Here is a 115,343-nt window from a genome sequence, read left to right as displayed (position 1 = left end):
TGAGCGCCGAGGATCACGACCAGTCGGTCGCGCTGATCTCCCACCTACCGCAGGTCCTTTCCTCGCTGGTGGCCAGCAGGCTGCAGGATTCACCACCCCACGCGCTGGCCCTGGCCGGCAATGGGTTGCGCGATGTGACCCGGATCGCCGCCAGCGACCCACGGCTCTGGGTGCAGATCCTCTCCGCGAACGCGGACCGTCTGGTCGAGATCCTGTATGGGGTGCGCGAGGACCTGAACCGTTTGATCGGCACCCTCGAGAATCCCACGGGGGCAGGCTCGCGCCTCGACATGGCCCAGCTGATTTCCGAGGGCAACGTGGGCCAGGCCCGCATCCCCGGCAAGCATGGCACCCCGCCCGAAGCGTTCGCCCGCATGACGGTGCTTGTCGATGACGTGCCGGGGCAGATTGCGCGGCTCCTCACCGAGATTGGCGACGCCGGCATTAACCTTGAGGACCTGAGGCTGGAACACTCGCCCGGGCGTCAGGTGGGTATGGCCGAAATTTCGGTGGTGCCCGGCAAACGGCACGATCTCCTTGAATTCCTTACCGCCAACGGTTGGAAAGTGGTCCAGTGAACACCCCTCATTCCTTATTCCGCATCGGCAAGTCCCTTGTCGTCGCCATCGACGGGCCCTCCGGGTCCGGTAAGTCCAGCGTGAGCCGTGAGGCTGCACGTCAACTCCATGCCGCCTACCTGGACACCGGAGCCATGTACCGGGCAGTCACCTGGCATTGCCTCGCGGAAGGGGTGGACCTGGGTGACGGCGCCGCCGTCGAACACGCCGCCCGCACGATCGAGCTGGATATCAGCACCCGTCCCGACTCCGAGTCAGTGACGGTCGGCGGTCAGGATGTCACCGCCGCGATCCGCGAACCGCGCGTCTCCGAGGCCGTTTCGGCGGTGGCCACCACCCTGGGTGCCCGCAGCGAACTGATCCGCCGTCAGCGGCAGATCATCGCCGACTCGGGGCACCGCATCGTGGCCGAGGGCCGGGACATCACCACCGTGGTCGCCCCCGACGCTGAGGTGCGGATCCTGCTGACCGCCAGCGAGGCCGCCCGCCTGCGCCGCCGTGGCGACCAGCTCGGTGGCACCCAGACCGACGCGCAGCTGCAGGAGCAGGTCATCGGCAGGGACACCAAAGACTCGAAAGTCGTCAATTTTCACCAGGCCGCAGATGGCGTGGTTACCGTAGATTCATCGGAACTCGATTTCGAGCAGACCATCACGGCTGTGCTCGACGTCGTTCGAACCGTTGCACACTGATAACGAAGGAATGCACTCATGACTGACAACCAGGCCCGCCCTGACATTGAAGGGGCAGAAGAGTTTGAGCCGACCGGCGAGGACTCGATTGCGGAGCGCCTGGCCGGAATCGACGACGACGAAGCCGAGATCCGCGCGCGGTCCCTCCGGGCCGGACTCGACGACTATGACCTCGACGAGGAAGACGCTGCCCTGCTGGCGTTGGAGCCCGAGGACTATGACCCCGACGCGCCCCTGCAGCTCGACCCGGTACTTGCGATCGTCGGACGTCCCAACGTCGGCAAGTCCACCCTGGTCAACCGCATCCTCGGCCGCCGCGAAGCGGTAGTCGAAGACACCCCCGGCGTCACCCGTGACCGGGTCATGTACTCAGCAACCTGGAACGGTCGCGGGTTCACCCTCGTGGACACCGGCGGCTGGGAGCACGACGCCCGTGGCATCCACGCCCGGGTCGCCGACCAGGCCGAGATCGCCGTCGACATGGCCGACGCTGTCCTGCTGGTCGTCGACGCCACCGTTGGCGCCACCGCCACCGACGAAGCCATTGTGCAGATGCTCCGCAAGAAGAAGAAGCCGGTCATTCTCGTCGCCAACAAGGTCGACGACATCCAGAATGAAGCCGACGCGGCCACCCTGTGGGGTCTCGGCTTCGGCCAGCCCTGGCCCGTTTCGGCCCTGCACGGCCGCGGGACCGGCGACATGCTGGACCAGGCGCTCGAGGTGCTGCCGAAGTTCTCGGCGCACGGCGGACTGGAACGTTCCGGCGGTCCTCGTCGGGTTGCCTTGATCGGCCGCCCCAACGTCGGCAAGTCCTCGCTGCTGAACAAGCTCGCAGGCAGCGACCGGGTAGTGGTGGATCCGCTGGCCGGAACCACCCGCGACCCGGTCGACGAAATGATTGAGCTCGACGGCCGTGTCTGGCGGTTCGTGGACACCGCAGGCATCCGCCGCCGTGTGCACATGGCACAGGGCGCCGACTTCTACGCGTCGCTGCGGACCCAGTCGGCCCTGGAAAAGGCCGAGGTGGCAGTGGTGCTGCTGGCCGTGGACGAGGTGCTCAGCGAACAGGACATCCGGATCCTCAACCTCGCCATGGAGTCCGGCCGTGCCCTGGTGCTGGCGTTCAACAAGTGGGACCTGATGGACGACGAGCGCCGCAAGTACCTGGAGCGCGAGATCGAGCAGGACCTGGCCCATGTCGACTGGGCGCCCCGCGTGAACATCTCGGCGCTGACCGGCTGGCACAAGGACCGGCTCACCCCGGCCCTGGACCAGGCCCTCGAATCGTGGGACACCCGGATCCCGACCGGACGCCTCAACGCGTTCCTCGGCGAGCTGGTTGCTGCCCACCCGCACCCGGTCCGCGGTGGAAAGCAGCCCCGGATCCTCTTCGGCACGCAGGCCTCCTCGCGTCCGCCGAAGTTCGTCCTCTTCACCACCGGGTTCCTGGATCCGGGCTACCGCCGGTTCATCCAGCGTCGCCTGCGGGAGACCTTCGGCTTCGAGGGAACGCCCATCGAGGTCGCCATGCGGGTCCGCGAGAAGCGCGGCAAGAAGAAGTAGCAAGGAACGGCCCTCAGGGTCAGGATTGCCGCTCTCTAGCGGCAATCCTTGGCCCGGTGGCCGTTTTTACCTGAGAAACCTGTTTCCGGCTCGTCTGGTTCGTCCGGAGGCCTGGCATGCGATAGGATTCTTCAGGTGGTTCGGCCTTCATTGGTCGGCCAATCGGGATGTGGCGCAGCTTGGTAGCGCACTTGACTGGGGGTCAAGGGGTCGCAGGTTCAAATCCTGTCATCCCGACAGCGAAAAACCCGCCGATCTAGGCTTTGCAGCCCGGATCGGCGGGTTTTTCTTTGCCCGTGGGTTATCTGCGCCGGGACTATTTTCGTTCCAGAACCCGCCGACGCACCTTACTGGCATCCACCCAGACGTACCGGGCGAGGCTCTTCTCAACCCATTGGATGCGGACGGCTGCGTCGGTCCACCCGAGGGCGAAGGCCTTGACCGTGGCTGTGCCGCCGTCAGCGTAGGTAAGGTCGGTCCACAGCGGGATCGTTGCCTTGGTGGTATGCACGTCCGCCGGGTCAGGTGCATTCACCTGCAGGGGCCGCCGCCAGTTGCGTGCCCCGGGAGCCATGCCCCAGCTGTCACCGTGAAACTTATGCCCCATGGGCACGAGGATAGCCCCGGCCAATGACAGACGGGTCTCCCGGGTCTGCATCCCGGCACCCATGACCAGAAGGCCGTCATCAGTAGCTATCTCATTACCCGGTTGGAGGACATGTAGACCCTGCCGCGAACGGACGGCAGGGTCTACATGGGTTTGCGAGGAGTTAGAGGCTGGGTGCGGCTGGGATGTCCAGGTCGGTGTCGACGAGGTGGTTGAAGTAGTTGGTGAACAGGTTCAGGGCCACGTGGGTGAATAGTTCCGTGAGTTCGGTGTCTGACCATCCGGCGTCGAGGGCGGTTTGCCAGTCTGCGTCCTTGACCGACCCTTTGTTCGCGGTGGCCTGCCGGGTTAGTTCCAGCAGGGTTGAGAGTTTGTCGTCGAAGTCGATATTGCCGTTGCGGATGGCGATGGTCTGATCCTCGCTGAGTCCAGCGGCTTTGGCGCCCACGGTGTGCGCGGACTGGCAGTAGGTGCACTCGTCGACGTTGCCGACTACCAGAGCAATGGCTTCTCTGGTGCGCGCGTCGAAGGTACCGTAGTCACCGATGACCTGCTGGAGGGCGACGTAGGACTGCAGGACAACGGGGGAGTGGGCCATGGCGCCGTGAATGTTCAGGACTTTCCTGAACTGTTTCCCCAAAGCAGCGAGTTCGTTGCTGCTTTCCTTGGGAGCGGTTTCGGGAGTGTGGACGGTAACGCGGGTCATGGTGCTCCTTCTTTGGGTATCGACTACAGGAAAGTTTTCGGTGGAGGGGCTTTCGCGGGCACCACAGAAGGTCTGACGTTGGGGCTGATATGCCGGCGCCCGAGGGTTAGGAAGTGGTGCGGGAAATTCGGCGCAGTCCTTCGGCGTCTTCGATGATGATCCGGCCGCGGCCTTGCCGGAGCAGTTTTTTGGCGGCGAAGTCGGACATGGTTTTGCTGGTGGCTTCGCGGGTTGCTCCGAGCAGTCCAGCAAGTTGTTCATGGGTGAGTTTCACGGCTACCGAGTGCGTGAACCTGCTGCGTGGGGCCGCGTCGGCGAGTTTGAGTAAGGTCGCTGCGGTTCGGGCTGAAAGGGGCCGCAGTGCCATGTCGGTGAGACGTTCTTCCAACCTGGCGACTTGTTCGCCGAGTAGGCGGGAGATTTTCACCGCCAGTTTGGGGTTTGAAAGGAAGTGGTTTTCGACATCTGCTGCGCTGAGCTGGCACACCGTTGATTCTTCGAGCGCTTCGGCATAGTTGTCGTACATTTGCATGCCTATCAGCACCATCTCGCCGAACACCGCGCCGGGTTCAAGGATTGCAATGGTGAGAGTTTTCCCATCCTCGGCTACCCGGAAAATCCGGATCCGCCCTGCTTTGAGGATGAACAGGGCCTTGATGGGCTGACTCTGGCTGAAGAGGATTTCACCACTGTGAAAGAGCCGGGGCGGAGACACCCTGTCGAGAGCATCCATGTCCTCGGCTGTGAGGTCAGCGAAAAGCTCCACGGCGTTGAGGCAGCTGAAGGGCTCCCCGGATTCGGTCAAGGGTTCTCTCTCCCGTTCATGTGGCGCCCAAACCGTCGCTGTTTTGCCAGCTGCGGAGACAATGGTGGTTAAGCAGGCGGCCACCAGGTTCGGCGTGGTCACCGGCCACGTCGGATAATGAGGGCCGCTACCAGTCCCAGAATAAGGCCATAAACCGCGTGTCCCATCAATGAGACACCAGACCCCGCGTCGAGGGCGAAAATGGGCATGCCCATTATGGTCGGCATGATCAGCAGCGGGCCAAGAACCCACCACAGCATGCCATAGACGCCGCCCACGACGGCGCTGATAATCAAGCCCTTTCTCAGCAATCCAGCACCGGGTACCGTCAGGGTGAGTCCGATCAACACCGAAATCGTCAAATGGACCAGGAAACCGACGATCGCCGAGTTTGAGCCAACCAGTGAGGCAATCATGCTCAGCATTCCCATGGTGGACATCAGAATCCCGAATACGATCCCGCCGGCAAGACCGCCCAAGGCCCCGGCCATAACACGGGTTCCGGTGGAGGTGCCGGGGTCAGTTGCGGATCTTTTCGCCCGCGTCTCGCTATGTGCTGAACTCATGTCCTTGCCTTCCTATCAGTGGTACTTACAGACGATAGACAGGCCAGAACTCAGAGTTCTGCAATCTAGGACACAGTGGGCATCAGGCGACTAATTCGTGGGCCTGGCTGTCGCTGGGTGCCGGGCCCACCCGGGACCTCCAGCGCACCCCCGCCAGCCCAGCAGCGCCAGCGCCGGGGGGTGCACCGGGATCGTTCCCGAACTAGGGCGCGGCCGACCTTGGTGGAACAGCGGTGGCGGGCACTTCGGAGGGTGTTTGCCGCAGACCGCGCCCTATTCGCCCCCTGCGGTGATTGGCTTATTCGGCTAGGGCGTTGATGACGGCGAGGGCGACGTCGTGGCTGGATTGGGGGTTCTGGCCGCTAATCAGGTTGCCGTCGCGCACCACGAAGGATGACCAGTCAGCGCCCAGCTCCACTACGGCGCCCTGCTCCTGCAATGCGGTCTCCACGAACCACGGGGTGTTCTCCCCGGTTCCCCCGGATAGCTCCTCTTTGTTGGTGAACACGGTCATCCGCCGGCCCTCGAAGGCGAACCTTCCGTTTCCGTCCACTGCACTGAGCAATCCGGCAGGACCGTGGCAGAACGGAGCGATGATTCGCCCGCTGTCGTTGGCGGCGATCAGGGTGCGGCCAAGGTCCTCGTTCTGAAACAGGTCAGCCATCGGGCCGTGCCCGCCTGGCAGGACCACAGCGTCGTAAATCGCGGCGTCCACTTCGGCGAGGACCAGCGTTGCGGATAGTTCATCGTCGATGGAGGTGATGTACTCCCGGAACTCATCGACTTTCTCCTGCCCTCCGGCCATTTCCGGGGCGAGGCTGACCTGGTCGAACGTCGGCTTCACCCCGCCAGGGGAGGCGATGTGGACCGTGTGTCCGGCGCCGAGGAGGGTCCGGTGGGAAACCACCAGTTCCTCGGCCCACACCCCGGTAGGGTGCTGACTACCGTCCTTCATCGTCAGGGAATCAGCGGCCGAAACGACCATCAGAATCTTTGCCATGGCGTTTTTCTCCTTTGTGATAGCAGGTAGACCCATGCACGGACCCCTGTGAAGGAACCTGTGCTTGGACCCCTTCAGTGGGGGCATAGGGTTTGCCTGAGACGGTCCGCAGGATCACGAAGCTGGCGTGGTCAGGCGGCTCCACGCGGCCAGATCGAATTCAGGCACGGGCTGCGTGGGAAGAAGTCTCATTACCCCGCTCAACCAGCCCCGCAACGTGGGTATTCCCCGTTATCCGCCGTCACTGCGGTGTGGCCGGCCTGCAAACCGCTCGCCGACGACGTCGCAGCCCTCCTTGGTTCGTGGATGGCGAGCGCGCGACCCGCGGAGGCGGGTTGTTCCGGCAAGACGCCACGTCTGATCGCGGGGCCCCTCCCGAAGGCAATAGGGCCAATCACCACGGACATGCGCCGAGCCCTCGACGAGCGCTGCGTCCTGACCGAAGCGCGAGCAGGTGCCGTGCACTCACAACCGTTGTCGATGCCGTTCAAACCTGCCTCTATCAGCGGTCTCTCTGGCACCTGCCAACCCCGGTGACAACACCCCCTGGATCATGAGCGACTGGGGGCGGCAATCATGCCGGCAGGCCAGCAGGCCAGCACACCCACATCCTGCACCAGAAACAGGCTACGAAAAAGGTAACGGGGGAAGTAGCGCGGCGCTACCGCTGAGGTGAGCAGACCACGGACTAAAGACCCTAATCCAATCGTGCCCAGCGGAGTTAGATAGCAGATGAGCAGGAAAGTCCCTCAACTTGCGACTCGAGAGGTAAGGGCAAAATCATGAGCGGGAGCATCATCGCGAGATGGCGTGCGGGCGCGGCGGCTGCGAAGCGGAGCGTCATCGTGGGTGGCCTCGTGTCAGGGCTCGTACTGACCGGTGTGGTTCCCACGGGGACCGCGGTCGGAGCGCCGGCCTACACCGCTCCAGGGATGACCGTCGAGGAGTCACCTGCCGCACTGCCAGCGCAGACTCTGCCGTCCAACCCCTCCATCGGCTTTTCGTCGCCCTACCGGATTGGGCATGGATGGACAGCCTCACGAACGATCTCGGTCGGCGACTGGGATGGCAACGGTTTCAGCGATCTGATGCTGATCGCGTCCGACGGCCGACTCCTCTATTACGCGGCCAACGCTCGGGAGCGTTTCGCGTCCCCCCGCCAGATCGGGAACGGCTGGCTGGTCGCCGAGAGCGTCCAGGGTGGCGTGGACTGGAATCGTGACGGTGCCCTCGACCTGATCGCACGCTTCAAGGACGGGCGATTGATGCTGTACCCCGGCAACGGTTCGGGTGGATTCCTCGCTGCGCGCCAGATCGGCCATGGTTGGCTGACCATGCGGACGTGGACGCCGGTGCAGCAGTCCGTCAACGGGTATCCCGCTGTCGTGGCCACCGACAAGGCCGGCTTCATGCACGTCTACCCGACCAACGGCACCGGTAGCTTCCTTCCCCGTATCAGACTGGGTGGAGGCTGGCTCCCCATGCGCCAGGTCGTGGGAGCGGGCGACTGGGACAAGAACGGCCGCTCTGATCTGCTCGTTGTGGACAGCGAGGCCAGATTGCGCCTCTATGCCGCCTCGTCCAGCGGCACATCGTTCCCCATGACACAGATCGGAACGGGGTGGTCCGCCTTCCCGAAGATCTTCGCCACTCAGCTCGACCCTCGCGCCCAGACGATCTGGGCGGTGCGGACGGACGGCGCCCTGTATGCCTATCCCGCGAAGTACAGGGGCCCCAACGCCGCATTCGTACCATGGCCATCCGTCCCCACCAGGTGGGATGACACCGACTGGGAGTCCTTCCCCACGACGCGCCCCGTCGTGGCCCTTACCTTTGACGGCGGTGCCTCCAATGCGGGGGTGACCTCCATCCTCAACACTCTCGACCGGTATGACGCGACGGCGTCCTTCTTCGTGACCGGCCAGTTCGCGCGTGCATATCCTGCCAGCGTGCGCGCCATGGCAGCTGACGGATACCCCGTCGGCAACCACTCCAACACCCACCCGTATTTCTCGCAGCTCACCAACGAGGCCATCCGGCTCGAACTGGCGCGAGCGGAGGCCGCCATCTGGCCGCTCACCGGCAAGACGACCATGCCCTACTTCCGGTTCCCCTACGGCGATCGGACTCAGCTCGACATCGACGTCGTCAACGGTTTTGGTTACGTTCCGTTCCGTTGGACGGTGGACACGTTGGGCTGGCGAGGGACATCTGGCGGCATCACCGCCTCGATTGTGTGCCAGCGGGTCCTGAACACGGCCCGTCCCGGCCAGATCGTTCTGATGCACGTGGGTTCCAACCCGAACGACGGCACCGCCCTCGACGCCGCCGCCCTGCCCTGCATCATCGAAGGGTTGCGCGCCAGGGGCTACGGCTTCGTCACGGTGGAGGCTCTGCTGGACTGATGGAGTGCCGCATCACCGGTCCGCGTCACCCGGCCGGCTTGTAGCCTCCCTCGGCGGTGTGCATACGACGAACTGTGACGCCGCCAGGTTCAGTCCGGGGTATGCGGTCGTATCTTGGAAGAGTGAACCCTTTCGTGGCCGCCGCTATCGTCGTCGTGCTGGTCCTCGGTGCCCTCGGCATCGGACTGGCCATGCGTCACCGGTCTGGCGGCAAGCGCTCCGTGCAGGTGGGGGAGATCGCCCCGGCGGACGTGGACCTCGCGGTCCTGGGCGAACGCGCGACAGTGGTCCAGTTCAGCACCGCTTACTGCTCCCGCTGCCCTGGCGTACGACGGGCCCTCACCAACACGGTCAGGGATTACGACGGCGTCGTGTACACCGACGTCGACCTCACCCACCGGCCACATCTCGCCTCGCGGCTGAAGGTGATGCAAACCCCTACCGTGCTCGTCGTCAATCCGAACGGCGATGTCGCTGCACGCTACGCGGGCGCGGTATCAGTGGCGTCCATCCGTGCCGAAATTGACACCCTGGAAGGACCCGGCGATGACCGCCTTGCCTCATAACCCCTCGACCACACCTCTCCCCGGTATTGACCCTCGTGGCCCACGGTTTGCGGCCGCGTTGACGGCCTGCCTGCTGCTGGTCGGCACCTTCTTAGCTCTCCTGACGGCGGACGCGACTCCGCGCCTGAGTCTCGCGGAAAGGGTGTCCGACCCCGGGTTCATGATGCTTGCGATCACCGCCATCCTGTTCGCCTGGGGCTTCACGTCCCCACGGACCGCTCTCTGGGGCGTGCTGTTCCGCAAGGTTCTCAGCCCCCGGCTCACACCGCCGGTCGATCGTGAAGACCCTCGACTGCCACGTTTTGCTCAGGTGGTCGGCTTCATTGTGGTGACGATGGGACTGCTGCTGCACCTCGCGGCCGTCCCGTGGGCGCTTCCAATCGCCGGAGGTGCCGCGTTCGTCGCCGCGTTCCTGAACGCAGCGTTCGGACTGTGCCTCGGCTGCCAGTTGTACCTGGTCCTGGCGCAGGCCGGGCTCATCCGGCCACGAGGCGGACTCGCCGGCGCCTGAGCGAGGCAGCTCAAACGAATCACTGTCTCACGACCGGTCCTGACACCTTCAGCGGACAAGGCCGGTGCCCGGGAGTATGTTGGAGCCATGGCATCTGAGGCAACAGTCCTGTCCGTTGACGGACCCCACGGCACCCGCGACGTGCGGATCTCCAGTCCCAGCCGGGTGCTCTGGCCCGATCTCGGTATCACCAAGCTCGACCTCGCCAAATACCTCGTCGAGGTGGGGGAGGCCTTCGTCGCTGCCAACGGCGACCGCCCCCTCGCCCTGCAGCGGTTCAAGGACGGAATCGACGGCGAACAGTTCTTCTCCAAGAACCCGCCCACGGGTGCACCCGACTACATCCGATCGGTGCCCGTTATCTACCCGAGCGCCCGATCCCACCCGCAACTCGTCATCGATGAACCTGCCGCCGCCGTCTGGGCAGCCCAAATGAACACCATCGTTTTCCACCCCTGGCCGTCACGGGCCGAGAACTCCGACAACCCTGACCAGTTGCGCATCGACCTGGATCCCCAGCCGGGAACCGATTTCGACGACGCCGTCCCCGCCGCAATCGAACTGCGCAAGGTGCTCGAGGAGGCCGGACTCAACGCCTTCATCAAAACCTCCGGCAACCGGGGGCTCCACGTCTTTGCCCCGATCGAGCCGGTCCGGGAGTTTCTCGACGTCCGCCATGCGGTGATCGCGGCAGCCCGCGAACTGGAACGCCGCATGCCCGACGCCGTCACCACCGCGTGGTGGAAAGAGGAACGTGGGGAGAAGGTGTTTGTCGACTTCAATCAAGCCAACCGGGATCGCACCATCGCCGGTGCCTACAGTCCACGGGCCCTGGCCCACGCACCGGTCTCCTGCCCGATTGGGTGGGATGAGCTGGAGAGCGCCGACCCGAAGAACTTCACCGTCCTCACGGTGCCCGAACGGCTGAAAACCGTCGGCGATCCGTGGGCCAGCTTCCACGAAAAGCCCGGCACCATCGACAAACTGCTCGACTGGTGGCAGCGCGACCTTGACTCCGGTCTCGGCGAGCTACCCTTCCCGCCGGACTACCCGAAGATGCCGGGGGAGCCCTCCCGCGTCCAGCCCAGCAGAGCGAAGAAGGACAAGTAGGTTCTCGGGTTTTATTCTCTAGGCGAGGACCTCATTCAGGTCATACGCCACCGGGACCTCCAACTGGTCGAAGGTGCAGGACTCGGGGTCGCGGTCCGGCCGCCACCGGGAAAACTGGGCGGTATGACGGAAGCGTGAGCCCTCCATCTGGTCATAGCGCACCTCCATCACCCGCCGCGGGTGCAGCCGCACAAAGGACACATCCTTGCCGGAAGCGAACCGGCTTCGATCGGTTTCCCCACGGACAGGCTCACCTGAAGCATCGCGCACGACGTCGGACGCCAGCTCATCGACCAGCTCCAGCCGGCGTTTGTTGGTGAACGCCGACGCGCCGCCCACATTGCGCAGCTCGCCGTCGTCGTACAGCCCCAGCAGCAGGGACCCGACACCGGCGCCGCTGGTGTGCACCCGGTAACCGAGGACGACGACGTCGGCGGAGCGGTGATGCTTGATCTTGAGCATGCGGCGCTTGCCAGGCTCATATCCGGCGTCCAGCGGCTTGGCGACGACGCCGTCGAGCCCAGCTCCCTCAAACTCGACCAGCCAACGGCGGGCGAGCTCTACGTCGTCGGTCGTTTGAGACACATGGACAGGGGCAGCGAACGCACCAGCAATGCCTTCCAGGGCGGCCCGACGCTCAGCGAAGGGTGAGCTCATCAGATCCTTCGACCCAGCAGCCAGCAGATCGAAAGCGACGAACGAGGCGGGTGTTTCCTCGGCCAGTAACCTGACCCGGCTGTCGGCGGGGTGGATGCGCTGCGACAGCGCCTCCCAGTCCAGCCGCTCATTGCCGGGGGAGCCGGTGCGGACCACAATCTCGCCGTCGACCACGCAGCGCTCCGGAAGGGACACCTTCAGCGCCTCAACCAGTTCCGGAAAATACCGGGTGAGCAGCTTCGACCCGCGGCTGCCGATCTCCAGGGTGTCGCCATCGCGGTGGATGATGGCTCGGAATCCGTCCCATTTCGGTTCGTACAGCAGGCCGCCAGCCACACTGTCCGGCTCGGGCACATCGCTGACGGCTTTGGCGAGCATGGGCTGAACGGGGAAGGGGAGATCGGTCATGAACTGATCTTTCCTCACTCGGCGAGCTGAGGGTAGTCCACCCCTGCCCATCGTCCAATCACTATGCCTATACTCGATCAGTGGCATCCAGCGGACGTCGCGCCCAGTCACACCGGAGTACGACGAAAGGCTGCCCATGAGCAACGTTCCAGATAACCTTCACTACACGGCTGAGCACGAATGGGTGACCCCGCCAAGTACCGACGGTGTGGTCCGCGTCGGCATCACGGACTTCGCGCAGGACGCTCTCGGCGACGTCGTCTACGTCCAGATGCCGGAGGCCGGCTCGCCGGTGACCGCGGCCGACGTCGTCGGTGAGGTGGAATCCACCAAGAGCGTCAGCGACATCTACGCGCCTGTGACCGGTGAGGTGGTGGCCCGAAATGAGGCCCTTGAGGACAATCCCGCGCTCATCAACTCTGATCCCTACGGTGAGGGGTGGCTCCTTGAAATCAAGGTCGCCGATCCATCCGTCGTGGATGAGCTTCTGAGTTCATCGGATTACTCACAGCAGGTAGGCTAGGGGTACCGGCTCGTCCGGCACAACTAGGCAAGATCACCGTTGCAAGGACACGGTGGCCAACCGGTCGTTCGACTGGTTGGCCACATATTTTGGGGAGGAACACCATGGTTGGCAACGAGAACGCGGCCACGTATGGCGGAAGAGAAAATCAGGCGCCGTCGCCGGAGACCACCACAATTGGGATCCCGGCGCTAGCCCCCACCGCAGTGGACCCAAAGCTGTCCCCGGAAGAGCAGGCGGCGGTCGCCGCGCTGCCTAGCACCTCTGCCTTGCTCGTGGCTCATACCGGCCCCAATTCCGGCGCCCGCTTCCTCCTGGACCAGGACGTGACAACGGTCGGACGCCACCCCAACGCTGATATCTTCCTCGACGACGTTACGGTGTCCCGTAAGCACGCCCAGTTTGAGCGGACCGACACCGGATTCACCGTGCTGGATACCCGTAGCCTCAACGGCACCTACGTCAGCAACGACCGGGTGGACAAGGTTGCGTTGCGCAACGGCAACGAAATCCAGATTGGCAAGTTCCGCCTGACCTTCTACAGCGCCCGGACAGCAGCGCCACAGCAGTCACCAGTTCAGCCTCTCGGACAGGAATAGGTCCCGCTGCATGCCCTCACCCCAGCCAGCTCGGCGCACCGTAGGACTCGCACCAGAACGAGTCCACGGCAATGTGCTCAACATCGGCGAGGTCCTCACCGAACTGTCCGGGGACTTCCCGCAGATCACTGCCTCCAAAATCCGGTTCCTGGAGGAAAAAGGGCTGATCTCCCCTCAGCGCACCCGGGCCGGATACCGGAAGTACGCGCCGCATGATGTGGAGCGCCTCCGCTTTGTGCTGGCACTGCAGCGGGACCAGTACCTGCCGCTGAAGGTCATCAAGGACTACGTGGACGCGATCGACCGCGGTGAGAAGCCGGAATCGCTGCCCGGCGGTATGACCCTGTCCCCGCGGATGGTCTCGGACCAGATGTCCCGCGACCTGCACTCCCACACCCGCTCCCTGACCCTCGAAACTCTGACGGCCGAGGCCGGCGCCAGGCATGCCCTGGTGCTCGATCTGGTGGGCTTTGGCCTGATCGCCCCGGTTGACGGCCGCTTCGACGAACATGCCCTCCGCGTCACCCGGGCATGCGTATTGCTGGAGGGCCACGGGATCGAACCCCGGCACCTCCGCCCTTTCCGCGCCGCAGCTGACCGCGAACTGGGCCTCGTTGAGCGGGTTGTGACACCCGTCGCTTCCCGTCGGGACGTGGCCTCCAAGGCACGCGCCGCCGAAATGGCCCGCGAAATCAGCGAGCTGTGCCTGAACCTGCACACAGCGTTGGTACAGGGCCACATTTCCCGCATGGATAGCTAGGGGGCCGCAATGCTTGAAGTAGAAGTCGTCGGAGTCCGAATCGAACTGCCCTCCAACCAGCCCCTGGTGCTGCTGAAGGAAACCAAGGGGGAACGCCACATCCCGATCTGGATTGGCGCCCCGGAAGCCAGCGCAATCGCCTTCGTTCAGCAAGGCATTGTCCCGCCCCGGCCCATGACCCACGACCTCCTCGTCAGCGTGGTCAGCGCCCTCGGCCGCGAGATCAGCCAGGTCCGGCTGATCTCCGTCGAAGATACCGTTTTTCACGCAGAGCTGGTGTTCGACGACGGCACGGCGGTGAGCTCTCGCGCATCCGACGCCATCGCGGTCGCCCTCCGCGTCCCCTGCCCCATCTACTGCGCCGTCTCCGTCCTGGACGAGGCGGGCGTGGAGATCACCGAGGCAGCTGACGACGACGACGATACGCCCGCTGCGCCCCCAGTCAACACCGAACGGGAGTTGCGCCAGTTCCGCGAGTTCCTCGCCGACGTGGAACCCGAGGATTTCGAACGTTAAGGTTCCGACACGCCAAACTCTTTATGCCCTGCATCTTTGACCTGGAGTGCCCGGCGATCTAACGTCGAAGCATACGGTTTCATTGCACTACCCATTAACTCAGGGCAGACTTGAGAGCAAACCCTGAGAATCCGGTGCGTGCCTAGTGCCTACCGTCCAAGTATTCCCACGGTTATCAGAACGAGGAGGCAGCACGTGAGTCCCAAAGGCGACGCCGGTACGGGTTCCAACGCGGTTGCGTCCGGATCCGGGATCCCGGCCAGTGCGCAGGGCCTGCTGTTCACCGAAGATCTCCCCGTCCTTGATGAAGACGCTGGCTACCGCGGTCCCACTGCGTGCAAAGCGGCCGGCATCACGTACCGCCAGCTAGACTACTGGGCCCGGACTGGCCTCGTGGAACCAGCAGTCCGAGGCGCCTCCGGTTCGGGCACCCAGCGACTGTACGGTTTCCGGGACATCCTGGTACTGAAGGTCGTCAAACGACTGCTCGACACAGGCGTCTCCCTCCAGCAGATCCGCGCCGCAATTGAGCACCTCCGCGAACGCGGCGTCGAGGATCTAGCCCAGATCACCCTGATGAGCGACGGCGCCAGCGTCTACGAGTGCACCTCGGCCGAGGAAGTCATCGACCTGGTCCAGGGTGGCCAGGGCGTATTTGGCATTGCTGTCGGCAAGGTCTGGCGTGAGGTGGAAGGCAGCCTCGCGGCCCTCCCCAGCGAACACGCAGCCGATCAGGACTTCCCCGACGATGAACTCAGCAAGCGCCGGGCCACCCGCAAGATCAGCTAGGGCCTAGCAAACCCACCTATGGATTAGGCGAGGCCCCCTTCGAGCAGGCGAGAGCCCCCCTGAGCTAGGCGAGGCCCCTTCGAATGAGGCGAGAGCCCCCTGAGCTAAGCGAGCCACCTCGTTCCCTCAGGCGCGTCGGGCCACCCGGCTTCTCAGCCGGCCGGAATCCACCAGGTTTTTCAGCAACTCATCAAAGTAGCCGGCGGCATTGCGCGCCGATTCGCCCGGCCAATGGTGCACCGAGTGGGCGGCACCCTGGATCTGCTGCCAGTTCGCCTGCTCAGTAATGGTGGGACTCAATAGGAGATCACCAAACATCTGGCGCATTTCCGCGAGGCGGAACGCGTGCTCGTTCGAACCGGGACGTACCCGGTTGGCGACAATCCCTGCGGTGGACAGATTCGGCGCAAATTCTCGTTTGAACAGCTCGATAGCCCGCATGGTTCGCTCTGTGCCTGCCACCGAGAACAGGCCCGGCTCGGCGACCAGCAGCACCCGGTTGCTGGCGGTCCACGCCATCCGGGTCAGCCCGTTGAGGGATGGCGGGCAATCGATGAGGACCAGCCCATAACCCTCCAGACGCGACAGCAGGGTGGTGAGCCGTCGCAGATCCCGCCGTCCCAGATCTGGTCGGTCGTAAATACCCGAGTAGGCGGAGCCCACTGCGACGTCGAGAACAGGTGCCTTCCCCGACAACGGCGGGTTCTGTTGGATGGCCGAAGCCACCCAACCGCTGGGCACCACGTTGGCTCCGAGGTCGCCGCGACGCGCAATCTTCAGCAGACGGCCGATATCGAGTTGATCAGCGGATCTCACACCCAGACCGGTCGTGGCGTCAGCATGCGGGTCCAAATCAACGACCAGGGTCGGGATTCCAGCGGCAAGCGCTGCCGAGGCCAATCCGAGAGTCACGGACGTCTTGCCGACACCGCCCTTGAGGCTGCTGATGCTCACTACTTGCACTTGTTAAACCAATACCTAACATCTCGTGTGCGCGGCTGCCGGACGTCGCGCCAGCGGGAATCCTGGGCCGCAGTTTGAGCCGGCGGCCCCTATTTCGTCTGGGTTTGGTCAGTTCCGCATCAATGGCGGTCGACCTACCGTTCCATCATAGGTGAGCGGTAGGGGTTCCGAAGTCAGCGGTGCCAGGGACGCCGGTCAGATGTTGAGAAAGGTTAAGAGGTCGACGTCACAGCGCGGTAGGGTGAGGATTGCCGTGATGCAGGACACGGACGCACGTATCCATTGGTGAGATGCACGGACGCAGGAGAGCAATGTTTTCGAAGATTCTGGTAGCTAACCGTGGCGAGATTGCCATCCGTGCCTTCAGGGCTGGCTTTGAGGTGGGGGCTAAGACGGTTGCTGTGTTCCCGTACGAGGACCGCAACTCGATCCACCGGCAGAAGGCTGACGAGGCTTACCTCATTGGTGAAGAGGGTCACCCGGTCCGCGCCTACCTGGACGTAGACGAAATTGTGCGCGTCGCCAAGGAATCCGGGTGTGACGCCATCTACCCGGGCTACGGTTTCCTGTCGGAAAACCCGGGACTCGCCCGGGCCGCCGAAAAGGCCGGCATCACCTTCGTCGGACCGCCAGCCGATGTGCTGGAACTGGCGGGCAACAAGGTCCACGCGCTGGAGGCCGCCCGCAAGGCAGGCATCCCGGTCCTGAAGTCATCCCAGCCGAGCGCCGACCTGGACGAGCTGATCGCCGCGGCTGACGAGATCGGGTTTCCGATTTTCGCGAAGGCGGTTGCCGGCGGTGGCGGTCGCGGAATGCGCCGCGTCGACAAGCGGGAGGCGCTGCCCGAGGCCCTCGAGGCTGCCATGCGGGAAGCCGACTCCGCGTTCGGTGATCCGACCATGTTCCTGGAACAGGCGGTGCTCCGCCCCCGCCACATTGAGGTGCAGATCCTCGCGGACGCGCAGGGCAATGTGATGCACCTGTTCGAGCGGGACTGCTCCATTCAGCGCCGGCACCAGAAAGTCATCGAGATTGCTCCAGCTCCGAACCTTGATGAGGGCATCCGGCAGGCCCTGCACCGGGACGCGGTCGCTTTCGCCACCGCCCTGGGTTATGTCAACGCGGGCACCGTCGAGTTCCTCGTCGACACGGTGGGGGAGCGGGCGGGCCAGCATGTCTTCATCGAGATGAACCCCCGCATCCAGGTGGAGCACACCGTTACCGAGGAGATCACCGACGTCGACCTGGTGCAGGCGCAGCTGCGCATCGCCGCGGGTGAGTCCCTCGCGGACCTTGGCCTGAGCCAGGACAGCGTCCAGGTGCGGGGTGCTGCCCTGCAGAGCCGCATCACCACCGAGGACCCCGCCAACGGTTTCCGGCCCGACGTCGGACAGATCACCGCCTACCGGTCCGCTGGCGGCGCCGGGGTGCGGCTCGACGGCGGCACCGTCTACGCGGGCGCTGAAATCAGTCCGCACTTCGATTCGATGCTGGTGAAACTGACCTGCCGTGGTCGCGATCACAAGTCGGCCGTGACCAGGGCCCGACGCGCCCTGGCCGAATTCCGGGTCCGAGGGGTGTCGACCAACATCTCCTTCCTGCAGGCCGTCCTTGACGATCCCGACTTCATCGCCGGCGACGTCGCGACCAACTTCATCGACGAACGCCCCGAACTGCTCACCGCCCGGGTCTCTGCAGACCGCGGGACCAAGCTGCTGACCTGGCTGGCAGATGTGACAGTCAACAAGCCCCACGGTGAGCGGCTCGTGGAAATCGACCCCGCCGACAAGCTGCCCGTTGCTGGTGAGGGCGAGGCGCCCCCAGGGCCGGGGTCGCGTCAGCGGCTGCAGGAACTCGGTCCCGAGAAGTTCGCTGCCGAGCTCCGTGCCCAGAAAGCCGTCGCCGTCACCGACACCACTTTCCGCGACGCGCACCAGTCGCTGCTCGCCACCCGGGTCCGCACCCGTGACCTGGTGGCCGCCGGCGACGCCGTCTCCCGCCGGACACCCCAGTTGCTGTCCGTTGAGGCGTGGGGCGGTGCCACGTACGACGTCGCACTCCGGTTCCTCGGTGAGGAACCGTGGGAGCGTCTCGCAGCCCTGCGCAAGGAACTGCCAAACATCTGCCTGCAGATGCTGCTGCGAGGCCGGAACACGGTCGGTTACACCCCGTACCCCGAGGAGGTCACCGAGGCCTTCGTGAAGGAGGCAGCCGAGACCGGCATCGACATCTTCAGGATCTTCGACGCACTCAATGACGTCTCCCAGATGGAACCAGCCATCCGCGCGGTCCGTGCCACCGGTACCGCGGTTGCCGAGGTTGGCCTTTGCTACACCTCCAACATGCTCGACCCCGAGGAGAAGCTTTACACCCTGGAGTACTACCTCGAGTTGGCGCAGCGGATCGTCGACGCGGGCGCCCACATCCTGGCGATCAAGGACATGGCCGGCCTGCTGCGGCCAGCGGCAGCCGCCCAGCTCGTCACTGCCCTGCGTGAGCGTTTTGACCTGCCCGTTCACCTCCACACCCACGACACCGCCGGTGGCCAGCTGGCCACGCTGCTCGCCGCCGTGGACGCGGGAGTGGACGCCGTCGACGTCGCCAGCGCCTCCCTCGCGGGGACCACGAGCCAGCCCTCGGCGTCGGCCCTGGTCGCGGCCCTGGCCAATACTGAACGGGATACCGGGATTTCGCTGGCGGATATCTGCTCGCTGGAACCCTACTGGGAGGCAGTCCGGCGCGTGTATGCCCCGTTCGAGTCGGGGCTGCCAGGACCTACAGGTCGGGTGTACCGGCATGAGATTCCGGGTGGCCAGCTGTCCAACCTTCGCCAGCAGGCCATCGCCCTGGGCCTCGGGGAACGGTTTGAAGCTATCGAGGACATGTACACGGCGGCGGACCGGATACTTGGGCGGCTCGTGAAGGTCACCCCGTCGTCGAAGGTGGTGGGGGATCTCGCGTTGCAGTTGGTGGGGACCAACGTGGATCCCGCCGACTTCGAGGAGAATCCGCAAAACTACGACATCCCCGATTCGGTGATCGGTTTCCTCAGCGGGGAACTCGGGGATCCTCCCGGCGGGTGGCCAGAGCCCTTCCGCACCAAGGCCCTGCAGGGCCGCGAAATCAAGGTCCGCGACGCGGAGATCAGTGCCGAAGACCTGGCCGCGCTGACCGGGGATTCGAAAGTCCGACGCGCGACCCTCAACCGGTTGCTGTTCGCCGGCCCCACCAAGGATTTCCTGGCCACCCGGGAAACCTACGGCGACGTGTCGGTCCTGGACACCCGCGACTACTTGTATGGCTTGCAGCAGGGCAGCGAGCACGTTATCCCGCTCGAAAAGGGTGTCCGGCTGATCGCCACCCTCAGCGCGGTGTCGGAGCCTGATGAGAAGGGGATGCGCACGGTGATGTGCACGCTGAACGGGCAGATGCGACCCGTCGTCGTGCGTGACCGCAGCATCCACAGTGATGTCAAGGCGGCGGAGAAGGCGGACAAGTCGGCGCCGGGCCAGATCGCTGCGCCTTTCGCCGGTGCTGTCACCGTCACGGTTGCCGAGGGGGACACCATTGAGCAGGGCGCGACGATCGCCACGATCGAAGCGATGAAGATGGAAGCCGGAATCACCTCACCGGTGGCAGGCACGGTCAAGCGGATCGCCGTCGACGCCGTCTCCCAGGTGCAGGGCGGGGATCTGCTGATGGTGATCGAGACCGCCTAGCCGGTACGGCCGTGCGGGTTCTGGTGCGCTAGTGTTTGGCTGGAGACCACGGCGCATTTGGCGCGCCATCTTCGAACCTGTGAGGAACTATGGCCCCGCAAGATCCGTCCGGTACCGGCCCGGACATTGACCCATCCGACGACACTCAGTCCGACCTACCGGAGACTGATTCTCCTCACGCCGGGGACAACGCGGATGCTTCCGTCTCCGTGGGTCGCGATCCCGAGGGTCGAGGATCGGTTGACCACGAGTTGGCGACCGATCATGGAGCGTTGACCGGCCTTCCGGTCGACTACACCTCGGCGCTGCCCCTCGGGAACGCCGACGCCCCGGCACTGCCATCCGCGGTGCCGTCGGTGCTGGCCGCGCCTGCGGCTAAGGCGCCGGAAACTCCTGCGACGCCTTCAGTTTCCGCGACGCCTACAGTTTCTGCGGCGGCTGAGCCGGCGGCGGATCTTGCGGGCTGGTTCCCCTCGGCTACTGCCACGCCCCCGGTCGAGCGGCCAGCCGCTGAGACCACTGAAGCGCGCAGCGCCCGCCGGCAGAAGGAAACCGGTCCTGAAACCGCCGCCTCACTGACGTCTGAGCGGCTCCTTGAGGTAACGAAGCGTCCCCCTGTTGACGGCTGGCGCAAGCTCCTCCATACGCTGAGCTTTGGCTATCTGAACCTCGGCGATTCTGACGCCGTCCGGATCCGCCGCGCACTGGAGCACCGGATTTCGGTGCGGTTGGGGGAGCGCACCCGCTATGTTCCTGTGCTGTCGCGGAAAGGCGGGGTGGGAAAGACCACTGTCACCACGCTGCTTGGCATGACGCTGGCCCAGGTCCGCGAGGACCGCATCATTGCGATGGACGCCAACCCGGACCGGGGGACGCTCTCCGATCGTTCGCCCGGCAAGGCCGACTTCACAGCCCGCCAGTTGGTGCAGAACCGGTTCATGGTGGATTCCTTCGCCCAGCTCTCCAGCTATGTGGCTCGCGAAGGGTCCCGGCTGCATGTGCTGGCCTCCGATACGGACCCGGCAATCGCCCAGGCATTCGACGACGCCGACTACCGCGCGGTCACCGATATCCTGAGTCGCTACTACTCGATTGTGCTGACCGATTCGGGCACCGGCATGGTGCACTCGGTGATGAAGGGAACCCTCGAGAAGGCCGACGCCGTCGTGCTGGTTTCCGGCGGAAGTGTGGACGAGGCCCGGCTGGCTTCCGAAACCCTGTCTTGGCTCGAGGCACACGGACGCCACGACCTGGTGGCTAGTGCCATCGTCGTGATCAACCTGTCCTCCGGGAACGGAACCCAGGTGAACGTGACCGAAATCGAAGAGCACTTCCGGTCCCGAGTCAGCACCGTTGTCCGCATTCCCTACGACCGTCATCTGGCAGAAGGTTCACAGGTGGACCTGGCCCGGCTGAAACCGGCAACGCGGGATGCTGTCGTCGAACTTGCGGCGCTGGTCGTCGACGAACTGCAGTGACTCACTACGACCTGGCGATAGTCGGTTCCGGTTCCGGCAACAGCCTGATCACCCCCGACTGGGATGACCGAAAAGTGGCGTTGATCGACGGCGGCGTGTTCGGCGGGACCTGCCTGAACGTCGGCTGTATACCGACCAAAATGTTCGTCTTTCCTGCCGAACTGGCCACCGGGGCACAAGAGGCGCAGTCACTCGGTGTCGACCTTGAGCTCCGCGACGTCAGGTGGAGGGCCATCAGGGACCGCATCTTCTCTCGGATCGACGCGATTTCCCGGGACGGCAGACGATACCGGGCAGACGAGCTGGACAACGTCACCCTGTACCAGGAATACGTGCGGTTCACGGGGGAGAAGTCCTTCGTCACCGCGACGGGCGAGGAGATCCACGCGGACCAGATCGTCATCGCAGCGGGATCACGGGCGGTGCTACCGGACATTCCGGGAATCACCCTTCCGCAGGTGCATACCTCGGACACCATCATGCGGTTGGATGAGTTGCCGGCGCGGATCCTCATCATCGGCGGCGGCTACATTGCCGCCGAATTCGCTCACATCTTCGGCGCATTTGGCTCAGCTGTCACCATGGTTAACCGCTCCGGCAGCCTGTTACGTACCCTCGACGACTCCGTCTCGGAAGCGTTCACCGCGGAGGCGCTTCGCCGGTGGGACGTCGTCCTCAATCACACCGTCGCCTCACTGACCGCCAACGACGACGGATCCGTGCACGCGGTAATCGACGGACCCGAAGGTCAGGAACTGGACGTCGACGTCGTGCTGGTGGCCATCGGCAGGGTGCCGAACACCGACCGGTTGGGAGCCGCCGACGTCGGGCTCGATCTCGATACTGAGGGTCGCCTGGTCGTGGACGGACACCAGCGGGTCCTCCGCGACGGTTCGCCTATCGACGGGCTATGGGCCCTGGGTGACGTCAGCAACCGGTTCCAGCTCAAACACGTCGCCAACCATGAGGCGCGGGTCGTCTCGCACAACCTGATCCATCCTGGCAGTCTGCGCACCAGTGACCACCGGTTTGTTCCGGCGGCGGTGTTCACGCACCCTCAGGTAGCGGTTGTCGGCCTGACCGAAGCTGAAGCACTGGCGAAGGCCGAGGCTGAAGGCTTTGAGATCACTGTTGCCGTCCAGCAATACGGGTCGACGGCGTTCGGCTGGGCGATGGAGGACACCACCGGTTTTGTGAAGCTGATCGCCAACCAACGCACCGGCATGATTCTCGGCGCCCACATCATGGGCCACGAGGCGTCAATGATCATCCAGCCGGTCATCCAGGCGATGTCCTTCGGACTCGATGCCCAAACCATGGCCAGCGGACAGTACTGGATTCACCCGGCCCTCACGGAAGTAGTCGAGAACGCTCTACTGTCCCTGAAGACCGGGTAAATCAGCTACCGATCTCCGGCTGCGCTAGGCGCGAGGGGCCGAGTAGATGCCCTCGACCACCGAGGAGTAATCCTTCAGGACCTGGGCCCGCTTGATCTTCAGGGATGGGGTCAGGTGCCCGCTGGTCTCGGTGAAGTCGGTGGCCACAATTCTGAACGCCTTGATTGACTCGGCTTGCGAGACGTTCGCGTTGGCCTGATCCACCAGTTGCTGCACTTCGGCGGTAACCAGTGGGTGTTCGGCGGCCTGAGCCACGGTGGTGTTCTTGGGTAGCTGGTGGCGCTCAAGCCAGCCCGGCAGAGCCTCTTCGTCAAGGGTGATCAGGGCCGAGATGAAGGCCCGGTGATCGCCGACGACAACGCACTGCGATACCAGGGCGTTGGATCTGATGGTGTCTTCCAGCTGTGCGGGGATGACGTTCTTGCCACTTGCGGTGACGATGATTTCCTTCTTGCGACCGGTGATTTTCAGGAATCCGTCGCCATCCAGCTCGCCGATATCGCCGGTGCGGAACCAGCCGTCGGCGAAGGTTTCTTCGGTGAGGTCATCGCGATTGTAGTAGCCGCGCATCACGCAGACGCCCTTGGCGAGGATTTCGCCGTCGTCGGCAATCTTCACTGCGTTGCCGGGAAGCGGCGCCCCGACCATGCCGATCTTGATCTTCTTCGGTGTGCTCACGGTGATTGGTGCCGTGGTCTCGGTGAGGCCGTACCCCTCGAGGACCATCAGGCCAATGCCGTGGAAGAAGTGACCCAGCCGGTCGCCCAGTGGTGCGCCGCCGGAGACGGCATGCTCCACGCGGCCGCCCATGGCTTCGCGGATCTTGCTGAAGAGGATCCGGTCAAAGACCGCGTGTTTTACCTTGAGCGCCAGCGGTACCTTGCCGGCCTGGTCGGCTTTGGACCATTCGATGGCCACCTTGGCGCCGGCGTGGAAGATCTTGCCCTTGCCGCCGTCCTCGGCTTTGAGCATCGAGTTGTTGTAGACCTTCTCGAACACGCGGGGGACGGCGAGGATGAAGGACGGCTTGTAGCTCTGCAGATCCGGGAGCAGGTTCTTGACATCGGGGGTGTGGGCCACGGTAGCGCCGACAGACACACACAACACGGAGATGAACCGGGCGAATACGTGGGCCAGGGGGAGGAACATGATGGTCTGGGCACCCTCGTGGGCTACCTCGGGGAGGGCTGCCCCGGCGTTCACCGACAGCTCGACGAAGTTCCCGTGCGTCAGCTCGCACCCCTTGGGCTTGCCTGTGGTGCCCGACGTGTAAATGATGGTGGCGACGTCGTCGAGCCCCGCGGTCCGACGGCGGTCTTCCAGCGCTTGATCATCGATGTCGGTACCGGCGCCGCGCAGGGGATCCAGGCCGTTGTTGTCCAGCTGCCACACGTGCTGAACACCGGGGATGTTCGCTGCGGCTGCCGCCTGGCGCACCACGTTCTCATGGCGGGCCGATTCGACGAAGGCAGCGACCGCGCCCGAATCCTCAAGGATCCAGCCCACCTGTGAGGGTGATGAAGTTTCGTAGACGGGTACTGAGATGGCTCCGGCAAACCAGATCGCGAAGTCCACCAGCGACCACTCGTACCGGGTGCGAGCCATGATCGCCACGCGGTCGCCGGCCTGGACGCCGCTGGCCATCAGGCCTTTTGCGAGGAGCTGGACGTCAGCGAGGAATTCAGTCGCCTGGATGTTCTGCCACTCTCCGGCGTTGTCCTTTTTGGAGAACAACGCTGGGTTGGACGGCTTTGCAGCCTGTTTGACAACCAGCTCCGTGATATTACTGTCACGGGGCGTGTCCACCATTACGGGGACGCTGTATTCGCGCACGACTATCTCCTTTGATATCTCCAAAACTTGCTGGATTTCATTAGCCTATAGGTTCAACCGACGTTAATACTCTCCAGTAATGTACGAATCGGTAACGGTAGGGCAACGCCGATGGCAATCCAGCGGAGGACAACCAATGATCAGGCAGACGGACGCCCCGGCAGTGCCCCGGCTGCGGGGTCAGCTCCGCGCCCCCGGTGGCGGGGGTCTGGGTGCCCGACGGCGGCCTGTTGGCTTCACCGCTGGCTACCCAGATTCGCCCACGTTCCTGCGCCGTGGGCTTGCGATCGGGATCGATATTGGTGGGACCAAGGTGGCAGCCGGCGTCGTCGACATCCACGGCAACATCCTCGCCGAATCCCGCAGGGATACGCCCGGGCACGATCCGAGGCACGTCGAAGCGATCATCGCTGAACTGGTAGCCGAGCTGTCGGTGGGCCACCGGATCCGGTCGGTGGGGATCGGCGCCGCTGGCTGGATGGACCTGACCAACGGGACCGTGCTTTTCAGCCCCCATCTGGCGTGGCGCAATGAGCCCCTGCGCCACAATCTTGAGCGGATCCTTCGGCGGAGGGTGACCGTGGTCAACGACGCCGACGCCGCCGCGTGGGCCGAATGGCGGTTCGGTGCAGGCCAGGGGGAGAGCCGGTTGGTCTGCATCACCCTGGGCACCGGCATCGGCGGAGCCATGATCATGGACGGCGCCCTGGAGCGGGGACGTTTCGGGGTGGCTGGGGAGTTTGGCCACCAGATCATCGTGCCGCAGGGTCACCGCTGTGAATGCGGAAACCGGGGATGCTGGGAGCAGTACGCCTCAGGCAACGCGTTGGGACGGGAGGCGCGGGAGCTTGCGACCGCCAATTCCCCGGTAGCCCAGGCATTGTTGAGGGAAGTCGACGGCGACCCACAGCTCATCACCGGGGCCGTCGTCACCAAGCTGGCGCTGGAAGGAGACCCGGCGAGCCGGGAACTGGTCGACGACGTCGGGCAGTGGCTCGGGCTTGGGCTCGCCAACCTGGCTGCTGCGCTGGACCCGGGAACCTTTGTGGTGGGCGGCGGACTGGGTGCTGCCGGAGATGTGCTGCTGGAACCGGCCCGGCGAGCCTTTGGCCGCAACCTGACGGGTCGAGGGTTCCGCCCGGCTGCGCGGGTGGAAGCTGCAGCGTTGGGGCCTTCTGCCGGGTTGGTGGGGGCGGCGGATCTCTCCAGGTTGAGTCCGCGGTTGAGTCGCGGGCGTGCTGGCCGGAACTAGAACGGGGCTTCTTAGGCGTTCCTGTCCTCCTGAGCGATAAGCGGCAGGCTATTGGTTGCGTTGCGCAACTATGAACGGCTGAAACTGCAAGACGCATCGACTCTCTTGAGTGGAACCGCAATGAGCACCGGACGATGGGCGCTCTTTGTACTTGCCGGAATACTCCTGATCAGCTCTATCATCCGGACGCTGCAGGGGTCTGAGTACCTTTGGGCTACCGGTCTAGCCATGGTGATCACGATGGGAAGTGTGCTTTGGGAACGGCACAAGGACCTAACGAAGAAGGCCCTGGCCGCCAGCCAAGTCGCGGTGTCCCCAAATTCGGCTTTATCGGGCCCTGCTTCGCTGAGTACACTGCTGCAACCGGTGGACTCCAGCGGACTCGTGCACCTTGATGCGCTGCATCTCTCGGTGCAGCGGGTGCCCAGGGGGCGGTCCGGTGATGGTTCTGTGGGCCCGAAAAATAGTTGAAAAAGTTTTTCGGGTGACCCTGAATCGGCCCCTATTTTGTCAGTGGGCGATGATGGAATAAAGATATGAAAGGCAGCGACGCTTCTGCTCCCGGATCGGGATTTTCCCCCGAATCCGGCCCCGGTTCTGGCCCGGATTCTGGCCCCGGTTCCGTCTTCGAGAGCGGGTCCGCGAACACTGCTTCGGGGAATGCGGGTGGGTACGGTCCGGGCGGTCCGCTGGGCGGGGAAGCGACCTGGACCGCTCCGACCGGGCCGGGGGCTCCGGTGCCGTTGTCTGGCCAGGTGTCGGTCGCGGCGATGGTGACGTTGAACGCGGGGCAGACCGTGAACCTGCTCAAGACGCTCTCAGCGTTGCGGTCCTGGGTCGATGCGCAGGAAGCCAAAGCGGCCACCCACCTTCATGACCTGATGGCCGAGGAACACCCGTGGGCCGAAGACCAGGACCACACTCACGCCCTGGCTGCGTCGGAGATCGGTGCGGCGCTGCGCATCCCGGAGCGCACTGCTGGTTCTCTGCTTGACCATAGTGAGCTGCTGGTCCGCGATTACCGGGCCACCCTGACCGCGTTGGAGAATGGCAGGTTATCGCGCCGTCACGCGTGGGCGGTGGTCGGGGAAGCGATCGGTATCCCGGATACCGTTCCCGCCGTGATGGCCGCATTCGAGGCCCAGCTCATCGGTCTGGCCTGCAAGACCACGGTGGCGAAGTTTTACCGCCAGGCCCAACGGTTACGTGACATCTTCCACCCAGAATCGATCACCCTGCGGCACCGGAAGGCGCTCCAGGACCGGCGCGTGTATCTGGACCCGGCGCAGGACGGGATGGCCTGGCTCCAAGCCTTCCTGCCCACCGAACAAGCCGCCGGGATCTTCCACCGCGTCGACACCGCAGCCCGTAACCTGCAAGGCCCCGACGAATCCAGGACCCTCACCCAGTTACGCGCCGACGTCCTCGTTGACGTCCTCACCAGCGCCGGACCCACCGGACACATGAGTGAAGCACCCGACCCAGCTGGCCCAGCTGGCCCTGGTGCTGCCGCTGGGACCGAACCTGATACTGCCGCTGGGGCCGGCCCGGGTGCTGACCGGAGCTGGCCGGGAACAGCTAGTCAGTCGGGGGAGGCCAGCACGTATTGGGGTGTGCAGGCGAAGGTGTTCGTCACAGTCCCGGTGATGACTCTCCTCGGTGGGGATGCTCCCGGTGAATTGGAAGGCTACGGGCCGATTGATCCGGAGACCGCACGTCAGCTCGCCGGCCACGCACCATCGTTCACCAGAATCCTCACCCACCCCTTCACCGGGGCCAGGCTCGGCGCCGATGCGACCACGTACCGGGTCCCGCAGGACCTAAAGGATGCGGTCCGGGTCCGGGACGGAACCTGTCGGCATCCGGGATGTAACCGGTTGGCGGTGTTCTGCGAACTCGACCACACCACCCCCTGGTCCCAAGGCGGCAAAACCAGCTACGGGAACCTGGCGGCCCTGTGTAAACGCCACCACATGTTCAAAACCGAAGGCTACTGGCACTACCAACAACCCGAACCCGGGACCATCATCGCGATCTCACCGCTCGGCGAAACCTACCTCACCCGACCAGACCCACCACCAGCACCACCACCCGACATACCCCCGCCCTTCTGAGAGTGCGCCCCCGATTATCGTTGACTGCTTAGAGTGCTTCCGGCGACGTAGGCAGCGTCGGACCACAGGCGGCGCCCATCCAGACAGCAGTCGCGCTCGACAACGCATACTGCACTGATAATGCATACTGCACTCAAAGTGCAGTATGCTGCACTTATGGTAAGTAACCCCACTGCGCTTGCGGCAGCAATTGGCAGCCGCATCAAACAAGAGCGCCACTCCCGATCCCTGACTCTTGATCAGCTTGCAGACGCTGCTGGCGTGAGTCGTCGCATGCTGATCAATGTGGAGCAGGGTGCCACCAACCCGAGTGTAGGAACACTGTTGAGGTTGAGCGACGCTCTCGGCATCGGGCTGCCTTCGCTGGTTGAGTCTCCATCGGCGAAGCCCGTGACAGTTACACGCAGCGGTGAAGGTGCCGCCCTCTGGACTTCCGAAGCCGGTGGCAGGGGGACGCTGGTGGCAGGCTCCGAGTCACCCGACGTCGTCGAACTTTGGGACTGGACATTCGTGCCGGGGGACCGCCACGAGAGCGAGCCACACTCCAAGGGAACCAAAGAGTTTCTCCAGGTGCGGCAAGGTTCGATCACAGTGCAGGTGGGGGAGCAGACAATAGTGCTCGAAACCGGGGACGCCGTGTCGTTTCCCGGGGACGTTGCCCACTCGTACGCGAATGTAACCATGGAACCGGCCACGTTCACCATGGCAGTTTTCGAGCCCGGTGTAGGGCTGAGCCACCGAGAAGCAACAACCAATGAATGATCGGAGCAGCTTGCGCCAGGTTGTGGAATCCAGCCGCGTTGACCCGGAAGTGTTCTTGCTTCGTCCGGACTATCGTGCTGTGCTGATCGCCGCCGATGGTCTGGTGCCAGGGCCCAGCGACCAGACAAGCGAGGACCTCCTCAGTCACACTGAAGGTTTCGCCCGTGAGCTCCTCAAAACTACTCCGGTTGAGCAACTTGCACACGTCGCTGCGTGGCGGGACACCTATCGCGGTTTCGGGGCCGAGCCGCAACGAACGCGCAACAGTCTGGAGGCCCTCCTGCGGAGGTCAGCCACCGGGCTCCCACGCGTCAACCGACTCACCGACATCTACAACGCCATCTCAGTCCTCCACCAGGTCCCCTTGGGTGGCGAGGATCTCACCGGTTACGCTGGCCCACCCCGCCTGACCCTCGCCAGGGGAACCGAACCGTTCGACACCGCGACCGGGGGCGAGGAAACGGTCGAGTTTCCGGAACCTGGCGAAGTGGTCTGGAGGGATGACACAGGAGTGACGTGCCGGCGCTGGAACTGGCGGCAAGGGCGGCGGACACAGCTCAAAAACAATACCGAAACCGCGCTTTTCATCCTGGATGCTCTTGAGCCGATGACTGACCACGCTCTGCAACTCGCAGCGGATGCGCTTGCCTCCCACCTCAGCCAACTCGGCCCCGACGTGCAGACCGCCAGCCGGCTGATCCGTCCCGAACCGATCAAATCATGACCAGAACGTCACCCGTCCCGCCCTGGGGGCTTGCGATAACGGCGATGTTCTCAGTCCAGCTAGGTTCTGCTCTGTCGGTGGACCTGATTGGCGCTGTCGGCCCGGGCGGAACCGCATGGCTGCGCTTGAGCATGGGAGCAATCATCCTGATCGCTCTGGTCCGTCCACCACTTCGCTCGATCCGCCGCCAGGACGTGCCCACCATTATCGGTCTGGGTCTGGCTACGGGTCTGATGACCATCGGGTTCCTCGCGGCACTGGAGCACATCCACCTCGGCACCGCCGTCGCAATCGAGTTTCTCGGACCATTGACCGTGGCAGCTCTGCGAAGCCACCGCAAGAGGGCGCTGCTCTGGCCGGGTCTCGCCCTGATCGGTGTGATTCTCATGACCGAACCCTGGCAGGGGACTTTCAATGTGACGGGAGTCGGCTTCGCGGCGATGGCGGCCGTGGGGTGGGCCGTCTACATCCTTCTCACTCAACGCATCGGCGACCGTTTCAACGGAATCGCCTCGCTCTCCCTGACGGTGCCAATCGCGGCGGTTGCCGCGGCCGTCGTCGGGGTCCCTCAAGCCATTGGCCACATCACGCCAGGCATCCTCGCCGCCGCGCTGGGCCTGGCCGTGCTGCTCCCGGTGCTGCCCTTCGCACTGGAGATGCTCGCACTACGCCGGATGACCCCTACAGCCTTCGGAACGCTGATGGCACTGGAACCTGCGTTCGGAGTGCTGCTGGGACTGATAATTCTTCAACAACACGTGGGAGTCCCGCAGCTGGCGGGCATTGCACTGGTAGTACTGGCCGGTGCGGCCGCCCAACGAGGCGGGAGCCGCCTTCAACCAGCCAGGATCGACTCGGCCACCCCGGTACACATCACCGGCTGACCACTCCGGCTCGGTCATACGGAACGCGGCAGCTACCTATACTTCGGCGCCGTTGTCTCCGTGATCGCGGGTCTTGGGGAGCCTCAGGATCAGGAACGCCACCGACACCAGGAAGATGGCCAGCACCCCCAGCATCATCGTGAGCGGGGCGGCGCGCCAGAACATGGCGAGTAAAAGCAAAGCGATCGGTCCACCCACTGCGCCGAACCAGGCGAGGACCAGCAGCGGCTCCCCGGTACCCAGCGCCGGCGGCTCCGGCGGATGATAACCCTCGTCTTCGTCGTCGTCGGGCTCCTCGGGGGTATAGTCCCGCGGACCACTGGGGGAGCGGCGGGGCTGATTCTCAAACAGAGCCCGCATCCGGTCCTGATCGGACAAACCCGCATCAACGTTCTGTTCCGGTGCCGAACTGGCTGCAGCCTCCGGCGCGGTGGGCGTCTGCTCCAACCGGGCCACCAGATCCTGCCACACGGCATCGTCAGTGGACTCGTTGGGTTCCTGACCTCGGGATGTCATGCGGTGCTACCTGCCGTCACGTGCTGGATAAATTGCGCTGACCGTTCAAAAATCAACTGCGCGTCATGGTCCATGGTCGCAACATGGTAGCTGTTCTCCAAACGCACAATCTCAAGAGCTTTGCTACCAATCCGCTGTTGCAGCACCTCCAGGCTGCTTTCCGGCACGATCGGGTCCACCGATGAGCGAAAAACCAGCGTGGGCGCGGTCACTGACGGGAGCAGGTTGACCGTCTCCCTGAATAGTCGGCCGAGCTGTGCGACAGCAGCAACGGGGGTCCGCGCGTACGCGCCCTCGTCGAGCCCTTCCTTCTTGATGTTGTTGGCGATGGCTGGCACCGATCGCATCACAAACTTCAGCACCCCGGCGTAACGTGCGCGCGGATCGGCGATGGTGAGACCAGGATTGACGACGACGACGCCGGCCACCGGCTGCAGGGCCGCCAACCGCAGTGCAAGGGTCCCGCCCATTGACAGGCCGGCGACGACGATCTTCTCGGTTGACTGTGCCAACTCCCGGTAACTCGTCTCATAGCTGGCGTACCAGCGCTGCCAAGGGGTGCGGGCAAGTTCCTGCCAGGTGGTGCCATGGCCGTCGAGCAGAGGGAGCCGCACTGCGTACCCCTGATCGGCTAGATACTGGGCCCAATCGAGCAGGCTAACCGGAGAACCGGTGAAACCGTGACTCAGGAGGATGCCGATGCGCGACGCCTCCCCGAAACCGTCGGAAGAGAAGGCGACGGGACCCGCGCTGGATGTCATAGCCCCATCGTGCCACCTGCCACCAATGCCTTACCAGCGAATCCGTTCCTTAGAGTAGTCTCTCAAGGAAAAGCGCGATCGACTGTGGGGTAATCCGCCGTGATCCCGCTCGGGTCGAGGAAGGCTGTCAGCGTGTTTTATTGGTTCATGAAGCGGATCATCGTAGGTCCGATTCTGGGTCTCCTCTTCCGGCCCTGGGTGAAGGGAATGGACAACGTCCCACTGGATGGTCCGGCGGTGCTGGTCAGTAACCACCTCTCCTTCTCAGACTCGATTTTCCTTCCGATCGCAGTGCCCCGGCCGGTGATCTTCCTGGCCAAGTCCGAGTACTTCACGGGTAAGGGCATCAAGGGAAAGCTCACCGCGATGTTCTTCAGACTCTCGAACCAGCTGCCGATGGACCGCTCAGGCGGTGCTGCTTCGTCGAGTTCGCTGAGCGCGGGTGAAGCGGTGCTGAACAATGGCGGGATCCTGGGTATCTATCCCGAAGGAACGCGCAGTCCCGACGGCCGGCTGTATCGAGGAAAGACCGGCGTGGCCAAACTGGTGCTCGCCACCGGGGTGCCGGTGATACCGGTAGCGATGATCGGCACGGACAAGGTACAACCTATTGGCCGGCGAATCCCCAACATTCGCAGGATCGGCATCATCGTCGGCGAACCTCTCGATTTTTCCCGGTACGAAGGTCTCGCCGAGGATCGTTTTGTTCAGCGGTCCGTGACCGACGAGATCATGTACGAACTGATGCGACTCTCCGGCCAGGAGTATGTGGACGTGTACGCGAGCAGTGTGAAAGAAAAGCTTGCGGCCGCGAAGAGCTCCGAGAAGAAGGCGCACGGCAAATCCGCCTCCGCCGCCCCGACAGCCGCGGAGCAGGACACCAACCAGAAGTCTTTGCGCAGCAGGCTCACCAGTATCAAATTGCCGGTCTGGCTGAGCCGGAAACGGTAGTCCGGCTGCTGGGTCAGGAAGCGTGGCGCCCGGCACAATGTGACGTGCTGCTCCGCTGCGTGACGGTCCCGGCAGCGGCGGGGATGTAGACCCATTAGGCTTAACCGGTGACTGATATCTTCGCACCCACCGAAACCACCGTTCCTCCAGCAGGGCAGAGCAGCCCGCAGGCAAGCGCGATGCTTGACAACTGGCGCCAGCTGCCCATTTCGCAGCAGCCCACCTGGCAGGACCCCAGCGTGTATTCGGCCTCCGTCAAAGAACTTTCCACCCTTCCTCCACTGGTCTTCGCCGGCGAGGTCGACGTGCTGCGTGACCGCCTGGCCGCCGCTGCCCAGGGCAAGGCATTCTTGCTGCAGGGCGGTGACTGCGCCGAAACCTTCGAGGGCGCAACCGCAGATCGGATCAGCGCCCGTGTGCGCACCATTCTGCAGATGGCAGTGGTCCTGACTTACGGTGCATCACTGCCGGTGATCAAGATGGGCCGGATGGCTGGGCAGTTCGCCAAGCCACGTTCATCCAACGATGAGACCCGCGAAGGCGTGACGCTTCCGGCGTACCGCGGCGACATGGTCAACGGCTACGAGTTCACCCCTGAGTCGCGTGGGCATGATGCTTCCCGCATGGTCAAGGCGTACCACACGTCCGCTTCCACACTTAACCTGATCCGTGCCTTCACCCAGGGCGGTTTTGCGGATCTACGCCTGGTCCACCACTGGAACAAGGGTTTCACCGCCAACCCAGCCCATTCTCGCTACGAGTCGTTGGCCGGTGAAATCGACCGCGCGGTCCGGTTCATGGATGCCTGCGGCACCGACTTCGAGGCACTGAAGAGGGTCGAGTTCTTCGCCAGCCATGAAGCGCTCCTGCTCGACTACGAGCGGGCGCTGACGCGGACCGACTCACGCACCGGGCTCCCGTATGACACCTCGGCCCACTTCCTGTGGATCGGGGAGCGTACCCGTGACATCGACAGCGCCCACATCGACTTCCTGTCGCGGGTTCGGAACCCGATCGGCGTAAAGCTCGGTCCGAACACCTCACCCGACGATGCCCTGGCACTGATCGATAAACTGGATCCCAATCGCGAGCCAGGTCGCCTGACCTTCATTACGCGCATGGGTGCCGGCAACATTCGTGAGAAGCTGCCCCGGCTGGTCGAGAAAGTCACCGACTCCGGCGCGCAGGTCCTCTGGGTATCCGACCCGATGCATGGCAACACGGTGACGTCGCCGAACGGCTACAAGACCCGCAACTTCGACGACGTCATGGACGAGGTTCGCGGTTTCTTCGAGGTGCACAATTCGCTGGGCACCTTCCCGGGCGGCCTCCACGTCGAGATGACTGGCGACGACGTCGCCGAGTGCCTGGGCGGCGCCGACCCCGTAGACCAGGAAGCATTCCTGGAACGCTACGAGTCGGTCTGCGACCCACGCCTGAACCACATGCAGTCCCTGGAGATGGCTTTCCTGGTCGCAGGAGCACTCTCCAAGCGCTAGGCAAGCCGGGCCCACAGGTTCAAACACCGCAGGTTCAAACACCGAAGGTTCGAACACCGAAGGTTCGAAGTACAACAGAGGCGAAGCGGAAACGCTTCGCCTCTGTTGTGTCTAAACCCTGGTGGATCCTTGCTACGTGACGGTGATCGTGACGGTGGAGCCTTCCGGCTGCTCGCCGGTCAGATCCTGCCCTGCGACCAGACCGAGAACCGAACCGCCGAACGTATAGTCCACTACAACAACGAATCCGGCCGCTTCAAGTTCGGCCACGGCTGCCTCTTCCCGCTGGGAGAACACGTTGGGCACCTCAACCAGGCGGGGCCCCAGGGACAGGGTCAGGGTCACCGTCTCCCCACGGGTCAGCTGCCCCCCGGAAGGGCTCTGCCCGACGACGGCGCCCTCGGGTATGTCTCGATTGTTCTCGCCGTCGGGGGCCACCGCTGCCACCAGGCCGGCGGCCTCGATGGCGGCAACGGCGTCGGCGCGCGGCTGCCCGGTCACCACCGGAACCTCAATAGGTTCAGGGCCCTGGGACACGACAAGGTTCACGGCGGTGCCACGCGGAGTCTGATCACCGGCGGCGGGCTCCTGGCTAATGACCAGTCCGTCCTCGACGTCGGCGTTGAACTCCCGGGTAATCTCACCGACTGCCAGCTCGCTGCCGGCCAGTTGTTCTGCGGCGGCAGCCTCACCCCGGTCAACAACATTCGGCACCTCGAACAGTTCGGGGCCTTTCGACACGAACAGCTCGACTGACTGGTAACGGCGGATCTCGGTTTGCGCCGCCGGTTCGCTGCGGATCACCAACCCCGATGCCACTTCGTCGTGAAACTCTTCTTCCGAACGTGGGGCGTCGAAGCCGTTTTGTGCCAGCAACAACTCGGCCTGGTCCACCGAACGGTTGACGACATCGGGCACTGTTGCCAGTGCACCGGGCCCCACCCCGAAAAACCAGCCCAGGCCCGCGGCGAGCCCAGCGAGGAGCAGAAGCAGTACCACCCAGATAGCGTTGCGGCGTCCACGGTTGCCGGGGCGCAGCGCTTTCTCGGGCCGCAGGGCGGCCTTGGCCTGCTGCTTTTGGTAGACCTTGAACTCCCGTCGGGCCTGTTTGTCGGTTCTCTGATCCGACTCGGGAAGTGATTCAGCTTGGGTCTCCGGGATCCGGATGGCTCTGGTGTGCTGAACGTCGTGGGGGATGACCGAGGTCAGGGACTGGTCGGCGCGGATCACCTCGGTGGCGCGGGGTCCGCGGGGAGAGTGAATGATTTCCGTGGCCGAAGCGCCCGCCACTGTCCCGATGACTTCAGTGCCACCCGGCACCGGCGGGGTGGCACCGGTCTGGTCTGCTGCTGCGGCGTGATCAGAGCCCACCGGCAATTCGAAATCCAGTTCCTCGTCAGTGAGGGTGGTCCGGATATGTCGTAGTTCACCCAGCAGGGCGTTCCCGTCGATCGGTCGGTCCTCAGGGTCCACAGCCGTGCACCACTGCACCAGCTCGTCAATGTCCGACGCGAGACCCGGGACTAAGCTCGACGGCGCCGGGACGGTCGAGTTGGCATGTTGGAGCGCTACCCGGATCGGGACATCCCCGGTATATGGTTGCTTCCCCGTCAGCAGCTCAAAGAGGACAATACCCGCAGAATAAATGTCGCTCCGGGCGTCGGCGCCCCCGCCGGTGACCAATTCAGGGGACAGATAGGCCACCGTCCCGATCAGGGTGCCGGTGTTGGTGGTGGTGGAAACGGCCCGCGCCAGGCCAAAGTCAGCGATTTTGATCCGGCCGTTGCTCGCGAGAAGAACGTTTTCCGGTTTGACGTCCCGGTGGACCAACCCGACGTCGTGTGCGGCGCCAAGCCCTTCCACCACAGGGTCCATCATGGCCAGAGCCAGCCGTGGGGTGAGCCTGCCTTTTTCCCGTAGCAGGTCCCTGAGGGTTTTCCCCGGCACATATTCCATCACCAGGTAGGCCAGCGAGCGGTCAGGGGAGTCTTCGACGCCCTGGTCCAGGACACCGACCACGTGCGGGTGGGACAGGCGTGCGGCGGACTTTGCCTCGCGTTCAAAGCGATCGAGGAAGCTCGAGTCTTCAGCGAGATGGGGATAGAGGATTTTGAGGGCCACATCGCGATCGAGCCGCTGGTCGGTGGCCCGGTAGACGGTCGACATGCCGCCTCTGGCAAGGCGCGACAAAACGAGATATCGCCCGTCTACTACTGAGCCAACCAGTGGGTCATTCTGCCGTCCCTGCACCCTTCGATCCTAAGTGCACACATGGAACGGGGTGGAACCGACACCCGATTCCACCCCGATTCACGGCCGTCCGATGGCGTTGCTACCGGAAGTTCGCCTGGTGGGCATTGATGGCGGCAACATAGTTCTTCGTGTCGCTGAACATCCCGTGGGTAGTCACCGAGTACTGGCCCTGGTAGTAGGAAGCGATGGCTTCCTCAAGGCTGGCGCTGGTGCGAATCAGCGACTTCAGGATCGCTACGCCGGCGGTCGCGTTGTCGTAGGGGTCCAGCAGGTTCAGTTTGCGTCCCACAAGGTCGGAGGCCCATTCACCGGACATCGGGATGACCTGCATGGCACCAATGGCGTTGGCAGGCGAAACCGCACGCTGGTTGAAGCCCGACTCCTGGAAGGACACGGCCAGGGCGAGGCTCGGGTCGACGCCCATGGAACGTGCAGTGTCAGCAACGATGGTCTTCATGGCTTCGTTGCCGGGGACCGGCAGGGAGTTGAGCAGGTGCTTGTTGCGGTTTGCTTCGGATACCACGTGCTGCGGGTAGGTGTAGTGCAGGAAGGTGGACGGGACCAGATCTGCTGGCGTATCGGTCTCGGCAGCCGGTGCTGCTTCCGCCGTCGGCGCCGATTTGCCTGGGATGGTCAGCTTGGCGCCGGGGTGGATTATGGTGGTGGCGCTGAGGGCATTGGCTGAGAGCAGATCGCGAAGACTGACGTTGTGCTTGGCAGCGATGGCGCCCAGGGTGTCACCACCCTTGATCGTGTACTTGCCGCCGTTGGCGGCAGGCTTGGCGGGCTGCGGCGCTGCTGGCGCGATTTCGGTTGATGCAACCGAAACCTCAGCGGAACCGCCCAGCTTGATCTTCTGGCCCGGGTGAATGATTGATGACATCGACAGGGAATTGGCTTCCAGCACGGTGCCCAGGCTGACACCGTGGTTGGCAGCGATGGCACTCAGCGTGTCACCGGCCTTCACTGTGTAGGAAGAGCCGGAGGACGGCTTCGTGTCGTTTGCCGGCTTGGCAGCGGGCGTGCTGGAGGATGCGCCAGTGAGCTTGATCTTCTGACCCGGGTAGATGATCGAGCTTGCACCCAGACCATTGGCTTTGAGGACGGCACCGGTTTCCAGGCCGAGCTTCAGTGCGATCCCGCTGATGGTATCGCCGGCCTGCACGGTGTAGGTCTTCGGGGCGCTCTGGGCCGGAGCCAGGAAGGTCGGGATGCGGGTCGCAATAGTGCTCGCCGGGATGGTGAGGCCCGCAGGAGCGGTCACGGCAGGGGCGAGGCGGGGAACCTGCTGTGAGCTCACAGTCACGGGTGCGGCAGCGGCTGGCTGCGCGAGTGCGACGGCGGAGAGCAGTACAGCGGGGATGGCGGCAGTGGATACCGCCACATTGAAACGGTTGGGAATGCGGGTACCTGGGGCCTGGGCCCGGGTTTTAAACAGCGGCGATGATGAGCGCTGGGCAGTCATGGTCAAAATCCTCATCTATGGTCAACGGTACGGGCCGCGCCGATGGCCGAATGGAGACCCGACGGGCATGCCCGTCGGGGACCTCTTTCAAAAACATCTGATGGTGCGCGAGAGTCTGATGTTGTTAGTGTTACTGGTGTGACTCATGAGAATCTACACTAAATGTCACCTAGCACAATAGTTCCGTTCAAACCCGTTACTTGATCATCGGCGTGTCGGATCAAGAAGTGGAGGGATGCCCTCACATCTGGCACCCTTAGGGGGTGAATGAACTCGAAGAACTCGTGCCCGCCTGGCTGAACCTTCCGGAGGTGGCACTTGAGTTGGATGTGCCCATCACCAAGGTCCACGGCCTGCTCGATGAGAAATCGCTAATCGCGCTCCGCAGCACCGAACGAAACGTCAGGAGCGTCCCCGCGGAGTTCATCTTCGAGGGTGCAGTAGTTGACAGTCTCAAGGGGACGATCATCGTCCTCGCTGATTCCGGGTTCAGCGACGAGGATATTGTCAGGTGGTTGTTCACCCCCGACGAGTCACTGCCCGGACGACCTATCGACGCGCTGCGCGAAGGCCGCAAAACCGAAATTCGCCGACGGGCCCAGGCCGCCGCTTGGTAAGCCAGGACGCGTCATCGCCCGGGTTTACCGCCTAAGCTGACCGGCTCACCGCAGCGGTTGCCAACCCGGCAAGGGCCGACCGGCACACCGCATCCAGTTCCAGGCGTTCTAGCGCCTGGGCTGCCGATTCTGAATGTTCGGCAATCAGCGACTCGACCGCGACCAGCGCTCCCGAAGAGGCAATGACGTCGCGCAGTCGTGACACCCCATCGTCGTCGAGATCCGCCTGGCCCAGGGTGCTGTTGATCAGTTCCTGGTCCCGCGGACTCCCGTTCTGAAGCGCCTTGGCGATGAGTAGGGTCCGTTTCCCCTCCCTCAGATCGTCCCCAGCGGGTTTCCCCGTGACAGCTGGGTCGCCGAACACTCCAAGGACGTCGTCCCGAAGCTGGAAGGCTTCACCCAGCGGAAGTGAGAAGGCCGAGTAGCCAGCCAACTGTGCTGCGCCGGCACCACCCAGGGCGCCGCCAAGGCCAAGCGGGTGCTCGATCGAATACTTGGCAGATTTATACCTGACAATCCGCAGTGCCCGCGCGGCGGCATCGTCCGGCGTCCGGTCCGGCCCCACCGCTTCTTCCAGTAGGTCCAGGTACTGGCCAGCCATCACCTCGGTGCGCATCCGGTTGAAGATTGACCGGGCCGCAGTGCCCGACGCCGCACCAGGGCCGATATCCGAGAACTGTTCCTCGCTGAAGGAGAGGCACATATCGCCGGTCAGCACAGCTGCAGATACTCCAAACCGGTCCGAACTTAAATGCCAGCGGTTTCGCTCGTGGAGCGTTCCGAACTGCCGGTGCACGCTGGGGGAGCCGCGTCGGGTATCGGAGCGGTCAATCACATCGTCGTGAATCAGCGCGGCCGCCTGGAAGAGTTCAAGCGCGACGCCGGCCAAAACCGGTTCGCGTGCATCCGAGGATCCTCCGGCCCCTCGAAATCCCCAATAGCAGAGTGAAGCGCGTAGCCTCTTGCCACCCGAAGTCAGTCGGCCAATAGCAGCAGTCAGCTCCAGCGCATCATCGGCAATATCCCCGAGGATTGCCTGTTGGCGCGTGAGGAAGAGGCCAAGGCCTCTAGTCACCTCGGCGCGGTACGTGGACTGCTCATCAGCGATTAGCTGAGCGACTGAGGCGTCCTCGACGAAGGGGGTCCGGTCGGTCATTGGCTCTCCTCAGTGTGCGGATAGGTTTCCGCGTGGGGGTGCGCCGGGCATTCCGCCGGCCGGTTAGTCTGTGGGTTATTCCATCCTACTGACTGGCTACGATTGGACTGTGACAGCCGGGCCCAGGACTAACCTCCCAGATGCAGAGTGCACCATCCTTCATGTGGACATGGACGCCTTCTATGTGGCTGTCGAATTACTGGACCGTCCGGACCTCGTGGGCACACCGGTGATTGTCGGTTCGCCCAGCGGCCGGTCGGTGGTCCTGTCAGCATCTTATGAGGCGCGGCGGTTCGGAGTCCGCTCGGCTATGCCGATGTCGGCCGCCATGCGGTTATGTCCGCAGGGGGTGGTGCTTGAACCCCATCATGAGAAGTATTCGGCAGTCTCACATGGTGTGATGTCGATCTTTGGAACCATCACTCCCTTGGTGGAACAGCTCAGCGTCGACGAAGCCTTCCTGGACATTGCGGGGTCGATGCGTCGGCTCGGTGGGCCGCGCGAAATTGGTGAGCTGATTCGAACAACGATTCGCCGGGAGCTTGGAATTACGGCGAGTGTGGGGGCTGCGACCACCAAATTTGTTGCCAAGATTGCTTCGACCCGTTCGAAGCCCAACGGTCTGCTGGTCATCCCGGGGGAGGAGACTGTGGCGTACCTGCACACCCTTCCCGTGTCAGCGCTCTGGGGTGTTGGCGCCAAAACGCAGGAAGTACTGGCGCGGCTGGGGATCCGCTCCGTGGAGGACCTCGCGCACACCCCACTATCTTCCCTGCGCAAGCTGTTAGGTGTTTCCGGGCAGCACGTCCATGATCTCGCCTGGGGTCGGGATCCGCGCACCGTGACGGTGACCCGCCAGGAGAAGACCATCGGTGCCGAAGAGACATTTGCTGCCGACGTCAGCGACGATCCCACCTTGCATACCGAAATGCTTCGGTTGTCTCATCGGACGGCGGCGAGGCTTCGATCAGCCCATCTTCAGTGCGGCGGAGTCGCAATCAAACTGCGCTACGCGGATTTCTCGACGCTGACGCGGACCAAAAGGCTAAGCGAACCTACTGACAGCGCGAATGCCATCTATGCGGCAGCGATATCGCTGCTGGCAGCTCTGGGGGAGCGTCCCATGAGCGTCCGGCTGGTGGGAGTGCGGGCGGACCAGCTGGAGCCATCGTCGGGACTGGGGCATCAGCTCACCATCGACCGACGGGACGAGAACTGGCGGCTCGCCGAGTCGGCTCTCGATGAGGTCAATCGGAAGTTCGGTAAGTCGGCTATTCAGCCAGCCCAGCTGTTTCGAAAACCGACCGATACGGCTCCCTGAACGCCTCCCTGAAGGACGCTGGCAGCCCCGATTTTCACCCGACAGGGCTGCGACTTTCCCTTGTGGGCATTGCGCTCTATCCTTAGAGCACAGGCCAACATCAACAAGCTACGCCGGTCAATTTGGAACACTCTCAGCGACGATGCCGTCGTAGGGAACCGGATTGATCAGGTACTCGTTAGTTGAGGTGAGGGACCAGGATTAATTATCAGTATGGAGGCAGTGATGGCACTCTCGGAACACGAACAGAGGCTGCTTGATCAGCTGGAGCAGCAGCTTCACGCCGACGACCCAAAGTTTGCCAGCTCGATGGCGTCGAGCCCCCAGCGGACGATTTCAACGCGCAGGATCGTCATCGGCGCGTTGATGACGGTCGCAGGCATTTTGATTCTGCTGCTGGGCGTAGCGAACCAGATTATTCTGGTGGGCGTCGCAGGATTCCTGGTCATGGGAGCTGGAGTGTATTACGCCACCAGCCGGGGCAAGGGCTCCGAATCAGCGCCAATGCCCCAGGGAATTAAAACGGCGCCCGTCAATCGTAGTGGAGGCTTTCTGAGCACCCTCGAAGAGAAGTGGGACGAGCGCAAGCGCGAACAGCCCTAACGTTGCCAATCGGTCGGCCGCCAGCGCCCTCCACTTTCATCCACTTGGCGTAAATCCCAATCATTTGCTTGGCCGATAGACCCGCATAGTCGGGTCTATCGGCGTTTAACGGGCGTTTTTCTCGCCCTGAGGCCGGATCGTCAGGACCGGGTGTGCTGTGGCGGCTCAAATCCCTCCACTTCCCACCACCGCGCTCCAGTCCCGCCGATACAGGGAACTGCCAGGAAATTCATCGCGTCGGAACCCCTAAATGGATTGACGGGGGAGGGATGTGGAGTAAAGTGGTGGTTATAAGAGCGTAGTGGTGCCGCGAGGTGCTTTCCGGATTGGATGGGCGGTGGCAGATGTTCCTCGGAACCCATCTGCCACGTCTCGATGAAAAGGGCAGGTTGATCCTTCCAGCGAAGTTCCGGGAGGAACTATCCAACGGATTGGTGCTGACCCGGGGGCAAGAACGGTGCATCTACGTTTTTAGTCAGCGCGAGTTTGAACAGCTTCACGAACAGATGCGGACAGCACCGCTGTCGTCACGGCAATCCCGTGATTACAGCAGGGTGTTTTTGTCAGGGGCCTCAGATGAGGTCCCCGACAAACAGGGACGAATCACCATTCCTCAGGCGCTTCGGACCTATGCGGGACTGGACCGGGAACTTGCAGTGATTGGCGCGGGCAGCCGTGCTGAGATCTGGGACGCCACGGCCTGGAACAACTATCTGGCGGAGCAGGAGAACACGTTCTCCGAAACCGACGAGGACGCTCTCCCGGGTCTCTTCTAGTACCGCACATCACCACGCAGTACCGCACGAAATGCAGGACGGCTTCTTGGACGAGATCTCCAGCCGCCCGGCGTACGTTCCACCTGGCTCACCTTCCCCGGAGCCAGGCGGGCACCGCGCCTGGTCGGATGGGGATCTGGCTCAAGAAACGTGTTGTACAGACAACCAAGCAGGCAACACTGAGGAAGGAGCGAATGGATGAGCGACGATCGCCCTACCGGTGAACGGCACGTACCGGTACTGCGTGAACGCTGCATCTCGCTCCTCGAACCAGCCCTCCTCGCCGCGGTAGCTGCCGGCCGTACGCCGGTGGTCGTCGATGCCACGCTGGGCATGGGCGGGCACTCCGAATCCCTGCTGGCACGGTTTCCGCAGGTACACCTGGTCGGGATTGACCGCGATCTGCAGGCACTTGCCCTGGCCGGTGAACGGCTCGCAGCCTTCTCGGGGCGAACCGATCTGGTCCACGCGGTGTATGACGAGCTTCCCGAGGTCCTTGAGGATCTGGGCATCGACGCTGTTGACGGAGTGCTCTTCGACCTGGGAGTGTCCTCCCTCCAACTGGACGAACGTGACCGGGGATTCGCCTACTCCTATGACGCGCCACTGGACATGCGGATGGATACCAGCGTTGGGCAGACCGCAGCAGACGTCGTCAACGGGTACTCCGAGACGGACCTGCTCCGCATTATTCGTGCCTGGGGTGAGGAGAAGTTCGCTGGCCGGATCTCATCGGCCATTGTCGCCGCCCGCCGTGACACCCCCTTCACCTCGACAGGCCAACTGGTCGACGTCATCCGCGCCGTGGTCCCCGCAGGGGCGGCACGGACCGGGGGACACCCGGCCAAACGGACCTTCCAGGCGCTCCGGATCGAAGTCAACGAGGAGCTGACCGTGCTCGAACGGGCAATTCCCGCCGCCGTCGACTCACTGATTCTCGGCGGGCGGGCGGTGGCCATGTCCTACCACTCGCTCGAGGACAAGATCGTCAAGGCTGCCTTCACCGCCGGTACCCGCTCCTCAGCCCCAGTCGGATTTCCGGTGGAACTCGAGGAGCACAAGCCCTACCTCAAGTCGCTGACCAAGGGCACCGAAGCCCCGACCGAGCAGGAAATTGAAGAAAACCCGCGGGCGGCATCGGCAAAGCTGCGCGCAGTAGAACGAATCAAGAACACTCGAAGCACCAAAGACAGGAATGCATCATGAGCCAGCAACTCGCTGAATCCTACGCGCCGCTGGCTACCCCCGAAACGGGAAGCGGATCCTCCCAGCAGGTCCGGACGCCGCTCTCGCTGGTGCCAGCCGGACCGGCCCGGCGTCGGATCCCCTTCGCGGTGTTCAGCATGATCGCCCTGGTCGGCGCTCTGGTGACGGTTCTGATGCTCAATATCTCGGTCTCCAGTAGCCAGTATGAACTTGTGGAACTGCGTAACCAGCAGATCGCCCTGAATCAGGAGAACCAGGCGCTCACCCAGCAAATGGAAGACCTCAATGCGCCACAGAACCTCGCTGCGGAAGCCCGGGAACTCGGCATGGTCGCCTCCCCTGGATTCGGCTCCATTGATGTAGATTCGATGAAAATTGCAGGTAGTCCCGAGGCTGCGAAGGAGGGCGGCGAGCCATTGGCGCTCATCGCCGCCCCCGAGGTGTCCACGGCTGGCGTCGCGGTTGCTGTCGAGGCCCCTCCAAGGGAGGAAGCTGCAGCGTCTGCAGCCGACGCACCAGCCGCTGCAACACCGGCGGCCGAGGCAGAGCCCGCACCCCCCGCCGAGCAGCCGCAGGCAATCGAGCTTAACGGCGGATCAATTCCAGCACCACAGCAAGGCACCGGCGGGTAACGCACACGATCGACGATCACCCGAAAGACACCGAAGGATATTGAAGTGGCTACAGCAACTGAGCACGACAAATTCCGGGTGGCTCTCGGCGCGAAAAGGCTACGCGTAGGTCTGGCCTTCGTCCTGATCCTCCTGCTGGTGCTGGGGGTCCGGTTATTTCAGGTGCAGGCGCTCGACCTCGGCGGCATGGCGCAGGCCGGACTCAATAAGCGGCTCGAATCGTTCCCGGTGCAGCCAATGCGCGGCGATATTCTCGACAGCAAGGGAAATTACCTGGCCCGCAGCGTGGAGCGCTTCGACATCGTGGTGGATCAGACCCTCGCCGAAGGCGACACCTTCGCCCGGATCAACGATGAGGGGGACCGCGAGGAGCTCACCATGGATGAGGGTTTTGCCGAGCTCTCGACGATCCTCGGCCAGGATGCGGACACCCTCGAGGCGGCAATCATCGGGGACAAAAAGTTCGGGTATGTCGCCCAGGAAGTCACCCCTGAGGTCAAGAACGCCGCATTGGCCGTGCGGATGCCTGGTGTCTACGCCGACCCGGTCAGCCTTCGCACCTACCCCTCCGGGCCGGTCGCCGGATCAATCGTCGGGTTCGTTGGCGAGCAGAATGAGGGCCTCGAGCTCACCCAGGACGACCGGCTCACTGGCGAAGCAGGTAGCCGCACCTTTGAGATCGGCGGTGACGGCATCCGGATTCCCTACGCCACCAACGAGGATGTGCCGGCCAAGGACGGACAGTCAGTCAAGCTGACCATCGACCAGGATCTCCAGTGGTTTGCCCAGCAGACCATCGCCTCCCAGGTGGAGGAGTACGACGCCCAGTGGGGCAACATCGTGGTCGTCGAAGCGGATACCGGCGGCATTGTCGCGATGGCCGAGTCCACCACCATGGACCCGAATAACCCGGGAGCCACTGAACCCGAATTTCGTAAACCCCTCTCGGTCACCTCATCCTTCGAGCCCGGCTCCACCACCAAGCTGATCACCATGGCAGCAGGGCTGGAGGAGGGAATCATTGAACCGACCAGCGAATTCCTGTTGCCAAACACCTACACCGTGGACAACCAGACGTTCAAGGATGCTTTCGAGCATGGCGAGGAGCAGCGCACCGCCGCCGGAATCTTCGCCAAGTCCATGAACACCGGAACGGTGATGATTGGTGAGCAGCTCAGCAAGCAACAGCGCTACGACTGGCTCACCAAGTTTGGGATCGGGCAGCCCCTCGATGTCGGTTTGAACGGTGAGACCAGCGGTATCCTCGCCCAGCCGGAAGAGTGGGACGACCGCCAGCAGTACACGGTGCTGTTCGGGCAGGGCCTCGCGCAGACTGCGCTGCACACCGCGATGGTCTACCAGACAATCGCCAACGACGGCGTCCGGCTGAAACCACGGTTGATCGATGCCTACATTGACCCCGACGGAACCGAGCACAAGGTGCCCCAGGACGAGGGCGTCGAAGTGGTCTCCACTGAAACCTCAGGCCAGCTACAGAAGATGCTCGAAACCGTGACCGTTGATGGCTCAGGTGCTTCGGGTGCGCTGGACGAATACCGCGTGGGATCCAAGACGGGCACGGCCGAAGCGCCAAGCGCTACCGGCGGCTACGACGGGTACACCCTCACCTACGCTGGCATGGCGCCAATGGATGACCCGGAGTACGTCGTGGTGGTGACGCTGCAGCGGCCGCAGGGCGATCTGTATTATCTGATACCGGGGGAGTCATTCCAAAAGGTAATGGAACAGGTGCTCAACGCCAGGAACGTCGCACCATCCACCGGCAAGCCCGAGACCTACCCCATCGAGTACTGACCCGGAGCAACACACGTGCCAACAATTGAAGATTCCGCCGCGCAACCCGATGCCGGGATGCGTCCAGCAGTAGTGGCTCCGGTCCCGCTGGCACAGGCATTCAGCGACCTTCCAGCCGGGTTGCCGACTGTCGAACCGGTTCCCGGGTACGACGACGCCGCCGCCCACGTCCGTGTGACCGGGGTGGCGATTGATTCCAGAATGATCAGGGCCGGGGATCTGTACATAGCCCTACCCGGTTCAGGCAGACACGGTGCATCGTTCGCCGCCGCCGCTCTGCGCTCTGGCGCCGTCGCCGTCCTGACCGACGAGGCAGGGGTGGAAGCCGCCGCAGCCGCAGCCGAACTGGTCGGCACCGTTCCCCTGTTCAGAGCTGCCCGCCTCAGGGAACTCGTTGGTCCACTGTCGGCGACCATCTTCAACAGTCAGCCGGCCGAAACGAGCCGGCCCGCCCTGTTCGGCGTCACCGGCACCAACGGCAAAACCACCACCACCTACTTCATCAATGCGTTGCTGGCGGGGCTGGGTCGGACCACCGGGTTGATGGGAACCATTGAGATCCATGCCGGCGGCCAACCAATCGCCAGCGCTCTCACCACCCCCGAATCGCCGCAGGTACATGGCATCCTCGGGTTGATGCGTGAACGGGGGATCGAAACCGCCGCCATGGAGGTGTCTTCCCACGCGATTGAGTACCGTCGGGTGGACAGCGTCCACTTCGACGTGGCCGGGTTCACCAACCTGACCCAGGACCACCTCGACCTGCACGGCACCATGGAGGAGTACTTTGCGGTCAAGGCTGAGCTCTTCGGGCGGGAACGGACGAGCCGCGCGGTCATCATTATCGACGACCCGTGGGGCCTGAAAATGGCCGAGGTGGCCGGGGCCGACGTCGTCACCCTCAGCACGAGCGTCACCCAGGACGACGACGCCCAGACGAACGACGGCCACACGAACGGCGGCCACACGAACGACGGCCACACGAACGACGGCAACACGAACGGCGGCGGGACACCACCCGGCACCGCCGACTGGCAGGTTCGTAATGTGGTCAAACACGGGCTCGGCCACCGATTCTCGCTGCACGGACCAGCGGGGGAAGAACTCACGCTGCACTCGGGCCTGCCGGGTACCTTCAATATCTCGAACGCCGCACTGGCGACGGTAATGGTGCTCGCCTCAGGGGTGGCCGCAGACGACGTGCAGCGCGCCGCGGACAGCGCCGATCCGTTCTCGGCAGCAGTACCAGGACGCATGCAGCTCATCGGCGACCACCCGGCAGCAATAGTCGATTTCGCCCACAACCCTGATGCTCTGGCCCGCACCCTGGAATCGGTCAGGCCTCCCGCCCCGGAGGCGAAGCTGATTGTGGTGTTCGGCGCCACCGGACAGCGGGACCAGACCAAACGTCCACTCATGGGGGCCACCGCCGCGCAGCTGGCCGACGTGGTGATTGTCACCGACGACGACCCCCACGATGAAGACGAGGCCGTGATCAGGCAGGGTGTCCTGGAGGGGGCGCTGAGGGCCCGTGACGCTGCCGAACGCCCGTGCGAGGTACTCGAAATTTATCCCCGTGCCGAGGCGATCGACCGCGCAGTGGCAATGGCCACCGCTGCTGATACGGTCCTGATTGCTGGGCGGGGCCACGAGGTCTGGCAGGAAGTCAAGGGAGTCAACCTGCCGCTCGACGACCGGGTGGAACTGGCCCGGGCGTTGACACGCTACGGATTCTCTGTCCACCCCAGCCACAGGATAGAATCCTAGACCGTCATGATTGAACTAAGCGCAGCCGAAATCGCGGCAATCACCAAGGGTCAGTTGACCCCCACTGCCGCAGCACGGCAGACCCAGACCGTTAGCTCCGTCACCGTGGATTCCCGCGAGGTACAGGCCGGTGGCCTGTTCGTCGCCAAGCCCGGTGCAAACGCTGACGGTCACCAGTTCGTGCCGCAGGCCTTCCGTAATGGGGCTGTGCTGGCACTGCTGGAACACCCGGTAGCGAATGAGGACGCCGCTGGTGCTGGCGAGTACCCCGCCGTCGTCGTCGACGATGTGGTGCTGGCCATGGGCCGGCTCGCTGCCGCCGTGGTGGAAAGATTGCGCGCCCATTCGCCGCTGACGGTGATCGGCATCACCGGCTCGGCCGGTAAGACCACCACCAAGGACCTGCTGGCAGGCATCCTCAGGGAGCATGCCCCCACTGTTGCCCCGATCGGGTCCTACAACGGCGAGGTGGGCGTTCCGCTGACCGTCTTCAGCGCCGATTACGACACCAGGTATCTGATCATCGAAATGGGTGCCACTAAGATCGGGCAGATTACCTACCTTGCGGACATGGTCGCGCCCGATATCGGTGTGGTCCTGGGAGTTGGCAGCGCCCACGCCGGAGAGTTCGGTGGAGTGGACAACATCGCCAAGGCCAAGTCGGAGCTGCTTCGTTCGCTGCCGGGAAGCGGAACGGCAATCATCAACGCCGACGACGCCCGGGTTTTGGCGATGGAGACCGTGACCGCCGCGTCCAAGCTCTACTTCACTTCCGACAACTCGCATCTCCCCGGCGGCGGACCAGTTGTTCGGGCCACCGGTGTCACAACCACCCCCGGTGGGCACCCATCATTCACGCTGGGCCTGCCCGGTCCCGACGGGTCCACCGAGCATCAGGTCACCTCACGGCTGATCGGGACGCACCAAATCACCAACCTCCTCGCCGCCGCATCAATTGCCGGGACGCTCGGCATCCCGGGCGCAGCCATCGCCGACGCCCTGTCGCGGTCGGAAGCACAGAGTCGCTGGCGGATGGAACGCACCGAACGCGCCGACGGCGTGACGGTCATCAACGACGCGTACAACGCCAATCCTGACTCAATGCGAGCCGCGCTTCGTACCCTGGCCGAACTAGGGCGGGGTCGCCGCACCTGGGCCGTGCTCGGCGAAATGCTCGAACTCGGCGACGAATCGATCACCGAGCACGACGCCGTCGGTCGGGTCGTGGTTCGGCTCAACATCACCAAGCTGCTCGTGATCGGGATGGGGGCCCGTGCTCTCTATAACGGTGCAGTCCTCGAGGGGTCCTGGGGGGATGAGGTCCTGTTCGCCGATGACGTCGCGGCGGCCGAGGAAATTCTCGCCTCGGCTCTGGAACCTGGAGACCTGGTGCTGTTCAAATCCTCCAACGGGGCGGGGCTTCGATTTTTAGGTGATCGGATAGCATTGTCCTCGACTGTTGCACCATCCACTGCCACGCCTGAACCATCAGAGCCCGGCCCAACTGACCTCCAAGGGGGGCCGCAGCTGTGATTGCGCTACTGATCGGCTCAGCCATGGGGCTGGTGCTGGCTCTCGTGGGTACCCCGCTGTTTATCCGCCTGCTCGTGAACCGTGGCTACGGTCAATTCATTCGCGATGACGGCCCCACAGCCCACCACACCAAGCGCGGGACGCCCACCATGGGCGGCGCCGTCATCGTCGGTTCCGTCCTGATCGCCTACTTCGTCACCCACCTGCTGATGATCTGGGCCGGAGTCTCCACCGGGCCGTCCGTCTCGGGTCTGTTGCTGCTACTCCTGATGGTCGGCATGGGAATCGTCGGATTCTTCGACGACTACATCAAGATCTCCAAACAGCGGAGTCTGGGCCTCAGCGCCCCGGCGAAAATCGCGGGACAGACCCTCGTCGGCATCATCTTCGCCGTCCTTGCGCTTGGCTTCCCGAACGAAAACGGCAGGACGCCGGCCTCAACGGCCATTTCATTCATCCGCGACACGTCGATCGACCTGGCCTTCGCCGGCACCATCGTTGGCGCCGTCCTCTTCGTCATCTGGTCCAACCTCATCATCACCGCAGCCAGCAACGGCGTGAACCTCGCCGACGGTCTCGACGGCCTTGCGGCCGGGGCATCCGTCCTGGTGTTCGGCGCCTACATGCTGATGGGCATTTGGCAGTCCAACCAGAGTTGCGCACTCGACGAGGTCGCCAGGAGCGTCTGTTACACCGTCCGGGACCCCCTCGATCTGGCCCTCATCGCCGGCACCATGTGCGGTGCGCTGGTCGGGTTCCTCTGGTGGAACACCTCGCCTGCAAAGATCTTCATGGGTGACACCGGCTCGCTCGCCATCGGCGGCGCCATCGCCGGGTTCGCGATCCTGTCCCGCACCCAGCTGCTGCTCGTCATCCTCGCCGGGCTGTTCGTCATGATCACGCTGTCGGTGATCATCCAGGTCGGCTACTTCAAACTCTCCGGCGGCAAACGGGTGTTCAAAATGGCTCCGCTCCAACACCACTTCGAACTCAAAGGCTGGCAGGAAGTCACAGTTGTCGTCCGGTTCTGGATTCTTGCCGGGCTATTCGTGGCCACCGCACTCGGAATCTTCTACGCCGAATGGGTGGTGCTGATATGACCGGAACCATCCCCGCGGGTGCCCGTGACCTCGATTCCCTGACCACCTGGGATGCCGACTGGAAAGGGCTGCGGGTAGCAGTCACCGGCATCGGCCTGTCCGGGTTCTCCGTCGCCGATACGCTCATTGAACTGGGTGCCCGCGTGGTGGTAGTCGACGGATCCGATTCGGCCGAGAACCGCGCCAAGGCGGACACGCTGTCGATCGTCGGTGCCGTGGACGTCCTCCTCGGCGCCGAACACGCAACGAGAATTCCGCTCATCGATGGCAGCCAGCCCGATCTGGTGGTCACCTCACCGGGCTGGACCCCGCAGCAGCCGCTCCTCAGGGCCGCAAAAGACGCAGGAATCCCGGTCTGGGGCGACGTCGAACTGGCCTGGCGAGTCAGGATCCGCGAAGGCCGCCCCACCGCCGAGTGGCTGACCATCACCGGCACCAACGGCAAAACCACCACCGTCTCTCTAGTGGAGTCGATGCTGCTGGCCGCAGGCCTCCGCGCCGTCGCCGCGGGCAACATCGGTACCCCCATTCTCGACGCGATCCGTGACCCGCAAGGCTACGATTTCATCGCCGTCGAACTGTCCAGTTTCCAGCTGCACTGGACCGGGTCCATCTCGCCGCTGGCGAGTGTGTGCCTGAACGTTGCGGAGGACCACGTCGATTGGCACGGTGGGTTCGATCAGTACACCGCCGACAAAGCAAAGATTTACGCCAATACCAAAGTGGCTTGCGTCTACAACGCCGAACAGCCCGCCACCGAACGGATGGTCGAGGAAGCCGACGTCATCGAGGGCTGCCGAGCCATCGGTTTCACCACCTCAACACCGGCAGTCAGCATGCTGGGAGTGGTCGATGACCTCCTGGTGGACCGCGCCTTCATCGAACAGCGCAAGGATTCCGCTGTTGAGCTGGCTGCGATCAAGGACCTGGGGGAGCTGGTTCCCCGCCACCTGGTGGCGAACGCCCTCGCGGCCGCCGCAATGGTTCGGGCAGCGGGCGTCGAGCCGGCAGCGATCCGCGCCGGGATCCGGAACTACCAGCCCACCGAGCACCGGATCCAGCTCGTCTCCTCGCGGGACGGAATCCTGTGGATCAACGACTCCAAAGCGACCAATCCGCATGCGGCAGCAGCGTCCCTTTCGGCCTTCCACTCGGTGATCTGGATCGCCGGGGGGCTCTCCAAAGGCGTCAACTACGACCAGCTGGTGCAGACGCACGCGCAGCGACTCAAGGCGGTGGTGCTGATCGGCACCGACAGCTCGGACCTGATCGGTTCATTGCGCCGACACGCTCCGGATGTTCCACTGATCGAAGTGCCCCCGGGAGAGACTGAAGATGTGACGTTGGCCGACGATTCCACCCTCGCGCCCCTGGGCGAGCGGGTGATGGAATCGGCGGTAAGGGAATCTGCACGGTTAGCTGGCGACGGCGACACCGTGTTGATGGCCCCGGCGGCAGCATCCATGGATCAGTTTTCCTCCTATGCTCACCGGGGCAAGGCCTTTATCGAGGCCGTCCAAGTGATCGTGGAAGGGCAGGCGAAGACCGCAAAGGAGTTCTAATGGTCACCACGCCCACCCGGCCAGTCCGTCGGAAGCCGGTGATGCGTCAGCATTCCCGAACTCCCTCTGTACCCGCCTCACCCAACACCCCCACACCTTCCACCCCCTCCGCTGAGGGCAACGCCCCGGCGAAGAAGGGTCTCCGCGCCCGCTTCGGACAGTTCTGGACGTACCTCGAAGGCAGCGACAAGCAGGCCAGTGGCGCAAGCTACTACATGATCCTCGGGTCGGCCCTCGCACTGACGGCGATCGGTCTGATGATGGTGCTTTCAGCATCTTCGGTGGAAGCGATCGCCGAGGGCAGCAGCGAGTTCGACCTGTTCCTCAGGCAGGCCACGTGGGCCGCCGGTGGGCTGGTCCTGATGCTGCTCCTGTCACGGTTCGGTGCGCGCGCCTACCGCATGATGGCGTGGCCGGTGCTCGGCATCGCGGTAGTTCTTCTGGTCCTCGTACTTGCCATTGGTGTGAACATCAACGGCAACCAGAACTGGATTCAAATCGGAGGCTTCACCATGCAGCCCTCCGAACCGGCGAAACTTGCCCTCGCCATTTGGCTGGCCAGTGTTCTGGCCCGCAAGGGGCGGCTGATCCGCAACTGGAAACACGCGATGATCCCAGCCCTGCCCCTGGGCGGGCTCCCGATCGGGCTGGTCCTACTCGGTGGTGACCTGGGCACCGTGATCATCATGATGATGATTCTCGCGGCGGCGCTCTTCTTCGCCGGGGCGCCAATGAAAATGTTCACCATCGCAGGGATCGCTGGGATCGCCGGCGCAATCGTCATGGTGCTGGTGAGTGGCAACCGCAGCGACAGGATCACAGCCTGGCTGCGGCTCAGCTGCGATGACGGTCAGGACCTGTGTCTGCAGGCTGACAACGGGCTCTTCGCACTGGCGTCCGGCGGCTGGTGGGGAGTCGGTATTGGGCAGAGCCGGCAAAAGTGGAACTGGATTCCCGAAGCCCACAACGACTTCATCTTCGCGATCATTGGTGAAGAGTTTGGGCTGGTGGGCACCCTGGTGGTGGTCATCCTGTTCGGGATCCTCGCCGTCGCAACCATCAGGGTTGCCCGACGCTACACCGACCCCTTCGTGCGAATCCTGCTCGGCTCCATTCTGGTGTGGCTGATCGGCCAGGCGTTCGTGAACATTGGAATGGTCACCGGCGTCCTGCCCGTCATCGGTGTTCCGCTACCCTTCATCTCCTACGGTGGGTCGGCGCTGACCTTCACCCTTGGGGCGGTCGGAGTCCTGCTGGCCTTCGCCCGCAAAATGCCCCCAGCACCAGATTCCGGTGCAGTAGCCGGGACCACTACAGATCCCCGTTCCACAGAAAGCGAACCAGCAGCCCGATGAGCACAAACCCCCTCTCGGTGGTCCTGGCCGGCGGCGGTACCGCCGGTCACATCAGTCCACTGCTGGCCATTGCCCATGCCCTGGCTGAACACGATCCTGACACCCGGCAGGTAGTTGTGGGGACTGCCGCGGGAATGGAGACACGACTGGTTCCTGCTGCGGGGTACCAGCTCGAGACGATTGACCGGGTCCCGATGCCTCGCCGCCCGTCGATCGACCTGGTGAAGCTCCCCACCCGGCTGATCCGCGCCGTCCGGCAGGCGCTGGGCGTACTCGACCGCGCGGAGGCCGACGTCGTCGTCGGCGTCGGCGGTTACGTCTCCACACCCCTGTACCTGGCTGCGTGGCGCCGGAAAATCCCGGTAGTGATCCATGAGGCGAACGCCCAGCCAGGGCTGGCCAACCGGCTCGGAGCGCGGATTGCCACCACTGTGGCGGTCGCCTTCAAGGGCACCGGCCTCCCCAAAGCTCAGGTGGTCGGCATGCCGATGCGACGCAGTATTTCCACCCTCGACCGTGCCACCTCCCGGGCTGCCGCCCGCGCTGCCCTTGGGCTGAACACCACCCAGCCCGCACTGATCGTGACCGGTGGGTCGTCAGGGGCTGTCAGTATCAACCGGGCCGTCGCCGCCGTGGTGCCCCTGCTCGCGGCCGAGGGAATCCAGTTGCTGCACATTACCGGAGGCGGCAAAGGTGTAACGGGCGCGGATGGGCGACCGCTCCAGGCGGACGGCTACCGCCAGATTGAGTACGTCGACGATATGGAAACTGTCTACGCGGCCGCGGACCTGCTGCTCGCTCGTGCGGGGGCCGCCACCGTGTGCGAGGTGAGCGCCGTCGGGCTGCCCGCAGTGTTCGTCCCGCTGCCGCACGGCAACGGAGAGCAGCGCCGGAACGCGGCGGACCTGATCACCGCGGGGGGCGCGCTGCTGGTCGACGACGCTGCGCTGACGGCAGACTGGTTGACCGGACACGTGTTTCCGCTGCTGAAAAACCAGGCCGCCCTCGACGCAATGGCCGCAGCCAGCGCCCGGCTCGGAGTGCGTGATGCCGATACTCAGATGGCCCGACTCGTCGTCGCCGCCGGACGCGGGGCACAGTCATGACCGGAACCACCCTGACCCCCGCCGATCTCGGACGGGTCCATTTCATTGGCCTTGGTGGCGCCGGCATGTCGGCAGTGGCCCGAGTGTTGCTGGGCCAGGGCGTTCAGGTGTCCGGATCCGACGCCGCGGACTCGCGGGGCCTGCAGGCCCTCGCTGCCCTCGGGGCGCGTACCGCCGTCGGCCAGCGGGCCGAGAATGTTGCAGGCGTGGACACGGTCGTGATCTCCACCGCCATCAGGGCGACCAACCCCGAACTGGTGGCCGCCCAACAACAGGGCCTGCGGATCCTGCACCGGTCCCAGGCCCTGGCCGCCGCGATGTCCGGCAGGGAAGTGGTGGCGGTCGCTGGTACCCATGGCAAAACCACCACCACCGCCATGATCACGGTGATGCTGCAGTCCGCCGGGTTCGACCCATCTTTCGCCATCGGCGGTGAGGTCGCAGCGCTTGGGGTCAACGCGGCCTGGGGTGATGGCGGCGTCTTTGTTGCAGAAGCCGATGAATCGGATGGCTCATTCCTCAACTACTCGCCGCGGATCGCTGTGGTGACCAATGTGGAGGCAGACCACCTGGACCACTACGGGACGGCCGCAGCGGTGTACGAGGTATTCGACCAGTTCGCCGCCCTGCTGCCCGCCGACGACGGCGTGTTGGTGACCTGCGTCGACGACGCCGGTGCGGCAGCCCTCGCCGGACGGGTCGGCGACACCCGCAGGATCAGGACCTACGGATACTCGCCGTCGGCTGACGTGCGGATTGGTGCGACCCAGGCCGTGGGTAGTGCCTCCACGAGCATGCTGTCGTTCTCAGTGGACGGACTGGACAGCGAGCAGGAACTCCAGCTGAACGTGCCCGGTGAACACAACGTGCGGAACGCGGCGGCAGCATTCTCCGTCGCCCTCGAACTGGGCGTCGACCCCGCCGCAGCGGCAGCCGGCCTCGCCACCTTCTCGGGCGCCGCCCGCCGGTTCGAAGCGAAGGGTGCTGGCAGGGGAGTGAGGGTTTTCGACGACTACGCTCATCACCCCACCGAAGTGACGGCTGCCCTGACGGCGGCACGCGCCGTCGCTGCCGGCCACCACGTGCACGTCCTCTTCCAGCCGCACCTGTTCTCCCGCACCCGGGAATTCGCGGTGGAGTTCGCCCAGGCGCTCAACCTGGCGGACTCGGCCACCGTACTGGATATATATGCGGCCCGGGAGGACCCGATGCCCGGCGTGACCAGCCGACTCATCACCGACCAACTCACCGTGCCCGGCGGGTACGCCCCGGATCCTGCAGCAGCCGTCAGGGCAGTCGTTGACCGTGCGGCCCCTGGGGACATCATCCTGACCGTGGGGGCGGGTGACGTCACCCAGTACGGTGCCGGACTCGTCGGCCTGCTCACCCTGCCCGACAACAGCGCCCGCGACTCATGAGCCGTCGCAAGCCGAAACCCCCCGGTGCAGGGGCCGAGGCCGGCGCGGGTTCTGAGCTGGCTGCGGGGTCAGGGACGGGGTCCGGCGCGCCGGCGCCTGTCCGGGTGCCACGGGTCACCAGCAGTAAGGTCTCGATGCTCAAGATTCCCGGGGACCCGTGGCTACCGGAGGAACTTGACGATGACGACACCGCCAATTCGGTGGTTGCCTTCCCTGAGCCGCCCAGGAAGCGTCGACGTCGGAATCTCATCCTGGGCCTCACCGGTGTGGTGCTACTGATGGCGGGGTTGCTTGCCTATCTCATTTTTTCGCCCGCCCTGGCGCTACGGTCCGTCGAGGTGAGCGGCAATACGCTCGTGACCACCGAGGAGGCCACGGCCGCCCTCGACCCGTTGCTGGGAACACCCCTGCCACAGATCGCCGACGAGGATGTCGAGCAGCTCCTCGAAGGGTTCGCACCGATTGAAAGCGTCACGGTGGCCGCCGTACCGCCGTCGGGCCTGGCGATCACCATTGAGGAACGGATACCGGTGGCGATCCTGCAGAGCAGCGAGCGTTTTATCCTCATCGATGCGGAGGGGCGCCAACTTGCCTCGGTTGCCGACCGCGATGCCGTTCAGCTGCCCCTCATCGATGGCGGCACCGATGCGGTAAACAGCGAGGTGTTTTCCTCGATCGCCGAGGTGCTCGACGCCTTGCCGGAGAGTATCCTGAATCAGCTCAATCACGCATCGGCGGACTCCGTGGATTCGGTCGAACTGTCCCTCGCCAATGACCAGACCATCTTCTGGGGTAGCTCGGACGAGAACCAGGCCAAGGCGTTGGTGCTGGAGGCGCTGCTGTCAGGCCCGCAGACCGATCCGCCGGCCGAGGTCTTTGACGTAAGCACGCCGTTGAGTCCGGTCACTCGCTAAAGAATTATCCGACACGCGGGCTCGGTCATTGCAGATGAGTGCACCTGCCCATAGCGTCTTGAATAGAAGTTACTTGACATAACATTGACTTTCAAGTTGAGAGTTAATGTTGTCAAGGTGAAGGCTGGGAACAGATCCAGCCGGATCAGGCCCCACACAGCGCATTCGAACAAGGGACACAGGACCGTGGCAGCACCGCAGAATTACTTGGCCGTCATCAAGGTAGTAGGCATCGGCGGCGGTGGCGTAAACGCCGTCAACCGAATGATCGAGGTGGGATTGCGTGGCGTTGAATTCATCGCCATCAACACCGACGCACAGGCCCTGCTGATGAGCGACGCCGACGTGAAGCTCGACGTCGGACGGGAACTGACCCGCGGCCTCGGCGCCGGCGCCGACCCAGAGGTGGGACGCCGCGCGGCCGAAGATCATGCAGAAGAAATCGAGGAAGTCCTGCGCGGCGCCGACATGGTGTTTGTTACCGCAGGCGAAGGCGGCGGTACGGGAACCGGTGGTGCACCGGTCGTGGCTCGTATCGCGAGGTCCCTGGGCGCTCTGACCATTGGCGTGGTCACCCGTCCCTTCACCTTTGAAGGTCGGCGCCGGTCGAATCAGGCCGAAACCGGGATCGATACGCTCCGCGACGAGGTTGACACCCTGATCGTCATCCCCAATGATCGTCTGCTCTCCATCAGCGACCGGAACGTGTCGATGCTCGATGCCTTCCGCTCAGCCGACCAGGTGCTGCTCTCAGGTGTTCAGGGCATCACCGACCTGATTACCACGCCTGGCCTGATCAACCTCGACTTCGCCGACGTGAAGTCAGTGATGCAGGGCGCCGGTTCGGCGCTGATGGGCATCGGCTCGGCACGCGGCGAAGATCGGGCCGTCAAGGCGGCCGAACTGGCCATTGCCTCGCCGCTGCTTGAAGCATCGATCGACGGAGCTCACGGTGTTCTGCTCTCCATCCAGGGTGGCTCCGATCTGGGGCTCTTCGAAATCAACGAGGCGGCCCGCCTGGTCCAGGAAGTAGCGCACCCCGAAGCGAACATCATCTTCGGTGCCGTGATCGACGACGCCCTCGGCGACGAGGCTCGGGTCACCGTGATTGCAGCTGGCTTCGACCAGGTCGACGCGACGTCACAGCCCAGCGCACAGCTGTCCAAGCCGGTCTCAGCGCCGTCCGTCGGAGCGAGCGCCCCGGCGGCGGCCGCAGCGGTTCCCGCGTCGGCAGGCCTCGGCGCCTGGTCGCAGCGGTCGCAGCAGTCAGGCAACAACGTCCCAGCCGACTCAGGGTTCGACGTCGACCTGCCCGCCGTGGTGGAGCCTGACTTCTCCTCGAGCCGGTCAGACGAACTCGATGTGCCTGACTTCCTGAAGTAACCACCGACGCCGTGTTCTTCTGGCGCCAGGAAATCGGCCCCGGCCGTTGGGTAGCCTTCACGAATAGTGAGGCGGGCAATCTCGCACTTCATGTGGGGGATAAGCCCGCCTCGGTCCTTCGGCGTCGGCGGGAGCTCGAAGCCGCCATGGGTATCGACGAGGGTTCCCTCCGGTTCATGCACCAGACTCACTCGGCCACCGCCGAGATAGTCGAGGACGCAGCGGTGGGTGAGCTGATCAGCGCTGATGCGTTGGTCAGCGCCAGCGGGGCAACCCCGCTGGCGGTAATGGTCGCCGATTGTGTTCCGGTGGTTCTCTCCGCCGGGGACGGTGCAGAGGGAGCCACGGCTGTTGTGCACGCCGGCCGCCAGGGTACCCTCGACGGCGTCATCGCCAACACGGTCGAGCTGCTGCGCAGCCGGAATGCCCGGAACCTGGTGGCCTGGATTGGCCCCGCTATTTGCGGCGACTGCTATGAGGTCCCCGAGGAGATGCGCCGCGAGGTAGCTGCCGTGGTTCCCGCCGCGTCAGCCACCACCCGGTGGGCGACCCCCGGCCTTGATCTGCCTCAAGCCGTACGGGCGCAGCTTGAGGCACTCGGTGTGGCTGTGCAACAGGTCAGCGAGGATTCCTCGACACTCTGCACGCTTGAGAATGGGGCACTGTATTCGCACCGTCGCAGTCCCGCAGCTGGCCGGATCGCCGGGCTGGTGTGGACCCAGTGACCGACCCCCAGCGCGCCGACGAGCTCAGCGAACGGCTCTCGGCGGTGCACCAACGAATCGATCAAGCGGTGCTGGGATCGGGGCGAACCGATAAACCGCGGCTCATCGTTGTCACCAAATATTTCCCGGCGAGCGACCTGCGGATCCTGGCCGCCCTGGGCGTCACCGAGATGGGAGAAAGCCGGGACCAGGAGGCCGCAGCCAAGGCCCAGGAGCTCGCGGACCTGGGGGTGCGCTGGCATTTCATCGGCCAGCTGCAAAGTAACAAGGCGCGGTCGGTGGTGCGCTACGCACACGCAGTCCATTCGGTGGACCGGGCACCGCTCGTCGTCGCGCTCGGCAAAGCGTTGGCTAACCGGCGAACCGAACTGGGCCAGGACACTGACAGCACCAGCGCCGCCAAGACCCTCGCCTGCTTTATCCAGGTCGATCTGTCGACCGGGGACAGCCGCGCTGCGACGATCAGTGGGCATCAACGAGGGGGCGCCGCCCCGACCGACGTCGTCGCCCTGGGGCGGCTCGTCCAAGCGACCGACGGTCTCTCGCTGGCTGGTGTGATGGCTGTTGCGCCGCTGGGCAGGGACCCCGTTGCGGCGTTCGGAGAGCTGGCCGAGATCTCAGCCACGCTCCGTGGCGAATTCCCCGCAGCCACCGGCATCTCGGCTGGTATGAGCGGGGATCTCGAAGCCGCGGTCGCAGCCGGCGCGACACACCTCAGAATAGGTTCGCAGGTCCTCGGTGAACGCCCACCCTTGAGGTAGCGTCTGGACTATACCCAATGACACGACAGGAGCTACCATGGCTGGCGCACTGCGCAAGACAATGATCTATCTTGGGCTCGCCGACGGTGATGAGCACTACGAGTCCGAGCAGAAGAACTTACAAAGCAGGAACGAGGATCACCTAGTGGACTACGACCGTGACGACCGGCATGCTGACGCCCCGCAGGCGGCCAGGCTCGCTCCGGTGGACGAGTACCGTGCCCCGGTGACCCCGATCAAGCGCGCACAGTCCTCACGCGAGGATTCGGCAGCTCTCCGTCAGATCACCACCGTGCACCCACGGTCCTACAACGATGCGAAACTGATCGGTGAAAGCTTCCGCGACGGCATCCCAGTGATCATGAATGTCACAGACATGGGTGAATCGGATGCAAAACGCCTGGTGGACTTTTCGGCTGGTCTGGTCTTTGGTCTGCACGGCAGCATCGAACGGGTTACCAACAAGGTCTTCCTCCTGTCGCCCTCCTACATCGAGGTACTCGGAGAAGACCAGAAGGCCAGCGAGGCGCAGGCTAGTTTCTTCAATCAAAGCTAGCGTGGTTAACTGGTTCACGAGTTCCTCTCAAAGTATCGCTTTTAGGACTGTGACTGCCGCGTGAGTTTGGTTTTTGTTCTGATCTATCTGGTACTGATGGTCGTACAGATAGCCCTGATTATTCGGATCGTCTACGATGCCGTGCAGATGTTTGCGCGTGGCTGGCGCCCCAAGAGGCTGGCCCTGGTGTTGGCTTCGGGCGTCTACACTGTGACCGATCCGCCGATCAAGGCGCTTCGCCGACTGATCCCGCCGTTGCGGCTGGGTGGAGTGTCACTGGATCTGGCATTCTTGGTGGTGTTCCTGGGAGTAACCATTCTCATGTTCGTCGCCGCCGGCTTGGCCACGTCGGTCTAGCCGGTTAGTTTTCGAGTCTCAAAAGATATACGCTGAATCACATAATTGGTGTGAATTCTCGAGTTTTATGTCCGCAATTCGGTACCGTAGTCAGGTCTGCTTCATAGGCAGGCATGTCTTATAACCACTATGAGGTGACCAGATGGCCCTGACGCCAGAAGATGTTGTCAACAAAAGGTTTCAGCCCACTAAGTTTCGTGAAGGCTACGACCAGGACGAGGTAGACGATTTCCTCGATGAGATCGTTGTCGAACTCCGTCGCCTGAACCAGGAGAATGACGAACTGCGGCGCAAGCTCGCGGACGCCTCCTCCTCGACGTCCCAGAACGCTGTGGTTCCCGCCCCCGTGTCGGCGAGCTCGCATACCGAAGAGGTCAAGGACGAGCCCAAGGCGAAGGACGAGCCCAAGGCGAAGGAACAGCCAAAGGTTGAAGAGCCCAAGGGCGAAGAGAAGAAGTCCGAAGAGCGTCCGGCTGCTGCTGCAGCACCCGCCGCGGCAGCACCAGCCGCTTCGGGCACCAGTTCAGCTGAATCGGCTGCCGGTGTGCTTGCGATGGCTCAGAAGCTTCACGACGAATACGTCAACGCCGGTGTCGAACAGCGCGACAAGATCATCGCCGAGGCGCAGATCGAAGCCAGCAGCATGGTCAACGAGGCCGAAGAGAAGACCCGTAAGACCCTGGGCGCCCTCGAGCAGCAGAAGTCTGTGCTCGAAGGCAAGGTTGAGCAGCTCCGCAGCTTCGAACGCGACTACCGTTCACGTCTGAAGGCCTACATTGAAGGCCAGCTGCGCGATCTGGATTCCCGCGGATCGGTAGCTTCCGAAGCCACCGGCTCCTAGGTGCTTCACCTGTATTACCGCTGCACCAGATGACAGGTGCAGTCCAGCTAAAGGCAACTCAAGAGGCCGGCCCCCGGGAATTCCCGGCGGTCGGCCTCTGCCGTAGGCTGGATGTCAACCTTTGTGCGGCAGTCCACCCCACCCCGGCGCAGTCAGCGGCAGCGCCAAACCTGAAAGCGCTATGACAGACCAGACACCAGAGCACGGCAACCCAACCGGGTCCGAAGAAACCTCCCCCGCCGCCCGTGAGACCCCCACGGCGGCCAGCCATCGCGGGCGTACGGGTGCGCGCTACGCGCTGCTCTTCGTCGCGTGCTTCGCCGTCATCTACGTAGCTGACCAGTTGACCAAAATCTGGGTCGTCTCCACCATGACCGAGGGACAGATCACCCCGGTCCTTCCGCCTCTGCTGAACTGGCACTTCATCCGCAATCCCGGTGCCGCTTTTTCGATTGGCACCGACTACACCTGGGTTTTCACCATCATCATGGCCGTCGTATCAATTGCGATCATCTCCCAGATCCGAAAGGTGGCGTCCTGGTGGTGGGCAACAGCCCTGGGGCTGGTCCTCGGAGGCGCTCTCGGCAACCTGACCGACCGTCTGCTGCGCGAACCATCGTTTGGGCAGGGCCATGTGGTCGACTTCATCGCCCTGCCCAACTTCGCCATCTTCAACATCGCCGATTCAGCCGTGGTCACTGGCGTCAGCCTGATCTGTCTGCTCACCTTGCGGGGGATCGGCATGGACGGCAAGCGCAGCAACGACGAACCTGTGGTTGACGGCTCGGCGGACGCCAAGTGAACGCCGTCGAACGGGACGAACGCGTTCCCACCGAGCTAGGGGGCGCCCGCGCGGACGCCGTGCTCGCCGCCGTCGCCGGGGTGTCCCGCTCCGCTGCCGCCGCATGGTGTGTGGCAGGGTTCGTGACGAGCGACGGCAAACCCGTTGGTAAATCCGACCGGCCCGCTGCCGGTGCCGTCCTAAGAATCAGGGTTCCGGCAAGCGTCGACCCGCTGGCCGTGGTCGTCGAAACTGTTGACGGGATGGGGATTCTCTACGACGATGACGATCTGGTGGTCATCGACAAGCCGGTCGGGGTCGCCGCGCATCCGTCGCCGGGGTGGGTGGGCCCGACGGTCGTCGGCGCCCTCGCCGCCGCCGGGTACCGGATCTCGACGTCGGGTGCCACCGAACGCGCCGGCATTGTCCACCGCCTGGATGTGGGAACCTCCGGAGCGATGGTGGTCGCCAAAACCGAGCACGCCTACACGGTCCTGAAGCGGGCGTTCAAGGAACGCACCGTGGAGAAGGTCTATCATGCGCTGGTCCAGGGTCTCCCGGACCCCCTGGTTGGTACCATTGACGCCCCGATTGGTAGACACCCGGCCCACGACTGGCGGTTCGCTGTGCTGGAAGACGGAAGGCCCTCCAGGACTCATTACAAGGTGCTCGAAGCGTTTGGGAAGGCTAGCCTTCTCGAGGTCAACCTCGAGACCGGCCGGACCCACCAGATCAGGGTCCATTTTTCGGCGCTTCGGCACCCCTGCGTGGGGGATCTCACATACGGCGCTGACCCTCGGCTTGCCGCCAACCTGGGGCTCACCCGCCAGTGGCTCCACGCCCAGAAACTTACCTTCGAACATCCGGTCTCAGGCGACACCGTCAGCGCGACCAGCCCCTACCCCAATGATCTGCAGTATGCCCTCGACGCCCTGGCGGCCGGGAACGTCTAGGCCGTGACGCCTCGTTCGCGGACCGGCATGTCAGCCGGGGGCGCCGGCCGACTGACCTAGAATGGGATGGTGGTTTCAACAGCATCTCCCCAAGCTTCCCCGGCCAAGCCAACCCGCGAAGACTCCTTCGTTCATCTGCATAATCACACCGAGTATTCAATGCTCGACGGCGCCGCCCGGCTGACTGACCTGTTCAGCCACACCGAGGAACTGGGCATGAATGCGCTGGCCACCACCGACCACGGGTTTGTGTTTGGGGCGTTCGACTTTTGGGACAAGGCGCGGGCCGCCGGGGTGAAACCCATTATCGGCGTCGAGGCATATCTGACGCCGGGCACCGCCCGGGCTGACAAGACCCGCGTGAAGTGGGGTGGTGGTGGCCGCGATGACGTCTCGGGTGCCGGCGCCTACACGCACATGACCATGTGGGCTGAAACCACCGAGGGGATGCACAACCTGTTCCGGATGTCTTCCCTGGCATCGCTGGAAGGCTACCTCTACAAGCCCCGGATGGACCGCGACCTGCTCCAGACCTATGGCAAGGGCCTCATCGCCACCACCGGTTGTCCCTCCGGGGAGGTGCAGACAAAACTCCGCCTCGGTCTCTACCGCGAGGCAGTCCAGGCGGCCTCAGATTTCCGCGACATTTTCGGCGTCGACAACTTCTTCTGCGAGTTGATGGACCATGGGCTCGATATTGAACGCGCCGTCCAGTCGGACCTGATCAAACTTGCCAAGGAGTTGGGGTTGCCGTTGGTGGCCACCAACGACCTGCATTACACCCATGCCGAGGACGCGAAAGCCCACGCGGCGCTCCTGTGCGTGCAGTCCGGTTCCACCATGGCCGACCCGAAACGGTTCAAGTTCGACGCCGACGAGTTTTACCTGAAGTCGCCCGCCGAAATGCGCTCCATTTTCCGGGATCACCCGGATGCTTGCGACAACACCCTGCTCATCGCCGAGCGGTGCGACGTCGAGTTTAATACCAAAGCAAACTACATGCCTGGCTTCCCCGTTCCCGAGGGTGAAAGCGAGCAGTCCTGGTTCGTGAAGGAGGTCGAGACGGGGTTGCAGTACCGGTACCCCACGGGCATCCCCGACGCGGTCCGCAAGCAGGCCGAGTATGAGACCGGCGTCATCACCCAGATGGGGTTCCCCAGTTACTTCCTGGTGGTCGCCGACTTCATCAACTGGGCCAAGGACAACGGCATCCGGGTGGGCCCAGGCCGAGGCTCCGGTGCCGGGTCAATGGTCGCCTACGCTATGCGCATCACAGACCTCGATCCGCTGCAGCACGGTCTGATCTTCGAACGGTTCCTCAACCCGGAGCGCGTCTCCATGCCCGACTTCGACGTCGACTTCGATGATCGGCGCCGTTCCGAGGTGATCCGGTACGTCACCGAGAAGTACGGCGACGAGCGAGTCGCCATGATCGTCACTTACGGCACCATCAAGGCCAAGCAGGCCATGAAGGATTCCTCCCGGGTGATGGGGTACCCGTTCTCGATGGGGGAGCGGCTCACCAAGGCAATGCCGCCAGACGTCATGGGCAAGGGCCTGGCCCTGACCGATGTGCATGACAAGAACTCCAAGCGGTATTCCGAGGCCGAAGAACTGCGTGAACTGCTGAAGTCCGACGCCGACTCCGCGAAAGTTTTCGAGACAGCGCTCGGCCTCGAAGGCCTGAAGCGCCAGTGGGGCGTCCATGCGGCGGGCGTCATCATGTCCTCGGACCCGTTGATCGACATCATCCCGTTGATGCGTCGTGACCAGGATGGTCAGATCATCACCCAGTTCGATTACCCGACCTGCGAAAACCTCGGGCTGATCAAAATGGACTTCCTCGGGCTGAGGAACCTGACGATCATCACCGACGCGGTGGAGAACATCAAGCTCAACAAGGACATCGACCTGGTGCTCGAGGAGCTGGACCTCGAGGACCAGGGCTCCTACGAGCTGCTGGCCCGCGGTGACACCCTGGGTGTGTTCCAGCTCGACGGTGGCCCGATGCGTGCCCTCCTGAAATTGATGCGCCCCGACAACTTCGAAGATATCTCGGCTGTCATCGCGCTGTACCGACCAGGACCGATGGGTGCGAACTCGCACACCAATTACGCCCTGCGCAAGACCGGCGCCCAGGAAGTCACCCCCATCCACGCCGAACTGGAAGAACCACTCGCCGAAATCCTGGGAACCACCTACGGCCTGATCGTGTATCAGGAGCAGGTGATGGCGATTGCCCAGAAGGTCGCTGGCTATTCGCTGGGCCGCGCGGACATCCTGCGCCGGGCGATGGGCAAGAAGAAAAAATCCGAACTGGATAAGCAGTACGAGGGCTTCGCCAACGGCATGAAGGACAACGGATACTCCGAAGCGGCGATCAAAACGCTGTGGGACATCCTGCTGCCCTTCTCCGACTACGCGTTCAACAAAGCGCACTCTGCGGCCTATGGGCTGGTGTCTTACTGGACGGCCTACCTCAAGGCCCACCACCCGGCCGAGTATATGGCCGCCCTGCTCACGAGCGTCGGCGATGACAAGGACAAGCTCGCGATCTACCTCAACGAGTGCCGCCGCATGGGTATCACGGTGCTCCCGCCGGACGTCAACGAATCCAGCGTCAACTTCACCCCGGTCGGCACTGACATCCGCTTCGGGATGGGGGCCATCCGCAACGTCGGCGCCAACGTGGTGGGCGCGATGGTGGGAGCCCGCACCGAGAAGGGCGCTTTCACCTCCTTCAGCGACTTCCTGCAGAAGGTGCCGGCGGTGGTCTGCAACAAGCGGACTATCGAATCGCTGATCAAGGCCGGGTCGTTCGATTCGCTCAAGCATCCGCGGCGCGCCCTGGCCATGATCCACGAGGAAGCCGTCGATTCGGTGATCGTCCTCAAACGCAACGAGGCCGCCAACCAGTTTGACCTTTTCAGTGCCTTCGACGAACCCGGATCGGTGGGTGGGCTCTCCGTTGAGGTGCCGGATCTGCCGGAGTGGGAGAAGAAGGACAAGCTTTCCTTCGAACGGGACATGCTGGGACTTTACGTTTCCGATCACCCGCTGCAGGGACTCGACGGGATCCTGAGCCAGCACGCCGACTCCTCGATCACCTCGATCATCAGCGACGAAGGCCCGGCCGACGGCGCGATGGTCACCATCGCCGGCATGATCACCTCGTTGCAGCGGCGGATCGCCAAGAACAGCGGCAACGCCTACGCCCGCGCCGAAATCGAAGACCTCGCCGGGTCGATGGAAGTGATGTTCTTCGGCCAGGTTTACGGCCCAATCGCGGGGGTCCTCGCCGAGGACCTCATCGTCGTCGTCCGCGGACGTTTGCAGCGGCGCGACGACGGTGCGGTCACCTTGAACGCGCAGGAGCTCAGCGTTCCGGACCTTAGTGAAGGCCATTCCGGGCCGGTGGTGATCTCCATGGCGCACCACAAGGCGACCGAGACGGCAGTCGTGGCGCTGCGGGACGTCCTCAGGACCCACCCTGGTACCAGCGAGGTCCAGATCCGGTTGAACAGCAACCGGAAGGTCGAAGTAATGAGGCTCGGCGTTGAACTGAGAGTCAACCCGACGTCATCGCTCTTCGGCGACCTGAAAGTGTTACTGGGGCCGGCCTGCCTGGACGTGTAGGGGCCTGACGCGCTAGATCTCGTAATCCAGCGCTGTGGGTTGCCCGTAAACGCCGCCGTGATAGAGCAGGGGAACGCCCGGCGGGCCGACCTCGCCGGCCTCCACCTCGGCGACCACGACCGCGTTGTTTTCGAAGGACAGCCTCATGCTGATGCGGCCGATCAGGTGTGCTGCCACACCCTCCAACAGCGGCACACCGTGCGGTCCGGGCTTCCAGTGATCTCCGCTGAAACGGTCGCGGCTCCGGGCGAACCGGTCGGCCAGCTCGCGGTTACCCAGCCCGAGCATGTGGACGCCGATGTAGTTGGTGTTCGCGACGGCGGGCCAGGACGAGGAGGTGCGGGCCATGTTGAAGCTAAACCTGGGCGGGTCCGCGGAAAGCGACGAAACGGATGTTGCGGTGAATCCGAACGGCTGGCCCTCATAGACAGCAGTGATGATCGCTACCCCGGCCGGATGGCGGCGGAACGCGTCCCGGAAAGCTGCTGTTGAGTCATGGACTGTTGGGTCGGCTGGGCGTAGATCATTCACGCACCCCACCCTAAGGGAGGCCTTGGTGCCGCATAACTTTGTTAATGTATAAGTCATGCGATCCTCCAGTCCCGACGCCGAGCAGGCCGGAAGCTATCCGCCGCCGGTGTACTCGGTTGCCACCGAAGACACCGCCGTCCCACCCACCTCGCTTCTTTGGTGGGCATCCACGATGGTCGGTCTGGGGTTGCTAATGGGTATGGCGTGGTGGTTCGCCGCGCCGGGTGGGGGTCTGTACGGCGACCCAGCCCCCGAGGAAGCGGCCCTGGTGACCGATCTGACGCTCGGTGGTCTTCAGCTGGTGGTTGGCATCGTGGTGGGCTGGCTTCTCGTTCAACGGATGGATCTTCCCGGGGCATGGCAGCGGATTGGGGCGGCGGTGGGCGGATCGATCCTCGGATCGGTGCTAGCGGTGCTCATCGGACAGTGGCTGGGCATGATGTTCGGCGCAGATCCAGACTTTGTCTTGCTATCCCCGGGCGTAGCGGCGATTTGGCCCGGGGCCGCGGCTCTGGTGGTCTTCGTCTCGACGCTGATCGAACTAGCGTGGGGTAAACGCCGCGTCTAAAGCGCGCCGTGTGAGTCGTTCCTCCAGATACTTGGTGAAAAAGCAGGGTCGATCTGAGTCGTTTAGACAATAATCAGACAGGTGAGCCCTTTTGAACGGAGTGCTCGATACCTTCGGGAGCACTCCACAAACCTGGTGTGTGCGCTGGTCCTGGCGTCGCTGGCGCTGACTCCCTCGTTGGTGCCCAGGCCCACGGTGTTCCAGGGGTTTCTCGCAGGCCTCTGGTTCATGCTGGGTTTCCAGTTGGGCTTCGCGGTACGCCGCCTCTGGCGGGTTGGCGGAGGACGATCCGGCAAGACGACTCGCAGCCGACGCTCCGCAGACAGAAACGAGGGTACTCGATCCGTCTCCCTGCTTGGCGCGGCAATCGGAGCCGGGGCGTTGCTCTATCTGATCGGCTACGGGGCGTTCGTCGTGTCCTGGCAGAACCAGGTCCGTGAACTGGTGGAGATGGAGCCTGTTGATGGGGCGGGCCACACCCTGTTTCTGCTGAGCATGCTCGGAACGATGCTGGTGCTGGCCGGGATTGGGGCAGGCATCTCGGCGGCACAGAGTCTCGCCGGGAAGCGTATTGCCGCCCGCGGAGGCTCCCTTCGGACAGCGCGCTGGGCGTCGCTGGCGACAGGACTGGTCCTTGGGACGGCGTTGGTGACCGGCGTGACCGGCGTCGGGCTCGGAGCTGTCGGAATATTTTACCAGGACCGCGATACCGAAACGCTGAGTGGCAGCGTGCAACCGGCGGGGGACACCCGATCAGGGTCAATCCAATCCAGTGTGTCGTGGGAGGGGCTGGGGCGGCAAGGCCGCGCTTTTGCAGGCGGTGGACCGAGTGCGGACAGGATTTCCGAGGTAACCGGGACTCCTGCTCTGGAACCCGTTCGGGTCTACGCTGGCTTGTCCCACGGCGGGGATGCGAGGGGGCGTGCTGCGTTAGTAGTTGAGGAACTTGAGCGCACCGGCGGGTTTGAGCGCGAGGTGTTGCTGGTCGCAACGCCCACCGGATCGGGATGGCTCGAGCCGCAGGCCATCGCCTCACTCGAGTACCTGTACGGCGGGAATACTGCTACCGCATCAATGCAGTATTCGTTTCAACCCAGCTGGGTTCCTTTCCTATTCGACCCGGATCTTGCCGCGAGCTCCAGCGAAGCGCTCTTTGACGCCATCCATGCCCGTTGGCAAGAAATTTCTGAGGGTGAAAGACCACATCTTGCCGTGTATGGGCTTAGCCTAGGCGCACAGGGAATGCAGGGGAGCTTCGACGGCCTTGACGATTTGCTGTCCCGTACCGATGCGGCGCTATTCACCGGACCGCCGGCAAACTCTCAACCGTGGCGGACACTCACGGATGACCGGGATGCCGGGAGTGCTATCTGGCAGCCCGTCTATCAACAGGGCAAAGAGGTGCGGTGGCAATCCAAACCGGGTGATTTTGAGCAGCTTCGGGATGATTGGCGACAGCCTCGCGTCGGCTACCTGCAGCATGCCACCGACCCGATCACGTGGCTCGACCCGGCGGTGATCTATCAGCGTCCGGACTGGCTAGCCGGATCAGCAGCCTCCGGGGGCCGCGGGTCCGATGTGAGCGATTCGATGCAGTGGATTCCTGGCGTCACGTTCCTGCACCTGGTCACGGACATGCTGGTGAGCGAGGCAGTTCCGCCGAGCCATGGCCACAATTTTGGTGATGTTGCTGTTGATGGGTGGGCGAAGGTGTTGCCGGGCCACGATCGGAGCCTCGGACAGCTGGCGTCGATACAGTCCGTTATTGAACAGATTGATACTCACGACCCCGTCTGGGAGTAGTAGTTGGTTGTTACAATGCTGCTTCCGATTGACGGGGTCAGGCCTTCGCCAGAGAGCCGCCGCTAGCCCGCTAAATTTGCTCAATTCGTCGGGCCACCGACAAATGAACCGCAGTGCCAGCGATGGATTCAAGTGACTCAACGACATCCTCTTCGGCCTCGGTGGCAATCAAGAGATACCCCTTACGGACCGGCGACGCCGTTCGGCGAGCACCCGTGGCGCCTGCCGCCAACAGCTGCCGACTTCTTGCACCATCGTCCAAGGTCAGATTCGGTGATGGTTTGACTCCTTCAGGTAACTCCAGTGCCTTCACCACACCAATGATGGCCCCGGTCCGGTCCAGCACTGTCATCCCAATACGGATGTTACCGAGTCGAGTCATGGTCTTTTCCTAGCTCCAGAGGGGCAGTCATTCTCTCAGGCTAGGTAGCCATAATGTTCAAAGTCAGAGAGGGCGCTGACAGAACCTTGCACACCTGCAAGGAATTACCTGAACGAAACCTGTGCGCAGCCGGTAAGACAACACTTTCGGTTGACGGGTCCTCACCTTCATTTCTCCTTCCGCCTTCTTGCGACGCGCCATCACAGGGTTTGTTCCGGTGATGTGGCGCTATCGGCACGGTTCGTGGAAGGGTCGGTGAGCTTTGTCTGGACGCGCCTGCCGTGTGTGTTTCGTTATCTGCTTTGGCGTCGGGGTCGTGTGCCGAGCGTGAGTAACGCGGTGGCTAGGCTGAGCACGAACAAGATTGTTTTGAGCACCGTCAGGGTTGACGCGACCATGACTGCCTGTGAGGTGATCTGGTCCGATCCCATGAGGGCCTCAAGGACAAGGTTTTCTGCGATGTTCACCGCTGCGAACAGAACTGGGACCAGCATGAGCAGCCAAAGGATCTTCCGCCCTCGTGCGATCCTTCGCGCGAGCATTATCAGAGTGAGAGCGAAGGCTAGGGAGAATAGTACGTCCCAGAGGTAATGGGAGGCGCCGTAACGTTCAAGGAGTTCATCGGTCATCTGGGAGTGAATAACTTCGACGTAGCCGACGCCATACCCGAACAGCTGTGTTTCGGGAACCGAAACACCTCCGAGGGCCCTCTCCAGGGATGCCAGCTGCAGCCAGTTGACGGTGGCTAGCACCACGGTGAGGATGAACCCCGCAATGATGACCCAGCCTCGCGGGGTGGCTTGATTGGTCGATTCTTTGATTTGTTTGGAAGCCATCACTTCATTATGTTGGTTTTGGCACCGGTCCGGGGCGAAATTCCTCTGGATATGGCTGATCGTAACCTCCCGGCCGGATTGTAACGCGACTGTGATTCGCCGCCTGCATGGGATTTCGTGCTGACCCCAGATTATTCTGCGCGTGTTTCGGAGTGTGGTGTCAGCGGAGGTTCTGGCGCGGAACCACTACTTGACGCGTAATGATGACTGCCGACGCCGCCACCGGCACTGCGACCAGGGCGCCGATAATGCCGCCCAGCGCTGCCCCGGCGATTACTGCGATGACGACAAGTGAGCCGGGGATTTTCACCATGGTGTCCATGATGCGTGGGGTGAGGATGTATGCCTCGACTTGCATGTAGATCAGGTAATAGATGCCCGCTGCCAAAGCGGTTTCGGGTGAGGCGCTCAGACACACGAGCGTGATGATGATCGACGACGCGATGGTTCCCACCATCGGAATTGCGGAGCCAACAAAGGCGATCAACGCCAGCAGCAGAGGGCTTGGGGCACCAATCATGGACAGGAAAATCGCGGACAAAACCCCGTTCATCAGCGACAGCATGAACTGACCGAAAATGTAGCGGCCGATCGATGTTGCGATGTCCTCGGCTACCTCGATGAAACCGGGACGCTTGCTGGCCGGGATCAGCTGGTAAAGACCCGCTTTGACTCGTCCCAGGGACAAGGCGAAGTACAGTGACAGCACCAGCACGATGATGACCCCAGTGATCCCGCCAGCGATACCCGCCCCCAGATCGAGTACTCCTCCGCCGACCGTAATCAGGTTTTGAGGGTCGCTGAGGAAAGATGAAATGACGGTGACGAGCGACTCCAGATCGATGAAGTCGACCACTAGATTCTGCACCGTTTCGAACCACTCGGATTCCCTCACCGAGTTAATGATCGACGGCGTCGACCGAATCAGCCCCACAAGATCGACGATCAGCACCGGAATGATCCAGTAGAGCACTCCCGTGACTGACCCCGCTGCGCCGATGAAGACGGCGGCGACCGCTGCTGGCCGGGGAAGTCCAATGCGCTGAAGCCAGCTGATGAGCGGGTCCATACCCAAGACGATGAAGAGGGCCAGACCCACATAGATGAGGACCGTGGAAAGGGTGGAAACCATCCCCCAGATCACCAGCCCCACGCCAACCCCGAGTGCCCCGAGCAGGCCCACCCGGAAAGCCCTGAACCGGATCGGCGCCTCCAGCGTCGATGATCCGCCAAGTGGCAGTCTTGCGGACGTGCGCCGTCTCAATCGCTGCGAATCCTGAGTGCCCATCCCACCATCTTCCACTTCGCTACCCGGAAATGTGTACGGGTAAGGGCGTGTTCGGGGGATCAACCATCGTGTGTGGTCACCTAGGGTAGTTCTTCCACATCGTCGGCAACGACGACGAGCTCTTGTTCGTAATCGATGACGTAGGTCGCCTCGTCGTCATCAAAATCGAAGCCTTCTGACTCTAAGTCAGTGAGGATGAAGTTGCGCACCTCACCGGTGACCTGCACTTCATCTCCCTCTTCGAGATCGTCGGTCATTCCGGTTCCGAGAATGAGAGTGTCACCATCTCCGACTGTGAAGACGTTAGAGCCCACAACTTCCTGTACCTCGGTCTGCAACGTCACCGGTTCACCGAGGATGGCGGCTACGGCGGCGGGGCCTTCCTCTTCAGCTTCCTCGACGAGGGTTTCATCCCCACAAGCCACAAAACCTAGTGCGGCGAATGGGATCACCGCGGCGAAAGCCACTTTGCGCATCCACCGGTTATTCTGCTGGGTAGTCATCATTCCTCCTTCAGCGGGGCCCGTGACGCGACCGGTCCTCGCATGTGATGGGACTGTACTGGCTGCGTCCCTTCGACCGTAAGCAAGCTTTGTATCGCATTTCTACCCCAGTTATCGGACCGTAACCCTTCTTATCCCCGGCCCCGCCGAAGTGTGATCTTGCAAAGAGTAAGGAGCCGGGCTGTGACTCCCTTCGATTCCGCACGCTTCGATTCCGCACGGACGTCCAGCGGACAGCGTTCCTTGACCGATGTGAGCTCTACAGACAGAGTGGATGGAAACCTCTCAACTCGAGAACAGGAGCCATGATGGACAGCCGAAGTAGGCAAACGCTGCGCAGAGCGGCTGTGATAGCTATCCTCCCCGTCACATTGTTCATGCTAAACGGGTGCGCAGGTCCCGACGATGACCTGCCGAGCCTCGTCAATGAGGAGACGGCGGAAACCGATGAAGTACTAGAGGAAGTGTCCGAGCCAGCTCAGCCCTACGCCGATTACACGGGGGTTTACGACACCGCGTTTTTCGACGACCTGGAGTTCTATGTTGGCGAGGAAGTTACCATTGCCGCCATCGTCGGAGAGGTGATTTCCCCCAACATGTTTACCCTTGTAAGCAACACGGTTCCACCTGAAGAGGATGTCGTCGACATCGATGCAGTCATTATCAAGCCGTTGCTGGTGATACACCAGGAGGACCTTCCTGAACTTGCCCCAGGAATGCCGGTAGGGGTGATTGGTGAGGTGCACGAAGAATTCTATCCAGCGACCGTGGAACAAGACCTACAAGTAGACCTCGACGATGATGCATTCGAGGACTGGGAAGAGCAGGCATACCTGGAAGCTGCCAGCGCCGCATCCCTTGCTACCGACTAGAATCTCTTCGACAAAGTAGTACAGCCTCGATCTGGGAGAGAACCCCCGACTCTTTATGCCACCTATCGAATTGGTGCTGACCAGATTCGTCACGGGTGTTACTCTTCGTCACTATCCTCGGCTGGGGACTCAACGGGATCCTTTGGGCCATGCCTTCCCCGCCACACGCAAGCCCAGCTGAACAGTCGTAAAGAAACTAGGTGCAGGCATGACGCGAAAGGATGACCGCATGGAAGCCGAATCATCATCGAAGAATGAGCAGAAACTGTCGTTGACCGGTTCTGTGGCCCTGGGGACCGGGGTCATGATTGGGGCGGGTATCTTCGCGCTCGTTGGCCAGGTGGCCGAACTGGCCGGCGGCTGGGTACCGTGGGCGTTCTTCGCCGGCGCCGTGGTCGTGGGGTTCAGCTCCTACTCCTACATCCGCTACTCCGCAAAGAATCCATCTTCCGGCGGCATCGCCATGCTGCTCAAGGCCGCCTACGGCCCCGGGGTGGTTGCCGGCTCGTTCTCGTTATTCATGTACGTGTCGATGATCCTGGCCGAAAGCCTTCTTGGGCGCACCTTTGGAACCTATCTGCTGCGTCCCTTCGGACTGCAGGACTCTACGCTGTGGGTGCCGGTCCTGGCGGTGATCGCCATTGCGGGCGCAGCAATAGTGAACCTGGTAGGCAACACGCTGGTGGAACGCTCCGCTACGGTCACCGCAGCGATCAAGATTATTGGCATCGCGGTCCTAGCCGTTGCCGGGATCCTCACCGCCGGTCTCTCCTCCCTGGGGGACCTGTTCACCACCACAGACCGCACACCACCGGATGCAGGGCTCCTGGGATTTCTGGGCGCGGTCGCACTGTGCATTCTGGCGTATAAGGGATTCACCACCATCACCAACCAGGGTGGGGACCTGCGTGATCCCAAACGCAACATTGGACGGTCCATCATGATCGCCATCAGCCTGTGCACCGTGCTCTATCTGATGATTACCGTCGCGGTCACCGGGAGCCTCACCGTCCCTCAGATCGTGGAGGCCCGCGACTACGCTCTCGCTGAAGCAGCGGAGCCGGCGTTCGGGTCATGGGGGGTGGGCCTGACCGTGGCGATCGCGGTGGTCGCTACCCTTTCGGGGCTAGTCGCCAGCCTGTTCTCAGTTTCGAAACTCTACGACATGCTCCGTGACATGGGCCAGGCCCCCGGCCTGCCCGGCAAAGAGGGACACCAGTCGCTATACATCACCGCCGGACTAGCCATCCTCATGGCCGCCTTCTTCGACCTCTCCCAGATCGCCTCCCTCGGCGCGATCCTCTACCTGGTCATGGACATCGCCATCCACTGGGGCATCATCCGGCACCTGAAGGACGACGTCGAAGCCAAAACCTGGATCCCCTGGGTAGCGATCGTCCTCGACGTCGCCGTCCTGATACCCTTCATCCTTCTCAAAGCGCAATCAGACCCATTCACCCTGATAATCACCGCCGTCGTCGCGCTGATCATCGTTGTGACCCAATGGCTCGTGGTACGCCGACGGAACGACGACGCCGCGCCCACGGAAGGAACGTCCTTCCGGCACGAGTCCGACTGACACGCGTCACCAGCGGTCGTTGCAACTAACTTCAGAACGGCTCAGAGTGTCCTCACGATGAACCTCAGCGCGGTTCTCCGACATAAAAGGCAGGTGCAGCAGAGTGGAATTCAAGGAAGTGATGGAAGGGATTGGTAAAGCGGTCGACGCGGCCGGTGTCGCCGCGATAGTGATCGGCATCATTGCTGCGAGCCTGATTGCCGCTGGCGCCCTGCTGCGACGGCGAAAAAACGAAGGCCACAAGACCTACGAGACTTACCGCCGAAGACTGGGAAGATCCATTCTTCTCGGCCTGGAGCTGCTGGTAGCAGCGGACATCATTCGGACCGTTGCAGTAACCCCCACTTTCGAATCAGTCGGCGTGCTGGGTCTGATCGTCCTGATCCGAACATTCCTCAGCTTCTCGCTTGAACTCGAGATTACCGGCAGGTGGCCTTGGCAAAAGTCACCAGTAAAGGAACCAACTGCATAAATGAAGCCCGGGTTTCATGCCGCTATTTTCTGTAAAAAAAGATCGCGACGATGCCCATGCAGTGTCCTCCCGACCTCCGTCAGCGTGCAGGGCGCAGGACAGTGGATCGGTTGTCCGAATATTCCTCATCGCCAACAAGCAGGCGGCTTGATTCACGGGACGGTTCGGTTAGCTGTGCCCTTGTGGGGCGTTCTCGGGCTTGGCTGGGCTAGGTCAAGCTCCTGGTTGGTGCCGCGATCATGGTGGGGCAGAAGACTATGCCTGTGTCATAGCTGGCGGATCACGGCGTTTCGGCCCGGCTGTCGCGCTGCTTGGCTTTAACGGCCGGAGTTTCTCACGTGGCGGTGCTGGGCGGTCTGTTCAAACGCAGGACTTCGATGTCGCTCGTGAACAAGATCATTGCGTAGTTGTCGGAATAGTTTTTTTCGAGAAACCCGGCGATCGCCCCGGCCGTCGCTTCATCGCATGCCACCTCGATGCGGATGTTGCTGCTCGGTTCCCAGCCGGCGTTACGCACGCCGTGGTGGCCTTTCCCTCGCGCGTCGGTGATGGTGTAGCCGCGAGCATTCAGTCGGTCGAGCTCGCGCGCGAGTGTGGTTTCAAGCACCGATTCGGTGATGATTGTTAGCAGCTTAGTTGTTCGGTTTTGCATCAGTCTCATCCTCCAGCGAGAGCAGTATGTGCCCACACGGCCATCGTGTAGTAGATCGGAATTCCGATCAGTACGTTGAACGGGAACGTTATCCCCAGCGAGGCGGCCAGCGAAAGGGTTGGGTTGGCTTCGGGAACTGAAATGCGCATGGCCGCTGGCGCCGCGATGTACGACGCACTTGCCGCTAGTGTGGCAAGAACCATGGTTCCACCGATGGAGAGGCCCAAAGCCCAGCCGAGCCCGGTCCCGACCAGGCCGGAAAAGAGTGGCATGACTATTCCAAAGGCGATGAGAAAAATTCCGTGCTTGCGTAGGCTGCCGATCTGCGTCGCCGTGATGAGCCCCATCTCAAGCAGGAAAAGGGCCAAGAATCCCTTGAAAAGGTCAAAAAAGAACGGCTCAATCGAAGAGAGCCCATCCGGGCCCGCCAGCCATCCGATGAGAAGCCCACCCAGGAGCAACACCACGCTTTTCCCAAGGAAAACCTCATGGCCAATTGATTTCCACCTGGTTTCGCGGGAGAGGCCTCGAGCCAGAATGATTCCCACAATGATGGCTGGCACTTCCATCAACACCAGGAGCAACGGCATGTGCTCTTCGAATGCAATCTCGCGGCTACCCAGGTAAGCGACGGCCACCGCATAAGTACCCACACTCACTGAGCCATAGTGGGCTGCGATGGAAGCGGAATCTGCTCGGTTGAAGCGACCCAGATAGCGGAGTGTGGGGAAGGCAACCAGCGAGAGAAGGAACCCCAGCGCAACAACGGCGAGCATCTGCGGCAGCAGAGTGACGAAGGGCTGTCTGGCGAGCTCTATACCGCCTTTGAGGCCGATGGATAGCAGCAACACAATGCTGATGAAATCGTAAACTGCTGCCGGTAGGCGCAACTCCGAACGCAGGAGTCCCGCCACTGCGCCGAGCAGGAAGAAAAGGATGATGGGATCTATCACGTTGGCCTTTCTTGCTGCTGCACAAACGTCGGCATTGGTGAAAATTCGCTGTCTGTGCGCTGGCGTGTGGGATGAACACCGAAGACACCATGACGGCTCCTCATCGTCTCCGGAATTCTATTCCTGAACTATACTTCATGTATTAAGTGACGGAAGACCCAGCCAAGAAGGGCACCTATCCTTCCTGTCTGAGGTCGTCCACGGAGAGGTTGCAAATGCCCGCTATCCATGTCGGCACACCAATGCCGCTCCCCATGTATCCGGGTGAACGGATAGCTCTACTTACCCAGCATGGCAAGGAGCGGGTCATCGGCCCGGTGCTAGACGATGCGCTTGGTTGCCGGGTTGAACATGTTGCAGGCTACGATACTGATCTGCTCGGTACTTTCACCCGTGACATTCCGCGCGCCGGAACACAGTTGGAGGCTGCACGCAGGAAGGCGCAGATGGGCATGAAATTGTCGGGACTGCCAATTGGTATCGCCAGCGAGGGCTCATTTGCAACAGATCCCTACCTCGGAATGTTTCCCTGGAATATTGAACTCATCCTATGGATCGACACAGGCCGTGAGCTGGAGATTGTCGCCATGGCCCAAGGTAAGACGAATTTCTCTCATCTGCTGACCGCGGACTGGGCGGAGGCCCGCGGGTTTGCCTGTAGATCCAAGTTTCCTGACCATCACTTAGTTGTTCGACCGGACGGCGAGCAGGACCCCGCCTTTCGTAAGGGACTATCCAACTGGACCGAGCTGGAGCTGGCCTTTTCGGCCGCTCAGGCCCAATCGGGGGAAGGGCAGGTCTTTCTGGAGACAGATATGCGTGCTTGCGCCAATCCTACTCGTATGGAAACTATCCGCCTCGCTGCGGAAGATCTTTCGCAGCGGGTTCGCTCCAGATGCCCGGAGTGCGCCAGCCCAGGATTCTGGAAAGTGGAGCGAGTTTCAGGGCTGAAGTGCTCCAGCTGCGGTGAACCCACAAGCGAAACCCGCGCCGTCATCTATGGGTGCATCAGCTGTGAGTACCGCTGCACTCGCGAGCTGACTGACCCACCCCGAGCCGACCCGCGCTTCTGCGAGTACTGCAACCCTTGACCTGAATCAACCTCGAAGCAATGTCCTGGCCCTTTTGAACCCTTCCGGCAGCTAGCCGTAGGTAGCCCCGTACACTTTTACCCATGGATGCTCTTGACGTCGGACGGATCGTGGTCGGCCTGGTGTTGCTCGTTCTGGGGGGAGAATTTCTGGTTCGGGGAGCGTCATCGCTGGCCCGACGTGCGGGAATTTCTGCGCTGGTGGTCGGGCTCACTGTCGTATCGGCGGCAACCTCAGCACCGGAGTTGGCCGTGACCATCGGTGCCGTGATCCGCGATGAACCGGGCCTCGCAGTGGGGAACGTGGTCGGCAGTAACATCGTCAACGTCCTGCTCATTCTGGGAATATCCGCCTTAATTCTGCCCATTGCCGTGAAGCAACGGTTGGTGCGCTTCGATCTGCCCCTAATGGTTGGCCTATCTGCCGGTCTGCTGCTCTTATCACTGGATGGGAGTATCAGCGCCCTGGATGGGCTGCTCCTGTTCAGTGTCGTTGTGGTGCACACTGTGATGACCATTCTCGTCAGTCGACGGGAGGTCAAAAGCCTTCACACCACACCGAACTTGCATAACACCCCAACCACCGCTGACTCGACCAAAGAACAAGCGGAGGAAAAGGAAACGGTGGTGCGCGCCGACTCCTTCGTAAGATCGCTCCTGCTCGTCCTGCTGGGGGTGGCCCTACTGGTCGCTGGTGCTTCGTTGCTTGTTGACGGTGCAGTGAGCATCGCCTCCTCGTTGGGCGTGAGCAGTCTCGTGGTCGGGTTGACCGTAGTGGCAGTCGGAACGTCACTGCCAGAACTGGCAACATCGATCATCGCGGTACGGCGAGGTGAACGGGACCTGGCCGTCGGTAACGTGGTGGGCAGCAACATATTCAACATCGGGGTGGTCCTCGGTCTTCCGGCACTGATCTCTCTTGAAGGCATTACCGTGGCCACTGCCGCGGTCGCGTTCGATATGCCGGTAATGCTGGCGGCTTCAGTAGCCTTGCTGCCCATCGCATTCACCGGATTTGCCGTAGCACGCTGGGAAGGCATTCTGTTCGTGGGGCTATACCTCGCCTACACCGGTTACGTTGTGCTGGCCGCTACAGCACACGACGCGCTCGGCGGATTCACCGCTGCCATGGCCTGGTTCGTACTGCCATTGATCGCGGTAACCCTCATCTCCTTCACCTCGTTCGAAGTTGGGCTCCACAAGGGGCGAAAGCTAAACCAAGCCGGAAACCCCAACTCCGTGCCCTAATTACCGCGCGGATCCATTGCCCACCCGAGGACAGGGAAACACTGCGAAGTATGGCTCTGACCGGGAACTATGTGGGCCCGCCGCAGGGTCATTGGCGCGCTAACAGGTGATGACCATGGTCACCGCTCACTTGGGGGTCCCGGACGTCGGTCGAAGGTCAGATGGATGACACCGCTGGGGGAGGGCGCTGCCTCAATGTGGAAGCGTTCCTCGAGCCCTTCGAGGGAGTCCCACAGCCGTTCCCCCCGGCCAAGGAAGATCGGGACAAGAACCAGGTGCATTTGGTCGACCAGATCGGCTTCAAGGAACTGCCGGACGGTGGCGGCGCCACCGCCGATTCGCACATCGAGATCGCCGGAGAGGGTGCGAGCCTGTTCGAGCGCTTCGGCAGGCTCGGCGTCCACAAAGTGGAATGTGGTGCCGCCGTCCATGGCCAGTGTCGGACGTAAGTGGTGAGTCAGGACAACTACAGGGGTGTGGAAGGGCGGATTGTCTCCCCACCAACCCTTCCACTGTTCGTCGGCCCACGGGCCGCGCTGAGGCCCGAACTTGTTCCGGCCCATGATTTCGACTCCGATGCCGGAGGCCCATTGGCTGGCGAAGACTTCGTCGACACCGTTGGAGCCCCGTTCCTCGCCGTGGAAACCCAAGTGCTGGAAAGTGCGTGTCGGGAGGGCCCATTCAAGCAAGCGCGTCCCGGCATGCCCGAAAGACGCGTCCAGTTGTTGCCCCTCGCCCGTGCCGAATCCATCGATCGAGACAGAAAAATTGTGAACACGAACAAGCGACATTGGGCTTCTACCTTCCTGCCAGGGGTCGACGGCGACACTCAGGACAGCCAACGCGGCCGTTCTGACGAGGCTGCGCCGACCGTAGCGCAACCCGCGATAAACCCGCAAGGAGTCCTGCCGCGATCGTGACAGTGGTGGTGTCGAGGACAACCATCAGCCGGGTCCTGACGAGAATGCCTCGAGCCCACGCACGCATGTGGGGGAGGGCAGGGGACTATGGAGGAATGATTAATCCTGTGCCGGAAGGTATTGAGACCCCAGAGGTCATGATTGACCTGGACACCCTCCAGCGCAACATCGATCGGATGGCCACGGTGGTGCAAGGCAAGGGGATGGGTCTTCGACCGCATGTGAAGACCCACAAGATCCCGCAGATTGCCGCACTACAGCTGGCCGCGGGTGCGGTGGGTCTGACGGTAGCGACCATCGGGGAAGCTGAAATCTTTGTGGACCATGGTGCGACGGACCTCTTCATCGCCTATCCGCTCTGGGTCACTCCCCATCATGCCCGCCGACTGATTCAACTCAGCGCCACCGCACGGGTCGCCGTCGGGACGGATTCAGTCGAAGCCACTCGCGCGATGGGCAAGGCGCTTTCGGGTGCTGCGGACAGGATCGAAGTCCTGGTGGAGATAGACAGCGGTCACCATCGCAGCGGGGTGAGCCCATCGGCAGCGGTTGAGGTCGCTCGTTCGGCGGCCGAGGCCGGGCTAAGGGTGTCGGGGGTCTTCACCTTCCCTGGGCATAGCTATGCGCCGGGTATGCCAGTAAGCGCAGCCGATCAGGAACAAGAAGCGCTCGCGGAAGCAGCCCGGCTGGTCGGGGCCGCGGGGTTCGAGGTCTCCCGGATTAGCGGCGGGTCGACCCCGACGGCTACCCTCACACGCACATCAGCGGCAACCGAGGTCCGACCCGGAGTGTATGTCTTCGGAGACGCTCAACAGCTGGAGCTGGGGCGGTGCACCCTGGACGATATTGCTTTGACTATCGCGTCAACTGTTGTCAGCCGCCATGAAGGTGACGCTCACGCGCCACGCAGAGTCATCCTGGATGCTGGCAGCAAGGTGATCGGCAGTGACCGCCCAGCCTGGGCCACCGGGTTCGGGCGGCTCGCGGACCATCCCGAAGCCCGTATTAGCGCACTGTCCGAGCACCATGCCACGGTCAGCTGGCCCGACGGTGCACAACTGCCAACCCTGGGCGAGCGGTTGCGGGTGATTCCCAACCATGTGTGCCTAACCATGAACCTCGTGGACGAGGTGACAGTACTGAGCAGCGGCGTCGTCGTCGACCGCTGGCGGGTTGCCGCCCGCGGTAAAAACAACTAGCCTCTCTCGCACTCTGGCGGCCGGCACCCCCAGGGTGCGGCCCAGCATCGCGGGAAAGGCAGAAGCTAGGCGCTCGTCACGTGCAGTGCCGATTCGGCGTAACCTACTCTTGCGTGGTTCACACAGGGTGCACTAGTTCGCATAACGAAAGAGGTACCGGTGTTTGAAACACCGAGTGTGATATTCGCTGCCGCCGGGATTGCTGTCTTCGCAGCCGCGTTGCTGCCACGTTTGCTGCTGCGGGCCCCGGTCTCGATGCCAATGATGTTCCTTGCCGCCGGCTTCGTGGTGTTCTATTTCGCCGAAGGGCTGCCGGACCCGGACCCGATTGCGTACAGCGATGTGACAATTCACCTGAGTGAGATTTGCGTGATCGTGTCCCTCATGGGGGCGGGGCTAGCCCTGGACCGAAAAGTGGGACTAAAGCGTTGGGCCACCACCTGGCGGTTGCTCGGGATCGCGATGCCGCTGTGTTTGATCGTTTTCACGCTGCTCGGAATGTGGGTGCTCGGCCTCGGGCTGGCTGGAGCGATCCTCGTCGCGGCGGCCCTGGCGCCCACGGATCCGGTGCTGGCATCGGAAGTGCAGGTCGGAGCGCCCTCCGAAACGGAGGAAGAACTCGAAGGCGAGGATGAGGTGCGATTCGGGCTTACCTCCGAGGCCGGGCTCAACGACGGCCTTGCCTTCCCGTTCGTTTATCTCGCCATCGCCATCAGCCTGGTGGGTAGTTCGCCTTCGGCGTGGTTCCCCGAGTTTGTCGCCCTGGACGTGGTCTGGCGGATAGCCATTGGATGCCTACTGGGCTTCGGAATGGGCAAGCTGCTGAGCAGGATCTTCTTCCAGTCCCGAATCGAGAGCGCCCGGCTGGCCAGTCACTCCGAGGGCTTTGTTGCTCTCGCAGCCACCTTCCTCACCTACGGGGTCACCGAAATGGTCGAAGGATACGGGTTCATTGCCGTCTTCGTCTGCGCCGTGACTATCCGCTCAGGCGAACAGACGCACGGGTTCCACGGAGTGCTGCACAGCTACATCGAGCAGCTCGAACGGCTACTCACAGTGGTGGTGCTCGTCCTACTGGGCGGCGCCGTGGCAAGGGGACTTCTGGCAGGAGTCACCCTCAGCGAAATCCTTGTTGCGCTCGCCTTCCTCCTGCTGGTGCGGCCCATCGCGGCGTGGATCAGCCTCGCACGAGGCAGCACCGGGCCCTGGGAACGCGCCGTCATTTCCTTCTTCGGCGTCCGCGGTATCGGTTCCATCTACTACCTCAGCTACGCCCTCTCCAAGGGCGAGTTCGCGAGCGAGGATGAGACCCTATGGCGCATTGTCGGCTTGGTCATCGTCATGTCGATCCTCCTTCACGGCGTCACCGCCGCACCCATGATCAATGCCCTGGACAAGGCGCGGGAACGCAAGGCGCTTCGGGAATCCGGCACGGAAGGCACCGCTCCGAGGACCGCCATCTGAGGACGGACCACCGGGTGCGACCTTCATGAAATGTTGGTCGACGCCCGGGCATCAGCGGGGTTGTCCTGAGCTGCCCGCTAGACTTGGAGCGTGAATATTTCGCTCGCCCAACAGCCCTCGGCCGACTCTTTCGCTGACTTCCGGACCATCGATCTGCGAGGCAGTGCCCTTACCGGCGCGGCTCTCAGCGCAGTGATGCCACGACCGGAAATGGGAGGCTCCGGCGTTGAGGCCCCGGTCGCAGCGATCCTCGCCGATGTGCGGGAACGCGGCCTGGTCGCGCTGACCGAGCTCGCGCTGAGGTTCGACGGGGTCGAGCAGGCCTCTCCGCGGGTTCCGCGGGAGGCCCTGACCAAGGCCCTGGCCGAACTCGCTCCGGATGTACGGTTGGCCCTGGCCGAGTCGATCGATCGTGCCCGCCGCTTCGCCGCCGCGCAGGTTCCCGACGACGTCGAGGTGGAAATCTCCCCGGGCGCCGTCGTGACGCACAAATGGATAGCGGTCCGCCGCGTGGGCCTCTATGTTCCGGGCGGATTGGCTGTCTACCCGTCCTCTGTAGTGATGAATGTGGTGCCGGCACAGGCGGCCGGAGTCGAATCGATTGCTCTCGCCTCCCCGCCACAGAAGGAATTCGGAGGGCTCCCGCACCCGGTTATTCTCGCGGCGGCCGAGATGTTGGGCATTACCGAGGTGTACGCCATCGGCGGCGCGCAGGCCATCGCAGCATTTGCCTATGGGGTGGACGGCGGCGAGGGCGACGACGCTATCGACCGGGTGGACGTGGTGACGGGTCCGGGCAACATTTATGTCGCGACCGCCAAGCGGCTGCTCAAGGGGACCGTCGGGATTGATTCCGAGGCTGGCACCACTGAGATCGCCATACTGGCTGACAACACCGCGGATCCGCGGCTGATTGCCGCAGACCTGATCAGCCAGGCCGAACACGACCCCAACGCTGCGTCGGTTCTGATCACCGACTCCGAAGACCTTGCCGCTCGTGTCCGGGGCCACCTGTCGGCGCAGATCGCGACCACAAAACACGCCGACCGGGTGCGCGAGGCTCTCGCAGGTCAGCAGTCGGGCACCATCCTGGTGGACGACGTCGAGCACGGCATCGCTGTCTGCGACGCGTATGCGGCAGAGCACCTGGAGATTCAGACAGCCGACGCCGCTCTGGTGGCCAGCCGGATTCGTAACGCCGGTGCCGTGTTTGTGGGGGACTACAGCCCGGTGAGCCTGGGCGACTACTGCGCCGGGTCGAATCACGTCCTGCCCACCGGCGGGACCGCATCCTTCGCTTCAGGCCTGAACGTCACTACCTTCCTGAAGGCGGTGCAGCTGATCAACTACAACCGGTCGGCTCTCGAGGAAGTGAGCCAGCACATCACCAGCCTGGCCACCGCGGAGGACCTACCAGCCCACGGTGATGCCGTCACCGCCCGGTTCCACTGAAACCACTACATGTAGTAATGACACTGTTGTAGTTTTCCCATATCTAGTTCTAGAATGGTGGTGTTCCACACGGTAGCCCGGCTGCTGTCCCCACTGATCGAAAGGCGCGGCATGTTTTGTCCCTTCTGCCGTAACGCCGATTCACGGGTGGTCGACAGTCGCCTGGCCGACGATGGTTCGGCAATCCGCCGGCGTCGTCAATGTCCGGAGTGCGGACGGCGATTCACCACCGTTGAGACGACAAGCCTCAGCGTGATCAAACGCTCGGGCGTCGGGGAGCCCTTCAGCCGCAGCAAGGTGATCAACGGTGCACGGAAAGCCTGTCAGGGACGTCCGGTGACCGAAGACGACCTCGCGCTGCTCGCGCAGGAAGTCGAAGAATCGATCCGGGCCAGTGGGGCCGCGGAAATCGATGCCCACGAGGTGGGTCTGGCAATCCTGGGTCCGCTGCAGAAGCTGGATCAGGTCGCCTACCTCCGGTTCGCCAGCGTGTACCGGGGATTCGATTCCCTCGAGGACTTCGAGACGGCTATCGCGAAACTGCGCCGCGAAGCGGGCGAAGCGCCAACTGCGCCGACGGGCACCCAAAGGCCGTTGACCGCGCAGTAACACAAGCTCCGGTGGTGGCTGCGGAGGGGAAGCCGACGCCACCACCGGCACCACTCACAGACCATCGCGGCTTCGTCGACGGTCACCCGACGACACCGCCGCGATGGTTACGCGTCGGGGACTGCTGCGGCCAGTTTCGCCAGGCGCTTGAAGTGCAGTGCTGCCTGCAGTGCGGCGCCCACGATGCCCGCCTGGTTCCTCAGCTGGGCCGGGATGATGCGGGTGCGCAGGTTCAGTCCGGGCAGGTACTCCTTGCTGCGCTTGGAAATGCCGCCACCGACAATAAACAGCTCCGGTGAGAAGAGGAACTCGACATGCGAAAAGTACCGTTGCAGGCGGACCGAGTACTCGTCCCAGTCAATGCCGTCACGTTCGCGGGCGACTGCTGAGGCCCGGGTTTCGGCGTCGTACCCGTCAATCTCGAGGTGCCCGAGCTCGGCGTTAGGTACCAGCTTCCCGTCAAAGATGAACGCCGAACCGATCCCGGTCCCCAGGGTAATGACCAGAACAGTGCCGTCCACCCCCTTGCCAGCCCCGTACCGCACCTCGGCGAGACCGGCTGCGTCGGCGTCGTTGATGACGTGCACATCGCGGTCCAGCACTTTGCTGAAGAGGCCGTCGACGTCGGTGTCGACCCAGCTCTGGTCCACGTTGGCTGCGGAACGGGCGATGCCGTGCTGGATGATGGCCGGGAAGGTGACACCGACCGGCACCTCTGGGCCGGGTGCGCTGGGCCGGGTCGACAACTCAGCGACAATCTGCGCCACGACTTCGGCGACGGCTTCAGGAGTGGAGGGCTGCGGGGTGGGCACGCGGAAGCGTTCCCCAACGATCTCACCCTCGACCAGGTCGACGATGCCACCCTTGATGCCGGTGCCGCCGATATCGATGCCGATCACTGTGTTCGGCAGGGACTTGCCCTGCTTCTTCTCGCTGCTCTTGCCCATGGTTCTCCAGGTGTAGGTGGGGGTGGGGGGTCGCCGGCGCGGCGGAGCGCCGCGGGAACCCGGTGGTTAGGGGACGGTAAGGATCTCGGCGCCGCTGTCGGTCACCAAAAGGGTGTGCTCAAACTGGGCGGTGCGCTGGCGGTCCTTGGTCAGGACCGTCCACTCGTCCGGCCACATGTCCCACTCGATGGTTCCGAGGGTGAGCATGGGTTCAATGGTGAACGTCATGCCCGGTTCGATAATCCGGTTATAGGCCGGGGCGGCATCGTAGTGGGGAATGATCAGCCCGGTGTGGAAGGCTTCGCCGACGCCGTGGCCGGTGAAGTCGCGCACCACTCCATAGCCGAACCGGCGGGCATAGGACTCGATGGTCCGGCCAATGACATTGATTTCCCGGCCTGGAGCCACCGCCCTGATGGCACGGTTCAGCGATTCCTTGGTGCGCTCGACCAGGAGGCGGGATTCGTCGTCGACGTCGCCCACCAGGAACGTGTAGTTGGTGTCGCCGTGGACGCCGTCAAGGTAGGCGGTGATGTCAATGTTCAGGATGTCGCCGTCGCGCAGCACGGTGGTGTCGGGGATGCCGTGACAGATCACTTCATTGAGGGACGAGCAAAGCGATTTCGGGAATCCGCGGTAGCCCAGGGTCGAAGGGTAGGCGCCGTGGTCCACGAGAAACTGGTGGCCTACCCGATCCAGCTGGTCGGTGGTCACCCCGGGCTCGATGTGGCGGCCAACCTCGACGATGGCCTGTGCGGCCAGCCGGCTCGCACGGCGGATCTTTTCGATGGTTTCAGGAGTCTTGACCTCGGACCCGGTGAAGGGGGCAGGTCCGCTGCGCCCAACATACTCGGGGCGCGGAATACTCACCGGGACCGGTAGTTGGGGACTGACGGTTCCTGGTTCGAGTGTTCCAACGGGTGCACTGACGGATTGCTGAGGCATACTCTTGATCTTATAGGCGCCACGGCGTCCCGCCGAAAGTCACCATCAAGGAGGACCCTCATGGCCGAGTTCTGGTACAACGTGCAAACCCACGAGATCGAGGAGGACGCGCAGTCAGATTGGCGGAAACTGATTGGGCCCTACCCCACACGTGCGGAGGCCGAGCGTGCCCTGGAAAAAGTAGCCCAGCGAAACCAGGCGTGGGATGCCGAGGACGAGCAGTAGCTCCTAGAAGCTGTGCTCCGGCCCGGGGAACGTCCCGTTCCGGACCTCCTCGCCGTACGTCGTCGCAGCCGCTGCGAGCACTGAGCGGACGTCGGCAAACTGTTTGACGAACTTGGGTTGGCGGCCAGTACGAACCCCGGCCATGTCCTGCCATACCAGGACCTGGCCGGTGGTCGAGTTGCCTGCGCCAATCCCAATGGTCGGTACGCGAACGGCGCGGTCGACGGCGGCAGCCACCTCGGCGGGCACCATCTCCATGAGCACACAGAACGCTCCGGCTTCGGCGAGGGCGACGGCGTCGTCAATCAGTTCCTGTGCTGCGTCCCCACGGCCCTGGACCCGGTACCCGCCCAAGGCATGCTCGCTCTGAGGGGTGAACCCGATATGGGCCATGACGGGGATACCGGCGGTCGTCAGGGCACGGACGGTGTCGGCGTAGTGGCGGCCGCCCTCCATCTTGACGGCATGAACCCCTCCCTCTTTCATCAGGCGGACCGACGATTCGATGGCCTGCGCGGGGGAGATTTCGTAGCTGCCGAAGGGCAGGTCACAGACCACCAACGCCCGGGTGGCACCGTTGATGACGGCACGCGAGAAGATGATCATCTCATCGACGGTGATCGGCAGGGTGGTGGTGTAGCCCAACACGTTGTTGGCGGCAGAGTCGCCGACGAGCAGCACCTCGATGCCGGCGTCGTCGAAGATCTCCGCGGCGTACTGGTCATAGGCAGTGAGCATGGCGAAGCGGCGTCCATCATTCTTCGCCTGCTGCAGGTGATGAGTGCGGATCCGGGCCGGAGTCCGCGGCTGCGACGCGGCCGGTGCGGCCCCGGCGTCGGCATCGCGGGCACCCGTGCCGTAGGGCGCTGGAATCTCTGCTGAAGTCATATGTCGAGCCTACTTCAGAAGCCCGGGTGGCACGCGGGCTTAACAATGCGTGAGTATCAGTAGAGTGAACTGGTGGACCGACACTCATGATGACACCCGGGACACACACCGACAGCATGAAAGAGGGTAGCTATGGACCGGCAGCAGGAATTTGTACTGCGTACCATCGAGGAACGCGATGTGCGGTTTGTGCGGCTGTGGTTCACCGACGTTGTGGGTTCCCTGAAGTCGGTGGCATTGGCTCCGGCCGAGGTGGAGGGTGCATTCGAGGAGGGCCTGGGGTTCGACGGTTCGTCCATTGAAGGGCTGGCCCGCGTCTTCGAGTCCGACATGCTGGCACAGCCTGATCCTTCGACCTTCCAGATCCTGCCGTGGCGTGGAGAGAAAGAACCCACATCGCGGATGTTTTGCGACATTCTCACCCCCGATGGCATGCCGTCCACCGCCGATCCGCGCGGCGTCCTGAAAAGGACGCTCGCGAAAGCCGCCGACATGGGGTTCACCTGCTACACCCACCCCGAGATTGAGTTCTACCTGCTCAAATCCGATGAGCTGGGACCAGATGGACAGCCTGTGCCCGTGGACCAGGCCGGCTACTTCGACCATGTTCCCGGTGGCGTGGCGCAGGACTTCCGGCGCACCGCCGTCGCGATGCTCGAATCGGTGGGCATCTCGGTGGAGTTCAGTCACCACGAGGCCGGTCCCGGCCAGAACGAAATCGATCTGCGCTACGCCGACGCGCTGCAGACCGCCGACAACATCATGACCTTCAGAACCATCATCAAGGAGGTGGCGCTGACCCAGGACAGCTATGCCACCTTCATGCCGAAGCCGTTCTCCGACCACCCCGGCTCTGGGATGCACACCCACTTCTCCCTGTTCGAGGGCGACGCCAACGCGTTCTACGAAGCGGGCGCCGAGTTTCAGCTGTCCAAGACAGCACGCCAGTTCATTGCCGGCATCCTCAAGCATGCACCGGAATTCACTGCCGTCACCAACCAGTTCGTGAACTCCTACAAGCGCCTCTGGGGCGGGGGAGAGGCCCCAAGCTACCTCTCCTGGGGCCACAACAACCGGTCAGCCCTGGTCCGCGTTCCCCTGTACAAGCCCAACAAGGGCCAGTCAGCCCGCATCGAATATCGCGGCATCGATTCGGCCAGCAATCCGTACCTCGCCTACTCGGTGCTGCTCGGTGCGGGTCTGAAGGGTATCGAGGAAGGTTACGAGCTGCCACCGGGTGCCGAGGACGACGTCTGGAGTCTGACCGCCACCGAACGGCGCGCCATGGGCCACGACCCGTTGCCAGCGAGCCTGCATGACGCCATCCGGGTCATGGAGGACTCGGAACTCGTGGCGGGAATCCTGGGCGAGCAGGTCTACGAGAACTTCCTGCGGAACAAGCGGGCCGAATGGCATGATTACCGCATCCAGGTCACGCCCTACGAGCTGCGCCGTAACCTCGGGATCCTCTAAACTGGCGCCCGCCATGAGCCTCAACCGCCAACTCATCAGCCGGGGTTTCACCGACCTCGAGAAAAGCTCCCGCTTTCTGGACGCGCCCGAATTGCGGGACATTCCGGAGGTATCGCTGTTCGGCGGGTTGGCGCGCTCAGCCAACCCCGATCTGGCGCTGCAATCCCTGGTCCGGCTCTTGGCGGTACAACCTGATCTTGCGGCCGTGGTGGCCGACGGCGGTGTGGGCAGCGAGCCGCTGTTCAGGTTGCTCGGCGCCTCTGAGGCCCTTGCCGAATTCCTGATGCGGCGACCCGAGCACCTGGACACCGTCAAGGTCATTCCTAGCCGGAATCCCGGCGGGGTGTCAGCGGAACTGTTGCGGTCTTCGCTGCTCGAGTCGGTCGGCGCCGATCCGTCGTCGGGCACCCCCGTCGCGGCCGGGGGTGGCAAGGAATCGTATGCGCTGCTGCGGGCACGCTACCGCCGTCACCTGGTGGAACTGGCGGTCAGGGACCTGTGCTCGGCGTCGCCGGTGGACTATCTGCCGACCGTCGGCAAGGAGCTGGCCGATCTGGCAGCCGCGGCGGTTGAGGCAGCGCTGGCTGTTTCACGGGCGGAACTGGCTGACAGCTTCTCGGCCGCTGACATAGCATCGGTGCGCCTCGCGGTAATGGGGATGGGCAAGTGTGGTGCGGGAGAGCTGAACTACATTTCCGACGTCGACGTCATCTACGTGATTGAGGCACCAGACCTCGCCGAGGAGCTTGCCGTCCGGATTGGGACGTCGCTGGCCTCCGGAATTTCCCGGGCTATCACGTCAAGCGGGATTGAGCCCGGGCTGTGGGAGGTGGACGCCAACCTGCGGCCCGAGGGGCGCGAAGGCCCACTGGTGAGGACCCTCGATTCCCACCTGTCCTACTACGCCCGGTGGGCCCAGAGTTGGGAGTTCCAGGCACTGCTGAAGGCCCGGACCATCGCTGGCGACGCCGATCTGGGGCGTCGCTACGAGGAGTCAGTCGCGCCGCTGGTCTGGAACTCCTCGGAGCGTGAAGGCTTCGTCGACTCGGTGCAGGCCATGCGCCGCCGGGTCACCGACAACATCCCGTCCCATGAGGCGGAGCGTCAGCTCAAGCTCGGCCCCGGCGGCCTCCGGGACGTCGAATTCACCGTCCAGCTGCTCCAGCTGGTGCATGGCAAGGCCGACGAGTCGATCCGGATCCGTGACACGACCTCGGCCATCGCCGCGCTCAGCGCCGCAGGCTATATCGGTAGGACCGACGCCAGGGCGTTCGACGAGTCGTACCGCTACCTGCGGGTGCTCGAGCACCGGATCCAGCTCGTCAATATGCGCCGCACGCACCTGATGCCCGAGGACGACGCGTCGCGACGGGCCCTCGCCATGTCATCCCAGGGCGCCCAAAGCACCACCCGCCCGGCCGCGGCAGCCCTGATTGAACAGTGGCAGCAGACCAAGCGCCTCGTGCGGGGCCTGCACGAGAACATCTTTTACCGTCCGCTGCTGAACACTGCCGCGAATCTCAGCATCGACGAGGTCAAGCTGACCCCCGAGGCAGCCCGGGCGCGGCTCGCCGCCCTGGGCTACCTGGACCCCAAAGTCGCGATGCGTCACATCGAGGCACTCACCTCGGGTCTGAGCCGGCGGTCGGCGCTGCAACGCAACCTGCTGCCGGTCCTCCTCGGCTGGCTGGCCGATGGGGTGGACCCCGACGCGGGCCTGCTGGCCTTCCGGCGGCTCAGCGAGGGCCTCGGCCAGACCCACTGGTACCTTGGCATGCTCCGTGATTCCAAGGCGGCAGCTGAACGGCTATGCCACATCCTCTCTAGTAGCCGGTTCATCGCCGACCTGCTGGAAGTGTCACCGGAATCCACCAAGTGGCTCGGCAACGACAAGGACCTGATCCCGGTCGGGTTCGAAGCCCAGTGGACAGAAATCCAGTCAAAAATGTCCCGGCACCCCGAACCCCGCGAAGCGATGCGGCTGATCCGGTTGATCCGCCGCCGGGAACTGCTGCGCATAGCCACCGCCGACAGCTCAGGGCTGCTGGATCAGGCCGCGGTAGGGGCCGCCTTGTCCGCGACTGACCGGGCAGCGATCCTCGGCGCGCTGCATGTCGCAGAGGGTGCTGTCTTAGCGAACGAGGAGCCGCTGACGGACGTCGTCGTCGTGGCAATGGGGCGGCAGGGCGGCCGCGAGATCACCTACGGGTCGGACGCCGACGTGATGTACGTGCACCGTGCCCGTCAGGGGGCGAGCGAGGAGGCGGCTCAGGGGCAGGCGGAGCGGATCGTCAGCCAACTGTCGGCGCTGCTGCAGCAGCCCTGCTCTCCGGCAATCCAGGCGGAGCGGGTCCTGGAAATCGACGCCGACCTGCGCCCCGAGGGGAAACAGGGTCCGATGGTGCGGTCGCTCGAGTCCTTCCGCGAGTATTACCGGCGGTGGTCGCTGGTCTGGGAGTCGCAGGCCCTGCTGCGTGCCCTGCCCATCGCAGGAAGCGATGACCTCGCCGCAGCATTCACCGAACTGATCGACCCCATCCGCTACCCGGAGACCATCTCGGGCCAGGGGGTGCGGGAGATTCGCCGGATCAAGGCCCGGATGGAATCGGAGCGGCTGCCGCGGGGAGCCGACCCGTCGCGGCACCTGAAGCTCGGTAGGGGAGGGCTGAGCGACGTCGAGTGGCTGGTGCAGCTGCTGCAACTTCAGCACGCTCACGCGAATGATGCCCTGAAGACCACCTCGACCCTTGCGGCAATGGACGCGATCGAGGCTGCCGAGCTACTGTCCGCCTCCGACGTGCTCACGCTGCGTCAAAGCTGGTGCCTCTCGAGCCGGGTGCGGGCCGCGAACGTGATCTGGAGCGGCAAGGCATCAGACCTGTTGCCGTCGTCGCGCCGTGACCTGGAGGCGGTGGCCCGCTGGTGTGGTTACGGCCCCGGGATGGGTGCGTTACTGGAAGAGGACTACCTGCGGCTCACCCGTCGCAGCCGGGCCATCTTCGAGCGGTCCTTCTACGGCTACTGAGACACTTTTCTGGTCCGGTTCCGGGTCCTGCCGACGGAGTTACCCATCCAGCCGACGGAGTTCACTAGAAATTCACGCCAGTTGTCAACTATGGTTGACATCATGGAGGTGGAACGCATGAAAACGCTCGTCGGATCGCTCGACGACGGCGGACCGGTCAACCGGTTGCAAGCCGTCAGCGAACTGCGTCAGGAAGTTGGCCGGGCCGAGACAGTGGCCGTCCGGCAGGCACGCCAGGCGGGGCTGTCCTGGGAGGCTATCGCCCAGGCACTCGGGGTCACCCGTCAGGCCGTGCACAAAAGGTACGGGAAGCGCTAGACCTTCGTAGCCACGACACGGTCCAGGATTCACGGCGGCAGCTTGCGCAGTTCCATCAGCATCAGCCGTTACCTTTTGGTATCAGGAAAGAACCTTCAGGAAGGATGCTCGTGATGATGGACCACAGTGCAATGACGCAATCTGGTGTTCGATCACTGCTCGCCGCGGTCGGAGCAATCGGTATCGAAGCTGCCACGAGGGTCAGCACAGCGGTGCGGGACGCCGTCATGGTGCTCACGTCTCTCGACGAAGCGTCCTACTGAATCGCCGCAGCTTTAGCGAAAAAGAAGACCCGCACGGTGATCCGTGCGGGTCTTCTGCCATCTAGAGACTAGACGCCGTAGTAGAGCTCGAACTCGTAAGGGTTCGGGCGCAGTGACAGCGGGATGATCTCGAATTCGCGCTTGTACTCGATCCAGGTGTCGATGAGGTCCTGGGTGAAGACGCCGCCGGCCTGCAGGAACTCGTTGTCGGCCTCAAGGGCGAGCAGAGCTTCCTCCAGTGAACCCGGAGCCTTCTGGATATCCTTGGCTTCCTCAGCGGGGAGCTCGTACAGGTCCTTGTCGATCGGATCAGCAGGCTCGATCCGGTTCTTGATGCCGTCAAGGCCAGCCATCAACTGGGCTGCAAAGGCCAGGTACGGGTTGGACGAGGGGTCCGGCGCACGGAACTCGATGCGCTTTGCCTTCGGGTTGGAGCCCGTGATGGGGATTCGGATACCAGCCGAGCGGTTGCCCTGCGAGTACACCATGTTGACCGGTGCTTCGAAGCCCTTGACCAGGCGACGGTAGGAGTTCACCGTCGGGTTGGTGAATGCCAGTACCGCCGAGGCGTGCTTCAGCAGGCCGCCAATGTACCAGCGGGCCATGTCGGAGAGTCCCGCGTAGCCGCGCTCGTCGTAGAACAATGGCTCGCCGGCGCTCCACAGCGACTGGTGGCAGTGCATGCCCGAACCGTTGTCACCGAAGACAGGCTTCGGCATGAACGTTGCCGATTTGCCCCACGCATCGGAAACGTTCTTGACGATGTACTTGAACTTCTGCAGGTCATCAGCAGCATGCGTCATGGTGGTGAACTTGTAGTTGATCTCAGCCTGGCCCGCGCCACCTACCTCGTGGTGGGACCGCTCAACCTCGAGGCCGGCGTTGTCCAGTTCGACGCAGATCGCGTCGCGGAGGTCAGCCTGCTTGTCGACAGGAGAGACAGGGAAGTAGCCGCCCTTGAACGGGGTCTTGTTGCCAAGGTTCCCGCCCTCTTCCTCGCGGCCGCTGTTCCAGGGAGCCTCAATCGAGTCAACCTTGTAGAAGCTGCCCTGGGGCAGGGACTCGTACTGCACGTTGTCAAAGATGTAGAACTCGGCTTCCGGGGCGAAGAACGCGGTGTCCGCAATGCCGGTTGAGCTCAGGTAAGCCTCAGCGCGTTCTGCCACGCCGCGAGGGTCGCGGTGGTAAGGATCGCCGGTCCGAGGGTTCACAATCGAGAAGCTCAGCGCGAGCGTCTTCTCCATCCGGAAGGGATCAATGAACGCAGTCGTGGGGTCCGGTATCAGCTGCATGTCCGACTCGGCGATTCCCTGGAAGCCGCGGATCGATGACCCGTCGAACAGCTGCCCGTTCACAAAGAAGTCTGCATCGACTGTCTTCGCGGGAACGTTGAAGTGCTGCTGCACTCCGGGAAGGTCGGTGAATCGGACGTCGACAAACTTCACGTCTTCGTCAGCGATGAACTTGAGGACTTCGTCCGCATTCTTGAACATCGTTTATGCTCCTAACGCATGTGGGGGTAACGACCGGGCGCAGATCAGTGGCATTGAGCGCCGCCGCCGCAATGATTACAACTGTACGAGTTGGCAGTTTCCCACTGGTGTCGCAATTGTTTCCGGCACGTTACTTAATGGCTGGTCTGGACTAAAGGCTCTTTCAGCCTAGCCTGATTTGGCGCTGCGGGTCAGATGAGGCGTCTGGATGACGACGACCGCGACGCGCAGCCCCGCGGTGTGAACGCGTTAAGATTAAGGAGTGGTAGACAGAAACGACATCGGCTCATGGCTCGGCGGAACCCCCTCCGACAGTTCCACCGACTGGCCGGGCAAGGGGATGGGGCGTCCTAAAACCGGTCCCGCATCAATCGCCCGTCCCGGCCGCAGGGTCGGCGCACTGCTCATTGACTGGGCGCTGGCGTCGCTGATCTCCTACGGTTTCTTCGACTACAACAGCTTCGCCACCCTGGGAATTTTCGCCCTCACCCAGGTCCTGCTCGTAGGGTTCTTTGGCTACAGCATCGGGCATCGAATCATGGGCATGCAGGTTCAGACGCTCACGGGACGCCCGGCCGGATACGGCAAGGCGCTGGTCCGGACCCTCCTGATCTGCCTGGTGATCCCGGCCGTCATCGTGGACCGCGACCAGCGCGGAGTCCACGACCGTGCAGTCCAAACAGTTCTGGTCAGGATCTGACCAGAACTCCTCACCGCATCAGGGGACAGCGCGGCTTCCTAGGCTGACCCGGATAAACACTGACTTCAAACGAAGGACACCGAATGATCGAGATCCTGAACAAGGCCGAACTGAGCCGGGCGAAAGACGCCGGAGCGTTGGTCGCCAACATCCTGCAGACGATGAAGAGCCGGGCGAGAGTCGGCGCCAACCTGTTGGACATCGACAACTGGGCGAAGACGATGATTGCCGACGCCGGTGCCGAATCCTGCTATGTGGACTACGCGCCGTCGTTCGGACGCGGGCCGTTTGGTCACTACATCTGCACCGCGGTCAACGACGCTGTGCTTCACGGGTTGCCCCACGATTACGCTCTCGCGGACGGGGACCTGCTGACCCTCGACCTCGCCGTATCAAAGAACGGCATTGCCGCTGATTCGGCGATCAGCTTCATCGTCGGCGAGGCTCAGCCCACGGAGAGTGTGGAGATGATCGGGGCCACCGAACGTGCCCTGAAGGCAGGCATAGCCGCAGCGGGTCCCGGTGTGAAGATTGGCGACATTTCCTACGCAATAGGTCGGGTCCTTACCGATGCGGGGTATCCGATCAACACCGAATTTGGTGGACACGGCATCGGTTCGACGATGCACCAGGATCCACATGTACCCAATATGGGTCGGCCAGGACGTGGCTATGTGCTCCGGCCCGGGCTGCTGCTCGCGTTGGAGCCGTGGGTCATGGTGGACACTGCGACACTCGTCACCGACCCTGATGGATGGACGCTGCGGAGCGCCACCGGCTGCCGGACGGCCCACAGCGAACACACCATCGCCATCACCGACGACGGCGCGGAAATCCTTACGCTACCCAACTAAAAGGGCCGACCTCGCTTCGGTGAGAAACACTCTCCGATAGCGAGGTCGACCCTCAAACCAATCCTGCGTTCGTGCGGACCTAGCGCCCCCGCATGGCCTTGCGGTCCGGACGAGCCTTGAACGGATCAACGCCCTTGGGGATCGGCAGCTTGGTGCCCAGGGCGGTCAGCCGCTTGTTGACCGCCTGAACTTCCTGCTTGGTCAGATTCTTCTTGAGTTTCTGCGCCTTCTTGGCGACCTGGGCCAAGGGCACCTGGCCCTCGCCGCGACCGGCTTCGATGACGTGAACCTTCACGTTGGGGACGATCCGCGCCATCTTGCGCTTCTCAGCATCAGCGAGCGGTTTGACCCGAGCCGTCGGACCTTCGGTAACCAGCACGATGCCAGGCCGGCCGATAGCGCGGAAGACCGCATCCTGCGACCGCGGGTTCATCGCGACGGGCTGATCCTGCAGGATCCAGCCTCGCCGAAGCACACTGAGTGCGGCGCCGGCAGCCCCGGGCTGTCCTTCGATCTGCGAGAACGCGGCACGCTCGGCACGACGGGACAGGATGAACACTGCGGCGAGGAAGCCCAGCGGGATGGCGATGATCAGCATGGTGATCCAGTTTTGGATCAGGAAACCGATGACCAGACCGACGGCGACGATCGACAGGAACGCCAGCAGCATGATCCACACCACGTTGGGATCATTCCGCCGGGTCATCTTGAAGACCTCGGAGATTTGCTTCATCCGCCCGGTCTTCTTCGGTCCCTTTTCGGGCTTCGGCTTCCGGGAAAAGAGGCGTCGCTTAGGGGTGGATGATCCGTCTGATTCAGTGCTGTTGGCCATAATGCTTCAATTCTACGTGATCCAGGTCGCTGATTGGACGCGTCGAAACCACCCCGGCCCAATGCCTTGGGTGGCGGCTCGCTGTCGGGCTAGCCCGTGGGCGCGAGGCTTGACGCCTCCTGCAACGTCGATCCGGAATCCTCTATGTGCGCCAGCGCTGCGGGCAGTTCCAGGCCCTTCTTGCGCATGGCGCGCGCCCAGAGTCGGCCGGCACGGTAGGAGGACCGGACTAACGGTCCGCTCATGACGCCAAGGAAACCGATCTCTTCGGCCTCCTCACGGAGTTCGACAAATTCCTGGGGCTTCACCCAGCGGTCCACGGGGAGGTGGCGTTCGCTGGGTCGCAGGTACTGGTTGATCGTGATCAGGTCGCAGCCGGCGTCGTGCAGGTCCTGCATGGCTCCAGAAATTTCCTGCCGGGTTTCGCCCATGCCAAGGATCAGATTGGATTTGGTGACCATGCCCAGGTCCCTGCCCTGGGTGATGACGTCCAATGACCGCTCGTAGCGGAACGCGGGCCTGATGCGCTTGAAGATCCGGGGGACCGTCTCGACGTTGTGCGCGAACACCTCGGGTGCAGCATCGCAGATCGCCTGAATGTGCTCAGGTTTGCCCGAGAAATCGGGAATGAGGATTTCGACGCCGGTGCCGGGGTTCATGCTGTGGATCTGGCGAATAGTCTCGGCGTAAAGCCAGACACCCTCGTCCTCAAGATCATCGCGGGCGACGCCGGTCACGGTGGCGTAGCGCAGATTCATTGACTGAACGGACTGGGCCACCTTGAACGGCTCGCTCCGGTCCAGCGGTTGCGGCTTGCCGGTATCGATCTGGCAGAAGTCACAGCGACGGGTACACTCCGAACCGCCGATCAGGAAGGTGGCTTCGCGGTCTTCCCAGCATTCGAAGATGTTGGGACAGCCCGCCTCCTCGCACACGGTGTGGAGGCCTTCCTTCTTCACCAGGTTCTTCATCGCCACAAACTCGGGGCCGATGTTCACCTTCGCTTTGATCCAGTCGGGTTTACGCTCCACCGGGGTCTCGGCGTTTCTCGCCTCAATGCGGAGAAGGCGGCGTCCTTCGGGGGCCAGACTCACGGGTCATGCTCCTTCCGGCCGGATCAGACCGGCTGGGTTGGCTGTGCTTGACGGGCGGAAATCTTCTGCCGCCTCGGCAACCAGTAATAGTTCATTCTTGCGCAGTTCGTCTTCAATCCGCGAAACGATGTCCGCTGGGGTCACCCTGTAGCCGGTTTCAGCGGAGATTGTGGTCACGCCAGCGTCGGAAATTCCGCACGGCACAATCTGGGCGAAGGGTGCGAGGTCGTTGCTGCAGTTCACCGCGAACCCATGCATGGTGACCCGGCGGTTAATGCGAATCCCGATGGCGGCAATCTTGCGGTCCGGACGGGTGTCATCGGCGGCGACCCACACCCCTGACCTGCCGTCGATGCGGATCCCGTTGATCCCGAAATCTTTCAGGACCGCGATGATCACGTCTTCAAGAATGGCCACGTAGCCGGTCACCCTGGTGGGTTCCGGCAAAGCCAGGATGGGATAGCCCACCAGTTGGCCGGGGCCATGCCAGGTGAGTTTCCCGCCTCGATCGACCGGTACCACCGGCGTCCCATCAAACGGTCGCTCCTGGTCCTCGGTGCGCCGCCCTGCCGTATACACAGCACTGTGTTCCAGCAAGAGGACTGTGCTCGGTGCTGTTCCTGCCACCACACCGGCGTGGAGCTTCCGCTGCAAATCCCAGCCAGCCTCATAGTCAACGAATTCCGGATCCAGTCCAACACGCGAATATTGAAGTGTCATGGGGTTAAGGGTAGACCTGCGCGGGGACATCGCTGACATTGATGCATGCCACGGGGCTGCTGTGGATAACTTCTGCGAGGTTTTCCGGGATCCGCTACAACTGGTGCATGGACAGCAGCCGCACCGGCAAGGGTGGCGGGGAGGAACCGATTTCCACCCCGCCGCTGCTTGCGGGTTACCAGTGTGAGCGTCTGCTGGGTCGCGGCGGCAGCGCGAACGTCTGGCTGATTCGGAACGACTCCGGAGAGTTCTTCGCGTTGAAGGTTCTTGGCCCGGCCCGCGCTGATCCCCTGCGATCCGATGCTGTGAGTGGCGAGGAGCGGTTCCTTGCCCGGTTCCCGCATGAGCATTTGGTGACCCTCCATGAAGTGATCCACACTGACCAGGGGATGGGCCTCCGGATGGAATACGCCGCCGGAGGGTCGTTGCTGAACCTCGTCTCCGTGAGAGGCCCTCTTCCTCCGGGGGAGGTTGTCACGGTGCTGACCCCGCTGGCGCAGGTGCTGGCGTTCCTGCACGGCCTGGGAGCCGTCCATGGGGACGTAGCGCCCGGCAACATCCTGTTTACGGAAGTGGGTAAACCGCTGTTGGCTGACTTCGGGGTCGGTCGGCTGCTGGGGGAAGCCAGGCATCGTGCGGGCGGCACACCAGGCTTCCAGGAGACGCCTCAGGACCCTGACGGGTTGAATACCGAGGCTGACATCTATGCGCTTGCCGCTGTCGGCTGGTTCGCCCTGACCGGGCGGGTTCCGGGGCCGGCGATCCAGCGGCCGCCGCTTTCCCTGCTGGTGCCGGAAGCGCCCGAGGACCTCATGGACCTCATCAACTGGGGCCTGGAAGGAGAACCGGGGGAGAGACCCACCGCCAGCGAATTTGCCCGGGCCGTGCAGCGCACGGCGCAGGCCGAGCCGCTTGATCTGGTGGCAGCCGTCCACCCGGATGTGTTGCCGCATCTCAGGACGCGCAGGTCCACTACTGGTTCAGCCAACCCGCCAACGGGACGGCGCCGGTCGGCAGGCAAACACCGGCCCGCAAAACGTCGGCCTGGCGATCACCAGTCGGGCGAACATCAGCCCTCCGATCGCCGGCCAGCAACCTATCGGACCCGCCGTCCGGGCCGGCTAGTCGGACTGGCGGTTACCGCCCTGAGCATGATTGTGCTCTCCGTCTGTGGCGCACTGTTCGCAGGCACGCTGCTGGGAATCGGGGGAGAGGCCCCGGGCGCGCTGGATGGCAGCGGCCCTTCCAGTACTCCGCCTGGCCAGGGTGAGACTGCCGCCGCGGCAGAGATCCAGCCGTCGCAGGAGACAACCCGCTCCACCGGGGCGGCCCCCACCGCGGCCGTTGCGTCCACTACACTCGCCGACGCCGATCCCCTGACGGTCCTGCCTCTCCTGTCCCGGCTCAGGGAACAAGCCTTTGAGACTGCCGACGCCGAACTCCTGAAGCTGGTCAATGTGCCCTCATCACCAGCCATGGCCGCCGACGAGGAAGCAGTGCTGGAACTGAGGGACCGCGGACACACCCTGTCCGGGCTCACGATTGAACTGACAGACCTCACACCGGTCGAACTGTTATCGGGCGCCGCCGTGGCGACTGACAGTGCCGGTCCTGGCGGCCAGGTTGTTGCGGTCGCCGCCACGGCCACCACCTCTGGCTTCGCCGAGGTCACCCCCAGTGGAGATGTGCACCGGACCGAGACCTCGCCAGTGACCCAGCAACTGGTCTTCGTCCTTCAGCGAGGACCTGATCACTGGCGGATTTCCGCCGTCCACGAGCCCTAGAACCCGGGGCGCCGCCCGTTGTTTGTTGGTGTTGTTCCGGCTCGGTTATCGGGACTCGCGAACCCATCGGGCCAGGTCGTCCAATGAACTGTGCCGGAATTTGAATCCCGCATTCTTGAGCACTGTGGGGTCAAGCCGTGCGCTTGGCAGTAACAACTCCTTGGCCAGCTGGCCAAGGACCGCGGTCAGGACCCACTCAGGAACCCTGAAGCGGGTGGGCCGGTTCAACGCAGCACCGAGAGCCTCGGTCAGGTCGGTCAGCGTCGCGGGGGAAGGCGAGGAGATGTTGACCGGTCCGCTGACCTCAGCCTCAAGGAGGAACGCCATCGCTCGAACCTGATCATCAAGGGTCACCCACGGCCACCACTGGTTTCCCGATCCCAACGGCCCGCCCACAAAAAATCGCAGCGGGACCAGCAACTTGGGCAGCGCGCCGCCGCTGGTGGACATCACCACACCGGTTCGCATGAGGACAGTACGTACCGACGAGGGCGCCCGGAGTGCCTCAGCTTCCCACCGCCGACAGATGTCAGAGAGCAGCAAATCACCCGAGGCTGCGCTCTCCGGCAAAATCTCGGACCCCCGGTTGCCGTAGTAGCCAGACGCCGACTGGCTGAGGAATACTGTCGGCGGTGAATCTGCCCGACGCATGCTCTCGACCAGGGTGCGGGTCGCGGTCAGCCGGGAGGAGTACAGCGTTTCCTTGTAACTCCTCGTCCACGGCGCCCCGGCGATGCCCGCGCCCGATAGGTTGACCACTGCATCGGTGGCATCCATGATCGCCGGATCGAGGCCTCCGGCCACAGGATCCCACTGGACTTCGTCAGGCCCCGACGGTGCCCGGCGGACGAGCCGTTTCACCTGATGTTTTCCCGGTTCCAACTGTTTGATGAAGGCCTTGCCAATGGTTCCGGATGCACCGGAAATCAGAATTCTCATACCCCTATCCCACCACCCCGACGGTCCCAATGGGAACCACAGGCTCCGCCCGTGAGGACGGGCTTCACCGCGGCCCCTCGACGCCACTGCCAACAAGGTTCGTGGCTATGATCGTCGGATGGGTTCCTCACACTATTTGCGCTTTCCACATGTCCACGGTGACCTGCTCACTTTCGTAGCAGAAAACGATGTCTGGGTCGCACCATTGTCGGGGGGACGCGCCTGGCGGATCTCAGCAATGCAGCTGCCGGCCCGCGGGCCCCGACTCTCTCCCGACGGAGCAACCATCGCCTGGACCGTCACCCAGGCGGGTGCACCCGAGGTTGTCGCCGCCGACACCGAGGGCGGAAACTTCCGCAGACTGACCTATTGGGGCCACCAGAGCACGAAGGTTCGTGGTTTCACGGCTGACGGGGAGGTCATCGCCACCAGCGCGTTCCGACACGAGGACCCGCGCCACGCCTGGGGCTACCGGGTCCCGCTGGACGGCTCCGCCCAAACCGCGTTCCCCTACGGACCACTCGATGCGATAGTGCCCGGCCCGGCTGTCGGCGACGAGCGTCCCCTCGTTATTTCCAGCGTTTTGACCCGCGAGCCCGCCTGGTGGAAGCGATACCGCGGCGGAACAGCCGGCAAACTCTGGATGGATGCGGACGGGTCGGGGGACTTCGCCCGGTTCCTCCCCGAGCTCGACGGCAACCTGGCCGACCCGATGTGGATCAATAACCGGTTGGCCTTCCTGTCTGACCACGAAGGCTACGGCAACCTGTACTCCGTGACACCCCAGGGTGAGGACCTGCAACGCCACACCGACCACGAGGAGTTCTACGTACGGCATGCCACCTCCGATGGCACCCGGATTGTGTTTGAGTCCGCGGGATCGATCTGGCTGCTGCAGTCGCTCGATGCTGAACCGGTCAAACTTGATATCTCACTCGGCTCAGCCACCACCGGACGGCGCCCCCAGCCGCTGAACGTGGTCAGACACCTCGCGGCAGCCACCCCGGTAGCGACGGGGTCTGCCAGCGTCGTCGAAAGCCACGGCACCCTGCACTGGCTGACGCACCGGGATGGACCGTCACGCGTGGTGGAGGCCACCGCGGGTGTTCGCGCGCGGCTGGGGCGGCCCCTCGGCGTCGACCGTGTGGCCTACATCGCCGACCACGATGGTGAAGAAGCGCTGTATATCCGCAACGTCTTTGACGCGGGCCTTTCCGCCGGCACCGACAGTCCTGCGTCAGAATCCACCTCATCGGCCGCCGCCGGTCCCTCAACACACGCAGCGCAGGAGCCGGATCTGCCGGCCCCCGTTCCCGCGGTCAGAACGTCCGACGGCGCAGGCCGCCCCGGCGCTGACGTCCCCTCGGGTTCCGGGCACCAGCCCGGGGCGAAGCCCCAGCCCGGTGATGAAACCCAGTCCGAAGGGGGCGCGCCCGACTCGGACATTGTCACCGCACAGGACATCGCAGCAGCGGCAGGCCTGTCGCGGTGGGCATTCGATGGACCGTTCCGGGCCAGCAACCTGGTCACCAGTCCCGACGGAACCCGCGTGGCTGTGGCCGGCGAGATGGGACAAATCCTGGTCCTCCAGATCTCCACCGGCGAACTCTTCACCCTGGGCTCAACCACCCACGGCGCGGTCGATGACCTTGCGTTTTCCCCTGACTCGCAGTGGCTCACCTGGGCGGAACCGGTGACGGGTGAAGGTGCCAGGACCCGGGTCCGGCTGGCCCGGGCGGAGTCCGGTGCCGAGATCCTCAATGTGACCGATGGCCGGTTCCGGGATCACTCACCCGTGTTTACCCGCGACTGCCGGTACCTGGCCTTCCTTTCTGACCGCAGCTTTGACCCGGTGTATGACACCCACCGTTTTGACCTGAGCTTCCCGGTGTCCACGAAACCCTTCCTGGTGGCCCTCGCCGCTGACACGCCGTCACCGTTTGGGCCGTCGGTGCATTCGACAGAAGCCTTGGGGGCCGCCGGATCCCAGCGGTCCGTGGGCGGCAGGGACGACGACGGCGAACCGGACCTGTGCGTCGTCGTCGATCCTGATCGACTGGCAGAGCGGATCGTTGCGGTACCCGTGCCCCAGGGCGGCTATGAGGGGCTTCGCGCGGTGGATGGCGCGTTGCTGTGGACGGCAACCGAGCGCTTCGGTGTGACCGGTGACGGTCGGGCCACCACCACGGCCAAAGATCCGGCGAAACGGTTGGAGCGCTTCGACCTCGCGAAACGCGACGCGGAGACACTGGCAGCCGAGGTCGACAGTTTCGAAGTTAGCGCCGACGGCGGCAGGGTTGTGCTCATCCACGCCGGGAAGGTGACTGCTGTCCCAACGAAGGGCAAGGTGGAGAAGGACTCACCCGACCACGTCGAGGTGGACCTGGGCCGGATCCGGGTGCTCCTCGACCCGGTCAGCGTGTGGCGTCAGGCATTCGACGAGACCTGGCGGTTGCAGCGTGACTTCTTCTGGGCCGAAGATATGGGCGGCGTGGACTGGCCAGCCATCCGGGACCGGTATCGTCCCCTGGTGGAGCGGCTCGGGTCGCACGACGACCTGGTGGACGTCCTGTGGGAGGTTCACGGGGAGCTGGGGACATCCCACGCCTATGTCACTCCGCTGCTGTTCGGGGAGCCGGGAACCGGCGCACAGGGTTTCCTCGGCGCCGAGTTGGCCCCATCAGCCCACGGCTGGGTGGTGCAACGCATCTTCGCCGGGGAGTCCTCCGATCCGCAGGCGGTCTCCCCTCTGACTGCGCCAGGGGTGGCAGTCGCCGAGGGAGATATCATCGCAGCGGTGGACGGTGTCCCAGTACCGTTGGCCCACGGCCCGGCCGTGCTCCTTACCGGTGCCGCCGGCCGAACGGTCGAACTCACAGTTCTCCGGCCCTCAAGACAAGACGCAGGGGAGGACACGGAGGAAAGCGCAGGGGATGAAACCCACGCCGCATCAGTCCGGCGCGTTGCAGTAGTTCCGCTTCGCAGTGAGGAACGCCTGCGCTACCAGAATTGGGTCAACGCCAACCGGGCAATCGTCCACCAGGCCTCGGGCGGCAGCTTCGGCTACCTTCACATCCCGGACATGGTGGCGCGCGGCTGGGCGCAATTGCACCGTGATCTTGACCGTGAAACCGCACGCGACGGCCTGGTGGTCGACGTGCGACGCAACCGTGGCGGCCACACCTCGCAACTCGTGGCCGAACTCATTGGCAGGAAGGTCACCGCCTGGTCCTTCCCCCGTGGTGAGCAACCAGGTACCTATCCCGCGCATGCCCCGCGCGGACCCGTGGTCATCCTCACGGATGAGTTCGCGGGATCCGACGGCGACATCATCACCCAGGTAGCCAAACTCAGGGGCATCGGGCCCGTCATCGGCACGCGCACCTGGGGTGGCGTCGTCGGAATCGATGGCCGGTTCGCGCTGGCCGACGGCACCGCCGTCACACAGCCGCGATACGCATTCTGGATGACCGGCGGCGTCGGGTGGGGTGTGGAGAACTACGGGGTGGACCCCGATATCGAGGTCCCGTTCCCGCCGCACGCCTATGCGGCTGGGGAAGATCCTCAGCTGGAGCAGGGTGTCGCAATCCTGCGGGAGATGATCTCCGAGCTACCCACCGATGTACCGCCGGTGCGGACCAACCACCCCCAGCTCAACCCGGGCCCGTTACCGCCACGGCCGACGAAGAGCTAACCCTCCGGGGAAAACAAAAGAGGCGGTCGACCGGATATCCGGTTGACCGCCTCTTTTGCGTGGAACTAGGACTGCAGGGTTGCCTCAACAGTGATGCTCTTGACCCCGGCCAAGGCCTGGGACACAGGGCAGCCGGTCTTGGCGGACTCGGCGATCCGCTGGAAATCAGCGTCCTCAATGTCCGGGATCGCAGCGTTCAGGATCAGCCGGATGGCGGTGATTCCTTCACCGGGCACAAAATCAACCTCGGCTTTGGTCTCAATCCGGTCGGCCGTCTTGCCTTCCTCGCTGAGCGCCAGGCTGAACGCCATGGAGAAGCATGAGGAGTGGGCGGCAGCAATCAGCTCTTCAGGGCTGGTCTTGCCGCCTGCTTCCTCCGAACGGGCTTTCCAGGTGACGTCGTAGGTGCCAAGTCCCGAACTGTCGAGGCTGACCTGGCCGCTTCCGGCCTGCAGGTTGCCGCTCCAGACGGTGTGGGCGTTACGTACTGTAGCCATAACTGTTCTCCTTCATGGTTGATTACTGACCTCGGGGATGGTGCGTGTTACAGGCCGAGATCCGATTCGAATGCGCCGGCTTCAAGGCGTGCCTTCAATGACTGCAGGAAGCGGCCAGCGTCGGCACCATCGACCAGGCGGTGGTCGTAGGTCAAGCTGAGGTACATCATGGACCGGATGGCGATGGTGTCCTCGCCGTCGGCGGTCACCACCACGGGACGCTTGACGATCGCACCGGTGCCCAGGATTCCCACCTGAGGCTGGTTGATGATCGGGGTGTCGAACAGTGCGCCGACCGACCCGATGTTCGTGATCGTGAAGGTACCGCCCGACAGCTCATCCGGACCGATCTTCCCGCTCTTGGTCCGGGAGCCGACGTCGGCAATCTTCTTCGCCAGGCCAGCCAGGTTGAGGTTACCGGCATCGTTGATGACGGGAACCAGCAGACCCTTTTCCGTGTCCACGGCGATCGCCAGGTGCTCGGCGTCGTGGTACGTGATTTCCTTGGCTTCTTCATCGAAGGATGCGTTCAGCTTTGGGTGCTGCTTGAGCGCCTCGGTGACGGCCTTGGAGATGAACGGGAGGAAGGTCAGCTTCGCGCCGTTCTGGGCCTGGAAACTGTCCTTCGCTGAGGTACGCAGTCGCGCCACCCTGCTCATATCCACTTCGATGACCTGGGTCAGCTGGGCGGACACCTCAAGCGATTCACGCATCCGCCGGGCAATGGTCTGGCGGATGCGTGGCGCCTTCTCGACGGTGCCACGCAGCTTCGAGGCCTCAGCCGACGGCGCTGCCGGTGCTGGAGCTGCTGGTGCAGCGGGAGCTGCAGCTGGCTCGGGTGCTTTCTTGGCTGCCTCAGCGGCTTCCAGTACGTCCTGCTTGCGGATGCGACCGCCCACTCCAGTGCCCTTCACGGACTGCAGATCGACGTTCTGCTGGTTCGCGAGCTTACGCACCAGGGGAGTGACGTACGCGGCGTCGGACCCGCCCGACTTGTCCTCGGAGGATTTGTCCGCCGCGGGCTTCTTCTCTGCGGGCTTCTCTTCGGCCGCCTTGGGTGCAGCCGGCTTGGCCTCTTCCTTCGGCTTGGCCTCTTCCTTCGGTGCGGGAGCCTCCTCCTTCGGGGCGTCCTCCGTCTTGGCAGGCTCTGCTACTGGCTCTTCACGCTCTTCCGACGACGCAGCAGCGACCGGCTCAGCGCCAGCTTCTGCCTTGGCCGGAGCAGATCCGCCGGAACCGATGACGGCGAGGACTGCGCCAACCTCGACGGTCTCGTCCTCACCAACCCGGATTTCCTGCAGCTTCCCTGCGACTGGCGACGGAATTTCGGTATCGACCTTGTCGGTGGAGACCTCAAGCAGGGGCTCGTCCACCTCGACGTCGTCGCCAACTTCCTTGAGCCACCGGGTGACGGTTCCTTCGGTGACGCTTTCGCCGAGGGCGGGAAGGGTCACCTCGGTGCTCTCGCCGCCTGACGAGTCGTCAGCGGAGTCAGCGGAGTCAGCGGAGGACTCCGCAGCGGCGGGCTCGGGGGCTTTCTCCTCGGGCTCGGGCTCGGCGGCTGGTTCTTCAGCTGCGGGCTCTTCGGCCTCTGCGGCAGGCTCCTCGGCCGCGTCCCCCGACGCAGCGGAGTCGTCCGAGCCGCCCGACCCGTCGCCGATGCGCACCAGCGGCGCTCCGACTTCAGCGGTCTCGTCCTCGGCTACAAGGATTTCCTCGATGACCCCGGCAATTGGCGACGGGATCTCAGTGTCGACCTTGTCGGTGGACACCTCGAGTAGGGGTTCGTCAACCTCCACGCGGTCGCCGACCGCCTTGAGCCAGCGTGTAACGGTGCCTTCGGTAACGCTTTCGCCGAGGGCGGGTAAGTTGACGGATTCAGACATAGTGTCCCCGTTTCTCCTGAATAGTTTTTGCCCTGCGGTGCTGGCCCCGTGGAGGGGGCCGGCACCGCAGCGCCAAGGTTGCGAGTAATGCTGGTGGAACGCTTAGTTGCGAGCTTAGTGCACGGTTATCCGTGCAGCGCCTTACCTGCAAGGGCGAGGTGTGCTTCGCCCAGCGCTTCGTTCTGGGTGGGGTGGGCGTGGATCAGCTGCGCCACGTCCTCTGGGTAGGCTTCCCAGTTCACGATGAGCTGTGCTTCACCGATCTGTTCGCCCATCCGGGTGCCGATCATGTGCACCCCGATGACTGGCCCGTCCTTCTCGCTGACGAGTTTCACCAGGCCAGCCGACCCCAGGATGGAGGTCTTGCCGTTGCCGGCAAGGTTGTATTCCTGGGTGAGGACCTTGTCCTCGCCGAGCTTTTCTTTGGCGGCCTTCTCGGTGAGACCCACCGACGCGATTTCGGGTTCGCTGTAGGTGACCTTGGGGATGTTGACGTCTTCGACGATGACCGGTTTCAGGCCGGCGATCTCCTCGGCCACGAAAATGCCCTGCTGGAACCCGCGGTGCGCGAGTTGAAGGCCGGGAACGATGTCGCCAACAGCGTAGATGTTCTCGACGCCCGTGTGCAGACGCTCATCGGTGATCACGAAGCCGCGATCAATGGTGACGCCGGCCTCTTCGTAGCCGAGTCCTTCAGTGACGGGACCACGGCCGACGGCGACCAGCATCAGGTCTGCTTCGAAGGTCTTCCCGTCGGCCAGCGTGACGACGACGCCGTCGTCGTTCTGCTCGACCTTTTCGAAGAAGGTTCCGGTGTTGAAGTTGATGCCGCGCTTCTTGAAGGCCCGTTCGAACGCCTTGACGATGGTGGCGTCCTCATTGGCAACCAGTGACGGGAGGCCCTCGATGATGGTGACGTCGACGCCGAAGGATTTCCACACGGAAGCGAATTCGCAACCGATGACGCCGCCGCCGAGCACGATGGCCTTCTTGGGGAGCGTTTCCATTTTCAGGGCATGATCAGAATTGATGACCTTCCCGCCAATTTCGAGGCCCGGGAGGGTGCGGGAGTAGGAACCGGTAGCCAGGATGATGTTCTTGCCGGTGTAGGAAGTGCCATCCACTTCAACCGTGTTGGTGGCGGTGAGCTTGCCTGCGCCCTCGATGACCGTGATGCCCTTGGACTTGATCAATCCCTGCAGGCCCTTGTACTTCCCGGCAATGATGCCGTCCTTGTAGGCGTTGACCGCAGGCATGTCGATCGACTCGAATGTCGCCTTGATCCCGTATTTCTCGGAGGAGCGCGCCGTGTCGGCGACCTCGGCCGAGTGCAGCAGGGCCTTGGTAGGGATACACCCGTTGTGTAGGCAGGTGCCACCGAGTTTGCCCTTCTCGATGAGTCCCACGGTGAATCCCAGCTGGACGGCTCGGAGTGCGGCGGCATAGCCACCGCTGCCTCCGCCCAGAATCAGGATGTCGAATTCTTGCGCAGCTGCCGTATCGGCCACTTGGACGCTCCCTCGCGTAATCTGTGACGGGCTAGTGCGCCCGTCGGTTGATGATTTTGGCGGAATACTTGGTGTGATCAGGACTTACCCTATCCCCAGATCCGGCCAGCATCTACTTGATGAAGGGCGATCTCCGCCCTGATGTGGGCAGTCTCACCCCTGTTGCGGGGATGAAACTGCCCAGCAGGCTTACTTGGCGGTGGTGGCCATGTCTTCGGCGTATGCCAGCAGGGTGCGGACACCTACTCCGGTGGCTTCCTTCGGCGTGTAGCCGTGTGCGGCGCCTTCGTTGAACGCAGGCCCGGCAATGTCCAGGTGCGCCCAGGGGATCTTCCGACCGTTGACTTCGCCGACAAACTCGCGCAGGAAGACCGCCGCGGTCATCATGCCGCCGAATTTCTCGCCAATGTTGGCAATGTCAGCGACCTGGGAGTCGAGGCTCGGGCGGAGCTCCTCAGGCAGGGGCATCGGCCAGAACAGCTCGCCGGACCGGTCCGCCGCACCCTTGACTGCATCAACCACGTCATCGTCGCCCATGACACCCGAGACGCGGCGCCCCAAGGCGATCATCTGGGCGCCGGTGAGGGTGGCAATATCGATGAGGGCATCCGGTGCCTCTTCGCTGGCAGCGGCCAGCGCGTCGGCCATTACCAGCCGGCCTTCGGCATCGGTGTTGAGGACCTCGACGGTGCGGCCACCATAGGTGGTCATCACATCTGAGGGGCGCTGCGCGCTTCCCGATGGCATGTTCTCGGCGAGGCACAGCCAGCCGGTCACCTTGATGGGCAGGCCCAACTCGGCAATGGCGAGGACAGCGCTCAGCACGACGGCGGCGCCCGCCATGTCGAGCTTCATGGTCTGCATGCCAGCAGCAGGCTTCAGTGACAGTCCGCCCGAGTCGAAGGTGATGCCCTTGCCAACAAAGGCAAGGCTTTTGCTGGCCGAGCTGGGGGAGTACTCAATCTTGACCAGCCGGGGCTGGCGGGACGAGCCCTTCCCGACGCCGAGAATTCCGCCATAGCCTTCTTTTTCCAGGCGTTTCTCATCCAGCACCGTGACCTTGATCGGCAGACCCTTGGTCAGATCCTTGGCGGCCTGCGCGAAAGTTTCCGGGTACAGGTGGCTGGGTGGCTGGTTGACCAGCGAGCGGGTGATGTTGACGCCGCGGCCCAGGATGGCTGCACGGTTGAGGGCGGCCTTCAAGGACTTGTCCTGCGCGGCGGGAGTCACGATGGTGACGCTGCTGACCGGTTCCTTGGCGGGCGATCCGTTCTTTGCTGCCTGGGCGGAGCGGTGTTCAGTGTAGGAGTAGGCACCCATTGCTGCGCCCTCGGCCACTGCTGCGGCATCGGCGACTGTCGGTGCGGGCAGCGCGATGGTCACCGAATCAAGTCCGATGAGCTGACGGATTGCAGCGCCAGCGGCACGGCGCAGTGCCTCGGGGGTGATCGCTCCGTCAGCTGGGAGACGGCCGACGCCGGTCAGCACCAGAATCTCCGCAGCGCTGCCCTCCAGGCCGGGCAGCCTGCGAACCTCGTCAGCGCCGCCGGTGATGCCGAGCATTGGGAGGGAGTCGGCAAGGGCAGCCGCGTCCTTCGCCGAGAGCGGGGAGTCGAGCAGGACTGGTCCGCCGGACTGTTGGCCGACGCCGATTACCAGGGCGTCACCGGCGGTCTTCTTGGAGTCCTTGGTGACAGCTGTCAGCTTGAGTTCGCTGGCGATATTCACTGGGTGTGTTCCTCACTTCCATGTGCTGGACAGATAGGTGGGTAGGCGCGTCATACCGCGCCTTTCCTCCATCGATCGTAGTCTGTAAAGGAACCTGGTGTCGGGCGGAATGAATGTACGTCCCCCTGACGTTGTAGCGGGTACTGAAAGCCGAGAACCTTGTTAGGAGGGGAAATGCTTAATCCAGAGACTCTGTTCAACGCAAACGCTGACCTGATCGACGGGCAGCAGCTGCGAGGACTTCCTCTTCTTGCTGGATTCACCGGATTTGTCGACGCGGGCCACGTGGTGTCCCAGGTCATCGAGGAAATGCTCACCACCCTGGATCACGAGCTGGTGGCGGTCTTCGACGCCGACCAGTTGATCGATTACCGCAGCAGGCGGCCTCGCATCACCTTCGCCGAGGATCACCTCGCGGACTATCACCCTCCCCGGCTTGAACTCCACCGGGTCTATGACGGGATGGGCGTTCCGTTCCTGCTGCTCGCCGGATTTGAGCCGGATCTGCAGTGGGAGCGGTTTATTAGTGCGGTCACCGGTCTTGTGGACCGGTTCGAGGTTCCCCTGGTGTCCTGGATCAATTCGATTCCCATGCCGGTACCGCATACCCGTCCCCTCGGCGTGACCGTGCACGGCAACCGTCCGGACCTGATCGAGGGGATGAACACGTGGCGTCCCACAGCAGAGCTGCAGGCGTCGGTGGGGCATCTGCTGGAGTTGCGTCTGATCGAATCGGGACACGACGTCGTGGGCTACGTCGTACACGTCCCCCACTACCTTGCCGAGGCTGAGTACCCTCCTGCAGCTGTCACGGCCCTGGAATACCTGGGTGCTTCGGCGTCCCTGGTGCTTCCCACCGACCGGTTGCGTGAGGCAGGCCGGGATGTTGAACGGCAGATCGCCCGTCAGGTTGACGGGTCTGCCGAGGTCAGTGGAGTAGTCAGCACGCTGGAGAAGCGCTTCGACGAGCGCGCCGGAAGCGCCGAGCGCCGGTCGCTGCTGGTGAAGGACAATAGCGAGCTCGCTGACGCTGACGAGATTGGTGCGGCGGTCGAGGCATACCTGGCGAGTCCACAGGCCGCAGACGAGTCGGAGCAGCTACTCGAAGAGGACCGCAAAGCCGGGGACCTCGCTGACCCCGCCGGCGGCGACACCGAGGGTGACGACAACCCGTCACGGTGAGCCCGCATCGGCACCGACTAGTCCTCGACAGCGCCGGATCAGGTGCAGTTATTCACATGGCGGTAAGACCGGACCCGTAGCGGGGTGACAACAGCCATGCTCATGCCATGACTTCAACATCCCCACCGCCGGAGCAGCCCTTCAAGGTCACGTCTGCTGCTGACATTCTCAGCTACATCCTCCACACCTTGGGTTTTCAGCCGGAAGAAAGCCTCGTGCTCCTGACCATGTGTGGGAAGCGGGTCGGGGCAACGCTGCGCGTGGACCTTCCGGCGAATAATCTGGATCCGGACGGCTACGCCGCAGGTGTCTGTTCAATCCTCGCCTCGGATACCACCGCTGACGGTTCACTGCTGGCCGTCTATACCAGGGAACCGTTGACCCGCACCGGAGCGCCACCCCGCAGGGACCTGGTGCGAAGCCTCACCCGATGCCTCGACGGCGTGGGGCTGCAATTGCGCGACGGTTGGTTGGTCACCGACACCATGTGGCGGGACTACTTCTGCGCTGACCCGAGTTGCTGTCCACCGTCGGGGCATTCGATCGAGAGCGTCCTGACGAGCCCGTTGAACGCTGAGCTGACTTTCCGCGGCAGCAGCTTTGCTGACTCTCTGGGCGCCGCAGTTGAATCGGACCTTCCCGCGGCGTGGACTGATCCAGCGGACCTGGCAAAGCTCTGTCGAGGCGAGCAGGCGAAACTTGGGCATCGTTGGACAACTCCAAACCAGGCCGCCGCCACCCTCCGGCTATGGGACTGCCTGCTGGCCCGCACCGCATCCACGGTGCCGATCACCGAGGTCGGGGTAGCCGCCCATCTCCTCGCCTCACTGGTTTCCCGTCCCATCCGTGACGCCGTTCTGGTCCTTGCAGCGCTGGGCTGGGAGGCCGCAGCGAACGGTCTGGAAGGCAACACCGTGCGCCCTACCGGCACCGGGCCCGCCCACCTGCCGGCATCGGCGCGGACGCTGCTCGGCCTCGACCCGGACCAGCAGCTGCCCGTCGAGCCAATGGAGTCCGCACAGGCTCACGCGCGGGACTTCTGCGATGTTCTGATCGGGCAATACAGAGGGCAACTGCAGTGGGGGCAGGTTGATGCTGCCCACACCCTGTTCAGTCGGCTGTCAGCTGTTGCGGTGGGCGAACCACGCGCCGCCCTGCTCACCATGCTGGGCTGGATCGAGTGGGCCAGGGGTCGGGGGTCCCGGGCGCATGTCTATCTGGGTGAAGCCATGGCGGAAATACCGGGGTATTCACTTGCTGAACTTCTCGAGGAGGTGGTGGCTCGCGGCATGCTCGCCGAATGGTCACGCGACAGGGATCTGGCGTGGCGCAATGGTGCGCCACACGCTGCGTAACCGGTTGCGAAGGAGCCGATTTGGGTGGGTCGCTGATTTATCGAAGCCCATGAATCGTGCGACAATAGGAACCGAGACCCGGTCGGGTTCGTGTATCAAGTAGTGTTTCACTCTGTCAGATCGGCCATTCTTCGCAGGATGGTTGGGAATAGGGCAGAGGGCGGGACGGTTCCACTTCAATGAGGAACGCCCCGTTTAGCCGCTTGAATTCATTCACGGACTTGACAGGGTCATAGTGGTGTTGCCCCCTTGGTAACATCACAGACGCCGTATGAAAGGTTCTCTGTGTCGGCCAAGAAGACAACTGCACCGGATGTAACAGAACCCGGAGCAACGACCACCAAACGCCGGGCCGCCCCCAAGAAGGCGGCACCGAAGACCGCTGCTGCCAAGCCGCTATCAGCGCGGGCAGCCAAAGCCGCTGCCGCCCAGAACGCCGCGGCCGCCGAGGTCGAAGACGATAGCCCCGAGCTTGACGCCGCCGGTAACCCGGTCGAGCCTGCCGAAACCACCGAACGGGCCGCAGCCGAGGCTGAGACCAAGGCCGGATCTGGCTTCGTCTATTCAGACGCCGACGACGACGACGCCCCTGCCCAGCAGGTCATCTCAGCGGGTGCCACCGCTGACCCCGTCAAGGACTACCTGAAGCAGATCGGCAAGGTGGCCCTCCTGAATGCGGAGCAGGAAGTTGATCTTGCTTTGCGCATCGAGGCTGGCCTCTTCGCCGAGGAGAAGCTGGCGGCCGATAAGGATGCGGCCAAGCCGCTCGATCCGAAACTACGCCGCGAACTCGAATGGGTCATCCATGACGGCAAGCGGGCGAAAAACCACCTGCTGGAAGCCAACCTTCGTCTGGTTGTCTCCCTGGCCAAGCGTTACACCGGCCGCGGCATGCTGTTCCTCGACCTCATTCAGGAGGGCAACCTCGGTCTGATCCGTGCCGTCGAGAAATTCGACTACACCAAGGGCTTCAAGTTCTCCACCTACGCCACCTGGTGGATCCGTCAGGCGATCACCCGCGCCATGGCCGACCAGGCGCGGACCATTCGTATTCCGGTTCACATGGTCGAGGTCATCAACAAGCTGGCCCGTGTGCAGCGCCAGATGCTCCAGGATCTCGGCCGCGAACCGACGCCTGAAGAGCTGGCCCTTGAACTGGATATGACTCCCGAGAAGGTTGTCGAGGTCCAGAAGTATGGCCGCGAACCCATTTCGTTGCACACGCCGCTGGGCGAAGACGGTGATTCTGAATTCGGTGACCTCATTGAGGACTCCGAGGCAGTGGTGCCCGCGGATGCGGTCAGCTTCACCCTGTTGCAGGAACAGTTGCACTCGGTTCTTGACACCCTGTCGGAACGCGAAGCAGGGGTCGTGGCGATGCGCTTCGGCCTGACTGATGGTCAGCCGAAGACGTTAGACGAAATCGGGAAGGTCTACGGGGTGACGCGTGAGCGGATCCGCCAGATCGAATCGAAGACCATGTCGAAGCTGCGCCACCCATCGCGGTCCCAGGTGCTGCGCGACTACCTGGACTAGGACTCGCTATGGGGTTGGGAAACCAGCCCCATAGCAAAAAGTACCCCCACACATCAGTGTGGGGGTACTTTCGATTTAACGGGTCCGGATTGCCGGCCCGTCGGTGGTGCTCTTAGTCTTCGCTTACCGGTCCGGGTGCTGCATTCAGACGGTTGGTCTCATCCTGCCACTCGGACGTCAGCGGACGCAGATTCGACTCGACGGAACGTGCGTGGTGGCCACAGAAAAGC

103 protein-coding genes and 1 tRNA gene (2 of these 104 cut by a window edge) are annotated in these 115,343 nt (G+C 63.3%); 70 read left to right on the top strand and 34 right to left on the bottom strand.

Going from position 1 to position 115,343, the window contains the following annotated elements; all coding sequences use genetic code 11:
* The 4 genes from ACX80Z_RS08040 to ACX80Z_RS08025 form a co-directional block, all read left to right on the top strand.
* On the top strand, positions 1-578 hold the 3' portion of the coding sequence (locus ACX80Z_RS08040; protein ID WP_459315503.1) for a prephenate dehydrogenase. It extends 535 nt beyond the left edge of the window; 578 of the gene's 1,113 nt are visible here — the last part of the coding sequence; its start codon lies off the left edge, out of view; the stop codon is at positions 576-578.
* A complete protein-coding gene (gene cmk, locus ACX80Z_RS08035) occupies positions 575-1,270 on the top strand; it encodes a (d)CMP kinase (RefSeq protein WP_019481387.1) in 696 nt (231 codons plus the stop codon). The genes ACX80Z_RS08040 and cmk overlap by 4 nt, the downstream gene beginning before the upstream one ends.
* Positions 1,271-1,288: 18 nt before the next feature.
* Positions 1,289-2,833 carry a ribosome biogenesis GTPase Der gene (gene der / locus ACX80Z_RS08030; RefSeq protein WP_019481386.1) on the top strand — a complete coding sequence of 515 codons (1,545 nt, stop codon included), beginning with the start codon at positions 1,289-1,291 and terminating at the stop codon, positions 2,831-2,833.
* A gap of 163 nt (positions 2,834-2,996) precedes the next feature.
* Positions 2,997-3,070: transfer RNA gene (locus tag ACX80Z_RS08025), tRNA-Pro, on the top strand.
* A gap of 79 nt (positions 3,071-3,149) precedes the next feature.
* On the opposite strand, the gene ACX80Z_RS08020 is transcribed toward ACX80Z_RS08025, so the two are convergent.
* From ACX80Z_RS08020 to ACX80Z_RS08000, 5 genes are all read right to left on the bottom strand, one after another.
* Positions 3,150-3,440: a hypothetical protein gene (locus ACX80Z_RS08020; RefSeq protein WP_459315502.1), complete on the bottom strand. Its 291-nt coding sequence runs from the start codon at positions 3,438-3,440 to the stop codon at positions 3,150-3,152.
* Between the two features lie 163 nt (positions 3,441-3,603).
* Positions 3,604-4,146: a carboxymuconolactone decarboxylase family protein gene (locus tag ACX80Z_RS08015; RefSeq protein WP_459315501.1), complete on the bottom strand. Its 543-nt coding sequence runs from the start codon at positions 4,144-4,146 to the stop codon at positions 3,604-3,606.
* A 106-nt stretch (positions 4,147-4,252) separates the two neighbouring features.
* The gene (locus tag ACX80Z_RS08010) at positions 4,253-4,951 is read right to left on the bottom strand and encodes a Crp/Fnr family transcriptional regulator (protein WP_459315500.1); all 699 of its coding nucleotides are present in this window, start codon (positions 4,949-4,951) and stop codon (positions 4,253-4,255) included.
* Between the two features lie 98 nt (positions 4,952-5,049).
* On the bottom strand, positions 5,050-5,517 hold the full coding sequence (locus ACX80Z_RS08005) for a hypothetical protein (RefSeq protein ID WP_237715198.1): 468 nt from the start codon (positions 5,515-5,517) through the stop codon (positions 5,050-5,052).
* Positions 5,518-5,815: 298 nt separating this feature from the next.
* Positions 5,816-6,517, bottom strand: coding sequence for a type 1 glutamine amidotransferase domain-containing protein (locus ACX80Z_RS08000; RefSeq protein WP_459315499.1), 702 nt, complete (start codon positions 6,515-6,517; stop codon positions 5,816-5,818).
* Positions 6,518-7,299: 782 nt separating this feature from the next.
* On the opposite strand from ACX80Z_RS08000, the gene ACX80Z_RS07995 reads away from it, so the two are divergent.
* From ACX80Z_RS07995 to ligD, 4 genes are all read left to right on the top strand, one after another.
* Positions 7,300-8,922: a polysaccharide deacetylase family protein gene (locus tag ACX80Z_RS07995; protein ID WP_459315498.1), complete on the top strand. Its 1,623-nt coding sequence runs from the start codon at positions 7,300-7,302 to the stop codon at positions 8,920-8,922.
* A 122-nt stretch (positions 8,923-9,044) separates the two neighbouring features.
* Complete coding sequence (locus tag ACX80Z_RS07990; RefSeq protein ID WP_024477539.1) at positions 9,045-9,488, top strand: thioredoxin family protein; 444 nt, start codon at positions 9,045-9,047, stop codon at positions 9,486-9,488.
* Positions 9,469-9,999, top strand: a complete 531-nt coding sequence (locus ACX80Z_RS07985; RefSeq protein ID WP_459315497.1) for a DUF4395 domain-containing protein — start codon at positions 9,469-9,471, stop codon at positions 9,997-9,999. Before ACX80Z_RS07990 ends, ACX80Z_RS07985 begins: the two co-directional genes overlap by 20 nt.
* Positions 10,000-10,086: 87 nt before the next feature.
* Positions 10,087-11,109, top strand: a complete 1,023-nt coding sequence (gene ligD, locus ACX80Z_RS07980) for a non-homologous end-joining DNA ligase (RefSeq protein WP_459315496.1) — start codon at positions 10,087-10,089, stop codon at positions 11,107-11,109.
* Between the two features lie 18 nt (positions 11,110-11,127).
* Here ligD and ACX80Z_RS07975 read toward each other — a convergent pair whose 3' ends face one another.
* Entirely contained in the window at positions 11,128-12,174 is a 1,047-nt protein-coding gene (locus tag ACX80Z_RS07975) for an ATP-dependent DNA ligase (protein ID WP_019481375.1), read from the bottom strand.
* 136 nt (positions 12,175-12,310) lie between these two features.
* On the opposite strand from ACX80Z_RS07975, the gene gcvH reads away from it, so the two are divergent.
* From gcvH to ACX80Z_RS07950, 5 genes are all read left to right on the top strand, one after another.
* Positions 12,311-12,697 (top strand): glycine cleavage system protein GcvH, encoded by a 387-nt coding sequence (gene gcvH, locus ACX80Z_RS07970; RefSeq protein ID WP_019481374.1) that lies wholly within the window; start codon positions 12,311-12,313, stop codon positions 12,695-12,697.
* Positions 12,698-12,801: 104 nt separating this feature from the next.
* A complete protein-coding gene (locus ACX80Z_RS07965) occupies positions 12,802-13,296 on the top strand; it encodes an FHA domain-containing protein (RefSeq protein ID WP_024477542.1) in 495 nt (164 codons plus the stop codon).
* A 10-nt stretch (positions 13,297-13,306) separates the two neighbouring features.
* Positions 13,307-14,056: a transcriptional regulator FtsR gene (gene ftsR, locus ACX80Z_RS07960; RefSeq protein ID WP_019481372.1), complete on the top strand. Its 750-nt coding sequence runs from the start codon at positions 13,307-13,309 to the stop codon at positions 14,054-14,056.
* Positions 14,057-14,065: 9 nt separating this feature from the next.
* On the top strand, positions 14,066-14,572 hold the full coding sequence (locus tag ACX80Z_RS07955) for a bifunctional nuclease family protein (protein WP_459315495.1): 507 nt from the start codon (positions 14,066-14,068) through the stop codon (positions 14,570-14,572).
* Positions 14,573-14,767: 195 nt separating this feature from the next.
* Positions 14,768-15,361 carry a MerR family transcriptional regulator gene (locus ACX80Z_RS07950; protein WP_019481370.1) on the top strand — a complete coding sequence of 198 codons (594 nt, stop codon included), beginning with the start codon at positions 14,768-14,770 and terminating at the stop codon, positions 15,359-15,361.
* Between the two features lie 126 nt (positions 15,362-15,487).
* Here ACX80Z_RS07950 and ACX80Z_RS07945 read toward each other — a convergent pair whose 3' ends face one another.
* Positions 15,488-16,324, bottom strand: a complete 837-nt coding sequence (locus ACX80Z_RS07945; RefSeq protein WP_024477544.1) for a ParA family protein — start codon at positions 16,322-16,324, stop codon at positions 15,488-15,490.
* Positions 16,325-16,635: 311 nt separating this feature from the next.
* On the opposite strand from ACX80Z_RS07945, the gene ACX80Z_RS07940 reads away from it, so the two are divergent.
* The 3 genes from ACX80Z_RS07940 to ACX80Z_RS07930 all read left to right on the top strand — a co-directional run bounded on the left by ACX80Z_RS07940 (position 16,636) and on the right by ACX80Z_RS07930 (position 22,918).
* On the top strand, positions 16,636-20,043 hold the full coding sequence (locus tag ACX80Z_RS07940; RefSeq protein ID WP_116779165.1) for a pyruvate carboxylase: 3,408 nt from the start codon (positions 16,636-16,638) through the stop codon (positions 20,041-20,043).
* A gap of 89 nt (positions 20,044-20,132) precedes the next feature.
* On the top strand, positions 20,133-21,521 hold the full coding sequence (locus tag ACX80Z_RS07935) for a MinD/ParA family ATP-binding protein (RefSeq protein ID WP_019481367.1): 1,389 nt from the start codon (positions 20,133-20,135) through the stop codon (positions 21,519-21,521).
* The gene (locus ACX80Z_RS07930) at positions 21,518-22,918 is read left to right on the top strand and encodes a mycothione reductase (RefSeq protein WP_459315494.1); all 1,401 of its coding nucleotides are present in this window, start codon (positions 21,518-21,520) and stop codon (positions 22,916-22,918) included. Before ACX80Z_RS07935 ends, ACX80Z_RS07930 begins: the two co-directional genes overlap by 4 nt.
* Before the next feature lie 24 nt (positions 22,919-22,942).
* Here the strand turns inward: ACX80Z_RS07930 and ACX80Z_RS07925 are convergent, their stop codons facing one another.
* Positions 22,943-24,751, bottom strand: a complete 1,809-nt coding sequence (locus ACX80Z_RS07925; protein WP_459315493.1) for an AMP-dependent synthetase/ligase — start codon at positions 24,749-24,751, stop codon at positions 22,943-22,945.
* A 136-nt stretch (positions 24,752-24,887) separates the two neighbouring features.
* Between ACX80Z_RS07925 and ACX80Z_RS07920 the strand changes: the two genes are divergently transcribed.
* The 5 genes from ACX80Z_RS07920 to ACX80Z_RS07900 all read left to right on the top strand — a co-directional run bounded on the left by ACX80Z_RS07920 (position 24,888) and on the right by ACX80Z_RS07900 (position 30,487).
* Complete coding sequence (locus tag ACX80Z_RS07920) at positions 24,888-26,003, top strand: ROK family glucokinase (protein WP_193353954.1); 1,116 nt, start codon at positions 24,888-24,890, stop codon at positions 26,001-26,003.
* Between the two features lie 536 nt (positions 26,004-26,539).
* Entirely contained in the window at positions 26,540-28,117 is a 1,578-nt protein-coding gene (locus ACX80Z_RS07915; protein WP_459315492.1) for an HNH endonuclease signature motif containing protein, read from the top strand.
* 156 nt (positions 28,118-28,273) lie between these two features.
* Positions 28,274-28,879, top strand: a complete 606-nt coding sequence (locus ACX80Z_RS07910) for a helix-turn-helix domain-containing protein (RefSeq protein ID WP_459315491.1) — start codon at positions 28,274-28,276, stop codon at positions 28,877-28,879.
* Complete coding sequence (locus tag ACX80Z_RS07905; protein WP_459315489.1) at positions 28,872-29,603, top strand: B3/B4 domain-containing protein; 732 nt, start codon at positions 28,872-28,874, stop codon at positions 29,601-29,603. Before ACX80Z_RS07910 ends, ACX80Z_RS07905 begins: the two co-directional genes overlap by 8 nt.
* Positions 29,600-30,487 carry an EamA family transporter gene (locus tag ACX80Z_RS07900; RefSeq protein ID WP_459315488.1) on the top strand — a complete coding sequence of 296 codons (888 nt, stop codon included), beginning with the start codon at positions 29,600-29,602 and terminating at the stop codon, positions 30,485-30,487. The genes ACX80Z_RS07905 and ACX80Z_RS07900 overlap by 4 nt, the downstream gene beginning before the upstream one ends.
* Positions 30,488-30,523: 36 nt before the next feature.
* Here the strand turns inward: ACX80Z_RS07900 and ACX80Z_RS07895 are convergent, their stop codons facing one another.
* On the bottom strand, positions 30,524-31,003 hold the full coding sequence (locus tag ACX80Z_RS07895; RefSeq protein WP_459315486.1) for a hypothetical protein: 480 nt from the start codon (positions 31,001-31,003) through the stop codon (positions 30,524-30,526).
* Positions 31,000-31,764, bottom strand: a complete 765-nt coding sequence (locus tag ACX80Z_RS07890; protein ID WP_019481357.1) for an alpha/beta hydrolase — start codon at positions 31,762-31,764, stop codon at positions 31,000-31,002. Before ACX80Z_RS07890 ends, ACX80Z_RS07895 begins: the two co-directional genes overlap by 4 nt.
* Before the next feature lie 132 nt (positions 31,765-31,896).
* Between ACX80Z_RS07890 and ACX80Z_RS07885 the strand changes: the two genes are divergently transcribed.
* Together ACX80Z_RS07885 and ACX80Z_RS07880 are read left to right on the top strand one after the other, a co-directional pair.
* Positions 31,897-32,715, top strand: a complete 819-nt coding sequence (locus ACX80Z_RS07885) for a lysophospholipid acyltransferase family protein (protein ID WP_083850796.1) — start codon at positions 31,897-31,899, stop codon at positions 32,713-32,715.
* A 179-nt stretch (positions 32,716-32,894) separates the two neighbouring features.
* A complete protein-coding gene (locus ACX80Z_RS07880; protein WP_116778148.1) occupies positions 32,895-34,214 on the top strand; it encodes a class II 3-deoxy-7-phosphoheptulonate synthase in 1,320 nt (439 codons plus the stop codon).
* Between the two features lie 132 nt (positions 34,215-34,346).
* Here ACX80Z_RS07880 and ACX80Z_RS07875 read toward each other — a convergent pair whose 3' ends face one another.
* Both ACX80Z_RS07875 and ACX80Z_RS07870 read right to left on the bottom strand, forming a co-directional pair.
* Positions 34,347-36,464, bottom strand: coding sequence for a protein kinase domain-containing protein (locus ACX80Z_RS07875; RefSeq protein WP_459315485.1), 2,118 nt, complete (start codon positions 36,462-36,464; stop codon positions 34,347-34,349).
* Between the two features lie 82 nt (positions 36,465-36,546).
* Positions 36,547-37,932 carry a LysM peptidoglycan-binding domain-containing protein gene (locus tag ACX80Z_RS07870; RefSeq protein ID WP_459315484.1) on the bottom strand — a complete coding sequence of 462 codons (1,386 nt, stop codon included), beginning with the start codon at positions 37,930-37,932 and terminating at the stop codon, positions 36,547-36,549.
* Positions 37,933-38,195: 263 nt separating this feature from the next.
* Between ACX80Z_RS07870 and ACX80Z_RS07865 the strand changes: the two genes are divergently transcribed.
* Positions 38,196-38,549, top strand: coding sequence for an Rv2175c family DNA-binding protein (locus ACX80Z_RS07865; RefSeq protein WP_019481350.1), 354 nt, complete (start codon positions 38,196-38,198; stop codon positions 38,547-38,549).
* A 31-nt stretch (positions 38,550-38,580) separates the two neighbouring features.
* Here the strand turns inward: ACX80Z_RS07865 and ACX80Z_RS07860 are convergent, their stop codons facing one another.
* Positions 38,581-39,705, bottom strand: a complete 1,125-nt coding sequence (locus ACX80Z_RS07860) for a polyprenyl synthetase family protein (RefSeq protein WP_459315483.1) — start codon at positions 39,703-39,705, stop codon at positions 38,581-38,583.
* Positions 39,706-39,814: 109 nt separating this feature from the next.
* Between ACX80Z_RS07860 and dinB the strand changes: the two genes are divergently transcribed.
* The 23 genes from dinB (at position 39,815) to dnaE (ending at position 66,806) form a co-directional block, all read left to right on the top strand.
* Entirely contained in the window at positions 39,815-41,026 is a 1,212-nt protein-coding gene (gene dinB, locus ACX80Z_RS07855; RefSeq protein ID WP_279325264.1) for a DNA polymerase IV, read from the top strand.
* A 225-nt stretch (positions 41,027-41,251) separates the two neighbouring features.
* Positions 41,252-41,629, top strand: coding sequence for a DUF3040 domain-containing protein (locus ACX80Z_RS07850; protein WP_024476054.1), 378 nt, complete (start codon positions 41,252-41,254; stop codon positions 41,627-41,629).
* A gap of 344 nt (positions 41,630-41,973) precedes the next feature.
* Positions 41,974-42,405, top strand: a complete 432-nt coding sequence (gene mraZ, locus ACX80Z_RS07845) for a division/cell wall cluster transcriptional repressor MraZ (RefSeq protein WP_019481346.1) — start codon at positions 41,974-41,976, stop codon at positions 42,403-42,405.
* Between the two features lie 198 nt (positions 42,406-42,603).
* Entirely contained in the window at positions 42,604-43,611 is a 1,008-nt protein-coding gene (gene rsmH, locus ACX80Z_RS07840) for a 16S rRNA (cytosine(1402)-N(4))-methyltransferase RsmH (RefSeq protein WP_459315482.1), read from the top strand.
* On the top strand, positions 43,608-44,243 hold the full coding sequence (locus tag ACX80Z_RS07835) for a hypothetical protein (protein WP_459304604.1): 636 nt from the start codon (positions 43,608-43,610) through the stop codon (positions 44,241-44,243). The genes rsmH and ACX80Z_RS07835 overlap by 4 nt, the downstream gene beginning before the upstream one ends.
* Before the next feature lie 45 nt (positions 44,244-44,288).
* Positions 44,289-46,058, top strand: a complete 1,770-nt coding sequence (locus tag ACX80Z_RS07830) for a peptidoglycan D,D-transpeptidase FtsI family protein (RefSeq protein ID WP_459315481.1) — start codon at positions 44,289-44,291, stop codon at positions 46,056-46,058.
* Between the two features lie 57 nt (positions 46,059-46,115).
* Positions 46,116-47,825 (top strand): Mur ligase family protein, encoded by a 1,710-nt coding sequence (locus ACX80Z_RS07825; protein WP_459315516.1) that lies wholly within the window; start codon positions 46,116-46,118, stop codon positions 47,823-47,825.
* Positions 47,826-47,831: 6 nt separating this feature from the next.
* Positions 47,832-49,358 carry a UDP-N-acetylmuramoyl-tripeptide--D-alanyl-D-alanine ligase gene (locus tag ACX80Z_RS07820; RefSeq protein ID WP_019481341.1) on the top strand — a complete coding sequence of 509 codons (1,527 nt, stop codon included), beginning with the start codon at positions 47,832-47,834 and terminating at the stop codon, positions 49,356-49,358.
* A complete protein-coding gene (mraY, locus tag ACX80Z_RS07815) occupies positions 49,355-50,458 on the top strand; it encodes a phospho-N-acetylmuramoyl-pentapeptide-transferase (RefSeq protein ID WP_116778135.1) in 1,104 nt (367 codons plus the stop codon). The genes ACX80Z_RS07820 and mraY overlap by 4 nt, the downstream gene beginning before the upstream one ends.
* Complete coding sequence (gene murD, locus ACX80Z_RS07810) at positions 50,455-52,020, top strand: UDP-N-acetylmuramoyl-L-alanine--D-glutamate ligase (RefSeq protein ID WP_459315480.1); 1,566 nt, start codon at positions 50,455-50,457, stop codon at positions 52,018-52,020. Before mraY ends, murD begins: the two co-directional genes overlap by 4 nt.
* Positions 52,020-53,375: a putative lipid II flippase FtsW gene (gene ftsW / locus ACX80Z_RS07805; protein WP_019481338.1), complete on the top strand. Its 1,356-nt coding sequence runs from the start codon at positions 52,020-52,022 to the stop codon at positions 53,373-53,375. Before murD ends, ftsW begins: the two co-directional genes overlap by 1 nt.
* Entirely contained in the window at positions 53,372-54,481 is a 1,110-nt protein-coding gene (murG, locus tag ACX80Z_RS07800; protein ID WP_459315479.1) for an undecaprenyldiphospho-muramoylpentapeptide beta-N-acetylglucosaminyltransferase, read from the top strand. The genes ftsW and murG overlap by 4 nt, the downstream gene beginning before the upstream one ends.
* Entirely contained in the window at positions 54,478-55,899 is a 1,422-nt protein-coding gene (murC, locus tag ACX80Z_RS07795; RefSeq protein ID WP_459315478.1) for a UDP-N-acetylmuramate--L-alanine ligase, read from the top strand. The genes murG and murC overlap by 4 nt, the downstream gene beginning before the upstream one ends.
* A 134-nt stretch (positions 55,900-56,033) precedes the next feature.
* The gene (locus ACX80Z_RS07790) at positions 56,034-56,813 is read left to right on the top strand and encodes a cell division protein FtsQ/DivIB (protein WP_459315477.1); all 780 of its coding nucleotides are present in this window, start codon (positions 56,034-56,036) and stop codon (positions 56,811-56,813) included.
* A 186-nt stretch (positions 56,814-56,999) separates the two neighbouring features.
* A complete protein-coding gene (ftsZ, locus tag ACX80Z_RS07785) occupies positions 57,000-58,196 on the top strand; it encodes a cell division protein FtsZ (protein ID WP_024476045.1) in 1,197 nt (398 codons plus the stop codon).
* An 11-nt stretch (positions 58,197-58,207) separates the two neighbouring features.
* Positions 58,208-58,921 carry a peptidoglycan editing factor PgeF gene (gene pgeF, locus ACX80Z_RS07780; RefSeq protein WP_459315476.1) on the top strand — a complete coding sequence of 238 codons (714 nt, stop codon included), beginning with the start codon at positions 58,208-58,210 and terminating at the stop codon, positions 58,919-58,921.
* Positions 58,918-59,682, top strand: a complete 765-nt coding sequence (locus ACX80Z_RS07775; RefSeq protein WP_459315475.1) for a YggS family pyridoxal phosphate-dependent enzyme — start codon at positions 58,918-58,920, stop codon at positions 59,680-59,682. Before pgeF ends, ACX80Z_RS07775 begins: the two co-directional genes overlap by 4 nt.
* Before the next feature lie 37 nt (positions 59,683-59,719).
* Positions 59,720-60,238 (top strand): cell division protein SepF, encoded by a 519-nt coding sequence (locus ACX80Z_RS07770; RefSeq protein ID WP_019481332.1) that lies wholly within the window; start codon positions 59,720-59,722, stop codon positions 60,236-60,238.
* Positions 60,239-60,298: 60 nt separating this feature from the next.
* Complete coding sequence (locus tag ACX80Z_RS07765; protein ID WP_116778132.1) at positions 60,299-60,595, top strand: YggT family protein; 297 nt, start codon at positions 60,299-60,301, stop codon at positions 60,593-60,595.
* Between the two features lie 142 nt (positions 60,596-60,737).
* Positions 60,738-61,436: a DivIVA domain-containing protein gene (locus ACX80Z_RS07760; RefSeq protein ID WP_019481330.1), complete on the top strand. Its 699-nt coding sequence runs from the start codon at positions 60,738-60,740 to the stop codon at positions 61,434-61,436.
* A gap of 181 nt (positions 61,437-61,617) precedes the next feature.
* Positions 61,618-62,238 carry a signal peptidase II gene (lspA, locus tag ACX80Z_RS07755; protein WP_459315474.1) on the top strand — a complete coding sequence of 207 codons (621 nt, stop codon included), beginning with the start codon at positions 61,618-61,620 and terminating at the stop codon, positions 62,236-62,238.
* Positions 62,235-63,170: an RluA family pseudouridine synthase gene (locus ACX80Z_RS07750; protein ID WP_019481328.1), complete on the top strand. Its 936-nt coding sequence runs from the start codon at positions 62,235-62,237 to the stop codon at positions 63,168-63,170. Before lspA ends, ACX80Z_RS07750 begins: the two co-directional genes overlap by 4 nt.
* 66 nt (positions 63,171-63,236) lie before the next feature.
* A complete protein-coding gene (gene dnaE, locus ACX80Z_RS07745) occupies positions 63,237-66,806 on the top strand; it encodes a DNA polymerase III subunit alpha (protein ID WP_459315473.1) in 3,570 nt (1,189 codons plus the stop codon).
* 12 nt (positions 66,807-66,818) lie between these two features.
* Here dnaE and ACX80Z_RS07740 read toward each other — a convergent pair whose 3' ends face one another.
* Complete coding sequence (locus ACX80Z_RS07740) at positions 66,819-67,337, bottom strand: flavin reductase family protein (protein WP_024476039.1); 519 nt, start codon at positions 67,335-67,337, stop codon at positions 66,819-66,821.
* A 55-nt stretch (positions 67,338-67,392) separates the two neighbouring features.
* On the opposite strand from ACX80Z_RS07740, the gene ACX80Z_RS07735 reads away from it, so the two are divergent.
* The gene (locus ACX80Z_RS07735; RefSeq protein WP_459315472.1) at positions 67,393-67,905 is read left to right on the top strand and encodes a hypothetical protein; all 513 of its coding nucleotides are present in this window, start codon (positions 67,393-67,395) and stop codon (positions 67,903-67,905) included.
* An 81-nt stretch (positions 67,906-67,986) separates the two neighbouring features.
* Complete coding sequence (locus ACX80Z_RS07730) at positions 67,987-69,708, top strand: alpha/beta-hydrolase family protein (protein ID WP_459315471.1); 1,722 nt, start codon at positions 67,987-67,989, stop codon at positions 69,706-69,708.
* A 70-nt stretch (positions 69,709-69,778) separates the two neighbouring features.
* On the opposite strand, the gene ACX80Z_RS07725 is transcribed toward ACX80Z_RS07730, so the two are convergent.
* From ACX80Z_RS07725 to ACX80Z_RS07710, 4 genes are all read right to left on the bottom strand, one after another.
* Positions 69,779-70,090 (bottom strand): hypothetical protein, encoded by a 312-nt coding sequence (locus ACX80Z_RS07725; protein WP_459315470.1) that lies wholly within the window; start codon positions 70,088-70,090, stop codon positions 69,779-69,781.
* Between the two features lie 293 nt (positions 70,091-70,383).
* Positions 70,384-70,926: a hypothetical protein gene (locus ACX80Z_RS07720; protein ID WP_459315469.1), complete on the bottom strand. Its 543-nt coding sequence runs from the start codon at positions 70,924-70,926 to the stop codon at positions 70,384-70,386.
* A 160-nt stretch (positions 70,927-71,086) separates the two neighbouring features.
* A complete protein-coding gene (locus ACX80Z_RS07715; protein WP_459315468.1) occupies positions 71,087-72,214 on the bottom strand; it encodes an AI-2E family transporter in 1,128 nt (375 codons plus the stop codon).
* Between the two features lie 80 nt (positions 72,215-72,294).
* Positions 72,295-72,717, bottom strand: coding sequence for a hypothetical protein (locus ACX80Z_RS07710; RefSeq protein WP_459315467.1), 423 nt, complete (start codon positions 72,715-72,717; stop codon positions 72,295-72,297).
* A gap of 305 nt (positions 72,718-73,022) precedes the next feature.
* Between ACX80Z_RS07710 and ACX80Z_RS07705 the strand changes: the two genes are divergently transcribed.
* From ACX80Z_RS07705 to ACX80Z_RS07695, 3 genes are all read left to right on the top strand, one after another.
* The gene (locus ACX80Z_RS07705) at positions 73,023-73,589 is read left to right on the top strand and encodes a hypothetical protein (RefSeq protein WP_459315466.1); all 567 of its coding nucleotides are present in this window, start codon (positions 73,023-73,025) and stop codon (positions 73,587-73,589) included.
* A 229-nt stretch (positions 73,590-73,818) separates the two neighbouring features.
* A complete protein-coding gene (locus ACX80Z_RS07700; protein ID WP_459315465.1) occupies positions 73,819-75,168 on the top strand; it encodes an APC family permease in 1,350 nt (449 codons plus the stop codon).
* Positions 75,169-75,271: 103 nt separating this feature from the next.
* The gene (locus ACX80Z_RS07695; protein WP_459315464.1) at positions 75,272-75,640 is read left to right on the top strand and encodes a DUF1622 domain-containing protein; all 369 of its coding nucleotides are present in this window, start codon (positions 75,272-75,274) and stop codon (positions 75,638-75,640) included.
* 334 nt (positions 75,641-75,974) lie between these two features.
* On the opposite strand, the gene ACX80Z_RS07690 is transcribed toward ACX80Z_RS07695, so the two are convergent.
* Together ACX80Z_RS07690 and ACX80Z_RS07685 are read right to left on the bottom strand one after the other, a co-directional pair.
* Positions 75,975-76,292 (bottom strand): P-II family nitrogen regulator, encoded by a 318-nt coding sequence (locus tag ACX80Z_RS07690; RefSeq protein WP_019481316.1) that lies wholly within the window; start codon positions 76,290-76,292, stop codon positions 75,975-75,977.
* Positions 76,293-76,297: 5 nt separating this feature from the next.
* Positions 76,298-77,245, bottom strand: a complete 948-nt coding sequence (locus ACX80Z_RS07685) for a sodium-dependent bicarbonate transport family permease (protein ID WP_459315463.1) — start codon at positions 77,243-77,245, stop codon at positions 76,298-76,300.
* A gap of 215 nt (positions 77,246-77,460) precedes the next feature.
* Between ACX80Z_RS07685 and ACX80Z_RS07680 the strand changes: the two genes are divergently transcribed.
* Entirely contained in the window at positions 77,461-78,336 is an 876-nt protein-coding gene (locus ACX80Z_RS07680; protein ID WP_459315462.1) for a DUF6671 family protein, read from the top strand.
* A gap of 83 nt (positions 78,337-78,419) precedes the next feature.
* The gene (locus ACX80Z_RS07675) at positions 78,420-79,583 is read left to right on the top strand and encodes a calcium/sodium antiporter (RefSeq protein WP_019481313.1); all 1,164 of its coding nucleotides are present in this window, start codon (positions 78,420-78,422) and stop codon (positions 79,581-79,583) included.
* Positions 79,584-79,702: 119 nt separating this feature from the next.
* Here the strand turns inward: ACX80Z_RS07675 and ACX80Z_RS07670 are convergent, their stop codons facing one another.
* Positions 79,703-80,374, bottom strand: coding sequence for a dihydrofolate reductase family protein (locus tag ACX80Z_RS07670; protein ID WP_459315461.1), 672 nt, complete (start codon positions 80,372-80,374; stop codon positions 79,703-79,705).
* Positions 80,375-80,598: 224 nt separating this feature from the next.
* Here ACX80Z_RS07670 and ACX80Z_RS07665 point away from each other — a divergent pair, with 224 nt between their 5' ends.
* The 4 genes from ACX80Z_RS07665 to nrdR all read left to right on the top strand — a co-directional run bounded on the left by ACX80Z_RS07665 (position 80,599) and on the right by nrdR (position 85,227).
* Positions 80,599-81,702: a D-TA family PLP-dependent enzyme gene (locus tag ACX80Z_RS07665; RefSeq protein ID WP_459315460.1), complete on the top strand. Its 1,104-nt coding sequence runs from the start codon at positions 80,599-80,601 to the stop codon at positions 81,700-81,702.
* A 159-nt stretch (positions 81,703-81,861) separates the two neighbouring features.
* Complete coding sequence (locus tag ACX80Z_RS07660; RefSeq protein ID WP_026040871.1) at positions 81,862-83,166, top strand: cation:proton antiporter; 1,305 nt, start codon at positions 81,862-81,864, stop codon at positions 83,164-83,166.
* Between the two features lie 90 nt (positions 83,167-83,256).
* Entirely contained in the window at positions 83,257-84,618 is a 1,362-nt protein-coding gene (gene hisD / locus ACX80Z_RS07655) for a histidinol dehydrogenase (protein ID WP_459315459.1), read from the top strand.
* 111 nt (positions 84,619-84,729) lie between these two features.
* Positions 84,730-85,227: a transcriptional regulator NrdR gene (gene nrdR / locus ACX80Z_RS07650; RefSeq protein WP_019481308.1), complete on the top strand. Its 498-nt coding sequence runs from the start codon at positions 84,730-84,732 to the stop codon at positions 85,225-85,227.
* A 107-nt stretch (positions 85,228-85,334) separates the two neighbouring features.
* Here nrdR and ppgK read toward each other — a convergent pair whose 3' ends face one another.
* Both ppgK and map (ACX80Z_RS07640) read right to left on the bottom strand, forming a co-directional pair.
* Positions 85,335-86,174 carry a polyphosphate--glucose phosphotransferase gene (gene ppgK / locus ACX80Z_RS07645; RefSeq protein ID WP_459315458.1) on the bottom strand — a complete coding sequence of 280 codons (840 nt, stop codon included), beginning with the start codon at positions 86,172-86,174 and terminating at the stop codon, positions 85,335-85,337.
* Positions 86,175-86,240: 66 nt separating this feature from the next.
* Entirely contained in the window at positions 86,241-87,119 is an 879-nt protein-coding gene (map, locus tag ACX80Z_RS07640; RefSeq protein ID WP_024477357.1) for a type I methionyl aminopeptidase, read from the bottom strand.
* Between the two features lie 60 nt (positions 87,120-87,179).
* On the opposite strand from map (ACX80Z_RS07640), the gene ACX80Z_RS07635 reads away from it, so the two are divergent.
* A complete protein-coding gene (locus ACX80Z_RS07635) occupies positions 87,180-87,344 on the top strand; it encodes an SPOR domain-containing protein (protein ID WP_019481305.1) in 165 nt (54 codons plus the stop codon).
* A 3-nt stretch (positions 87,345-87,347) separates the two neighbouring features.
* Here the strand turns inward: ACX80Z_RS07635 and panB are convergent, their stop codons facing one another.
* A complete protein-coding gene (panB, locus tag ACX80Z_RS07630; RefSeq protein WP_024477356.1) occupies positions 87,348-88,232 on the bottom strand; it encodes a 3-methyl-2-oxobutanoate hydroxymethyltransferase in 885 nt (294 codons plus the stop codon).
* A gap of 132 nt (positions 88,233-88,364) precedes the next feature.
* On the opposite strand from panB, the gene glnA (ACX80Z_RS07625) reads away from it, so the two are divergent.
* The 4 genes from glnA (ACX80Z_RS07625) to ACX80Z_RS07610 all read left to right on the top strand — a co-directional run bounded on the left by glnA (ACX80Z_RS07625) (position 88,365) and on the right by ACX80Z_RS07610 (position 93,311).
* Positions 88,365-89,705: a type I glutamate--ammonia ligase gene (gene glnA, locus ACX80Z_RS07625; protein WP_024477355.1), complete on the top strand. Its 1,341-nt coding sequence runs from the start codon at positions 88,365-88,367 to the stop codon at positions 89,703-89,705.
* Positions 89,706-89,718: 13 nt separating this feature from the next.
* The gene (locus tag ACX80Z_RS07620) at positions 89,719-92,730 is read left to right on the top strand and encodes a bifunctional [glutamine synthetase] adenylyltransferase/[glutamine synthetase]-adenylyl-L-tyrosine phosphorylase (protein ID WP_459315457.1); all 3,012 of its coding nucleotides are present in this window, start codon (positions 89,719-89,721) and stop codon (positions 92,728-92,730) included.
* Between the two features lie 117 nt (positions 92,731-92,847).
* A complete protein-coding gene (locus ACX80Z_RS07615) occupies positions 92,848-93,048 on the top strand; it encodes an AsnC family protein (RefSeq protein ID WP_237742172.1) in 201 nt (66 codons plus the stop codon).
* Between the two features lie 131 nt (positions 93,049-93,179).
* Positions 93,180-93,311 carry a hypothetical protein gene (locus ACX80Z_RS07610; protein ID WP_459315456.1) on the top strand — a complete coding sequence of 44 codons (132 nt, stop codon included), beginning with the start codon at positions 93,180-93,182 and terminating at the stop codon, positions 93,309-93,311.
* Between the two features lie 68 nt (positions 93,312-93,379).
* Here the strand turns inward: ACX80Z_RS07610 and glnA (ACX80Z_RS07605) are convergent, their stop codons facing one another.
* The gene (gene glnA / locus ACX80Z_RS07605) at positions 93,380-94,804 is read right to left on the bottom strand and encodes a type I glutamate--ammonia ligase (RefSeq protein WP_019483252.1); all 1,425 of its coding nucleotides are present in this window, start codon (positions 94,802-94,804) and stop codon (positions 93,380-93,382) included.
* 262 nt (positions 94,805-95,066) lie between these two features.
* Between glnA (ACX80Z_RS07605) and ACX80Z_RS07600 the strand changes: the two genes are divergently transcribed.
* Together ACX80Z_RS07600 and map (ACX80Z_RS07595) are read left to right on the top strand one after the other, a co-directional pair.
* Positions 95,067-95,504 carry an RDD family protein gene (locus ACX80Z_RS07600; RefSeq protein WP_019483251.1) on the top strand — a complete coding sequence of 146 codons (438 nt, stop codon included), beginning with the start codon at positions 95,067-95,069 and terminating at the stop codon, positions 95,502-95,504.
* Between the two features lie 83 nt (positions 95,505-95,587).
* On the top strand, positions 95,588-96,358 hold the full coding sequence (gene map / locus ACX80Z_RS07595) for a type I methionyl aminopeptidase (protein ID WP_459315455.1): 771 nt from the start codon (positions 95,588-95,590) through the stop codon (positions 96,356-96,358).
* A gap of 79 nt (positions 96,359-96,437) precedes the next feature.
* On the opposite strand, the gene ACX80Z_RS07590 is transcribed toward map (ACX80Z_RS07595), so the two are convergent.
* The 3 genes from ACX80Z_RS07590 to lipB all read right to left on the bottom strand — a co-directional run bounded on the left by ACX80Z_RS07590 (position 96,438) and on the right by lipB (position 99,004).
* Complete coding sequence (locus ACX80Z_RS07590; RefSeq protein ID WP_019483249.1) at positions 96,438-97,190, bottom strand: DUF4191 domain-containing protein; 753 nt, start codon at positions 97,188-97,190, stop codon at positions 96,438-96,440.
* A gap of 89 nt (positions 97,191-97,279) precedes the next feature.
* Positions 97,280-98,284, bottom strand: a complete 1,005-nt coding sequence (lipA, locus tag ACX80Z_RS07585) for a lipoyl synthase (protein WP_019483248.1) — start codon at positions 98,282-98,284, stop codon at positions 97,280-97,282.
* Between the two features lie 3 nt (positions 98,285-98,287).
* Positions 98,288-99,004: a lipoyl(octanoyl) transferase LipB gene (gene lipB, locus ACX80Z_RS07580; RefSeq protein WP_019483247.1), complete on the bottom strand. Its 717-nt coding sequence runs from the start codon at positions 99,002-99,004 to the stop codon at positions 98,288-98,290.
* A 107-nt stretch (positions 99,005-99,111) separates the two neighbouring features.
* Between lipB and ACX80Z_RS07575 the strand changes: the two genes are divergently transcribed.
* Positions 99,112-100,788 carry a serine/threonine protein kinase gene (locus tag ACX80Z_RS07575; protein ID WP_459315454.1) on the top strand — a complete coding sequence of 559 codons (1,677 nt, stop codon included), beginning with the start codon at positions 99,112-99,114 and terminating at the stop codon, positions 100,786-100,788.
* 45 nt (positions 100,789-100,833) lie between these two features.
* Here ACX80Z_RS07575 and ACX80Z_RS07570 read toward each other — a convergent pair whose 3' ends face one another.
* A complete protein-coding gene (locus ACX80Z_RS07570) occupies positions 100,834-101,727 on the bottom strand; it encodes a TIGR01777 family oxidoreductase (RefSeq protein WP_459315453.1) in 894 nt (297 codons plus the stop codon).
* 118 nt (positions 101,728-101,845) lie between these two features.
* Here ACX80Z_RS07570 and ACX80Z_RS07565 point away from each other — a divergent pair, with 118 nt between their 5' ends.
* A complete protein-coding gene (locus tag ACX80Z_RS07565) occupies positions 101,846-105,421 on the top strand; it encodes a S41 family peptidase (RefSeq protein WP_459315452.1) in 3,576 nt (1,191 codons plus the stop codon).
* 65 nt (positions 105,422-105,486) lie between these two features.
* On the opposite strand, the gene ACX80Z_RS07560 is transcribed toward ACX80Z_RS07565, so the two are convergent.
* From ACX80Z_RS07560 to ACX80Z_RS07545, 4 genes are all read right to left on the bottom strand, one after another.
* Positions 105,487-105,918 (bottom strand): OsmC family peroxiredoxin, encoded by a 432-nt coding sequence (locus ACX80Z_RS07560; RefSeq protein ID WP_019483243.1) that lies wholly within the window; start codon positions 105,916-105,918, stop codon positions 105,487-105,489.
* Positions 105,919-105,965: 47 nt separating this feature from the next.
* Positions 105,966-107,804 (bottom strand): 2-oxoglutarate dehydrogenase, E2 component, dihydrolipoamide succinyltransferase, encoded by a 1,839-nt coding sequence (sucB, locus tag ACX80Z_RS07555; protein WP_459315451.1) that lies wholly within the window; start codon positions 107,802-107,804, stop codon positions 105,966-105,968.
* A gap of 125 nt (positions 107,805-107,929) precedes the next feature.
* Positions 107,930-109,312, bottom strand: coding sequence for a dihydrolipoyl dehydrogenase (gene lpdA, locus ACX80Z_RS07550; RefSeq protein ID WP_459315450.1), 1,383 nt, complete (start codon positions 109,310-109,312; stop codon positions 107,930-107,932).
* A 189-nt stretch (positions 109,313-109,501) separates the two neighbouring features.
* Positions 109,502-111,040 carry a leucyl aminopeptidase gene (locus ACX80Z_RS07545; protein WP_019483240.1) on the bottom strand — a complete coding sequence of 513 codons (1,539 nt, stop codon included), beginning with the start codon at positions 111,038-111,040 and terminating at the stop codon, positions 109,502-109,504.
* A gap of 174 nt (positions 111,041-111,214) precedes the next feature.
* On the opposite strand from ACX80Z_RS07545, the gene ACX80Z_RS07540 reads away from it, so the two are divergent.
* The 3 genes from ACX80Z_RS07540 (at position 111,215) to ACX80Z_RS07530 (ending at position 115,113) form a co-directional block, all read left to right on the top strand.
* Complete coding sequence (locus ACX80Z_RS07540; protein WP_019483239.1) at positions 111,215-112,222, top strand: proteasome assembly chaperone family protein; 1,008 nt, start codon at positions 111,215-111,217, stop codon at positions 112,220-112,222.
* Between the two features lie 107 nt (positions 112,223-112,329).
* Positions 112,330-113,577, top strand: coding sequence for a DUF4192 domain-containing protein (locus tag ACX80Z_RS07535; protein ID WP_019483238.1), 1,248 nt, complete (start codon positions 112,330-112,332; stop codon positions 113,575-113,577).
* A gap of 285 nt (positions 113,578-113,862) precedes the next feature.
* Complete coding sequence (locus ACX80Z_RS07530; RefSeq protein ID WP_019483237.1) at positions 113,863-115,113, top strand: RNA polymerase sigma factor; 1,251 nt, start codon at positions 113,863-113,865, stop codon at positions 115,111-115,113.
* A gap of 112 nt (positions 115,114-115,225) precedes the next feature.
* On the opposite strand, the gene ACX80Z_RS07525 is transcribed toward ACX80Z_RS07530, so the two are convergent.
* Positions 115,226-115,343, bottom strand: the 3' portion of a protein-coding gene (locus tag ACX80Z_RS07525; protein ID WP_019483236.1) for a DUF7455 domain-containing protein. 107 nt of this gene lie beyond the right edge of the window; the window shows 118 of its 225 coding nt (coding positions 108-225); the start codon falls outside the window, past its right edge; the stop codon is at positions 115,226-115,228.

This window comes from Arthrobacter sp. TMT4-20 (assembly GCF_054510775.1).
Note: the sequence above shows the minus strand (reverse complement) of the source record. Positions and strands in the feature narration are given on the sequence as shown.

Coding starts and splice junctions, on each gene's coding strand:
- der (WP_019481386.1), top strand. CDS start 1,289: ATGACTGACAACCAGGCCCGCCCTGACATTGAAGGGGCAGAAGAGTTT.
- ACX80Z_RS08020 (WP_459315502.1), bottom strand. CDS start 3,440: ATGGGGCATAAGTTTCACGGTGACAGCTGGGGCATGGCTCCCGGGGCA.
- ACX80Z_RS08015 (WP_459315501.1), bottom strand. CDS start 4,146: ATGACCCGCGTTACCGTCCACACTCCCGAAACCGCTCCCAAGGAAAGC.
- ACX80Z_RS08005 (WP_237715198.1), bottom strand. CDS start 5,517: ATGAGTTCAGCACATAGCGAGACGCGGGCGAAAAGATCCGCAACTGAC.
- ACX80Z_RS08000 (WP_459315499.1), bottom strand. CDS start 6,517: ATGGCAAAGATTCTGATGGTCGTTTCGGCCGCTGATTCCCTGACGATG.
- ACX80Z_RS07995 (WP_459315498.1), top strand. CDS start 7,300: ATGAGCGGGAGCATCATCGCGAGATGGCGTGCGGGCGCGGCGGCTGCG.
- ACX80Z_RS07985 (WP_459315497.1), top strand. CDS start 9,469: ATGACCGCCTTGCCTCATAACCCCTCGACCACACCTCTCCCCGGTATT.
- ligD (WP_459315496.1), top strand. CDS start 10,087: ATGGCATCTGAGGCAACAGTCCTGTCCGTTGACGGACCCCACGGCACC.
- ACX80Z_RS07975 (WP_019481375.1), bottom strand. CDS start 12,174: ATGACCGATCTCCCCTTCCCCGTTCAGCCCATGCTCGCCAAAGCCGTC.
- gcvH (WP_019481374.1), top strand. CDS start 12,311: ATGAGCAACGTTCCAGATAACCTTCACTACACGGCTGAGCACGAATGG.
- ACX80Z_RS07965 (WP_024477542.1), top strand. CDS start 12,802: ATGGTTGGCAACGAGAACGCGGCCACGTATGGCGGAAGAGAAAATCAG.
- ftsR (WP_019481372.1), top strand. CDS start 13,307: ATGCCCTCACCCCAGCCAGCTCGGCGCACCGTAGGACTCGCACCAGAA.
- ACX80Z_RS07955 (WP_459315495.1), top strand. CDS start 14,066: ATGCTTGAAGTAGAAGTCGTCGGAGTCCGAATCGAACTGCCCTCCAAC.
- ACX80Z_RS07940 (WP_116779165.1), top strand. CDS start 16,636: ATGTTTTCGAAGATTCTGGTAGCTAACCGTGGCGAGATTGCCATCCGT.
- ACX80Z_RS07935 (WP_019481367.1), top strand. CDS start 20,133: ATGGCCCCGCAAGATCCGTCCGGTACCGGCCCGGACATTGACCCATCC.
- ACX80Z_RS07920 (WP_193353954.1), top strand. CDS start 24,888: ATGATCAGGCAGACGGACGCCCCGGCAGTGCCCCGGCTGCGGGGTCAG.
- ACX80Z_RS07915 (WP_459315492.1), top strand. CDS start 26,540: ATGAAAGGCAGCGACGCTTCTGCTCCCGGATCGGGATTTTCCCCCGAA.
- ACX80Z_RS07910 (WP_459315491.1), top strand. CDS start 28,274: ATGGTAAGTAACCCCACTGCGCTTGCGGCAGCAATTGGCAGCCGCATC.
- ACX80Z_RS07905 (WP_459315489.1), top strand. CDS start 28,872: ATGAATGATCGGAGCAGCTTGCGCCAGGTTGTGGAATCCAGCCGCGTT.
- ACX80Z_RS07900 (WP_459315488.1), top strand. CDS start 29,600: ATGACCAGAACGTCACCCGTCCCGCCCTGGGGGCTTGCGATAACGGCG.
- ACX80Z_RS07895 (WP_459315486.1), bottom strand. CDS start 31,003: ATGACATCCCGAGGTCAGGAACCCAACGAGTCCACTGACGATGCCGTG.
- ACX80Z_RS07890 (WP_019481357.1), bottom strand. CDS start 31,764: ATGACATCCAGCGCGGGTCCCGTCGCCTTCTCTTCCGACGGTTTCGGG.
- ACX80Z_RS07880 (WP_116778148.1), top strand. CDS start 32,895: ATGCTTGACAACTGGCGCCAGCTGCCCATTTCGCAGCAGCCCACCTGG.
- ACX80Z_RS07870 (WP_459315484.1), bottom strand. CDS start 37,932: ATGACTGCCCAGCGCTCATCATCGCCGCTGTTTAAAACCCGGGCCCAG.
- ACX80Z_RS07860 (WP_459315483.1), bottom strand. CDS start 39,705: ATGACCGACCGGACCCCCTTCGTCGAGGACGCCTCAGTCGCTCAGCTA.
- ACX80Z_RS07850 (WP_024476054.1), top strand. CDS start 41,252: ATGGCACTCTCGGAACACGAACAGAGGCTGCTTGATCAGCTGGAGCAG.
- mraZ (WP_019481346.1), top strand. CDS start 41,974: ATGTTCCTCGGAACCCATCTGCCACGTCTCGATGAAAAGGGCAGGTTG.
- rsmH (WP_459315482.1), top strand. CDS start 42,604: ATGAGCGACGATCGCCCTACCGGTGAACGGCACGTACCGGTACTGCGT.
- ACX80Z_RS07835 (WP_459304604.1), top strand. CDS start 43,608: ATGAGCCAGCAACTCGCTGAATCCTACGCGCCGCTGGCTACCCCCGAA.
- ACX80Z_RS07825 (WP_459315516.1), top strand. CDS start 46,116: ATGCGTCCAGCAGTAGTGGCTCCGGTCCCGCTGGCACAGGCATTCAGC.
- ACX80Z_RS07820 (WP_019481341.1), top strand. CDS start 47,832: ATGATTGAACTAAGCGCAGCCGAAATCGCGGCAATCACCAAGGGTCAG.
- murD (WP_459315480.1), top strand. CDS start 50,455: ATGACCGGAACCATCCCCGCGGGTGCCCGTGACCTCGATTCCCTGACC.
- ftsW (WP_019481338.1), top strand. CDS start 52,020: ATGGTCACCACGCCCACCCGGCCAGTCCGTCGGAAGCCGGTGATGCGT.
- murG (WP_459315479.1), top strand. CDS start 53,372: ATGAGCACAAACCCCCTCTCGGTGGTCCTGGCCGGCGGCGGTACCGCC.
- murC (WP_459315478.1), top strand. CDS start 54,478: ATGACCGGAACCACCCTGACCCCCGCCGATCTCGGACGGGTCCATTTC.
- ACX80Z_RS07790 (WP_459315477.1), top strand. CDS start 56,034: ATGCTCAAGATTCCCGGGGACCCGTGGCTACCGGAGGAACTTGACGAT.
- ACX80Z_RS07770 (WP_019481332.1), top strand. CDS start 59,720: ATGGCTGGCGCACTGCGCAAGACAATGATCTATCTTGGGCTCGCCGAC.
- ACX80Z_RS07760 (WP_019481330.1), top strand. CDS start 60,738: ATGGCCCTGACGCCAGAAGATGTTGTCAACAAAAGGTTTCAGCCCACT.
- lspA (WP_459315474.1), top strand. CDS start 61,618: ATGACAGACCAGACACCAGAGCACGGCAACCCAACCGGGTCCGAAGAA.
- dnaE (WP_459315473.1), top strand. CDS start 63,237: ATGGTGGTTTCAACAGCATCTCCCCAAGCTTCCCCGGCCAAGCCAACC.
- ACX80Z_RS07735 (WP_459315472.1), top strand. CDS start 67,393: ATGCGATCCTCCAGTCCCGACGCCGAGCAGGCCGGAAGCTATCCGCCG.
- ACX80Z_RS07725 (WP_459315470.1), bottom strand. CDS start 70,090: ATGACTCGACTCGGTAACATCCGTATTGGGATGACAGTGCTGGACCGG.
- ACX80Z_RS07720 (WP_459315469.1), bottom strand. CDS start 70,926: ATGGCTTCCAAACAAATCAAAGAATCGACCAATCAAGCCACCCCGCGA.
- ACX80Z_RS07715 (WP_459315468.1), bottom strand. CDS start 72,214: ATGGGCACTCAGGATTCGCAGCGATTGAGACGGCGCACGTCCGCAAGA.
- ACX80Z_RS07710 (WP_459315467.1), bottom strand. CDS start 72,717: ATGACTACCCAGCAGAATAACCGGTGGATGCGCAAAGTGGCTTTCGCC.
- ACX80Z_RS07705 (WP_459315466.1), top strand. CDS start 73,023: ATGATGGACAGCCGAAGTAGGCAAACGCTGCGCAGAGCGGCTGTGATA.
- ACX80Z_RS07700 (WP_459315465.1), top strand. CDS start 73,819: ATGGAAGCCGAATCATCATCGAAGAATGAGCAGAAACTGTCGTTGACC.
- ACX80Z_RS07690 (WP_019481316.1), bottom strand. CDS start 76,292: ATGCAAAACCGAACAACTAAGCTGCTAACAATCATCACCGAATCGGTG.
- ACX80Z_RS07680 (WP_459315462.1), top strand. CDS start 77,461: ATGCCCGCTATCCATGTCGGCACACCAATGCCGCTCCCCATGTATCCG.
- ACX80Z_RS07675 (WP_019481313.1), top strand. CDS start 78,420: ATGGATGCTCTTGACGTCGGACGGATCGTGGTCGGCCTGGTGTTGCTC.
- ACX80Z_RS07670 (WP_459315461.1), bottom strand. CDS start 80,374: ATGTCGCTTGTTCGTGTTCACAATTTTTCTGTCTCGATCGATGGATTC.
- ACX80Z_RS07665 (WP_459315460.1), top strand. CDS start 80,599: ATGATTAATCCTGTGCCGGAAGGTATTGAGACCCCAGAGGTCATGATT.
- nrdR (WP_019481308.1), top strand. CDS start 84,730: ATGTTTTGTCCCTTCTGCCGTAACGCCGATTCACGGGTGGTCGACAGT.
- ppgK (WP_459315458.1), bottom strand. CDS start 86,174: ATGGGCAAGAGCAGCGAGAAGAAGCAGGGCAAGTCCCTGCCGAACACA.
- map (WP_024477357.1), bottom strand. CDS start 87,119: ATGCCTCAGCAATCCGTCAGTGCACCCGTTGGAACACTCGAACCAGGA.
- ACX80Z_RS07635 (WP_019481305.1), top strand. CDS start 87,180: ATGGCCGAGTTCTGGTACAACGTGCAAACCCACGAGATCGAGGAGGAC.
- panB (WP_024477356.1), bottom strand. CDS start 88,232: ATGACTTCAGCAGAGATTCCAGCGCCCTACGGCACGGGTGCCCGCGAT.
- glnA (WP_024477355.1), top strand. CDS start 88,365: ATGGACCGGCAGCAGGAATTTGTACTGCGTACCATCGAGGAACGCGAT.
- ACX80Z_RS07620 (WP_459315457.1), top strand. CDS start 89,719: ATGAGCCTCAACCGCCAACTCATCAGCCGGGGTTTCACCGACCTCGAG.
- ACX80Z_RS07615 (WP_237742172.1), top strand. CDS start 92,848: ATGAAAACGCTCGTCGGATCGCTCGACGACGGCGGACCGGTCAACCGG.
- ACX80Z_RS07610 (WP_459315456.1), top strand. CDS start 93,180: ATGACGCAATCTGGTGTTCGATCACTGCTCGCCGCGGTCGGAGCAATC.
- glnA (WP_019483252.1), bottom strand. CDS start 94,804: ATGTTCAAGAATGCGGACGAAGTCCTCAAGTTCATCGCTGACGAAGAC.
- map (WP_459315455.1), top strand. CDS start 95,588: ATGATCGAGATCCTGAACAAGGCCGAACTGAGCCGGGCGAAAGACGCC.
- ACX80Z_RS07590 (WP_019483249.1), bottom strand. CDS start 97,190: ATGGCCAACAGCACTGAATCAGACGGATCATCCACCCCTAAGCGACGC.
- lipB (WP_019483247.1), bottom strand. CDS start 99,004: ATGACACTTCAATATTCGCGTGTTGGACTGGATCCGGAATTCGTTGAC.
- ACX80Z_RS07575 (WP_459315454.1), top strand. CDS start 99,112: ATGGACAGCAGCCGCACCGGCAAGGGTGGCGGGGAGGAACCGATTTCC.
- ACX80Z_RS07570 (WP_459315453.1), bottom strand. CDS start 101,727: ATGAGAATTCTGATTTCCGGTGCATCCGGAACCATTGGCAAGGCCTTC.
- ACX80Z_RS07565 (WP_459315452.1), top strand. CDS start 101,846: ATGGGTTCCTCACACTATTTGCGCTTTCCACATGTCCACGGTGACCTG.
- ACX80Z_RS07560 (WP_019483243.1), bottom strand. CDS start 105,918: ATGGCTACAGTACGTAACGCCCACACCGTCTGGAGCGGCAACCTGCAG.
- sucB (WP_459315451.1), bottom strand. CDS start 107,804: ATGTCTGAATCCGTCAACTTACCCGCCCTCGGCGAAAGCGTTACCGAA.
- ACX80Z_RS07540 (WP_019483239.1), top strand. CDS start 111,215: ATGCTTAATCCAGAGACTCTGTTCAACGCAAACGCTGACCTGATCGAC.
- ACX80Z_RS07535 (WP_019483238.1), top strand. CDS start 112,330: ATGACTTCAACATCCCCACCGCCGGAGCAGCCCTTCAAGGTCACGTCT.